This is a genomic window from Dactylosporangium sp. NPDC048998 (assembly GCF_043197855.1).
In the GTDB taxonomy this organism is placed as follows: Bacteria; Actinomycetota; Actinomycetes; order Mycobacteriales; family Micromonosporaceae; genus Dactylosporangium.
This window is the reverse complement of record NZ_JBICTV010000006.1, coordinates 1-110,768: the sequence shown is the minus strand read 5'-3', so window position 1 is coordinate 110,768 and position 110,768 is coordinate 1. Positions and strand designations below refer to the sequence as shown.

Below are 110,768 nucleotides of genomic sequence, written 5' to 3'. Positions count from 1 at the left end.
CCGAGTTCGCCGGCGGTCCCCGGCTCGCCACCGCGCGTGTCCGGGTCGCGAGCGCTGCCAGCGAGGTGGTCCGGCTGGCCCACCAGCTGCACGGGGCCATCGGCGTCACGCGCGAGTACGAACTGCACCGGCACACCCTGTCCCTGCTCGCCTGGCGCGACGAGTTCGGGACGCAGCGAGAGTGGGCGGCGTACCTCGCCGAGGCGGCCGCCGCCTCTCCCGACCTGTGGTCATGGCTGCTCGACGAGGTATGACCGCCACGAACGATCCCGGAGGACCCGATGCCCAGCCTTGTCACCGTCGAACGTCACGCCGCCGCCGCCGTGCTCACGCTCAACGACCCCGACCGCCGCAACATCCTCACCTCCGCGCTGGTCGCCGAGATCGGCGAAGCGATGGACGAGCTGGAGTCCGAGCCGGAGGTCCGGGCGGTCGTCGTGACCGGCGCCGGCCCGGCCTTCTGTGCGGGCGCCGAACTGGCCACCCTGGAGCGGGCGGCGGCCGGCGACTTCAGCCTGATCCGCGCGGTCTACGGCGGTTTCCTGCGGATCCTGCACTCGCCGCTGCTCACCGTCGGTGCCGTCAACGGCGTTGCCGTGGGCGCGGGCTTCAACCTCGCGCTGGCCTGCGACATCCGCATGGCGGCCGACTCGGCGCGTTTCGTCTGCCGGTTCAGCGAGCTCGGCATCCTCCCCGGCGGCGGTCACACCTGGATGCTCTCCCGGGCGGTGGGTGCACAACGGGCGATGCTGGGCGTCCTGCTCGGGGAGGCCTGGGACGCGGCCGCCGCGCTCCGGGACGGGCTGGTGGCCGACGTCGTACCGGCCGACCGCCTCCTTCCGGCCACGCTCGAACGCCTGCGGCGCCTGGCAGGCCTCGAACCGGAGTACGTCCGACGGCTCGTCGGCGCCGTCCGCGCCGCCCCCGGCCTGCTCCGGCACGGCGACGCCCTGGAACTCGAGGCCGTCGACCAGGAATGGTCGGTCGGGCGGCCCGCCTTCCTCCAAGGACTCGAGGGCGTGCGGGCCTCCATCAGGCGGCGCCCATCCTGAGCGCGCCGTCGAAGCGGATGACCTCGCCGTTGAGGTAGTCCAGCGACACGACGGCCAGCACGAGCCGGGCGTACTCCTCGGGGCTGGCCAGTCGCGACGGGAACGGCACGCTCGCGGCCAGACCGGAGCGGACCTCCTCACTCATGCCCGCTATCATTGGCGTGTCCATGACACCGGGCGCGACGGCCACGACACGGATCGCCTTGGCCGCCAGTTCCCGGGCCGCCGGAAGGGTGAGTCCCACGACGCCGCTCTTGGACGCGGCGTATGCCGCCTGGCCGATCTGGCCGTCGAACGCTGCGATGGACGCCGTGTTCACGATGACGCCGCGCGCGCCGGAGGAGTCCGGGTTCGTCGCCGACATGGCGAGCGCGGCGCGCGACATCACGTTGAACGTCCCAGCGAGATTGATGCCGACGACCTTCCGGAAGAGTTCCATGTCGTGTGCGCCGCGACGGCCGACGATCCTCGCCGCGGGCGCGATGCCCGCGCAGTTCACGGCGAGCCGCAACGGCCGGCCCCCGCCGCCGGCCGCCGCGACGGCGTCGGTCACGTCGTTGTCGTCGGTCACGTCGCCGCCGAAGTAGGTCACCCCTGGGTGCCGGTCCGCGGCGGCTATCGCAGCGGGAAGATCCAGGCAGTAGACATCGGCCCCGGCATCGACGAGGGCCGCCGCCGCGGCCGCACCGAGCCCGGACGCGCCCCCGGTGACGAGCGCCGCAACACCATCGACCTCCACGAGGCCTCCTTTACTGGGATTTCACGGACGGATTGATCGTTGCGCGGCCGCAGCGCAGCAGGGTCAGCGATCGGGCCCACGCGGCGCTGGTAGTTCTGCGCGAGGTCGACCAGGATGGCCTGCCCGGCCAGTGTGCTCAACGCGAAGTAAAGCGCGGCAAGGCGGGCGGACGGCAGCGCGAAGATCCCGCCCAGCACCGCGGACGCGAAGAGGAACGAGTTGTAGAGGAGCAGGCTGTACGCGGTCTGCGTCGCGCTCACGTACGGCGTGAGCGCGACCAGCACGACGACGAGACACCGCGCCACCCACCGGTCGTCCCTTGGTTGTGAGGTCAACACGCCGTGTCCCCTTTCAGACTCGCTTGACAACACGGATGCCGAACAGACCTTCCGGCAGCAGCAGCAACGTGAGCAGCAGGACGACGTAGGTGACGAGGTTGAGCCATCAATTCGGGACCACCCGCGAGTGGCGGGCCCGCGTGCCCGGTGTCTTCGCATGTGCGGTGCATTGCCGGGCAGCCGAAACCTAAGCTTGATCACAACAAATGTCAACACCGGCGTTGACTGCAGCGGGTCAAGTCCGCCTACAGAGACCAGCAGATGGTTCGCCAATCTTTCAACGTTATCGTTGACACAGCGGCCTTGGCCTGGCCTGCTGATCAGTCGACGAGTGTGCACTTGACCTTTGGCGGGGTCATCGAATTCGTCCGGCGCGCCGACGCCCTCCCGTAGACCGCGGCACGACCTGATCCCGGTCGTACGCGGCCGCCCGTCAGGCCTGAAGGAAGCCGGTCAGCAGGTCCAGCCAGGCCTCCGGGGCGTCCAGGTGGGCGTCGTGGCCGGCGCCGGGGATGACCGCGTGGCGGACGTCCGGGCGCTCGGCGCGCATCCGGGCATCCTCGGCGGCCGGAACCGTACCGCGCTCGCCCCGCACCAGCAGCGTCGGCACGCGGATCGAGGCCCACTCGGCCCAGCGGGCCTCAGCGGCCACGGGCGCGATCGCGGCCCGCATGACGTCGGCGTCGAACCGGGGCCGCAGCCCGTCCGGATGCTCCTGCAGGTCGGCCGCCCACGCCCGCGCCGTCGGGGTGGCGCCCAGGTACTCGACCGCGGCCGCCCGATCCGGGAACGGCACCGGCCAGGAGGCGAACCAGCGGCCGAGGCGGTCCGGGTAGTCGTCGCCGGGCTCGGTGCCGCCGACCCCGGCCTCCAGCATCACCAGGCGCGAGACGAGGTGGGGGTACCACGCGGCCACCAGCATCGCCGTGTGCCCGCCCATCGACTGTCCGGCCAGCACCACCGGGCCGCCGTCGCAGAGCCGCTCGATGACCTCGGCGACGTCGGCGGCGTAGGCGCGGCGGGAGAGGTCGTCCGGGCGGCGGGTGCTGTGGCCGTGGCCGCGCTGGTCCAGCACCAGCACGCGGTGGCGGCCCACGAGGGCCTCGGCCGTCGGGCGCAACTCCTCGGCGCCGCCGGCCAGGCCGTGCAGCAGTACCACCGGAACGCGGCGCGGGCCGCCGATCAGGCAGGACAGCGTGACGTCGCCGTGGTGGAGCTCGACGCGGAGCAGGTCGCCGGGGCCGCGAACGTGGACAGGACGTTGCTGTGGCTGCATGTGCCGATCTTCGCACGGACTGTGCTACGTCGAAGGCGCCTCGGCGGGCGCGGAGCTGCTCGTCGTTCGGCTCGCAAATAGAGGTCAGCGCAGGCCGCTTTCGAAGCCGAACACGACGAGTTGGATGCGGTCGCGGGCGCCGAGTTTGGCGATCAGCCGGGAGACGTGGGTCTTGACCGTCGACTCACCGAGGAACAGGTCCGCGGCGATCTCCGCGTTGGAGCGGCCCGCGGTCACCAGCCGCCAGACCTCGACCTCGCGCGGCGTCAGGGTGTCGGCGCCGGGTACCGCGGTGCCGGCGGGCGGCCGGCGTACGTAGGCCTCGATGAGGCGGCTGGTCACCGACGGCGCGAGCAGGGTGTCGCCCTGGCAGACGGCGCGCACGCCGGCGACGAGCTCGTCGTCGGGGATGTCCTTGACCAGGAAGCCGCTGGCCCCGGCGCGCAGCGCCGCGTAGACGTACTCGTCGAGGTCGAATGTGGTGAGCATGACGACGCGCGCCTCGTTGGCGGGGTTGGCGAGGATCTGCTCGGTCGCCGCGACGCCGTCCATTCCGGGCATACGGATGTCCATGAGCACGATGTCCGGGCGCAGCTCCCGGGCCTGCCGGACCGCCTCGTACCCGTCGCGGGCCTGCCCCACGACGTCGATGTCGGGCTCGGCGGAAAGGATCGTGCGCAGCCCGGCCAGGACCAGCGACTGGTCGTCGGCGAGCAGGACGCGCAGCGGCCGATCCGCCGTGCCCGTCATGCCGGCACCGCCCGCGGCAGCACGGCGCGGACCTGGAAGCCTCCGCCGGTGGTGGCGGCGGCCCGTAGAGTGCCGCCGCAGCCGGACGCCCGCTCGGCCATGCCGCGCAGACCGTGCCCGGTACCGGTTGCCTTCGCCGCCTGGTACGGCGAGGCGTCGTTGCGCACCTCGACGACGACGGTGTCGGGGCCGTGGCCGATGCGGATGACGACTTCGGCGCCGGGTGCGTGGCGGGCCGCGTTCGTCAGTGCCTCCTGCAGGATCCGGTACGCGACCGCGTCGACCGCCGCGTCCAGCGGCGCGCCCGTGCCTTGGCCGTTGCCTTCGCCCTCGATGAGCAGGCGCGACCGCAGCCCGCAGGCGCGGGCCCGGTCGACCAGGGCGGCGACGGCGGCCAGCCCGGGCGTGGCCGAGCCGCCGAGCGCGAGGGTGGCGACCAGCGGCCGTAGCTGGTCCAGGGCCTCGCCGAGGGAATCGCGCAGCGCGTCGACGTGGCCGGCGGCCAGCGCGGGTTCGCTGTGCCACACCCGCGCGGCCGCGGTCGCCTGCAGCACGATGCCGGTCATCGCGTGCCCCACGGCGTCGTGCAGATCCCGCGCGACCCGGGCGCGTTCTTCGTCGACCGCGCGGCGCAGCGCCGTTCGTTGCCGCTGTTCCTCGGCGGCTCGGGCGGCCGCGGTGTCGGCGAGCGCGGTCGCGCCGGCCCGCAGCACGCGGCCCGCCGCCCAGCTGCCGACGGCCATCGCGGCGGAGGAGAGCAGGTCGGGCCAGGCCGGTCGCGGGGCGGTGCTGACCGCGACCGCCACCCCGGTGGCCGACAGGCAGATGATCAGCGCGGCGACCGCCACCGGCAGGTCGCCGGCCGCGCCGGCCACCAGCGGGAAGCCGATCAGCATCGCCCCGGCGACCAGCCCGCCCAGCGGGTCGGCGTGCGGGGTCAGCCAGGTGAACGCGGTCGCCGCGACCATGCCGGCCGTGGTGGCCGTCAGCGGCCACCGCCGCGCCCACCCGAGCGGGACGGCCGCGGCGGCCCCGGCGGCGCAGGCGAGCAGCCGCTGACCCGTCGGCTGCGGATCCGCCAGCTGCCCGGCGATGACGAGCAGGGCGTACACGCCGGCAGCGACCATCAGGACGGTATCGGTGCGGGCCATGGTGAGCAGGTTCCACCGCAGCCGGAGCACCGCCGGGGGCAGCCCGTCGGCGGCGCCGGCCGACAGGACCCGCTTCACCTGGGTACGCAGCTGGGTCACGCTCCGTCCGGGCTCCCGCGGTGTCTCGTCGTCGCCGGCCTGCCGCAGCTGCCCGACCAGCCCGCGCATCCGGCCGAGCACGTCCCGTCCGTGGTCACGCAGGGCGGTGACGTCGGCCAGGTCTCGCACGGCGGCGTGGGCGCGCATCCGCTCCAGCCCGCTCAGCACGATCCGCTCGATGTCGGCGTCGATCCGCGCGCGGTCGGCGGCGCGCTGGTCGGCGAGCCGGACGGCCGCGCCCGTCCGCATCGCCTCGGTGCTGGCCCGCAGCCGCCGGCTCAGGTTGCCGGCCGTGCGCACGGCGCCGCCGACGGCGGCCGGCGCCAGCACCAGCGTGGCGCCGAAGAACGAGATCGCGGCGGCATGCGAGTACCCCTCCGGCGGCGCGAGCAGGTGGGCTGCGGCGACCGTCGCCAGGCCGAGCGCGACCCCACCGGCGAGGGCAGCGCCGCGGGCGTGCGCCCCCACCGAGTAGCTGGCCACCATCAGCGCGAGGAAGGCCGGCGCCGTGATGGCCGCCGGGGCGGCGGCGGTCTCGACGACGACCACGACGCCCACGGCCGCCGCGGCCGCGAACGGTCGCCGCCGGCGCGCGCCGAGGGCGAGCAGGCCGGCCGCGACCACCGCGGTGCCGAGCCCGGAGACCGGCCCCGTCGCGCCGATGGCCGCGGCGGCCGACATGGCCACCGTGAGCGCGGCGGCTATCACCACGTCGGCGCGGTACAGCGGTCGGGTCCGGGCGTCCATCCCCTCGCACGATACGGACGTTTCCGGACCGTCGCGTCCGCGCACGGGCGGAGTCCGGGTCCACCCGCGGGCGGATTCGGGATCAGCGAAACCGGGACCCGTACAGCGGACCGGCGCTCGGCGCGCGGCCTGACGATCGCCGGCCCGCCCGCACCTACCGTCAGCCAGGTCGTCACGTTCCACCCCCCTGACAGGGAGATCCCCATGAATGCCCTACCCGTAGCGGCACCCCGTACCGCGCCCCGCGTAGTGACCATCGGCGCCGCGCTGCTGTGCTTCGCCTGCGTGGTCCTCGCCGTCTTCGACTTCTTCGTCCCCACGTCCAACGACGCGTTCACCTCGACCGCCGACTACCTCTACACGCTCGACGGGCTGCCGTTGATGGCCGGCCTGCTGCTGATCGTCGCCGGCCTGCACAGCGCACAGGACGGCCGGGACGGGCGCCTGGGCCGGATCGGTCTGCTCGTCACCGCGGTCGGCACGGTCGCGGTGGTGGTCTGCCTGCTGGCCTCCTTCGTGACCCGGTCCGAGAACTCGCTCGGCCCGGTGTACGTCCTCGGCACCTTCACCACCTTCCTCGGCCTGATCCTTTTCGCGATCGCGTCCGTCCGCGCACACGTCCTGCCCTGGTGGGCCGGCCCGACCCTGACCGTCGCCTGGATCGTCGGCGGGCCCGTGGGCGACAATGGGCCGCTCGGGTTCAAGGCCTCGGGGCTGCTGCTGGCCGCCGTGGCGATCGCGATCGCGACGGTCACACCCCGGACCGTGACCGCCGGACACTGACCGGTGCTCAGCCGGTGTACGGCGGGCCGGCGGTCAGCCGGATCGTGAAGCCGCCGGGCGTCGGGCGCATGCTCACGTGGCTGCCCCTCGATCTGCCCCATGCAGCCGAGTTCGAACTGAGGATCAGGGGGCAGCCGCAACTCGTGACAGAACCTACGCCGCGCATCGACGTTGCCAACCTCCCCGCGCCCGCCGAGGGCATCCTGGTGACGTTGTTCATCACCGTCCGCGAGGTAGCGCGGTCTCGCGACTTCTACTCGCGCGTTCTGGGCGGCACCGTCGTCCTGGATGAGAACCCGTGCATCGTCCGGCTGTCCAACTCATGGATCATCATGAACCCCGGCGGGCCGCCCACACCCGACAAACCAGACATTTCAGTGGTGGACTATCAGCCCGGCAACACCACCTCGATCTTTCTGAACCTGCGGGTCGCTGACATCCAGGCCTGCTATGCGGAGTGGAGGGCGAAGGGTGCAGCGTTCGTGACACCCCCGATCGACCGCGAAGCTGAGATCCGCTGCTATATGCGGGATCCGGACGGGTACCTCATCGAGGTCGGCCAGTCCACTGGATTGCTGCACGGCAAGCTTGCCGCCAAGCGCCCGGAGGATCTCCCGGGCTGACTTCGCCGTCGCCTGCAAGCCCGAACCATTACCGCTGCTAACGTTCGAACGGGCAGCACGTCGAGCGAGAGGTGAGGGCTGCGGGGTGGATCCGCGACGAGCGGTGCCGCGCACCGATACGGTGCTCGGTGATCCGCGGCTGGCGGCGTTTCCGCGGGACCGGGCCCGGGGCGTCGTCCGTGACGAGCTTGACCGGGTGAGGCGCGGCGAGTTGCCACCGGGTGAGGTGGTCGAGGCGGTGCTGCGACGGCTGGAGCGCCAGGGCGGGCTGCGTCCCGTACTCAACGCTACCGGCGTGGTGCTGCACACCAATCTTGGCAGGGCGGCGTTGTCGGGGGCGGCCGTCGAGGCGGTCGTCGCGGCCGCGGGACACACCGACGTCGAGCTCGATCTGGAGTCCGGGCGGCGAGCGCGGCGCGGGCGAGGGGCGATGCGGGCGCTCGCCGAGGCCGTTCCGGCGGCCCAGGCCGTGCACGTGCTGAACAACGGGGCGGCGGCGCTCGTGCTGGTGGCGACCGGGCTCGCGGCCGGCAAGGAGATCGTGGTCAGCCGCGGGGAGCTGGTCGAGATCGGGGACGGGTTTCGACTGCCGGATCTGCTGGTGTCGACGGGGGCGCGGCTGCGTGAGGTCGGCACGACCAACCGGACCTCGCTGGAGGACTACCGGGCGGCGATCGGGGCGCAGACGGGATTCATCCTCAAGGTACACCCCTCGAACTTCTATCAGCATGGGTTCGTCTCCGCCGTGGCGGTCGAGCGGCTCAAGGATCTGCCGGTGCCGCTCGTGGTCGACATCGGGTCGGGGCTGCTGGACGCCGACCCGCTGCTGCCCGATGAGCCGGACGCCGCCACGGTACTGCGTGCCGGAGCCGACCTCGTCACCGCCAGCGGCGACAAGCTGCTGGGCGGGCCGCAGGCGGGGCTGCTGCTCGGGCGGGCCGATCTCGTCCAGGCCCTGCAGCGGCATCCGCTCGCCCGCGCGCTGCGGGTCGACAAGCTCACGCTCGCCGCGCTGGAGGCCACGCTGCTCGGGCCCGAGACGCCGACGTGGCGGGCGCTGCGGGCGCCGGTCGAGCGGCTGCGCCGGCGGGCCGAGGCGGTCCGGGAGGCGCTCGGCGGGCTGCCGGCGGAGGTCGTCGACACCGTGGCGGTGGTCGGGGGCGGTGGGGCGCCGGAGGTGGAGCTGCCCTCGGCGGCGCTGGCGCTGCCGGAGGAGCTGGCCGGGGCGCTGCGGCTCGGCGATCCGCCGGTCGTCGGGCGGGTCGAGCGGCAGCGGCTCCTGCTCGACCTGCGGTGCGTGCCCGAGGACGAGGACAAGACGGTGGCGGCGGCGATCCTGCGCGCCGCCGGACGGTGAGCGGCCATGCCGCGCGGCACGCCCCAGCACGGGGACGAGGGCAAGACTGAACGCCGATGTGGGTGATCGCGACCGCCGGGCACGTCGACCACGGCAAGTCGACGCTGGTGCGCGCGCTGACCGGGATGGAGCCGGACCGCTGGGCCGAGGAGCGGCGCCGCGGCATGACGATCGACCTCGGGTTCGCCTGGACGCGGCTGCCCTCCGGCGCCACGGTCGCGTTCGTCGACGTGCCGGGGCACGAGCGGTTCGTGCCCAACATGCTCGCCGGGGTCGGGCCGGTGCCGGCCGCGATGCTCGTCGTCGCCGCCGACGAGGGCTGGAAGCCGCAGTCCGCCGAGCACCTGGCGGCCCTGGACGCGCTCGGCGTGCCGCACGCGCTGCTCGTGGTGAGCCGGGCCGACCTGGCCGACCCGGAGCCGGCGACCCGGCAGGCCCTGGCGCAGCTGGCGAAGACCTCGGCCGGCGACGTCGAGGCGGTCGCGGTGAGCGCGGTGACCGGGGCCGGCCTCGACGAGCTGCGCGCCGCGCTGGACCGGCTCGGCGCCGCCCTGCCGCGGCCCGAGCTGGACGCGCCGGTCCGGCTGTGGGTGGACCGCTCTTTCACCATCCGCGGCAGCGGTACCGTCGTGACGGGCACCCTCGGCGCCGGCCGCCTGGCCGCTGAGACCGACCTGGAGCTCAACGGCGCGGCGGTGCACGTCCGCGGCCTGCAGTCGCTCGGCGAGCCGGTGTCCACGGTGGACGCGGTGGCGCGCGTGGCGGTGAACCTGCGCGGGGTCGAACGCTCCGCGGTGGCCCGCGGCGACGCGCTGGTCTCGCCGGGACGGTTCGTGTTCACCGACCTCGTCGACGTGCGGGTGCACGGCGAACCGGTCGCCGGCCTGCCCGCGTCGGTGGTGCTGCACATCGGCTCGGCCGCGGTCCCGGCGCGGGTACGCCCGCTCGGCACCGACACCGCGCGCCTGCGCCTGGACCGGGCCCTGCCGCTGCACGCCGGCGACCGGGCGCTGCTGCGCGACCCGGGCCTGCACCGCGTGCCGGGCGGCGTGACGGTCCTCGACGTCGCCCCGCCCGAGCTGCGCCGCCGCGGCGCGGCCGCCGCCCGGGCGCTGGAACTGTCCACGATGGATGGTCGCCCGGACGTCGCCGGTGAGCTGCGCCGCCGGCGCCTGGTGCACGCCGGTGAGCTGGCCCGGATGGGCATCCCCGCGCCCGGCGCCGGCTGGCTGCTCGACCCGGGTTACGAGGCCGAGCTGCGCACGCGGCTGGCGTCGGAGGTCCGCCGGTACGCCGAGGCGCACCCCGTCGACCCCGACCCCCCGGTCGACGCGATCCGCCGCCGCCTCGACCTGCCCGACCGCGCGCTCGTCGAGCGGCTCCTGACCCCGCCGCTGACCATCCACAATGGACGCATCGGGGCCGGGCAGCGCCTGCCGGAGCGGCTGCGGCGCGCGATCGACGCCGTGCGGGCCGGCCTGGCCGAGGCCCCGTTCGTCGCACCGGAGAGCGACCGCCTCGCCGCCCTGGGTCTGGGCCCGAAGGAGCTCGGCGCCGCCGCGAAGGCCGGCCTGCTGCTGCGCGTCGCCGACGGCATCGTGCTGCTGCCCGGCGCCGTGGAGGCCGCCGTCGAGCGCCTCGCCGCGCTGCCTCAGCCGTTCACGCTGAGCGAGGCCCGCCAGGCGCTCGGGACGACGCGGCGGGTGGCGGTACCGCTGCTGGAATTGCTGCACCGTCGCGGCGCCACCCGGCGCCTGCCCGACGGCCGTCACACGACGGACGCCGGGGCCTGACCGGAGGTCAGGGGCGCCTGAGGGATGGCGGGGTCTCCGGCGCGCCGGAGACCCCGCGACCGTTCACACGGTCTCGAACGCGATGCGCTGCTTGGCGCCGTCGAGCTCCTTCACGCGCACGGGCAGCGTGCTGCCGACCTTCGGCCGGGCCTCGGTCACGAGCAGGCCGGGAATGTCGCCGTGCACGGTGACGAACACGCCGAAGGGCACGAGCTTGGTGACGAGGCCGTCGACGACGTCCCCGACGCCGTGCCGGGACACGAAGTCGTCCCAGTTCGCAGAGCGGGTCATGCACTTCACCTCCCTTCTACGCAGACTCCGCTGAGGTCGTGCGTCAGGAGGCGGCGGGCCGCGGGCCCGCGGGGCGGTCAAGCGATGGCCGGGCGCAACTTCCACTCACGGCGCTTGGCCGACCCGGCAGTCATGGCGCAATCGTACATCCGGCGCATGGTGCCGAGGAAGGCGCTTCCGTACGCTACGACGAACGCCGATGCGCCCTGCTGCGACCCGCCACGTTGTGCAGGCCGCCTCTGCCCGCCGCGCGCCGATGCCGGCCGGGTCGAGAGGTCGTGCACTGCCGTCACGATGGGATGGGAGGGCCGGCGATGCGTGCTGCGCCGGATCGGATCAGCGTCGGGTTCCAGGGCGAGGGGGCGGCCGGCGGCCCACCGAGGTGCGGACCGCTGTCGTGGGGCCAGCTCGAGAACTGGTCGGCGATCGTCAAGCAGGGGACGTGGCTGCCGCTGGGTGGGGTGAAGCCGCTGCCGGAGGGCACGACCGTGGACGAGGTCGCGGCCGAGCTGCGGTACCTCGTGAGCCGCTACGAGCCGATGCGCACACTGCTGCGCTTCGACCCCGACGGCACGCCGACCCAGGTCGTCTACGCCGCCGGCGAGATCGACCTGGAGATGGTCGACGCCGGTGACGCCGACCCGGCCCGGGTCGCCGAGGACGTCTGCGAGCGGTGGCGGGCCAAGCAGCTGGACTTCGCCACCGAGTGGCCGCTGCGCATGGCGGTTGTGCGCAGCGGCGGCGCGCTCACCCACCTGGCGGTGCTGGTGTCGCACTTCGTCACCGATGCCGCCGGGGCGATGACGATGCTGGCCGAGGTGGCCGAGCGCACCACGACGCCGGTGCGCGGGCTGCAGCCGCTCGCCCAGGCGCAGTGGCAGGCATCCCCGGCGGGGCAGCGGCACGACGCGGCGGCACAGCGGTATTGGGAGGGCATCCTGCGCACCGCGGCGCCGGATCGCTTCCCGCGCCCCGCGACGGTCGAGTCGCCGCGGTACTGGCACGGCGAGTTCACCTCGCCGGCGCTGGGCCTGGCCGCGCGCCGCTGGGCGGCCCGGTCCGGGCTGGACACGTCGACGGTGCTGCTGGCCGCGTACGCGGGCGCGCTCACCTCGGTCACCGGCGTGGACCCGGTGGTGATCCGCCCGATGGTGAGCAACCGCTTCCGCCCCGGCCTGGCCGATGTGGTGTGCACCCTGGCCCAGGCCGGGCTGCTGAGCATCCAGGCGGCGGGCGCGCCGTTCGGCGAGCTGCTGGAGCGCACCCGCCGCGTGACGATGGCCGCCTACAAGTACGCCTACTTCCACCACACGGGCATGGAGCGGCTGGTGGCGCGGGTAGCCGCCGAGCGCGGCGTCGACATCGAGCTGGGCTGCTACTTCAACGACCGTCGCGGCCCGTCGCGCGACGACGCGCCGATCGAGCCGGGCGAGTCGTCGTTGCGCTGGGTGACCGCCCAGGACGCCCCGTCGTTCGAGCCGCTGTTCGTGCACGTCGACGACGCGCCCGGCACGCTGCGGCTGAGCCTGTACCTCGACGCCGCGCACCTCTCCCCCGCCACCGCCGAGGAGCTGATGGGCGCCATGGAGCGCATCGCCGGCTGAAGCGCCGTCACGCCCAGCGGTACCGGTGCTCCGGCCGGCCGGTGGCGCCGTAGCGCAGCCGGACCTCGGCCATGCCGTCGCGGGCCAGGACGGCCAGGTACCGCTGGGCCGTGGCGCGGGAGATGCCGAGCTCGTCGGCCACCTCGGCGGCGGTGCGCGGCGATCCCGCGCGGCGCAGCGCGTCGCTGACCAGCCGTACCGTCACGGCGGACTGGCCCTTGGGCGCCACCGGCCGGTCGCCGTCGTGCAGCACCCGCCAGCAGCGGTCGATCTCGTCCTGGCCGAGCCCGCGCTCGACGGCGACGACGGCCCGGTAGTTGCGGTAGGCGACCAGCCGGTCGGTGAGCTGCTCCGCGGTGAACGGCTTCACCAGGTAGTTCAGCGCGCCGCGGGCGTAGGCGGCGCGGACGGTCGCGGCGTCGGAGGCGGCGGTGAGCATGATGGTGTCGACGGTGAGCTCGCGCAGCAGGTCGAGGCCCGACTCGTCGGGCAGGTAGGTGTCGAGCAGGACCAGGTCGATCGGCTGGGCGGCCAGCACCTCGCGCGCCTCGCAGGCCGTGCGGGCGGTGGCGGCGACCGCGAAGCCGCCGATCCGGTCGGTGAACTCGACGTGCATCCGGGCCACCCGGAAGTCGTCCTCGACGACGAGCACCCGGATCGTCACGCGGGCACCGCCGGTTGCAGCGCGCCGGGCAGCCGGGCCTCGAACACGGCGCCGTGCCCGTCGCCGCCGGGCGCGACCAGCCGGACGTCGCCGCCGAGCCCCCGGGCCGCCTGCCGGGCCAGCGCCAGGCCGAGGCCGCGTCCGGCAGAGGCGGCAGAGGCGGCAGGGCCGGCGTCGTCGTCGCGGGTCGAGACGCCGGCGTCGAAGATGCGGCCGGTGAGGTCGGCGGGCACGCCGTCGCCCGAGTCGACGACCGAGATGTGCAGGGTGCCGGCGTCCTCGAGCAGCGCGAGGTCCACCCACGCCGGCCGGCGAGCGCCGCGGCGGGCCGCCTCGAGCGCGTTGTCGACCAGCGTGCCGAGGACCGTGGTCACCTCGACGGGCGCGGCGATGCGGGTGCCGACCCAGCTGGTGTCGGCCAGCGTGAGGCGCACGTCCTTCTCGGCGGCCTCGGCGGTCTTGGCGTCCACGAACGCCTGCAGGTAGGGGTCGTCGAGCGTGTTGCCGGAGGCGGGCGCGGCCGCGTCGGAGACGGCGTGCAGGAACTCCAGGGCCTCGGCTTGGTGGCCGTTCTGCAGCAGCCCGGACAGCACGTGCAGCCGGTTGGCGAACTCGTGCCGCTGCGCGCGCAGTGCGGTGCTGAGGGTGCGCACCGACTCCAGCTCACGGGTGACGTTCTCCAGGTCGGTGCGGTCGCGCAGGGTCAGCACGCCGCCCAGGTCGCGCTCCTCTCGGCGCACCACGCGGTAGTTGGCGACGAGCACCCGGTCGCCGGCGACGGTGATGAGGTTGTCGGCCGGGCCGCGCGACTCGATCGCCTCGCGCAGGCGGGCCGGCAGGCTCAGCCCGGCGACGCTGCGCCCGGCCGGCTCGGACAGGCCCAGCAGCCGGGCCGCCTCGGTGTTGCACACGGAGACCCGGCCGCCGGCGTCGACGGCGAGGACGCCCTCGCCGATGCCGTGCAGTACGGCCTCGCGCTCCTGGACCAGCTCGGCGAGCTCGTGCGGTTCGAGGCCGAGGGTGACCCGCTTGAGCAGCCGGGTCAGCAGCGCCGCGCCGATGATGCCCAGCAGCAGCGCGCCGCCGGCGAACAGGGCGGCGTCGGCGAGCTCGCCGGCGACGTGGCCGCGGACGTCGGCGATGCGGAAGCCGACGCTCACCTCGCCGACGATCGTGCCGTCCGCGGCGCGCAGCGGCGTCTTGCCGCGGGCCGAGAGCCCGAGCGTGCCCCGCTGGACGTTGATGGTGTCGTGGCCGCTGAGCGCGGCGGACGGGTCGGTGCTGACCGGTTCGTGGATGCGGTCCGGGTTGGGGTGCGCCAGCCGGATGCCGTCGCGGTTGGTGATGACCACGAACAGCGCGCCGCTCGCGTCCTGGGCCGACTCGGCGCGCGCGGGCAGCACGCCCTGCGGGTCGTCGGCCGCGGCCGCGGCGGCGATCGCCGGGTCGGCGGCGAGCGTCTTGGCGACCGCGAGGGCACGGGTGCCGTACTGCTGGGTCAGCTCGTCGTCGAACAGCCAGCTGACCAACGCGAAGCCGACTCCCACGACGACCAGCAGCACGCCGGCCTGCAGCGCGAGCGCCTGCCGGGCGAAGCGGCCGTAACGCAGGGGAAACATAGCCGGAGCGTACCGCCGGACGGGCCGGACGGGTCCATGAGCAAAACGAGCAATACGCGACTTACGCGGGCTGCGGCCACAACGCCGGAAAGGCTTCGCAGGCGACCAGGTCGACCTGACCAAGACGTACACCACGGAGTTCGTCTCGAAGGTCCCTGCCTGACACGCAACGGCCTGACACGCAACGGCCTGACGCTCAACGGCCGATGACGGCGCGGTCGTCCGGGTCGAGCACCCCCGGCGGGGCCACCTCCGCCAGGGGGCCCGGGGCGCCGTAGCGGTGGCCCTGGCCGTACCGGCAGCCCAGGGCCGCCATCGCCGTGGCCTGGCGGTCGGTCTCGATGCCCTCGGCGACCACCGTGACGCCGATGCCGGTGCAGATCTGCACGATCGAGCGGCAGATCGCCTCGCTGCGGCCGCCGTCGGCGAGGGTGAAGGAGCGGTCCAGCTTCACCTCGTCGACCGGCATCGCGTGCAGCTGGGCCAGGGCGTTGTAGCCGGTACCGAAGTCGTCGAGGGCGAAGCGGACGCCGAAACGGCCGAGGCGGCGCACGGCACCGGCGGCGGCGCCCAGATCCGGCAGCGGGGCGGTCTCGGTGAGCTCGAGGAGGAGGCGGTGCGGGGCCAGGCCGTGGCGCACGACCGCGGCCCGCACCGTCTCCTCGTGCTCCGGTCGGCCCAGCTGGGCGGCTGACGTGTTGACGTGCACGGCGATGCTGGCCCAGGGCCCGCGGAACGCGGCGGCGTCGCGGCAGGCGCGGTCGAGCACGAAGTCGTCGACGAGCCGGATGAGGCCGATCTCCTCGGCGGTGGCGATGAAGACGTCGGTGGAGACCGGCCCGAGGCTCGGGTGGGTCCAGCGGGCCAGCGCCTCGACGGCCACGACGGTCTCGTCGTGGAGGCGGACGATCGGCTGGTAGTGCACGTCGAGGCCGCTCCCGTCACGCAGCGTGGCGGCCAGCGCCTCGGCGAGGTCGGAGCTGCCGGTGCCGTCGGGCAGGTCCACGCGGTAGCGCACCAACGCGCCCTTGCCCTGCCGCTTCCCCGAGTACATGGCGGCGTCGGCCCGGCGCAGCAGCGCGTCGGCGGACGGCACCGGGCCGTGCTCTCCCGCCTGGACCAGGCCGACGCTCACGCCGACGGTGACGGTCTTCCCGTCGAGCTCGAACGGCCGGCCGATCTCGGCCATGATCCGCTCGGCTGGCTCGCCGGGGTCGCCATCGCCCTCGAGCAGGATGGCGAACTCGTCGCCGCCGACCCGCGCGACGGTGTCGCTGTCGCGCACCGCGGCGCGCAGCCGCCCGGCGACCTGGCGCAGCAGCCGGTCGCCGGCGTGGTGGCCGAAGCGGTCGTTGACGGCCTTGAAGTCGTCGAGGTCGCAGAAGAGGACCGCCAGGGGGCGGCCGTCGCGGTGATGCAGGGCTAGGGCGTGCTCGAGGCGGTCGTGGAACAGCACCCGGTTGCACAGACCGGTGAGCGCGTCGTGGAACGCCTGGTGGGCGAGGCGGGCCTGGCTCTCGGAGACCCGGTCCAGCAGCACCGCGTTCTCCACCAGCGTGACCGCCTGGCGGATGATGAGCAGCGAGATGACCGCGGTCTCCACGACGATCTCCACGCCGTCCACCGGGAAGCCGCGGATCAGCTGCGCGATGAACAGCACCCCGGTGAAGGCGACCGGGACGTACGGCAGCATCAGGTGCACCCAGCGCGCGTGCCGGCGCGGCTCCGGCGCGTCGCCCGGCCGCGGCGGGGTGAGCGCGGCGACGGCGACGAGCGCCTGCCCGGCGATGAACCCGGCGTCGAACAGCGGCGGCATGCTGTCGGCGCCCTTGGAGACCAGGTAGGCGAAGACGCTGTCGGACAGCGACAGGCACAGCAGCCCGGCGCCGAGGATCGTGAGCTGGCCACGGTTGGCGGGGGCCGACGTGGCCAGCAGCAGGATCACGATGACGGTCAGGACGAGGTCGGTGACCGGGTAGGCGATGGCGACCGAGTACGCGAACGGCGTCGCCGCGCCGGCCGCGACCACCGAGCCCAGCGTGGTGGCCCAGGTGAGCACGAACAGCGCGCCGACGACGATCAGCCCGTCCAGCACCATCAGCAGCTGGCCGGGGCGGCGCCGCGGCGCGCCGTCGGGCGGCCGGGAGGCGGCCAGCGACACGAGCGCGGGCAGCGCGAAGACGGGCAGGGTCAGGTAGCCGGCGTCGGCCAGGGACGGTGAGGGCAGCGCGTCGTCGCGGAACAGCTGGTAGAAGCTCCAGATCGCCTGGCCGACGGTCCAGCCGAGGGCGGAGGTGCCCATCCACAGCCGCCATCGCCGCTGGGCGCCGGTGTAGCTCCGGGCGCTGAGCCAGCAGGCCACGGTCGCGGCCACGCCGGCGCCGAGCTGGCCGAGGTCGTCGACGAACTGCGACCACCACGCGGGAAGCAGGCTCGAGCCGCCCAGCCCGACGACCAGGGCCACCGAGACGACCACGACGATGAGCGGCTTCGACGCAGATCCGCGCGGCAAATGGATCCATCCTCACCCGAGGTGATCAGGACGACACGCGGGCTACGGTACCGCACCGGCGCGCGCCTGCGCGTCGGATGGACGACGGGTTATGCGGTGGCGCGGGCGGCCACGGGTTCCGGCCCGGCTTCCACGGCGGTGTAGGGGTCGGACCGCGCGCCTCAGAAGGTCTTGGCCGCCTCGGCCGCGTCGGCGTGAGCGCGGGCCCGCCGCGTCTCGACGTCGGTCGTGGCCAGGTTGGGGCGGAAGGTCACCTCGGTGACGTCGGTGATGCCGGCCCAGCGCAGCCAGTTGCCGAAGAACGGCGCCTGGAAGTCGGCGCCGAACGCCGGGCCGCGGCCCTCGCCGTAGACCGCACTGGTGTAGAGCACCGCGGCCTTGCGGCCGGTGACGAGGCCGGTGTACCCCAACTCGGCGTCGAATGCGAACACCATGCCGGGCTGGCTGATCACGTCGATGAGCTGCTTGAGCACGTACGGCACTCCGGAGTTCCACATCGGCACCGAGAACAGGTACTTGTCGGCGTCGGCGAAGCGGCGGAACGTGCCGGCGGCCGCGCGCCACGCCTCGGCGCCCGCCCCGGCGGGCTCGAGCCCGGCGAACACGTCCATCTTCGCCGCCGCGGCGGCCGGGCCGAACTCGGGCAGCGAGCCGTCCCACAGGTCCCACTCGACCACCTCGTCCTCGGGGTGCCGCTCGCGGTACACCTCGAGGAAGGTGGCGGCCAGGGCGAGGGACTCGGAGCGCGCGCCGCGCGGGGACGCCGAGATGTGCAGCAGCCGGGCCATTGCCGGACTCCTTTCAGGTAAGTGCGTGCGCACGCACGCTTCTGGCCACGAACCTAGCCATGTATGTGCGCGCGCACAAGACTGATACGGTGTGACCATGGACTCCACGACCGCCTGGGCGGCGCTGCTGCGCGTGCACGCGGCGCTCACCCCGCTGCTCGACCAGGAGCTGCAGGCCGCGCACGGGCTGCCGCTGACGTGGTACGACGTGCTGCTGGAGCTCAACGCCGTGCCCGGCCGCCGGCTCACGATGTCCGCGCTCGGCGCCGCGGTGGTGGTCAGCCGCAGCCGGGTCAGCCGCGTCGTCGACGAGCTCGCGCGGGCCGGCCTGGTCGAGCGCGACGCCAACCCCGACGACAAGCGCTCGGCGTTCGCGAAGCTGACCCCGGCCGGCCGGGCCCGGCTGCGCGCGGCCTCCCCCACCTACCTGGCGGGCATCGAGCGGCACTTCACCGGCCTGATGACCCGCGCCGAGGCGCAGACCGTGGCGACCGCGCTGGGCAAGGTGCTGCGCGCCCACGACGCGTCGGTCCTCGTACCGATCCCGGGCACCCAGCCCCGCTGACGAACCGGGTTCGTGCCCAGCCCTCCGGCGCGGTAGGGTCGCGCATCATGATGCGCGTGCTGCCGCCCCTGCTCGTCATCGGCGGCCCGGCGGGTGCGGGCAAGAGCAGCATCGCCGACGCCGTGGCCCAGCGCCTCGACGCCCCGGTCGTCGGCCTTGCCGACGGTGCCGGCGAGGACCAGCACGGCGTCGACCTCAACACCCTGCAGGACCGGCTGGACGCCCACGAGGACGCCGAGCTGGTCGTGGTCGAGGGCGTCTTCGCCCTGGCGCTGCCACCGATTCGCTGGGCAGCGCGGTGGACCGTCTACGTCGACACCCCGCTGGACATCAGCCTCGCCCGCCGCGCGCTGGGCCGCGACGACCCGCGCGCGGTGCTGCGCGCCTACCTCGACGGCGGGCGCGACGCGCACGCCCGCAACGTCGCGCCCGGGCGCCAGCTCGCCGACCTCGTCGTCGACGGCGCGGACCCACTGCCGGACACCGCCGAGCGCATCTACCGCTTCATCACCCGCCGCTCGACCACCGCGCCACGGTGAGCAGCGCGACGCCGCCGGTGGCGATGCCGGCCGGCGCCAGGCCGGTCAGTCGCGGGCGAGTCTCGCGCGCGGGCGGACGGTGGTGAGCACGGCCACGACGGCCAGCACGACGAGCGCGGCGGCCAGCGCGAGCGCCGGCGGGCCCGCCGGGGGCAGGCCGCGCAGCTCGGGCGGGGCGGCGGCGACCCACGCGACCGCGGCGGCCGGCACCGCGACAAGGCCCGCGGCCAGGACCAGCAGCACGGCGGCGAGGGGCTCCACGGCGGCGGCGCGCCGGGCGGGCAGGCCCTGCGCGCGCAGGGCGGCGAGGTCCGCGCTCGACGCCTCCGCGGCGCCGCTGAGCAGCGCCGCCGCGGCCAGCACCACGGCCAGCACTCCGGCGACGAGGTAGAAGCGCAGGCCGAGCGCCGTGCCCTCGCCGGCCAGCTCGGCCCGGGCATCGGCGACCGTCCGCCGCGCGTCGATGGTCAGGCCGGCTGCGGTCAGGGCGTCGAGGATCGCGGGCGGCGCGTCGGCCGACAGCCAGACCTCGGCGCCGCTCGCCCCGCTGTCGACGGCGAGGCGGTCGGCATACTCGAGGTCGACGAGCGCCCCGGTGCCGAGTCGCGGCAGGCGCGGCACGGTGGCGGCGACCTCGGCGGGGACGGGGCGCTGCCGGTCGAAGCCGGTGAACAGCCCGTCCGGGGGCAGCGGGCCGGTGGTGACGATCGGGAGCACCGGCGGGCCGTCGTCCGGGCGCAGCACGCCGGCACCGGGCCCGGGTCCGGCCGGCAGGGAGACCGTCACGTCGCCGCCCGACGCGGCGACCGTGGCGCCGGGCGGGGCCTGCCACGCCGTGGTCGGCGCGCCGTGGATGGTCAGCTCGACGGGCGCGCCGGCATACGGCGGCACGCGCACCGCCAGCTGCACGATCCGGCAGCCGGACGCGCACGGCACGGCAGCGGCGTAGGTGTGCCGGCCGGCGACGAGCGCGCCCAGCTCGGCGGTGACGGTGGGGCGGCCGCCCAGCGGCGCGACCGCGACCGTCAGGGCGTTGTCGGTGCGGTCCAGGCGGGTGACCGTGATGTCGAGGCTCAGGGTCGTGCCGCTCACGGTCACGGTGGCGCCCGGGGCCGCGGGGTGCAGGCGGTCGCCGAGGTCGGCCGGGACGGGTCCGCCGGGCCACAGGGCCGTGGCCGAAAGGCGCGGTCCGTCGACGGCGAGGGCGTCGCGCAGCGGTACCACGGCCATCGCGTACCGCTTCGAAGGGTCCGCGGCGCGCACCGCCTGCAGCAACTGCCAACGGCTGGTCGCGCTGACGGAGAGCACGACCGGGGCGCCCGTCTCGGCCTCCGCGCGCTCGCCCTGCTGGCGCTGCGCGGTGGCTGTGGCGGCGGCGGCGGACCCCAGCGACGCCAGCGCCACGACGAGCACCGCCAGCAGCCGGGCCGCGGACGGGCGGCGCGCCAGCCACAGGCCGGCCAGGCCGGTGGTGAGCCGGCCGCGGCGCAGCGCGGCGGCGCCGAGGCGGCCGGCGAGCGGCGGCGCGGCCACGGCGGCCAGCAGCGCGGCGGCCAGCAGCACGAGCGCGGGGGCGAGCCCGGCCACGCCGCCGCCGGAGCCGCGCACCTGCACGATGGCGGCGGCCGCGGCCACGGCGGTCAGCAGCGCGATCCGGCCGCCCCACCGTCCACTTCGGACGTCGACCCGGCGCAGCAGCGCGGCCGGCGGCGCGGAGATGGTGCGTAGCGCGGCGGCCAGGCCGGCCAGCAGCGCGCCGAGGACGGCGACGGCCGCGTACACGAGCGCGCCGGGGGTGCTCCAGCCGCCCGCGGCGGTGAACCCGGCCACGGCCCCGGCCAGCATCGGGATCAGCGTCTCGCCGGTCGCCAGCCACCACCGGCCGGGGCGGGCGACGCCGCGCAGCGCGATGACGCCGTGCTCGAAGCGGCGAGCCCGGGTCGCCGCGGACACGGCCAGGATGATGACCGCCCAGGCGAGCACCAGCACCGGAGCCACCGCGAACGGCACGGTGCGGCGCACCTGCGCCCGGTGCTCGTCGATGCGGTCGAGCAGGTTGCCGAGGTCGGTGTTGAGCCGGGCCCCGCCGTCGCTGCGCCGCGCGGCATCGTCCAGCCACTGGCGCAGCTCGCCCATGTGCGCGACGCTGATCGCGCCGGGCCGCGGATAGGCGTCGTAGGTCTGCAGGTCGGCCGGGCGGATGAACGTCGCCAGCGTGCGGCGGTCGACCGCGAACGCCGGGCCGCTGGCGTCGGTGAGCGCACCGCTGCTGCCCCAGTAGGGCTCGGTGCCGTCGCGGGCGCGGACGATGCCGACGACGGTCAGCGCCGCCGCCGGGCCGCCGCTCAGGTACCGGTTGGTGGAGGAGTCGTACATGGAGCCGGTGAGCGACAGCGCGTCTCCGGGATGCAGGCTCAGTTGCCGCGCGGCGCTGACGCCGAGGACGGCGTCGCCGACGCCCATGAGGCAGCGGCCGGCGACGACCACGACGTGCTCGCACAGGCCGTCGCGATAGGACACGCGGCTGAGCTGCTCGGCGGTGGCGATCGGCAGGTCGGCGGGCTGCACGGCGAACTGGGCGCTGAACACGGCGGTGTAGCCGGGCGCGTCGAGCCAGCCGCTGGCGAGCCGCTCGAAGGTCGGCGGGATCGAGCCGTCGCTACCGGCCTCGACGGTGCCGGTCACCAGGATGTTCCGCTCGGTGACGCCGGCCGCCGCCACCTCGGTGTCGACGATGCGCCGGTCGGTGCGGTCGAGGTAGACGGGCGCGGCGACCGCAGCGGCGGTGGCGAGGGCGGTCAGCACCCCGACGGTGAGGGCGCGCAACCACCGGGAGCGCAGCATCGACAGCACCAAAGCGGTCATGAACGACCTCCGCGACCCGGGCGGATCAGCGCGACGGTGCCGAAGACGACCAGCGCCGCCACGCCCGCGGCGAGCAGGCCGAGGGGCTGCACCGGCGGCGCCGGCACCGGCCACGCGTCCGTGAACGGGCGCACGGGCGGCGGCGCGAGCAGCCGCAGCAGGACGGCGGCGAGCAGCCCGAGGGCCACGGCGACGAGCACCGGCGCGAGCGCCGCGCGCCGCTCGACTCGGCGCACGACCCGGCCAGGCACGCCCTGCCGGCGCAGTGCGGCCAGCTCTGCGTCGCGGTCCCGGCGGTCGACGGCGGCGACGACGAACGCGGCGACCGCGGCCAGCAGCACGACGACGCCGGCCGCGGCGAGGTCGCCGAACAGCGTGACCGCCGGCGCGAGCCGCCCCGCCCGGGCGGTGGCCGCGGCGGCGGTGTCGGAGCCGGTGACGTCGAGCCCGGCCGCGCGCAGCCGGGCCACGACGGTGTCGCCGGCGCCGGGGGCGAGCCAGACCTCGGCGCGCTCGGCTGCGGGCCCGGCGTCGCGGGCCACGGCGGCGATCCGGGCGGCGTACTCCAGGTCGACGAGCACGCCGTGCCCCCCGCCGCGGGGCACGAGGTCGACCGGGCGGGGCTGCAGCGGCATCGAGACGCCGAACACGCTCGCGCCCCCGCCGGCCGCCTCCCCGGCGACCAGCGCCGGCAGTGGCACCGGGGTGTCCACGACGTACAGGCGGCTGTCGACGGGCCGCTGGCCGACGGGCTGCACGTCGGTGAGGCGCAGCCGCTCACCGCCCTGGGCGACCTGGATGCCGCTGACGGCCTGGCCGACGGTGGTGCGCCAGCGGGCCGGATCCGCGAGGACCGCGCCGGGCGCGACGGCGGCGCCGCCGGAGGTCAGCTCGCTCAGCTCGACCGGGCCGTGGTCGGCCTCCAGCGCCTCGACGCGGCAGCCGCGGGCGCAGGCCGGCGCCACCGCCGCGTATCGCTCGACGCCCGGGGCGAGCGGCCCGAACTCGGCCACCACCTGCTCCCCCGTCCCCTCGACGGCCAGCAGCACCCGCACCCGCGAGCCCTCGCCGGCGGCGCGCAGCTCGAGGCCGGTGCCGGCGAACGTCAGCGGCGCGGGGGCCGCCGGGTGCAGCGCGGCGCCGTCGACCCCGGCGACGGCGCGCAGCCGCCCGGCGTCCGCGGCGATGACCGCCGGGCCGCCACCGGCACCGCCGGTGACGACGACGGCCATCGCCTCGCGGCCGCCCGGGTCGGCGGCGCGGACCGCAGCCAGCAGCCGCTCCCGGCCGACGGGCGCGACCCGCAGGACGCGGTCGGCGCCGAGCTCCACGCCGGCCCGCCCGGCGCGCGCGGCGGCGCCGCCCTGCCAGTCCTGCGCACCGAGCGCGAGCACGCAGGTGGCGGCGGCGAGCACGGGCACGATGCGATACGCGGTGCGGCGCCGGCCGAGGGTCAGCCCGGTCAGCGCCTCGGTGAGCCGGCCGGCGGCGAGCGCGGTGCGCCCGTAGAGCCCGGCGGCGGCCAGCAGCACGCGGGTGCCGAGCACGCCGAGCCCGGCCGCGATGAGCAGCGGGGCGACCTGCGCGAGCCCGAAGCCGGTGTCGCGGCGCACGTCGGCGGCGGGGGCGGCGACGATCTGGAACAGCGCGGCGGCGGCCAGGCCCAGCGCGCACACCTCGGCGGTGGCCGCGGCGAGCGGGCGGCGCGGCCGCACGTCGCGCATGAGCTCGGCGACGCCGCCGCGGGTCGCGCTCCAGTCGGCGGCGACGACGATGACGGCCCCGGCCGCGAACAGCCGCGGCGACCACGCGGACCCGGCCGCGAGGGGCAGCAGGCTCTGCCCCGCGGTCGCGGCCCGGATGCGCCATCGCGGCAGGCCGCGGATCGCCAGGCGGGCGGCGTCGCCGCGGCGTTCCTGCGCCGCGTAGGCCGCGGCCACCGCGACGGCGAGCCCGCCGAACAGCAGGATCTGCGCCTCGGCCAGGCCGATGCCGCGGCGCACCGACCGCCGGTCGGCGGCGACGGCGACGGCGAGGGAGGGCGCGCCCGACGTCGCCTCGAACTGCGCGCCGCGCAGCCGGTCCAGTCCCGTCCGCAGCCCGTCGGCGTCGTCGAACGCCTCGGGCCGTAGCAGCGCGTCGACCGTGACGGTGACCGTGGCGCGGGCGGACGCGATGGTCGGGGCGGTCGTGTACGCGGCGGTGCCGTCCTGCCCGGTCCAGAACCAGCCGCCCGGGTCCGCGGGCGCGTAGATCCCGACGACCCGCAGCGGCACGGCGTTGGCGGTGAGCCCCGGGTCGTGCCGCAGGTCGGCGCCGACCTCGGCGCCGAGCTGCCGGGCGAGCTCCTCGGGGAGCACGACCTCGCCGTCGGCGCCCGGGCAGCGCCCCTCGCGCAGCGAGAGGTTGGGGCACAGGTCGTCGGCGGTGCGCAGCTCGGCGGTCTGGCGCCGGCCGCCGGCCGCGTCGACGAGGCTGCCGGCCAGCCGCACGCCGCCCGCCCTCTGCTCGACCGGCGCGTCGACGAGGTCGTCGATGCGCCGCAGCGCGTCCTCGGGCCGGTCCCCCGCCGGGACGGTGCCGCGCACCCGCAGCGTGCGCTCGGCGACGGTGGCCGCGTCGATGCGCGCCCGGGCGGCGTCGCGCGCGGCCGTGCCGGTGGCACGCGCCGCGACCCCGGCCGCGACGACGGTCAGCGCGGCGAGGGCGAGCATGACGAGTGCCTGCACCCGCCGGGCCCGCAGCGCGCCGATCACCAGCCCCAGCACGCCACGACCCTAACGGAGGATCTCGCTGCGCGGGTACCCCGTTCAGCCGGAGCCGAGCACCGCGACGAGGAAGTCCGAGTCCGCGGCGAACGGCCGCAGGTCCCAGGTGCTCAGCAGCAGGTCCGGCCGCAGTCCGGCGGCGGCCGCGTCGGCCAGGAACTCGTCGAACGCGTAGCCGCGCCCGGCGCCGAAGCCGACGATGACCCGCCCGCCCTCGCCCAGGTGCGCGCGGAGACGCCGCAGGATCTCCACCCGGGTCGACGGCGCCACGAAGGTGATCACGTTGCCGGCGCAGACGACCGCGTCGAAGCCGGCCCGGATGCCGGCGGCCGGCAGGTCGAGCGCGGCGAGGTCGCCGACCAGCCACGTCGGCCCGGGATGGTCCTGCTCGGCGACGGCGACCAGCTCGGGGTCCAGGTCGACGCCGACGACCTCGTGGCCGGCCGCGGCCAGGAAGGCGCCGACCCGCCCGGTGCCGCTGCCGGCGTCGAGGATCCGGGCGCCGCGCGGCACCATGGCGTCGATCAGCCGGGCCTCCCCGGCCAGGTCGGCGCCGCTCGCGGCCAGGTCCCGGAACCGCTGGACGTACCAGCTCGTGTGGCCCGGCTCCTCGGCCTTCCGGCGCAGCCAGGCGTTCTCGTCGGTCACTGTGGCCCCCTTTCGTACGTGATCAAGGTATCCCGGCGGGAAGAGGCGCCGCCAAAGGCTCAACCGGTCGGCGCGGCGACCGATGTGGCGGTTGCCGGACGGACACGCCGAAGGGAGCCGAGCGATGCGGGCCGACATCGAGGGCGGCGCCGTCACCGCCGAAGCGCTGCAGGGCGGACCGCCTTCGCCGACTGGGCGGTGCTGCTGTCGGTCATGGAGGTCGACGGTGCGGCCCCGGGCCTGAGGGCCCAGGGCTGAGCGCTCCGGGCATCGGCCGGTGGCGTAGGTCCCGGCAGGACGGGACGTCGGTCCCGCGCAGGCGGGCGCTTGGCCTCTCCCACGGGCCGGGGCCGGACGGGCACGCTGTTGGCATCACCAACCGAGCGTGACCCGAGCCCCGGAGGGCCCCATGAAGCGCAAGACCCTCGACATCATCGTCGGCGCCGGCCTGGTCGTCCTGGCCGGGCTGCTGCTGATCGCCGGCCTGGTCCTGACCAGCAACGCGAACTTCGCCAACGACTACGTCAAGACGCAGCTCACCGAGCAGCAGATCACCTTCAAGACCGCCGGCACCCTGACCGCCGAGGAGAAGCAGTCCGCGTGCCTGGTCAAGTACGCCGGTCAGGCGCTCGACAGCGGCAAGAAGGCCGAGTGCTACGCCAACGAGTTCATCGGCCTGCACCTGAAGTCGATCGCCGGCGGCAAGACCTATGCTCAGCTCGGCGACGTGCAGACCGAGCTGAAGAACAAGATCACCGCCGCCCAGCAGGCGAACGACCCGGCCCTGACCGACCTGCAGAAGCAGCTCACCGACGTGACCGCCCAGCGGGAGACGGTGTTCAAGGGCGAGTCGCTGCGCGGGATGCTGCTGACCTCCTACGGCTTCAGCGAGTTCGGCGCCAAGGCCGCCCAGGCCGCGCTGGTGGCCTACCTCGCCTCGGGGCTGCTGCTCCTGCTCGGCGCGGCCGGCCTGATCCACGCCGCCCGCACGCCGCGCAGCGAGGGCTTCGCGGTCCCCGAGTCGGCCTCGAAGCAGCTCACCAACGCGTGAACCCCGACCAGACCGGAGCACGGCCCGGGCCACTCGGCCCGGGCCGGTTCCCGTTTCAGGCGGCGCGCCGGGCCCGCACCGCCGCGGCCAGGTCGTCGAGCAGCGCGTCGGTGGTGTCCCAGGACATGCAGGCGTCGGTGACGCTCTGGCCGTACGTCAGCTCGCCCCCCAGGTCCTGCCGCCCCGCGACGAGGAAGCTCTCCAGCATCACTCCGGCGATCCCGTCCTGGCCGCCGGCCACCTGCTCGGCCACCTCGCGCGCCACGCCGGCCTGGCGGACGTGGTCCTTGCCGCTGTTGCCGTGGCTGGCGTCCACGATGAGCCGCCGCGGCATCTGCGCCTTCTCCAGCCGGGCCAGCGCGTCGGCGACGTCGGCCGGGCCGTGGTTCGGGCCCGACCGGGCGCCGCGCAGGATGATGTGGCAGTCCGGGTTGCCGGTCGTGGAGACCACCGAGGCCCGCCCGTCCTCGTCCACGCCGAAGAACACGTGGCGGCTCGCCGCGGTGCGGCAGCCGTCGATGGCGACCTGCACGTCGCCGTCGGTGCCGTTCTTGAACCCGACCGGCATCGACAGGCCAGACGCCAGCTGGCGGTGTACCTGGCTCTCCGGCGTCCGCGCCCCGATCGCGCCCCACGAGACCGCGTCGGCGATGTACTGCGGGCTGGTCGGCTCCAGGAACTCGCACCCGACCGGCAGCCCGAGGCCGAGCACGTCGAGTAGCAGCCGGCGGGCCAGCCGCAGGCCGCGGGGCACGTCGAACGTCTCGTCGAGCCCGGGGTCGTTGATGAGGCCCTTCCAGCCGACGGTGGTGCGGGGCTTCTCGAAGTACACCCGCATGACGACGGTGAGATCGTCGGACAGTCGCCGCGCCGCGGACGCCAGGCGGCGCGCGTAGTCCACCGCCGCCACCGGATCGTGCACCGAGCACGGCCCGACGACCACGAGCAGCCGGTCGTCGGCGCCGGTGACGATGCGGTGCACCTCGTCCCGGCCGCGCTGCACGACCGCGGCCCGCTCGTCGTCCATCGGCAGCTCGGCGGCGAGCTCGCGCGGGGTGACCAGCGGCTGGTAGCCGGTGACCCGAAGATTGCTGGTGATCATGACCCGTCTCAGTCCTTCCCAGGGAGGCGGGCCCGGTGCAACCAGCCCCGCCGCGTGACACGACGAAGGGCAGAGACCGAGGTCTCTGCCCTTGCTGGCTCCGGGTGAACTAGGTCAGCGCGAGCGACCGCCGGCTCCACCCGGAGCCACGGTAAACGCCCGATAACCGAAATTCACGCGCCCATAGTACCGCATGAGCTGGAAGCTGCGGGCGGGCACAGCGACCGGGTCCCGGACGACCACCCCACCGGCGCCGTCCGGGACCCGGTCGTTTCTAGGCGGGCAGCGTCCAGCGCTGGTTCGCGCCCGCGAAGCAGGTCCAGATCTGCAGCCGTGTGCCGTCGGCCGAGGAGTTGTCGGTCGCGTCGAGGCACTTGCCGAGCGAGCGCAGCGTGCCGTCGGTGCCCGCCGTCCACTGCTGCGCCGCCGTGCCGTTGCAGTCGTACAGCTGGATCTTCGTGCCGTCGGCCGAGCTGGCCGCGGTCACGTCGAGGCACTTGCCCAGCGCCCGGATCGTGCCGTCGGTGCCGACCGTCCACTGTTGGGCGGCGGTGCCGTTGCAGGTGTACAGCTGGACCGCCGTGCCGTTGGCGGAGCTCGCGCCGGCCACGTCGACGCACTTGCCGCCGAGGCCGGTGATCTGACCTGTGCGCGAGCCGCCCCCGCCGCCCGTGACGCCGGACTTCCAGGTGAAGGTCGCCGAGGTCTTGGTGGGCAGGCTGTAGGTGAAGTGCTGGCCGCTCCAGTTCACGGTGACCTGCTGGGTGCTGCCGGTGTTGTTGTAGGCGATCAGCGCGCGGGTGCCGTCGGTGTTGAGGTACGCGATGTTCGGCACGCTCGCGTTGGCGGTGGAGTCGACGCGCGAGGCGCCCGGCTTCACGAACTTCGTCAGGTGGCCCATCGTGTAGTACTCGATGGTGTAGTCCACCTGCCCGCTGCGCGAGTCTCCGTTGTGGACCGTGATGAGGCCGGTGCAGGTGCCGCAGCCGCCGTAGTGCGGGCCCATGTTCTGGTCCACGGCGAGGCTCCACTTCGTGAAGCTCTTGCTCCAGTTCCGCCCGTAGTCGATGAGGTTGAGCATGTCCTCCTGCTGCTGGTTGGAGATCCAGGTGCCGCCGGAGTGCTCGGTGCTGTAGGCGTCGACGCCCGGGTACTGGTTGTGCACCGACGTCTGCTTGGTGACGTCGCCGCCGTAACCGTGCCAGGCGATGCCGCCGAAGAGCGAGTCGTTGCGGATGGCCGCGTCGTTGACCGACTGCGCGGCGTAGGAGTCGTAGACGTCCCAGTTCCAGTCGTGCACGAGGACCTTTGTGGACAGTCCGGCGGCGTGGAACGCGGGCAGCAGGTTCGTGCCGACGAAGTAGTCGAGGCCGCTGGCGTTCCAGCTCATCGACGGGTAGCCGGCGCAGCACGTCGGCTCGTTCTGCGGGGTCACGAAGTCGACCTTCACGCCCTGCGCCTGGTACGCCTGGACGTACTTGACGAAGTACTGCGCATAGGCGGCGTAGTACTGCGCCTGCAGCCAGCCGCCGTTGAGGTTGCCGCTGTCCTTCATCCACGCCGGCGCCGTCCAGGGGCTGGCCATCGTGGTCAGCTGGGGGTTGAGCTGCTGCGCCTGCTTGGTCAGCGGCACCACGTCGGCGAGGTCGTGGGAGATGCTGAAGTTCGCCAGGCTGGGGTCGGTCTGGCCGGCCGGGCGGTCGTCGTAGCTGTACCCGTAGCGGGCCAGGTCCGAGGCGCCCATGGGGTTGCGCAGGAAGCTCAGGCCGATGCCGCTGTTCGGATCGAAGAGCTTCTGCATCACGGTACTTCTGGTGCTCGCCGACAGCGCGCCGGAGCTGTTCATCAGCCAGGCGGCGGTGTCGGTGAACGAGGCGCCGCCGCCGGTGAACGTCTGGTAGCGGGTGGCGTCGTTGACGGTGACGTTCTGCCCGGCGCCGCCGGTGCCGGAGGTGAAGCTCACGGCGGCCTGCTGGGCCAGGCCCTGGGTGACGGTACGGCCACCGGCGTCGCTGGTGGTGGTGAGCCAGACGTTGACGGTCTCGCCGGCGGCGAAGGCGCTCGGCACGGCGACGAAACCGACGACGCCGAGCGTGACGGCGGCGAACGCGGCGAGCCCGGTGCGCAGCCTGATGCGGGTGCGGTACATGCGGCCTCCTAGGGCCAGTGGCGGGACATGGCGGTGCGGACGCCGGCGGCGATGTAACAAATGGAACGGCGGTGTAACATCGCGGAGCATCAGGAAACCGCCACAGGGATTGACTGTCAAGAGTCTTAGAGAAACCTCTATGCTGCGGATCATGGAACGGGGGTGGTGACCATGGCCGGCCACCGGCGGGTCACGGTGCGCGCCATCGCCGCGGAGACCGGCATGTCGATCGCCACGGTCTCGCGCGCGCTCAACGACCACCCCTCGGTCACGCCGGCCACCCGCGCGCTGGTCCGCGAGGCCGCCGAGCGCCTGCGCGCGCGGATCGGCGTGAGCGGCAAGCCCAAGGGCGGCGCGGTGTTCGTGCGCTGCCCGTACGTGCTGACCGACTACTTCGGCCTGATCGTCTCCTCGATCGCCGAGACGCTCACGCTGCACGGCCGCCAGCTCGTGCTCACCGCCGGCGAGGCCGCCCAGCGCACCCGGCTGTTCGCCGACCTCGACGGCCGCGAGGGACTGACCGGCGTCATCGTGATCCTGCCCCCGGAGCCCGGCGACGACCTGGTCGAGCTGCAGCGCCGCGGCATCCCGTTCGTGGTCGTCGATCCGCGCACCGCGCTGCCGCGCGACATCGTCTCGGTCTCCGCCGCGCACTTCGCCGGCGCCCGGCGCCTCACCGGCCACCTGGTGGAGCTGGGCCACCGCCGCATCGGCGTGGTCGGCGGCCCGACCGAGTGGCTGGCCAGCGACGCCCGCCTGGCCGGCCACAACGCCGCCCTCGCCGACGTCGGCGTGCTCCCCTCCGGCGAGCTGCTGCGCAGCGTCGAGCCGACCACCGAGCACGGCCACCGCGCCGCCGGCGAGCTGCTCGACCTGCCGGAGCGCCCGACGGCCCTGGTCTGCTTCAACGACAAGGCCGCCGTGGGCGCCCTGCGCGCCGCCGCCGAGCGCGGCCTGCGCGTCCCGGCCGACCTCTCCGTCACCGGCTTCGACGACCTGGACCTGGCCCAGGCGACGGGCCTGACCACGGTGCGCCAGCCGCTACAGGAGATGGGCCGCATGGCGGTCTCGCTGCTGGTCCGCCTGCTGGAGCAGCACGAGCTCGACGCGCTGCACGTCGAGCTCGCCACCGAGCTGGTGATCCGCTCCTCGACGGCCCCTCCGCCGGCGGCCTGACGGTGCGATCCTTGGTCGCATGACGCGACCCCGCATCTGGTACGTCCTGCAGCACCGCCCCGGCCCCACCGCCGACCCCGCCGTCCGCATCACCGACCAGCCCGGCTTTCAGGAACACCTGGCGTTCCTGCGCCGGCGCGCGAAGGACGGCACCCTGGTGGCCGCCGGCCCGCTCGAGGACAACGAGACCGGCGAGGGCGAGGGCATCACGGTGCTGGCCACCCAGACCCCCGAGGAGGCTCGCCGCCTGGCCGAACAGGACGACGAGGCGGTCCGCTCGGGCCTGCTCGCGGTGACCGTCCGCACATGGACCGTCGTCATGGCGCCGGTGCTGCCGCCGACGGGGCCCGACACGGCCGGCTGACCTGGGTGACCCCGGATCCGCCGAAAACTCGCCTCCGAATGTGACGACCCGGCCACCAATCACGGGGTTTTGCTTCCGGCATTCGGTTCCTCGGAAGCAGGGAGGCCTCATGTCTCGACCCGTTTGGAAAGTCCTGTTCACGGCCACGGGCTGCACAGCGCTGCTCATCGCCGGGCCCGGCGTGCTGTCCGCCTGGTCCTCCGCGCCACCGGCACACAACCCGGCGCAAATCCTGACCGCATCGGACGGCGGCTTCTGGCACCACCACAGCCCGACGCCGACCAAGACGCATTCGGAGACCCCGACGCCGACCCACACGGTGAAGCCGACCCACACGGTGAAGCCGACCCAGTCGACCCTGCCGGTCACCGGCGGCGCGACGGGCGGGACGCTCGGCGGGCTGGCGCTCGCCGGGGTCACCGCGATCGGTGTCGGTATCGCGATGCACCGGGTCAGTCGCCGCCGGACGCAGTGACAAACCGCCGGGAGCCGCCGCCGGCCTGATCTCACGCGAGGTCTCGGGCGGCCAGTTCGTCGAGCATCGCCGCGGTCGTGGTGGCGCCGAATCTCGTGGCGCCGGCGTCCACCATCGACAGCAGCACGTCCAGCGTCCGCACGCCGCCGGCCGCCTTGACGCCGACGTGCGCCGAGACCGCGGCCCGCATCAGCCGTACGTCGTGCAGCGTGGCGCCGGTCGGGGCGAACCCGGTCGACGTCTTGACGTACCCCGCGCCCGCCTCCTCGGCGAGCGCGCAGCCGCGGCGCTTCTCGGCATCGGTCAGGTAGGCATTCTCCAGAATCACCTTGACCGCCGCGCCGGAGGCCGCGACCACGACGGCGGCGACGTCCGCGCACACGTCGTCGTCGCGGCCCTCGCGCAGGCGGCCGATGTTGAGCACCATGTCGATCTCGGCGGCGCCGTCGGCCAGGGCCGCCGCGGTCTCCGCGACCTTGATCCGGGTCGCGTGGGCGCCGTGCGGAAAGCCGACCACCGTGCCGACCAGGACGCCGGTGCCGGAGAGCCGTTCGGCGGCGAACGGCACGTCGGACGGTTTCACGCACACCGACGCGACGTCGTAGCGCGCGGCGAGATCACAGCCCGCGGCGACGTCGGCGAGGGTCAGCTCCGGACGCAGGAGCGAGTGGTCGATCATCTTCGCGACCTGTCGTACGGACAGCATGCGGGGTCCTTTCGTCAGGAATCCATGGAGAACGCGACCTGCAGGCCGTATCGGGCGCCGGCGTATCGGGACTCGGTCAGCTCCAGCGGGTGGTCGTCCCGGTCGAGGATGAGGCGCCGCTCCACCAGCAGCGCCGAGCCGGGCGGCAGGTCCAGCAGCCGGCAGTCGTCCTCGGTCGCCGGATGCGCGTCGACCGAGGCGTGACCGTGCGCCGGGGCGCGGCCCAGCCGGACCAGCGTCTCGTGCAGCGAGTCGCGCGCGAGGTCGGCGTCGAGCAGCCCGCGCAGGTCGCCCGGGAACACGGCGCGCTCGATCGCCACCGGCACATCGTCGGCCAGCCGCAGGCGAGACACCGCGACGACGTCGGCGCCCGGCTCCAGCGCGAGCCGCGCCGCCTCGTCGGGGCCGGCCGGGCGCACCTCGGCGCCGAGCAGGCGCGAGGAGGGCCGCCGGCCGCGGCGGCGCATCTCCGCGCTGAACCGCACGAGCATGTCGGCACGGCGCTGGGTGACCGGCGGCGCGACGAACGTGCCCCGGCCCACCCGGCGGTACACCAGCCCGTCGGCGGCGAGCCGCTGCAGCGCCGCGCGGGCGGTCATCCGGCTGACGCCGAACTCCTCGCACAGCTCGGCCTCGGACGGCACCGGGTCGTGCGGCCGGGCCGCCGCGACGCGCACCCGCAGCGCCTGCTCGATTTGGTGGTACTTCGGCGCGAACTCCACGCTCATAGCGCAAATGTATAGCCAACTAGCTGGCTATACGATCCCACAGTGGGCTGGTCGGGCGAGTCAGCCCGCGAGGGCGTCGGCGGCGGCCTTGCGGGCGGCGTTGTTGCCACCCCAGGCCGCGTCGGGATGCACCCGGTTGGTCAGCAGCACCAGCACCACCTTCCGGCGAGGCTCCATCACGATCGACGTACCGGTGAAGCCGGTGTGGCCGAAAGCGCCGCGGCCGGTCAGGCGGCCCATGTACCACGCCTGGTCGACGTCGACGCCCAGCCCGTGCGCCGCCGCCGGGCCGAAGCGGGCGTTGGCGTTGGCGCACATCCGCTCCACGGTGCCCGGGCGCAGCAGCGGGCCGCCGCCGGACAGCAGTGCCCGGCCGAACAGGCCCAGGTCGGCGGCCGTGGCGAACAGGCCGGCGTGCCCGGACACGCCGCCGAACGCGGCCGCGGTCGGATCGTGGACGGTGCCGCGCAGCGGGCCCTCGGTCGCGGCGATGCGGGGCAGCAGCCGCGGCGGCGGGAGGTAACCGGTGTCGGCCATGCCCAGCGGCGCGGCGATCTCGGTGCGGACCAGGGTGTCGAGGCGCTCGCCGGTCAGCTCGGTGACGATCGCGCCGAGGGCGATGAAGTTCTGGTCGGCGTAGATGAACGCGGTGCCGGGCGCGACGACCGGCGGCTCGCGCAGCACGTACTCCAGTTGGTCGGCCGGGGAGCCGCCGGCCAGCGGGGTGTCCTTGGACAGGCCGGACGTGTGGGTGAACAGCATCCGCACCGTGATCCCCGGCTTGTCCACAAAGGACGGCAGGTACCGCGATGCCGGCGCGTCGAGGTCGAGCCGGCCGCGCTCGACGAGGCGCAGGGCGAGCACCGCGGTGAACACCTTGGTCAGCGACGCCAGGTCGTAGATCGTGTCCGGGTGGGCCGGCACGCGCTCGGCCGCCGGCAGCTCCGTCTTGTCCGCGGCGTAGCGGACCGCGTCGCCGACGGCGAAGTGTGCGGCGACCCGCCCGCCGACGGCGGCGAAGACGGCCGCGCCCGGGTACAGCGGGTGCGCCGGGTGGTCGGGCGTCGGCCGCAGGAAGCGGGCGACCGCGGCGCGCAGCTCGGCGTCGTATCGGGTGACCGGCGGCGTGGCCCACGGCTCCGGCAGCGACACCGGGATCGACCAGGCCGACGATCCGGGCGACGGTGGCGCCGCGGCCGGGACCGGCAACCTTCGGGTCGGGCCGCCGCAGCCGGCCAGCGCCATGGCGGCGGCCCCGCCCAGGAGCAGCAGGCGGCGCCGGTCGATCGGCCGGGAGGCGGCGAGGTCGGAGGCGCCGGTGACCGAAATTTGCGAAATATCCGGCGCCACGGGCGCCGGATATTTCGGACTTATCAGCATTTTTTCGCCCGCCGACGGCTCGCGGTCCACCGGCGACTCAGCGCCCGCCCGCGACCCGGCGCCCGCCGACGACCCGTCGCCCGTCACGACGGTGAGCGGACGGCCTCGTAGATCGCCGCCATGTCGACCTCCGCGAAACCACGCGCGACCGCCTCGTCCAGCAGCTCGCGGGCAGCGTCCACAATGGACGAATCGACGCCGGCCCGGGAGGCGAGCTCACCGACGAGCCGGGCGTCCTTCGCCGCGCCCTCGGCCGGGAACGCCACCGGATAGCCGCGCTGCTGCATCAGCGGCGCCTTGACCTGCGCGTACGGCATATCGAGCGGGCCGCCGGCGATGAGCGAGAGGAAGTCGACGCCGAGCGCGTCGGCCAGCGCGACGCTCTGCGCGAGCGCGGCGACGCTGGTCACCACCCAGCTGTTGACGACGAGCTTGGCGCGGCTGCCCTGGCCGGCCGGGCCGAGCCAGGTGACCTTCGCCGAGATCGGCGCGGCCAGCTCCTCGACGCGGGCGCGCACCTCGTCGGGGCCGGAGGCAAGCACGTTGAGCTTGCCCTGCTCGGCCGGGCCGCGGGTGCCGAGCACCGGCGCGTCGACGTAGACCAGGCCCAGCTCGGCGGCCAGCGCCCCGAGCTCGTCGGCGCCGTCGGCCCCGACGGTGCTCAGCTGCAGCCACAGCGCGCCCGGTGCGAGCCCGGGCGCGGCGGCGCGCATGACCTCGGCGACGGAGGCGGCGTCGAACAGCACGGTCACCACGGGATCGGCGCCCCGGACCGCGTCGGCGGGCGTGTCCGCCACGACCGCGCCGTCGGCGGCGAGCGGTTCGGCGCCGGCGCGGGTGCGGTTCCACACCCGCACCTGCTGGCCCGCCTTGAGCCAGTTGCGGGCGACCGCCGCACCCATGATCCCGGTGCCCAGCACAGCCAGTGTCATGCGGCGATCGTCGCACGCTGGGGTGGCCGCGAACGCACCGGGCGGCGGGCGCCGAAGCTGCTCAATGCCGTCTCCAGCAGCGGTAACGCGTGCAGCACCTGCCGGGTGCGGATCAGGGCGTCCCAGACCCGCTCGAACTTCTTCCAGCCCCCGGCGTACGCCAGGTGGCGCAGCCGGTCGCCGGGGCGTTCGTGGGTGGCCGCGCCCCGCCACAGCGCGCCCCACCGGTAGAAGTCGCGGTAGGCGCGCCAGTAGCCGTCCTCGAGCTGGCGGGCCGTCATCCCGCGCGGCTCGTAGACCACGTGCCGGGTGTCGTACAGGTCCCAGTCGCGATGCACGATGCGCCCCTCGGCCTCGACGCGGCGGAAGAGCCCGGTCCCGGGGTACGGCGTCAGGACCCGCATGCCCCGACCGTATGAGTCCGGCCGGGGCGTCGGGTGTGCGAAGTGTGCAGATTCGGTGACGGATCCTCAGCAGCGTCCGGCGCGCGTTCACCGTGGTCCTGAAGCCCGGCTACGCGGCGACCCTGGCGGGCGCGGCGACCGGCGCGGCCCAGTCGATCGGGTAATCGAACTGCCAGGCCCACTTCTCGGGGTTGGCGAGCAGCCGCATCGCGACCGGCATGAGCAGGTCGCGCAGCACGCGGGCGATCGGGCCGGCGGCCTTGTCGCTGTTGGTGCGGGCGGCCATCTTGATGATCCGTTCCGCGCGGTCGCGGCGCAGGCGCTCGTAAGCGGTGAACGCCTCCGGCACGGGCAGGTCCCGCAGGCAGCGGGCGAGCTGCACGGCGCTCTCGATGGCCAGCGAGGCGCCCTGCCCGGAGCTGGGCGAGGTGGCGTGCGCGGCGTCGCCGACGAGGACGACGCGGCCGCGATGCCAGGTGGGCACCGACGGGATGTCCTCGAGGCCGCCGGTGATGACGAGCTCCTCGGGTGCGGTCCGGCGGATCATCTCCACGGCCGGGGTGCGGTCGTCGCGGAACACCTCCGCCAGCCGTCGCAGCCACTCGGCGGCGTCGATCCGGCGGGCTTCGGCGGCGCTCATCGGGGTCGGGTGGGGCAGGTTGGCGAACCAGCCGCTCTCGTCGGCGCCGACCTGGTACCCGAAGAAGGCGCGCTTGCCGAACACCATGTGCATCTTGTCGCCGGTCGAGACCAGGCCGGCACCGCTCGTGCGCGCGCCGAAGCCGAGCAGGCCGGCGTAGCGGGGCTCGGGGGCCGCGGGGTCGATGAGGCGCCGTACCGTCGAACGGATCCCGTCAGCGCCGATGAGCACGTCACCGGCGGCGCTCGTGCCGTCCGAGAAGTGCGCGACCACTCGGCCGTCGCCGGCCGTGGACTCGGTGAGGGAGACCAGGCGCTTGCCGTGCTCGATGCGGATGCCGCGGCGGGTGGCCTCGTCGTACAGGGCGCGGTACAGGTCCGAGCGCCACACCAGCAACTGCTCCGGCAGGCTCGGCGGTGAGCCGAACTCGGCCAGGCGCTTGCCCGTCCAGCTCTGCATCACCATCGCGCGCATCGGGTGCCCGATCGCGGCCACGGCGGCCTCGGCGTCGATCGCGGCGAGCGCCGTCCGGCCGTTCGGGGCGATGCTCAGCGCGCCGCCCACGCCGTCCGCCGACCCGTCGTACGCCTCGTAGACCGTCGCCTCGATCCCCGCCCGCCGCAGCGCCATCGCGACCACCGGGCCGCCGATCCCGCCGCCGACGATGATCGCGTTGCCAATCCTGGACATCACAAGCCCCGCCCTCTCGGTTAGTTGGTCTCAACTATCCGAGAGCGACTAGTCAGTGTCAACTATTCAGATTCGAATACCGTTCCATGGACCGCCGCCCACATCGGGCCCCAGCCCTCCGCGGGGTCAGAGATCTTGGCGATGAACTCCTCGACGAAGGCGCGCTCGGCGTCGAGGAGGCGCACGCGGTACGACTCCTCGATCAAGAAGAGCGGATGCAGCCCTTCGGCCTCGGACTTCTCGATCATGGCCACCGCCTCGGCGCGCTGCGCGTCGAGGCCGGTCAGCCGCTCGCGCAGCAGCCGCACAACCTCGGTCGGCGGCAGCGCGGAGACCAGCGACAGCGCGGAGACGAACGCCGGATACTCGTGCTGCGGCTCCCCGACCAGCTCGCGCAGCCAGTCGCGCAGCTCCGCGCGGCCGGCGTCGGTGATCGCGTAGACGGTGCGCTCGGGCCGCGCGCCCTCGCGACTGACCTCCTGCTCGGCGACGAAACCGGCCTTCGCCAGCTGCTGCACGACCATGTACAGCGAGCCGTGGGTGAACTTGATGCTGCGCGCGTCGCCGTAGTTGCGCAGCGTCTTGGACAGCTCGTACGGGTGCATCGGCTCGCGGCTGAGGTACGCCAGCACCGACAGCGCGAGCAGGTTGCCGACCTTGCGCCGCTTCACGCCGCACCGGGCAGGCCGAGCGCGACGCGCGCCTCCTCGTCGAGCACGAGGCGACCGGCCGCGACGTTCTCCTCGAGGTGCTCCAGCGAGGCCGTGCCGGGGATGAGCAGCGTGTTGGGCGCCACGGCCAGGATCCACGCGAGCGCCACCTGCGCCGGGGTCGCGTCCAGGCGCTCCGCGACCGCCCTGACCCGCGGGTGGCCGAGCACTCGTTCGCGTCCGAACGCCGCGCCCAGCGGAAAGAAGGGCACGAAGGCGATGCCGCGTTCGAGGCACAGGTCCAGTACCGGCCGGGATTGCTGGTCCACGAGGTTGAACGGGTTCTGCACGCACACGATCTCGGTGCGCTCAAGAGCCTGCCGCAGCTGCTCGATGTCGACGTTGCTCAGCCCGATGCCGTCGATCAGGCCCTCGTCGCGCATGGCGATCATGGCGTCGAGCTGCGCGTCGAAGACCTCGGGTGCCGACTTCGAGTGCAGGCGCAGGTTGACGGCGTGCAGCCGGTCGACGCCGAGGGCGCGCAGGTTGTCCAGCACGCCGGCGCGCAGCTCCTCGGGCTCCTGCGCGGGCAGCCAGGCGCCCTTCCCGTCGCGCCGCGCGCCGACCTTGCTGACGAAGACGAGCTGGCTGGGGTACGGGTACAGCGCGCTGCGCAGGATCTCGTTAGCGACGTCGGGCCCGTAGTACTGAGCCGTATCGATGTGGTCGACGCCCAGGTCGACCGCGCGGCGCACCACCGCGAGGGCCTCGGCGCGGTCCCGGGGCGGGCCGAACGCGCCGCGCCCGGGCAGCTGCATGGCGCCGAACCCGACGCGGTGGACGTTGCGCCGGCCCAGCGGGAAGGTCTTCACGGCCCCTACCCTACGGCGGCACTCAGCCTCACACGACGAGGTTGCGGCGCAGCACCGGCTCAGCGGGCCTGCCTGGTCTTGCTGTAGTGGCGTGCCGCGCGCGCCCGGTTGCCGCAGTCCGGTGTGCACCACTCACGCCGTGTGCTCCCGCGCAGGAAGTACAGCACGCAGTTCGGGCCGGGGCAGATGCGCAACTCGTGCCGGGCCGGGTCGGCGAACAAGCCGGCGAACAGGTCGGCGGCCTCCTCGGCCAGTGCGGACAGCACCGCGGCGACGGCTCGTGCGTGGCTGCGCACCTCGGTACGCGGCTCGGCGCCGACCCGCAGCTCGCGCCAGCGCGGCGCCCGGCGCACATGGCCGTTGAGCGCGGCGACCGCGTCCGCGCCGGGTGTCTGATCGTGCACGATCGCGTCGGCGACGGCCCGGATCGCGGTACGGAGGTCGTGCGCCACGGCGAGATCACCGCCGGTGACGGTGTCCAGGTCGTCGTCGGTGAGGGCGACCGCCAGTCGGGTGCGCATGTCGCGCAGCCACGCGGCGAGGTGGTCGGTCGTGTCCAGTCCCTCACACAGCCGGCCGCGGATCGCATAGGTGGTATTGGCGAACTCGATCGGGGCAGGCTCGCCCAGTAGCGGCGCCCCGCCCGCGCTGAGGCGGATCAACTCCACGGTTCTCATAGTGGCCCATTGACGGCCTGCGATCAGGCGTGCCATCGTACCTAACGGTACTCGTCTGTTCTATCCATTAGAACCAGCGGAGGCAGCGCATGGCAACACCCACCCTGGAAACCGGTCATGTCGGGTTGAACGTGACCGACCTGGCCCGGTCGATCGCCTTCTACACGCGGGTCTTCGAGCTCGACGTCATCGCGGAGCAGGCCAAGGGCGAGCGGCAGTTCGCCTTCCTCGGCCGGGAGGGCAGGCCGGTGGTCACGTTGTGGCGGCAGAGCACCGGGGAGTTCGCGGCGGCCCGGCCGGGCCTGCACCACCTGGCGTTCCAGGCGCCGGACGTCGAGGCGGTCCGGCGTGCCGAGGCCACACTGCGGGAGCTGGGCGCGGCACTGGTCTACGAGGGCGTGGTGCCGCACGGCGAGGGCGCCTCGTCCGGCGGCGTGTTCTTCACCGACCCCGACGGCATCCGGCTGGAGATCTACGCGCTGAGCGGCGCCGAGGGCGCACCCGCGCCGACCCCGGCCGCGCCGACCTGCGGGTTCTTCTAACCCGCGCTCATGGATCACGCGGGTGAACGCGCCGTCCGGCACAAGGCCGGCGCGGCCGTCGGGGGCCGGGACGTCCGCGCGGACGTCCCGGCGGTGGCCGCGCGGTTCCTCGGCGAGCAGCGGCTGGTCGTGATCGGCGCCGCGGACGGCGACGGCGCGGTGTGGGCGAGCCCGCTCACCGGCCCGCCCGGTTTCGTCACCACAGCCGGGGAGCACACCATCGTCGTCGACCGCCTGCCCGGCCCCGGCGAGCCCCTCGACGGGCGGTTCGACGCCGAGCGCGACATCGGCATGCTCGCCATCGACCCGGCTACCTGCCGGCGGATGCGCGCCAACGGCCGGGCCCGCCGCGCCGCCGACCGGCTGGTGATCGACACGAACCAGGTGTACGCCAACTGCCTCAAATACCTGCAGACCAGGTACCCCCGGGGCGACCGGCCGGCCACGACCGCCCGGGTGGCCCGGCGCGCGACCGCGCTCACCGTCGCGCAGCAGCGGTGGATCGCGGCGGCCGACACGTTCTTCATCGCGAGCGCCGTCCCGGGGCTCGGCGCCGACGCGTCGCACCGCGGCGGCAACCCGGGCTTCGTCACCGTCGCCGACGCGCGGCACCTGAGCTGGCCCGACTACGCCGGCAACGGGATGTACATGACGCTGGGCAACCTCGAGCTCGACCCGCGCTGCGGCCTGCTCTTCGTGGACTGGGAGCACGGCCACGCGCTGCAGCTGACCGGCCGGGCCCGCGTCGACTGGGACCCCGGCCGCGCCGCGGCGACCCCCGGCGCCCAGCGCTTCGTCGACGTCGAGGTCGATCAGGTCGTGGAGGTCACCGCCGGGCTCGGCATGCGGTGGTCGTTCGGCGAGTACTCGCGGTTCAACCCGGCTCAGCGATGACCGTGGCCGTGCCCGGCGGCCGTCGGTCCGACCCGGCTCAGGGCACGATCTCGATGACACCCATCATGCCGGCGGCCGAGTGCTCCAGGAAATGGCAGTGGTACACGTACCGACCGGTGTGGTTGGGGAACGTGGCCTGGACGCGGACGTTGCGCGCGCCGGCCGGCACGTAGATGGTGTCCTTCAGGCCGGCGTCGTCGGCAGTGGGTCTCGCGCCGTCGCGGTCGAGCACCCGGAAGTGTGTCATGTGCATGTGGAACGTGTGGTCGAAGCCCGGCGGGTCGCCGTTGCCGATCCGCCAGATCTCGGTGCTGCCCCGCTTCACGGTGAAGTCGACCCGGTTCGGGTCGAAGACGTGCCCGTTGAGCATGCCGACCGGCATCTGCCGGGTCAGGTCGAAGCTCATCGTCACGTCGCGGGTCACGGTCGCGGCCGGGGCAGGCGGCAGCGGCCGCAGCACGGCCGGCACGCGGCTGGGGTCGGCGGCCTGCCGTACCACGTCGAAGCGCAGCACCGGCCCGGCGGTCGCGTCCCGCAGGACGACCTGGCTGCCGAGCGGGAACCGGGCGAAGTCGACGACGACGTCCTGCCGTTCGGCGGAGGCGAGGACGATCTCGGTACGGGCGACCGGCGCCGGCAGCAGCCCACCGTCGGAGCCGACCTGGGTCATAGTCGCGCCGTCACCGAGGGTCAGCCGCAAGACGCGGGTGTTCCCGGCGTTGAGGAGGCGGAGGCGGTACTTCCTGGCGGCGACCCGGAAGAACGGCTGCGGCCGTCCGTTGGCGAGCAGGAACGGCCGTTCGAAGCTCGCGTAGTCCAGGCTGCCGTCGGCGGCGAACGCGGCGTCACGCAGCAGGATCGGCACGTCGAACTCGCCGCGGGGCAGTTGCAGCCCCCGCTCGGCGTCGTCCTCAAGGAGGTAGAACCCGTGCAGCCCGCGGTACACGTCCTCGGACTCCATGCCGTGGGCGTGGTCGTGGTACCACAGCGTCGCACCGGGCTGGCTGTTCGGGTAGGTGTACCACCGGGAGTGGCCGGGGTCGATGACGTCGGTAGGGAAACCGTCGTTCTCGGCCGCCACGTGCCCGCCGTGCAGGTGCACGTTGGCGGCCATGTCCAACCGGTTGACGAACTGCACAAGCGCGGGACGGCCGGTGCGGGCGCGGATCGTCGGGCCGACGAACTGCCCGCCGAAGGTCAGCGCCCGCGTCCGCACGGCGGGCAGGATCTCCACGGTGGCCGGGGTGATGTCGGTCCGGAAGATGTCGACGCCGGCGACGGTGGCGATCGGGCGCAGGTCGCGCGGGATCGGCAGCGGTACCGAGAACGGCGGGGGCGCCGCGAGCGCCCCGGCGGCGGCCGGGCTGAGCCGGGGATTGGCACCACCCGGCCAGCGCGCCACGATCTCGGTGGAAACCTTGGCCGTCGCGAGCATGCCGCCCGCGACGGCGCCGAGCGCCAGGACACTACGCCGGTTGGGCATATCTCCGCTCCAGTGAGGCATGTAAATCAATCGGTGTGGTTTCGCGGGCCGATCGTAGGGGCGCCGCAAGCGCATCGTCCATCGACCGACGTTGACACCCACCGGCCTGGTGCGAGGATTCGGGCATGCCCGAAACCGTGCTCTGGCCCGAGTTCGTCGACACCACCGACCGCGCCGAACACGAGCGGCTCGCGCTGCTGGAGTCGGTGTTCGACCCGTTCAGCCGGGCCGGCCTCGACCGCCTCGGCGTCGGCGCGGGCTGGCGCTGCCTGGAGGTCGGCGCCGGCCGCGGCTCGATCGCCTTCGAACTCGCCCGCCGCGCCGGCGCGGCGAACGTCACGGCCACCGACCTGAGCACCCGCCTGCTGGGCCCGCTCGCCGAATCGGGCGTCCAGGTGCTGCGCCACGACGTGCTGCGCGACGCCGCACCGGGCGAGTTCGACCTGATCCACTGCCGGTTCGTCGTCGACCACCTGCCGGACCGCCGGCGGGCGCTGGAGCGGATGGCCGGGTGGCTGCGCCCCGGCGGCTGGCTGCTGGTCGAGGCCGGCAGCACCGCGCCGGCGCTCTCGTCCTCGCCGGTGGTGGGCCGGGCGATGGCGGCCGCCAACGCGGTGCTGGCCCGACGACTGGGCACCGATCCGGCGTGGGCGCGCAGCCTGCCGCTACCGTTGGAGGCGGCCGGGCTGGCGGGTTGCACGGCGCACGCGGAGGCACCCCCGGTGCGGGGCGGCTCGCCGCTGGCCCGCTGGTTGCGCGACACGCTCCGCCTGGTCGACGACGCGGTGCTCGCCGACGGCGACCTGACGCGGGCGGACCTCGACCGGGCCGCCGCGACGTACGACGACCCGTCCTTCATCGACTACACCTGGTTGACCGTGGCCGCCTGGGGTCGCCGCCCCTGAATCCGGACGTGCGGGGCCGGCCGTGGCACGGCCCCGGTCCGGCACCAGGGTCAGTCGAGGGCGAGGGTCGGGCGGTACATGTCGAGCCAGTGGTACAGGTCGAGGACGCGATCGACGCCGCGGCGGATGTCGCTCGGGACGGTCAACGGGTCCAGGGCGGTGGCCGCGGTCAGCCAGTCCCGGTCCACGACGGCGAAGACCGGATGGTCGTGCTCGGCGAGGACCTCCTTGGCCTGCTGCTGGAGGCTCAGCAGGTACGCCGGATCCTGTGTCGAGGGATAGGACGCCTTCACCCGGTCCCGCGCCGACGGCGGCAGCACGTGCGCGGCGGCGTGCCGCAGCAGGCTCTTCTCCCGCCCGTCGAACGTCTTGAGCGCCCACGGCACGTTGTACACGTAGTCGGCCAATCGATGATCGCAGAACGGTACCCGCACCTCCAGCCCGACCGCCATCGACACACGGTCCTTCCGGTCCAGCAGCATCCGCACGAACCGGGTCAGATGCAGGTGGGTGACCTCCCGCATGCGCCGCTCGAACGGGTCGGCGCCCGGCAGGTGCTCGACCGCCGCGACCGCGCCCGCGTACTGGTCGGCGAGGTAGCCGCCGAGGTCCAGTGTGGAGCGCAGCCGGGGGTGCAGGACGGCGGCCCGGTCCCCGCTCATCGCGCTGCGGAACGCGAGCCAGGGGAACGTCGCCGCGCCGACCGACGCCGGGTCGTGCATCCAGCGGTATCCGCCGAAGACCTCGTCGGCGGACTCGCCGGACAGCGCGACGGTCGAGGTGGCCCGCACCGCGCGGAAGAGCGCCAGCAGCGAGGTGTCCATCTCACCGAAGCCGATCGGCATGTCCCGGGCCGCGATGACCGCCCGGCGCATCGCCGGGTCGGCGAGCGGTGCCGGGTCGAGGGTGACGTTCTCGTGCGCGGAGCCGACCCGGGCGACGACGTCGCGGATGTACGGCGTGTCGGGTGTGTCCCGGACCTCGTCGGCGCGGAACGTCTCCTCCCGCGCCACGAAGTCGACCGAGAAGGTGCGCAGTCGCTCGCCGTCGCGGGCGAGGTGGCGGGCGGCGAGCCCGGTGACGGCGCTGGAGTCGAGGCCGCCGGAGAGCAGCACGCAGCGGGGCACGTCGGCGACGAGTTGCCGGGCGACGATGTCGGTGAGCAGCTCCCGGACCCGCTCGACGGTGCGGCCGAGGTCGTCGGGGTGCTCGCGGGGTTCGAGCCGCCAGTAGGTGCGGGTGCGCGCGCCGGCGCGGTCGACGGTGACGACCGCGCCGGGCGGTACCTCCGCCATCCCGCGCCACAGCGCCCAGCCCGGCGCCATCGTGTTGGCGGCCAGTTCCCGCAGCCCGTCGGCGTCGACGACGGCGGGAGCGAGCGGGTTGGCCAGGATCGCCTTCGGTTCGGATCCGAACAGGACGCCGCCGGGCGTGTGGAACACGTACAGCGGCTTGACGCCGAGCCGGTCGCGGACCAGGGCGAGGGTCTGCGTGCGGCCGTCCCAGACAGCGAAGGCGAACATGCCGTTGAGCCGCTCGGCGAGCCGGTCGCCCCACTGCAGGTAGGCGCGCAGGACGACCTCGGTGTCGCTGCTCGTGCGAAACCGGTGGCCGCGGGCGGTCAGCTCGGCGCGCAGCTCGGTGAAGTTGTACACCTCGCCGCTGTAGACGACGGCGACAGCGCCCGCCGGGGTCTGTTCGACCATCGGCTGCCGTCCGCCGGCGAGGTCGATGACCGCGAGGCGCCGGTGGCCCAGCGCGGCGTGCGGCTCGATCCAGACGCCGGCGTCGTCCGGACCGCGCAGGGCCATCGTCGCGGTCATCCGTTCGACGACGTCGCGGTGGCGGGTCAGGTCGTCGTCGTAGGCCACCCACCCGGTGATGCCACACATCCCGGCCTACCCGCGGGGGGCCGCGATGATGGCGGTGGTCTCCATCGGCAGGTCGACGACCCGCTCGACGTCGAGGCCGGCCCGGTCCAGCAGCGCGCGGAAGGTGTCGAGGGAGCGGTGCCGCCCGCCGTTGGTCATCAGCAGGTGCAGGTCCCACAGGGCCGGCAGGACGGTGCCACCCTCGTCGGTGACGACCCGTTCGAGGATCATCAGCCGGCCGTCCGGCCCGTCCATCGCCCGGCGGCAGGCCGCGAACAGCCCGGCGACGGCGTCGTCGCTGTGCCCGGCGAGCACCCGGCACAGCACGTAGACGTCGGCGCCGGCGGGGACCGTCTCGAACATGTCGGCGGCGACGAACTCGATCCGCTCCAGGCCGACGGTGGCGGCGAGGTTGGCCTTCGCGATCGGTACCACGTGCTCGCGATCCAGCAGGATGCCCCGCGCGTCCGGCACGGCCCCCAGGACGGCCATGAGCAGCCGGCCCGGTCCGCCGCCGAGGTCGGCGACGGTCTTGCCGGCGAAGTCGAAGACGTCCGGCACGTAGTCGAAGAAGAGGTTGCCGGAGCGCATCGCCGCCTGGAACCGCTCGGCGAGGTCGGGGGCGGTGCCGAGGTAGGGGTACAGCGCCTGGCCGAAGGCGATCTCGAAGCCGGCGCGCACGGTGCGGATCGACTCGTACGCCTGGCCCCAGGCGGTGTAGAACTCCTCGCCGTACAGCAGGCACATGTCCCGCAGCGACTCGGGCTCGTCCATCAGTGCGAGGCTGGCCGGCGTGTTGCGGTAGCCGCGCTCGTCGCCGTCGAACACCTCCATCGCGACCAGCAGGCGCATCAGCCGGCGGACGCCCTCGACCTCGGCGCCGGCTGCGGCGGCGAGCTCGGCCGCGGTGGTGCTCCCGGCCGCGATGAGGTCCGGCAGCCGCATCCTCGCCGCGGTGTAGACCGCCTGGGCGCGCCACCCGCCGGTGATGAGCTCGACGACCCGCCCGGCGGCGTCCAGATCCGTTCGTGCCACGACAACGTTCCCTTCGAGGTCTCAGCGGGGGATGCCGCCACGCTTGACGACCGGCACCGCGATGCCGAGGGCGTCCAGCTGGCGGAAGGGGTTCATGAACTCGCGCTGCTCGGCGATGCGCCCGTCGCGGAACCGGAACGAGTGGATGAAGTGGTTCTCGTAGCGGCCCGGCGGGTAGTCCGGGAACAGGATCTGCCCGGCGCCGTCGCACTCGACCCAGAACCGGTTCGGGTCCTGCGTCTGGAAGATCTCGACGTTGTACCACTCCCAGTCCGGGAACATGCGCAGCGACCACTCGCCGTGCGCCTTGAGCCCGGCGTGGCCCGTGGTGATGACCGGCTCCCGTGTGTCGGCCGTGTAGAGGCCGCCGCTGCCGTCCTCGGTGAAGAGCAGGTAGCGGGTCAGCCGGCGCTCCCCTTTGCGGTTCATGTAGTCCTCGACCACGGCCCGGTTCTGCTTGCGGACATCCTCGTCGGCGCCGAACATCGGCAGACCTCCCTCATCGACCACTGTCGATCATATGGGCTCGTCCAAGTGCCGGAAACCGGCGCTTGGACGCACCACCGGTGCACGGCCACGGCCGTTACCGTCATCCACGTGTACGCCTACGTGATCGCCGACGTGTTCACCGCGACCGCCCTGCAGGGCAATCCCGTCGCGGTGTTCCTCGACGCCGCCGGTCTGAGCGGCGAGCGCATGCAGCGCATCGCCCGCGAAATGAACCTGTCCGAGACGACCTTCGTCCTGCCCCCGTCCACCGACGCCGACGTGCGGGTGCGCATCTTCACCCCCGTCAACGAGCTGCCCTTCGCGGGTCATCCGACGCTCGGCACGGCGATCGTCCTCGCCGACCGCGAGCACCGCGAGGAGCTGCGGATGGAGACCGCCATGGGCGTGGTGCCGTTCCGGTTCGACCGCCCGGGCGGCGGCGGAGGCAAGGTGCGGGTCGCCCGGATGCTCCAGCCGACGCCGGTCTGGGAGCCGTACGACCGGCGCAGCGAGCTGCTCGCCGCGCTCGGGCTGGAGCGTTCGACGCTGCCGGTCGAGGTATACCGCAACGGCCCGCGGCACGTCTTCGTCGGCCTGCCGAGCATCGAGGCACTGTCCGCCGTGCGGGTCGACCTGCTCGCCCTCGCCACCCACCACGACATGGCGGCCAACTGCTTCGCCGGCGCCGGCACGAGCTGGCGCATCCGGATGTTCTCCCCCGCCTACGGCGTGGCCGAGGACGCCGCCACCGGCTCGGCTGCCGGCCCGCTCGCGCTGCACCTCGGCCGGCACGGGCTGGTGCCGTTCGGCACGCGGATCACGATCCGCCAGGGCGTCGAGATGGGCCGGCCGTCCACGATGTACGCCAAGGTGGACGGCAGCGCCGAGCGCATCGAACGCATCGAGGTGGCCGGCTCCGCGGTGCTCGTCGGCCGCGGCATGCTCGACGTCTGACACTACGGTTGCAGGCGGCGGCCGAGCCAGCCGTCGCCGGTCCGGTCGTAGCGCAGTCGCCGGTGCAGCCGGTCCGCGTCGGCCTCCCAGAACTCCACTGTGGACGGTGTGAGCCGGTAGCCGCACCACTGCGCCGGCCGGGTCAGCGGCGCCCCCTGGTCCGCCAGCCGCCGCGCGGCGGCCCGCAGCGCCGCCTCGTCGTCCAGCGGCGCGCTCTGCTCGGAGGCGACCGACATCGGGTGCGTCGCCGCCGGTCGTGCGGCCCACAGCGCGTCGGAGTCGGCGTCGGGCAGCCGCGTCACCCGGCCGGCGAGGGTGATCTGGCGGCCGTTCTCCCGCCAGTACAGCACCCCGGACGCCCAGCCGGTCTCCGCGATGTGCCTGCCCTTCACGGAGCCGGCATGGCTGGTGAACAGGAGCCCGTCGGCATCGAGCCGCAACGTCTGCACCATGCGGCTCGCGCTGCGCCCGTCCGAACCGGCGGTCGCCAGCGCCAGCACGCCCGGCTCGCGCACCCCCGCCGCGACGGCGCCCTCGAACCACTGGCGCAGCGCGGTCAACGGCTCGGCGGGGACCACCGCGAAGACGTCGTCAGTCATCGATGAACCCCGGGAGCGCGAGGCCGCGGCCGCCGAGACGCGGCTCGTCGTAGCGGCCCTCGACGGTGGCCTCCACGTCGAACCGGATCCGCTGCTGCGGCGGGTAGCCGATCAGCTCGCTGGCCCGATGCGGCGGCAGCACGGCGGGGTCGACGTCGTCGCGGTCCCACAACATGACCGCGCCCCACCGGTTGCCGGCGCGGTCGGAGACCCAGAACTTGAGCCGCAGCCCGGGCACCGACTCCCAGGGCAGCACGCCCTCGTCGCGCAGGTACTCCCGCAGCGAGTCGATCGTCTGCGTCGACTCGCTCAGGTCCCACCAGGTGACGGTCGCCTTCATGTGCCGAGTACCTCCTTGATGCGGGCGGCGAAGATGCGCGGGCCGTCGACGGTCAGCACCGACTCGGCGTGGAACTGCAGGGACGCGAAGTGCTGGCCACGCAATGCGAACACCTCACCGGTGTGCGGGTCGCGGCTGACCTCGACCGGCCCGACACCCGGCGGGTCGATCTTGTCCTGGTCGCAGCGGGCCGCGAACGTGTTGTAGAGCCCGACGACCGCCGGCTCGCCGAACAGGTCGATCCGGCGCTGCCGGCCTTGGTTCGACCGCTCGCACGGCGCCAGCGGCAGTTCGAACCGCCCGCTGAGCACCTGATGGCTCAGGCACACCGCGACGAACCGGCGCCGATCGGCGAGCAGCCGCTCGATCGTCGCGTGCAGGTACGCGATACGCGGGTCGGCGCTGTCCCGCGGGTCGCCGGGCCCGGGCCCCATGACGACGACGTCGGCGTCGCCGGCGGGCTCGTCGTAGCGGCACACGGTGACCGCCAGCCCGAGCGCGCGCAACTGGTGCCCGATCATCGCGGTGAAGGTGTCCTCGGCGTCGACCACGAGCGCCCGGCGCCCGGCGAACTCCGGCACCGTGCGGTCCTCGTCCGCTCCGGCCAGCCAGAACGGCGCCAGCCCGGCGTTGCGGCCGGCGAGCGCCGCCCGCACATGCGGATGTTGCGCCAGTGGTACCGCAGGTGCCGCGTTCAGCGCGCCGAGGAGCCCGGCGACCTTCGCGGTCGTCTCCGCCGCCTCCGACGCCGGGTCGGAGTGGCGCACGACGGTGGCGCCGACCCCGATCCGCAGCCGTCCACCGGCGTCGATGTCGGCGGTACGGATGAGAATCGCCGAGTCCATCGCCCAACCGCCGCCGGCGTCGCGCCCGATGAGGGCCGCGACCCCGGCGTAGTAGCCGCGGCCGGCCGGCTCGTGCCGGGCGATCACCCGGCAGGCGCTCTCCAGCGGGCTGCCCGTCACCGTCGGGGCGAACAGCGTCTCCCGCAGGATGTCCCGGGGGTCCATCGTGGACCGTCCGGTGATGAGGTACTCGGTGTGGGCGAGGCGGGCCATCTCCTTCAGCCGGGGCCCGACGACGCGCCCGCCGTCGGTGCAGATCCGGGCCATCATCTTCAGCTCCTCGTCGACGACCATGAAGAGCTCGTCGCGCTCCTTGACGTCGGCCAGGAACTCCAGCAGGCCGGAGAGCGTCGGTCCGGTCGGCGGGTACCGGTAGGTGCCGCTGATCGGGTTCATCACGGCCGCGCCGTCGTCCAGGCTGACGTGCCGCTCGGGGCTGGCGCCGACGAACGTGCGCTCCCCGGTGTGGATGACGAACGTCCAGTAGGCGCCGCTCTCCCGCTCGCAGAGCCGGCGGAACAGGGTGAGCGCGGCGGACGGCCGGTAGCCGGTGATGTCGGCGGTGTACGTGCGCTTGATGACGAAGTTCGATCCCTCGCCGCGGCCGATCTCGTCGGCGATCACCGCCCGTACCGTCGCCGCGTATGCCTCGTCGTCGACGTCGAACCGCCCGCCGGCCACGTCGACCGGCACGTCCGGGATCCGCGCCAGTACCTCGGCGAGCGGCAACGCGACCTGCCCGCGGATCCGCATCGCGAGCAGCGGCGCGTCGTCCTGGACCGCGGTGAAGCCGCGCTCCTCGAGCTGGCGGAACGGGACCAGGACGAGCACCTGGTGGTCCCGGGCGCGTTCGGAGGCCGGCAGCGCAATGCCGGCGAGCGTGGCCGGGGTCTCGACCTCGCCGATGAGCACGTCCACCCGGCCGTCGCCGGTCGCCGGCCGGTGCAGGAGCGCGAACGGCGGCGGGTTGTCCCGCAGCACCCGGTCGAGCAGGAACGCCTTGTTCACGCAAGGATCTCCTTGGCCATCAGGACCATGGCGCAGCGGGCGGCGGCATAGCGCAGCGCCAAGCCGTGGTGGTCGGCGGAGAAGTCGGCGACCGCGTCGGCCACCAGGAACGGCTGGATGTCGTTGGTGAAGGCGTCCACCGCGGTGGCGAGGACGCCGACGTGGGCGTACACCCCGCACAGCACCAGCTGGTCACGGCCCCGCTCGCGCATCCAGGCCAGCAGCGGCGACCGGAAGAACGCGCTGTACCGCCATTTCGTCAGCACCAGGTCGTCCGGGCCGGGCGCGAGCTCGTCGACGACCGCCCGGTCCGCCGGGTCGACCCGCATGCCCGGCCCCCAGAAGTCCTTGAGCAGGCCGCGTTCCTCGTCGGTCATCCCGCCCGGCTGCGCGGTGTACGCGACCGGCACGCCGAGCGCGCGGCACCGCTGCCGGATCGTCGCGGTGTTGGCGACGATCTGCTCACGCACCGCCGGTGGCAGCGGGCGCAGGAAGTACCGCTGCATGTCGTGGACGAGCAGCACGGCCCGGTCGGCGGCGGCAGCCCAATCGGCTACGTTGGCCGGCAGGTCGCCCGGCTGAGGCAACGGATACGGTGCGATCTGCGGAATCATGCGGCTTCCCGGTCCGGCGTCTCGTCGGTCTTGTTGAGGTGCTCGCCCACCAGGCGCCAGACCCGCGCGCACTCCATCGCCAGACTGGCCACGGTGGCCCGGTTGTGCGGCGGCACGCTGCGCAGGATGGCCGCCCAGTGCGCCGTCGTGAGCGTGTGCATGTCCAGCAGGCGCAGCAGAACCCGGCCGGTCTCGCTGAACCGCAACATCGGGTCGGCCCGCAGGCGCCGCACGATCGCGGCACTGTCCTGCGCGGGTTGTTGCCGCTCGCGTACCTCCGGCTCCCGCGCCTGTCGCGCGCTGCCCACGGCCCGCCGCTGGGCCCGCAGCTCGGCCCGGACCGACCGGACGGTCTCCGGCGAGATGCCGACCACACGGGCCACCTGCCGCAGCGACAGCTCGGGGTCGCGGCTCATCAGCTCCGCGGCGAGCCTGCGTTTGGCGAGCCGGTCGACCGGCCGCACCCGCCCGTCCCGGCCGATCCGCCCGGCGGGCTGCGGCGCCGTACCGGGCCGAGCGCGGCGCAGCTCACCGACCGTGCGGGCGGACAGCCCGGTCACCGACGCGATCATGCGGTCCGACCACGCCGGGTGCGACCCGAGAATCCGCTCGGCGGCGGCCCTGCGGTCAGCGGCGCTCAGCGGAAGCCCGTGCGCGGCGTTGAGCCACACGGCGAGGACGAACGCGTCGTCCGGGTCGCCATCGAGGAACCGGACCGGAACCGTCCGGTCGCCGCGAAGCACCGCGGCGCGCAGACGGTGCATGCCGTCGACGACCCGGTGCGTCGGCCGGTGCGCGATGATCGGCGGGAGCTTTCCGGGCTCGGCGTCGGCGAGCCGGCGGACGTGGTCGGGGCACTCGCCGCCGGAGCGCGGCAAGAGGCCGTCCCACAGGCACCCGACCTCGACGTCCACCACGGGACCGAGCGTCAGGCCGAGCCGTTCCACCGGATCCAGCGGATCCAGCTCCTGCTGCTCCTCCTCATGCTGGTCCCGCTCCTTCCGGTGCTGCGGCATTCGCTTCGTGACGCTGGCGGAAACAACGGACACTGCCACGTCTCCCACATCGGTCGTCGTCACCATCGGGCCAGGCATCAAATTGATACCGGCCGAAGCGCAACAACCGCGCAAGAGGGCCTCGAGGGCTTGGCAACGGGTACCGCACCCAGGCACTCTGCTCACATGAGTTGGCGGAACAACCTCCTGATCCCGCAACTGACGATCTATCGCGCCCTCGCCCCGCGTGACCAACGGCGGGCGTGGCAAAAGTACTGGTCGACGGCGCGCGACGACGAGGTCATGTGGGACGCCGGCCATTCACCCGAGTCCGACACGACGGCCGCCAGGCTCCGCGAGCACGCCGACCTGACGCTGCCGATCGTCGACCTCGGCTGCGGCAACGGCACCCAGTCCAGGGCGCTGGCCCGGATCGCCCCGCGGGTGATCGGCATCGACGGCGCCGAGGCCGCGATCGCGCGGGCGAACGCCGCCGGCGGCGGTGTGGAGTACCGGGTCGCCGACGCCACTGAAGAGGGCCTCGGCGAGCGGCTCCACGACGAGCTGGGTGACGTCAACGTGCACATCCGCGGCATGCTGCACATCGTCGCGCCGGAAGCCCGGCCCGCCGTCGTGCGAAACCTCGCGGCGATGCTGGGCGCCCGCGGCACCGCCCACATCTGCGAAACGAACGTTCGCGGCAACCCGCTGGTGATCCTGCGCCGGCAGGGCGCCACCGCGATCGGCATGCCGCCGATCCTGCGGCGCTTGATCGCCTCGGGTGTCCGCCCGCCCATCAATTTCGGCCAGCCCGAGGTGGAGGCCCACTTTCCGCCCGACGCGTGGCAGGTCCTGGCGAGCGGCCCCACGACGCAATACGGCCGACCGCTACGCGCCGGCGGACCGCTGCAGGAGGTGCCCTGCTACTACGCGATCGTGCGAACCGCGCCCGATCGATAGCGGCCCCGGCTACGAGCAGACGTTGCGGCGCCCAGCGAGCGCTGTCCAGCGACAGCGCCAACCGCGGCCGTCGAACCGCCACCACCGCCGTCGTCGAACCCAGATCGCGACGTCGATCCACAGCCGTTCGACCGCAGCCGTAAGACCGCGACCGTCGAACCGGGGCCCTCAGGTCAGACCGCGGCCGGAGCGTCGGAGCGGACCCCGGCTATCGAACCGCGGGCCATCGGCGTGCGGCGGGCTTCGGAGCGGAGCCGGCGTCGGAACGTGGTTAGGCATCGGAGCGCGTCCTTTGGCGCGGCAGCAGGAAGCCGGCGGCGATGAGCCAGGCGAGGGCGGTGAAGCGGGCGATCGGCAGCAGGTACGCCGCGGGGTCGAGCAGCAGGGTCAGCGTGGACAGTTCCGCAATCGCGGCGATCACCAGGCCGGACCATGCCAGCCAGGTCGGCAGGAGGCGCGCCAGCAGGCCGGGCACCGCTATGCCGGCAAGGAGCAGACCCAGCGGTACGACATGGGCGACCCCTCCCGACGCGAAGTTCAGCAGCTGCAGAGCGCGGACCATGGCGGGATCGTCGAGGACCTCCGGACGGGACAGGACCCAGCCCAGCAGGCCCGACAGGGCCAGGAACGCCGCGGCGAGCAGACCGCCGGCCAGGGCGATCGTGGCGCCGGGAGCGCGGATGCCGAGCTGGTGCAGGCGTGCGCTGGCGGTGGCCGCGTAGATGGCCAGGGGAACGGCGGCGCCGAACTGGAACGCACCGCCGATCTGTACGGCGCGCGGATGGTCGCGGAAATAGGCGAGGATGTCCGCGGCGGCGCCGAACGGGGACGGGTAAGGCTTACCGCCGGCGAGCATCGTGGCGAGGACGAGGCCGCCGAGGAACAGCGCGGCGAAGACGATGGCGAGCGCGCCCAAATGCGGGCCGCCCTGAGCCTGGCGCCGCCGGGGCGTGGCGCCCGAGGTGGTGCCGGGCGCCGTCATACGATCACCCGGCCGCCGGTGAGGTCCAATGTGGCGCCCGTGATCCAGGAGGCGGAGTCGGAGGCCAGGTAGAGCACCGCCTCGGCGACGTCCTCGGGTCGGCCCAGGCGACCGAGCGGGAACCGGGCGGCCAGGTCCGCGAGCTGCTCGTCGGTCATGTGCTGGCGCATGCGACTGTTGAGAACCGCTGACGGGGCCAGGCAGTTGACGCGGATGCCGTGCGGGGCTACCTCGGCGGCGAGGTGCTTGCTGAACATCACCACGCCCGCCTTCGCGGCCGCGTAGGCGGCACTGGCCTGGCCCGGCAGGCGTCCGGCGGTCGAGGACATCGTGACGATGACGCCGGCGCGGCGTTCGATCATGCCGGGCAGTACCTCGCTGACGGCCAGGAAGACCGAGGTCAGGTCAGCTTCGATGGTGGCGCGCCACTGCTCGGCGCCGAGCTGGTGGGTGGGGACCGGGCGCCCCTGACCGCCGACGAACGGGGCGAGGACGTCGATCGGGCCGAGGGCTCGCTCGACGTCCTCGCGGATGCGGTGCACGGTGCCGGCCTCGGTGGCATCGCCGGGCGCGGCAAGTGCTGCGCCACCGGCCTGCGTGATCTCGGCGACCAGTTCGTCAACGGCGCCGGGATCCCTGCCGTTGACGGCGACGCGGACGCCGTTCTGGGCCAGCGCCCGGCAGGTCGCGGCGCCGATCCCGCGGGATCCGCCGGTGACGAGCGCGACCTTGCCGGCCAGGTCGGAATGGGTGGTGAACGACATCGGAGCACTCCCTTCTCTTCCGTGAATAGTTCAGTCAAGTGAATCGTTCGGCGTGGTGTACGATAGCGCCATGAAGCACGGCGGGCAACCCAGACCCAGAGGAGCGGCATTCCTGCTGGCCCAGGTCGGCGCGCACGCATCGGAACGGTTCGCCGACCGGGTGCAGGAGATCGGGCTGTCACCGCCGGAGGTCGGGCTGCTCCGCATGATCGCCGGGCAGCCGGGCCGCAGCCAGCAGTCCGTCGCGGTCGACCTCGGCGTGGTGCCGAGCCGCGTCGTCGTGCTCATCGACAATCTCGGCCACAAGGGGCTGGTCGAGCGGAGGCCGGGCAGCACCGACCGCCGGCATCACGAGCTATATCTGACCGTCGACGGGGAACGGATCATGATGGACATGCGATCGATCGCCACGGCACACGACGACGACCTGCTCACCGCGCTCGATCCCGACGAACGCGCAGAGCTCACCCGACTGCTGCAACGCATCGCGGACCAGCAGGGGCTCACTCCGGGCGTGCACCCGGGATACAAGCAGACGGGCGGCCGCCGAAAGCCCGTCGGCCAGGGGACGTAGCGGCGTCGGCCATCGGGTGGCTCCGGCCCGTCCGCGGGCCGAGACTGATACCTCACCACGCTCATCGCGGGCGGCGCCGACGTCTGCCTCTACGGCGCGTCCCCGATCGTGGTTCGGGTAGAGGCCGGCTGTGTCGGCGTCGCGCGGTCCGTAGGCGGGGACCTGCGTGCCAGACCGTGACCCGAGGCCGAAAGCCCGAGCGGAACGACGCCGGTCGGCAAGCAGGCGGCGGACAGCACGCGACGGCGGGCTGAAGGTCCGCCGTCTGGACTGGAATCGGGGCAACTGAAGCACGGCGACGCCCGGGTTGACCGCGCGGCGTCGCGGGCGAGTCGCGGCGGGAGCGCTGGGCCGCCGGTGTGCGCATCGGGCGGCCGGCAACCGGAACGTGGCTTCACCTAACGTCAGCCGTGCGGAGCGACGATCGGGTCACCGCGCCGGGCGAGGATGCGTCACCCGCCAGGCGAGGGCCGGCGTCACCAGCACCAGGCGACGATTGGCGTTGCCGCACGGGGCGAGGATCGGCGTCACCAGCGCCAGGCGCCAGTCGGCGGCGTCATTCGTAGGGGCGGGGGCCATCGGCCGGGGCCAGTGACGGCGCTGGCGGTGCCCCGCTACGGTCTACGGGCATGAGCTCACCGCAGGAGACCGAAGCCGGTCAGTCCGTGGCGGCGCCGGCGCCTGGGCCTCCGCCGACCGGGATCGGCAGCCGGGTCGTGACGCTCGTCGGTGCGCTCGCCGCGTTGCTGGCGCTGGGCTTGCCGTGGGCTCGGGAGGACAACACCGTCACGGTGGCCACCGATGTCGGCGGGACCGCCACCCTGCTGCAGAGCGGGGGCGACGTGTGGACCGGCTGGGCGCTGCACGGCGCAAGCCGGCTCGACGGGCACCGGCCGGTCACCGTGGCGTTCGCGATGCTGCTGATCACCGCCACGGTGGTACTGGTGGGTGGGGCCTGGACGACGTTTGAGCGACCGCGGTCGATCTGGATCGCGCCGACGATGGCGGCGGTGGCAATACTGACGCTGATCATCAGCGTGCCAGGGCTCGACGGGGTGGCCGGGCGGTTCGGGTCCGGGCAAGTCACGTCGGTCGAGTTCGGGGTGGTGGTGTGGCGAACGGCGCTGGGCGTCGTGGCCGTGGGCGCCGCACGACTGGCGTTGCTACAGGAGACGAACCGGCGAAGATCGCGTTAGCGCGACCGCCAGGTTGGCAGCGGCAGTTCGTACCTTCTTGATCACGGAGTGAACGTGCTGCTCCTTGTACGTTTCCACTCCGTGATCATGACGAACCGGGTGTTTGGCCGGCGAGTGCTGCATGATCACGGAAATCCTGTGCTTGCCGGGCCTGGCAAGGTCGGCCCTGACGCGCGCCAGCCGGCGACGGAGCGCGTCGACCGGGGCAGGCACCGCAGGGCTCATCCCGCTACAGAGCGGTTGCCGGGCGGCGGGTCGGCCGGACTGGTCCAGGGTGGCGGGAGCAGGACGGGTCCCGGCGAGACGGGCCAAGCCGGCGCGGCGCCAGGGCCGCATTTGGAGCGAAGTTCAGGACTGCGGGCGCACGATCCGCGCCGCTGCGACCCGAGGCGGGCAATCCACGGCCACACTGCCTACGTCACGCCTCGCCGACGCCGGCGATCGGGCCGGACGCGCCGGCCTCGCGAGCGCGGCGTTGCTCCTCGGCCGCGCGCTTCTGGTTCTCCCGCAGCCGCTTGTACTGCTCACGCGCCTCCGGACTCCAACCCTGGATCGCGCCCTCGACGGTGGCCGGACCGAAGATCCGGAACAGGAAGTCCCCGACGCGGTCCTTCTTCGACTGCGAACGACGCTTGAACGCGAACATGGCGATTCCTTCGGGTACAAATCGTTGGCACACTAACTATTGGTGTACGGTTAGTATGGCAGCGACGAACATGTTCGGGAAGGGCGGGGCACGTGAGCAAGGACGCAGCAGCCGCGGTACAGATTCCTGATCCGCTGGCCCTGGAGCATCAGGTCTGCTTCGCGCTCGCGGTGGCGTCACGCAACGTCATCGCGCTCTACCGTCCGCTACTCGAGCCGATGGGGCTGACGCATCCGCAGTACCTCGTGATGCTGGCGCTGTGGCAGCACGCACCGCTGTCGGTCAAGGACCTCAGCCGCCTGCTCCAGCTCGACCCGGGCACCCTGTCGCCGCTGCTCAAACGGCTGGAGTCGGCCGGGCTCATCCACCGGCGGCGGGCGCCGCACGACGAACGTGTTCTGGAAGTCACGCTCACGGAGCCGGGGCGGGCGCTGCGCGCGGACGCGGAGCGCATCCCGCCGGCCGTGGTGGAGCGCCTCGGCATGCCGCTGGAGGAGCTGCTGCAGCTGCATGCGGCGCTGACGAGGGTCATCGAGATCACGACGACCTAGTCGAAAAGCCTTATGCCGCCTCGGTACCCCGGGATTCGTACAGTTCCGCCTCGAAGCGCCGCTTGAGCGCGGGGATGCGATCCGTGGCGCGCAGGAACGCGCGTTGGCCGACCAGGGCGACCCGGCCGATCACCTGCTTGTGCACGAGCTGGTCGCCGCCGGTCTGCCGCTTCGAGGCCTCGACGGCCTTGAAGCCGTACTCGATCATCTCGCTCGTAGTCGCGCACCGCGTCGAGCAACGGCTTGCCGCCGGTGAGCTCCCGCAGCAGGTTGCGCGCGTCCCGCAACGCGGTGTTGGCGCCGACGCCCTGGCCCGCACGTGACCCGGGCCAGACCGGGCGACCACAACGCGTCGCGCGCTGACCGCGTCGCTTGACCCGGGTCAGGCGCGGCGGTCGCGATGCGTCACGGGCTGACGGTGCCGCGCGTGATCCAGGTGAGGTTGGACGGCTGCAGCGCATCGGTTCGCGCGCCGAGGATCTCGTGCTGGTTGGTGTGCTCGGCGCTCATGCCGTGCGTGCCGAGCATCGCGGCGAGGCCGGCGGGCGAGAAGAACGACAGCCACGGCTCGCCGTGCTGGGCGTTGACCGAGCCGACGGCCTCGACGTACGCGCGCGCGGCCGGGTCGCGATCCTCCTCCGGCACCATGTGGTCGAGCACGAGGACCGTCCCGGCGCCGAGACGCGCGACGCCGGCGACGGTGCGTTCGACCGCCTCGCGGGTCAGATACATGGTCACGCCGAGCCAGCTGACGACCGCGGGCCGTAGCGGGTCGAACCCGTGCGCGACGAGCCGCTCGAGCAGGTCGTCCCGCTCGAAGTCGACCGCTACGTACGCCGCCCGCTCGGGGAGTCCCGCCGCCCGGAGTGCGGCCCGCTTGAACTCCTGCGTCGCGGCGCGGTCGACCTCGAACACGCGCACGTCGTCGCCGCCGCGGTTCGCGTAGCTGTCGAGCCCGGCACCGAGGATCACGTACTGCGAGTGAAAGGACCGGTGCAGCGTGTCCTCGGCGTAGCGGCTGCGGCACAGCACCTGGGCGCGCGCGCCGGAGAGCACGGGGTGCTCGCCGTGCAGGCGGTGGTATGCGAGCAGTTCGTCCGCGCGGTCGCCGAGCAGCACGACGGCCAGCGGGTCCTCGAACACGTACGGTTCGTCGTCGACGATGAGATGCGCAGCCCGCGCGGCGGCGGCCATGAGAGCGGTGCGGCTGATCGCGGCGGAGGTATTGGTGTCAGTCACGCGGCAACGCTAGGCCGACCTTTCGGACATCATATCACAAAGATCGATTTATATCCAGTACCGCACGGGCCCACCCGACCACCCGTACGACCGATTCCGGGGCGTCGCTACAGGCCCAGCGCCGGCGGAAGGTCGCGCACGGACGGCAGGACGTGGGTCGCGCCGGCGGCTCGCAGGGCCGGCTCGTCGTGTGCGCCGGTCAGGACGCCCGCGGCGAAACGAGCGCCGGCGCGAAGGCCGCACAGCACGTCGTACGTGGTGTCGCCCGCCGTGGCCACCGCGCGGACGTCGTCGATCTCCAGGCGGAGTACCGCGGTCAGGACCAGGTCGGGGAACGGGCGGCCACGGCCGGCCTCGGCCGGGACCAGGGTCAGGTCGGCGACGTCCTTCCAGCCCAGCGCGGCCAGGATCCGGTCGGCGGTGTCGCGGGAGAAGCCGGTGGTGAGCGCGACCTTCACGCCCGCCGTGCGGAGCCGGTCGATGACCTCGGCAGCGCCGGGGATCGGGGCACAGTGGCCGTCGTCGACGAGCGCCGCGTAGGCGCGCTCGAACGCGGCGTTGCCGGCCTGGGCCGCGGCCTCGTCGCCGGCCAGGAGGTGGCGGAAGACGCTGATCTTCGACTCGCCCATGGTGGCGCGCACGTGCGCGAGCATGTCCGCGAAGGCGGGATCGCCGGGGTGTACGCCCTGCTCGCCGATCGCGGCGGTGAACGCGCGCTCCACCAGGCCGCCGTCCTGCACGGTCGTGCCGGCCATGTCCAGGACAACCAGGTCTACCACGACAGCTCCTCGGCGGTCTGCTCGGCGATGGCGGGCGAACAGGTCATGCCGCGGCCGCCGGGGCCGGTGACCAGCCAGACACCGGGCGTGACGGCGGCACGGTAGGCGACGGCGGCGGGGTCGAGGCACTGCGCGTACACACCGTTCCACCGGCGCTCGATGCGCGGCAGCGGACGGCCCAGCAGCGCGGACGCGACCTCGACGAGATGGTCGTACGGCGCCTCGACCTCGTCGAACGGGAACGGCTCGGCATAGGCGTGGGTGTCGCCGATCGTGAGGCCGCCGTCGAGGCGCTGCACCATGAGCAGCTGCATCTTGTGCTCGGCGGCGACCGGCGGCTGCGGCTGTTCGTCGACGAGCCCGCCCGAGTCGTACGCCGGGTAGTACCGGAAACTGTCCGCGTCCGCGACGGACGTCGTCAGCGGCTCGCCCAGTGGCGCGGTCTGCGCCATCTGCAGCCACACCCGGCGCACCGGCAGCTGCCCGGCCAGCTCGCGCACGAGGCCGCCGAGTGCCGCGCCCGTGGCCAGGACGACCTGGTCGCCGGCGTGGACGGCGCCGGTGTCGTCGCGTACCGAACCCTCGGCGACGGTGCGTGCCTCGCGCCCCGGCAGCCAGGTGTAGCGGCCGCTGGGCTGCAGCGCCGCGCGCAGCGCGGGCAGGGCGACGCGCGACTCGACGGCGCCGTCGGCCGCGCAGTGCAGGCCGCCGAGGAATTCGCCGCGCAGCGCCGGGTTGATGGTTCGTACCGCTGCGGCGTCCAGCAGGCGCCAGCCGCGCTCGGCGGCGTCGGGCGCGCCGGCCGCGGCCTCGGCGACGGACCACTCCGCCTTGGTGCGGACCAGCGTCATCGAGCCGTTGCCGCGGAAGCCGACACCGGGGACCTGCGCGCCGATCTCCTCCCACAGCCGCCGGGCACGCAGCGCGGTCGCCAGCTCGGCGCCTCGGGCCCGGCCGGAGACCCAGACCAGGCCGAAGTTGCGCACGGACGCGCCGCGGGCCTCGGCCTCGCGCTCCAGGTGGACGACCTCGTGGCCGCGCCGCACGGCGTGCCAGGCGTGCATGGTGCCGAGCACCCCGCCGCCGACGATCACGATCCTCAAGTGCCGCCCCCAGATCAACGGTTCGAACCCTGAATCTACTCGCAACACCTGGCTGCGAGCTCACGCTCCGCGGGCAGCGGTATTTTGGGAGCGGCCGGGCGCGGCCGGGCGGTACTGTGCCCGACCGTGAGCGACGTCGTACGAGGAACCGTGGCGCCCGGGTTCGAGGGCGTCGCCGAGACGTTTCGCGGGCTGGTCGAGTCCGGGGCCGAGACCGGGGCCTCGGTGGCGGCCTACGTGGGCGGCGAGCTCGTCGTGGACCTCTGGGGCGGCTGGGCCGACGCCGGTCGGACGAGGCCCTGGCGGCATGACACGCTCGCGACCGTGTTCTCGGCGAGCAAGCCTGTCGCCGCGCTCGCCGTGCTCACGCGGGTCGCCGACGGGCGGATCGGGCTGGACGAACCCGTCGCGCGCTACTGGCCGGCGTTCCGGCACTCCGGTGGCACCGTCCGGCATGCGCTGGCGCATCAGCTGGGGCTGCCCGCGATCGCCGAGGCGCTCACGCCGGACGAGGCGCTGGACTGGGAGCGCTGCACGGGCGCGATCTTCGCGAGTCCGCTGGAGTGGGAGCCGGGGACGGCGGTGGGCGAGCACGCCCTGACGTACGGTAACGTCCTCGGCGCCATCCTCCGGGGCGCGACGGGCGAGACCGTCGGTGCGGTGGTTCGCGGCCTGGGCCATGATGTCCACTTCGGACTGTCCGCGGCGGACTCGGCGCGGTGCGCTGAGGTGGAGCACCGGGCGCCGGACTGGCCGGAGCACGCGGTGCACGGCCACGGCGAGCTGTGGGCCCGGGCGCTGGGCAACCCGGCCGGGCTGCTCGACACCGGGGTGCTCAACGGGGCCGCCTGGCGAGGGGGTGAGCTGCCCGCGGTGAACGCTCACGCGACCGCGCGCGGGCTCGCGGGGCTCTACCAGGCCCTCCCCGACCTGTTGCCCGCCGGGCTGCTCGCCGAGGCGCTGGCGCCGCAGGCCGAGGGGGTCGACCGGCTGCTCGAGGAGGACGCGACCTGGACGCTCGGCTGGCGGCGCGAAGGGCGCTGGGTCGGCATGGGCGGGATCGGCGGGTCGTCGGCCGGCGGGTTCCTCGACGAGCCGGGCGGCTACCGGATGGCATACGTGACCAGGCATCTGGCCGACCACGACCGCGGCAACGCGGTGTACGACGCGCTGGAGGCTTGCCTCTGAGGGCCGGCATTACGATGGGTCGATGAAGCTGCGGGGGAACGGCGGCCGGAGCCGGTTCGACGCCGGCAACGCCACCTGAGCTGGGTCGGTGGTTGCGCCCCGCGCCGTCAGAGGCCGCCGGCGACGCGGAGGGTGGCGCCGGTCGCGTACGAGGCGGCGGGGCTGAGCAGCCAGGCGATGGCGTCGGCGATCTCGTCCGGCGTGCCCAGCCGCCCGACGGGGATGCGGGACACGACGTTGGCGGCGCGGTCCGGGTCGCCGGTCTGCTCGTGGATCTCGGTGTCGACGAAGCCGGGCGCGACGCCGTTGACCCGGATGCCGTCGGCCGCGAGCTCCTTGGCCAGCCCGAGGGTGAGCGCGTCGACGGCGGCCTTGCTGGCGGCGTAGTGGATGTAGTTGCCGGGGCTGCCCAGGGTGGCCGCGGTCGAGGACACGTTGACGATCGCGCCGCCCCGGGTCATCACGCGGGCCGCCTGCCGCGCGCAGAGGAACGCCCCGATGACGTTGACGTCCATGACCCGGCGCAGCTCGTCGGCCTTCACGTCGGCCAGACGCCCCAGGGTGGAGGCGATGCCGGCGTTGTTGACCAGTCCGGTGACCGGGCCGAGGCGCTCGGCCGCCGCGTCGAACAGCTCGACGACGTCGTCCTCCACCGCGGTGTCGGCCCGCACCGCGATCGCCCGGCCGCCCAGCGCCGCGACGGCGTCGACGACGCCGTGCGCCGCTCCGGCCGCGCTGCGATACCCGACGACGACCCGGTGCCCGTCCCGGGCGAGCCGCAGGCAGGTCGCCGCGCCGATCCCCCGGCTGCCGCCGGTCACGATGGTCACTTTCTCCATGCCCCGAACCTACCGGTCGGCGGGGGCGGTCGGGGGTGTGCCGGTGCCGAACGGGGTGCCGCCGAGCGACTCGCGGCCGTGGGGCTCCTGCCAGCCGGAGAGGTCGGGGCCGAGCGGGACGACGCCGGACGGGTTGATGTCGCGGTGCACCACGTAGTAGTGGCGCTTGATCTGGTCGAAGTCCACGGTGTCGCCGAAGCCCGGGGTCTGGAACAGGTCGCGTGCGTAGGCCCACAGGACCGGCATCTCGGTGAGCTTCTCGCGGTTGCACTTGAAGTGGCCGTGGTAGACGGCGTCGAAGCGCACCAGGGTGGTGAACAGCCGCACGTCGGCCTCGGTGATGGTGTCTCCCACGAGGTACCGCCGCCGCGAAAGGCGCTCCGAGAGCCAGTCGAGGCGGGCGAACAGGCGCCGGAAGGCGTCCTCGTAGGCCTTCTGGGTGCCCGCGAAGCCGCAGCGGTACACCCCGTTGTTGACGTCCCTGAAGACCAGGTCGTTGACCTCGTCGATCTCCGCGCGCAGGGCCTCGGGGTAGAGCCGGGGCGCGCCCTCGCGGTGGTACGCGGTCCACTCCGTCGACAGGTCCAGCGTCAGCGGGGCGTAGTCGTTCGTCACGACCTCGCCGGTGGGCACGTCGACGATCGCGGGCACGGTGATGCCGCGCTCGTAGCCGGGAAAGCGCTTGAAGTAGGCCTCCTGCAGCCGCTCGATGCCCAGCACCGGGTCGCGGCCGCCCGGGTCGAGGTCGAACGTCCAGCTGCGCGCGTCGTGGGTGGGGCCGCACACGCCCATCGACAGCACGTCTTCCAGCCCCAGCAGCCGGCGGACGATGATGGCCCGGCTCGCCCACGGGCAGGCCCGGCTCACCACCAGGCGGTAGCGGCCGGGCTCGACCGGATAGCCGTCCCGGCCGTCCGCCGTGATGCGGGTGCCGATGTACCGCGCGTCGCGCTTGAACTCGCCTTCGGCCCGGTATGTGCTCACCCTTCCATTACACCAGCTGCGGGTAGAGCGCCTCCGGTTCGGCGGAGAGGCCGCGCTTGACGTTACGGGTGACCTCGTCGGCGAGCACCTCGAACGCGTTCGTCTCGACCCCGTCGAAGGCGAGCCGGGCGACCTCGGCGGCCGACGCCTTCGGGCCGTCGATGTCCGCGGTCATGTCGGTGTCGATGTACCCGACGTGCAGGCCGGTCACCCCGGTTCCCTGCGGCGCGAGCTCCAGCCGGAACGCGTTCGTCGCCTGCCAGGCGGCGGCCTTGGACGCGCTGTACGACGTGCCCTGGCTGATCCACGACAGCACCGAGTGCACGTTGAGCAGGTGCCCGCCGCCGTTGGCCGCGAGGATCGGGGCGAAGGCGCGGGTGACGTGGATCGGGCCGTAGAAGTTCGTCTCGAACTCGCGGCGGATGTCGGCGATGGCGCCGTTGAGCATGCTGGCGCGCTCGCTGATGCCGGCGTTGTTCACCACCAGGGTCACGTCCTGCGCCTGGCCGGCCGCGCGCAGTACCGAATCCGGATCCGTGACGTCGAGGGCGAGCGGCGTGGCGCCGGGCGTGCTCACGGACCGCGGGTCGCGGGCGGCGGCGTAGACCTTGCGGGCGCCGCGGGCCAGCGCCTCCTCCACGAAGGCCCGGCCGAGCCCCCGGTTGCCGCCCGTGACCAGGACGACGGCGTTTTCGAGCTGCATCTGAACCTCCGCGTGAGCGAGAAACCGATCGGTTTCCCCAACGGTAAACCGATCGGTTTCCGATTGTCGAGGGGCGCGCTAACCTGCTGGTGTGACCCCCATCGCCCCGCCCCGCGAGCGCCTGCTGCGCGCCGCCGCCGAGCTCTTCTACGCCGAGGGCGCCGCCGCGGTCGGCGTCGAGCGGCTGTGCCAGACCGCCGGCGTGTCGAAGCGCTCGATGTACCAGCTCTTCGCGACGAAGGACGACGTCATCGCCGAGAGCCTGCGGGTGCACGGGCCTGCGAACGTGGCCGGGTACTTCCCCGATCCGGCCGCGGAGATGCCGCCCCGCGAACGCATCCTGCACGTGTTCGCCCGCCTGGAGGAACAGTCCGCCGACCCGTCCTTCCACGGCTGCCCGTTCGTGAACACGGCCATCGAGCTGCGTGACCCCGGCCACCCGGCGAGCGCGGTCGCGCTCGGCTTCAAACAGCGGCTGGAGTCGTACTTCCAGGAGCACGCCGAGCGCCTCGGCGCCCCCGACCCGGGGTTCCTGGCGGCCCAGCTCACGATGCTCTTCGACGGCGCCGCGGTGCGGGCCGTGATGCACGCCGAGCCGCTGGGCGGCGTGGCCCTGCGCGCCGCCACCCGCCTGCTGGACACCGCCGGCGCCTGACCCGGATGGGACGGTCTACCGGGCCAGGCGCAGCTGGGCGGCGAGCGCGACGAGCGCGGCCACGATGATCGCGCCGCCGTACCACAGCACGGTGCTCAGCAGCCCCAGCGGCGCGACGAGCTGGCCGGCGAGGATGACCGGAACGCCGAAGGAGAGGTAGGCGACCAGGAACACCGCGGCGAACAGGCCCGCCCGCTGGTGGGCCTCGGCGAGCGGGCCGACCGTGCGCAGGGCGCCGGAGAAGGTGGCGCCGAAGCCGGCCCCGCCGACCAGGCCACCCACCCACAGCAGGGGCAGGGTGATCGTGCCGATGCCGGCGAGCACGAGCGCGGCGCCGGCCAGGACGGCGACGGTGCCGAACCGGACGACGGGGCGCGCGGGGTAGCGGCTGAGCAGGTAGGCGGCGGTCGCGGCGGTGGCCGGGGGCAGGAACGCGGTCACGCCGCCCAGCAGGCCGCTGCTGTGGTGGAACACGTCGCGCAGGATGCTCGGCGACAGGCCCATGAACAGCCCGGCCAGCATCCATGAGGCCAGGTGCGCCGGGGCGGCGGCCAGGAAGTCGAGGCGGGCCGGCCGCGGTACCGACACCTGGGGCCGCAGCGCGGCGAGGGCGCCCGGGCGGCGGCTGACCGTCTCGGCCGACAGCGCCGCGGTCAGGGTGCCCAGCGCCATGATGACGGCGAGGCTGGTGAAGACGATGAGGTTCGCCTCGTGCGTGAACTGCACGGCGGCGCCGGTGAGCAGCGCGCCGAGGCCGAGGCCGCCGGCGGGGGCGACGGCGCCGAGGATGCCGCCGAGCCGCTTGTGCGCCGGGGGCGCGAGCTCGACCAGGGCGGCGGTGAACGCGCTGCTCGCGGCGCCGGTGGCGACGCCCTGCACGATCCGGGCGGCGATCACCCAGCCGATGCCGGGCGCGAACACGAACATGAGCATCGCGGCGAGCTCGACGGCGAGCGCGCCGATGAGCACCGGGCGGCGCCCGACGTGGTCGGACAGGGAGCCGACGACGAGCAGCGAGGCGAGCAGGCCGAAGGCGTAGGCGGCGAACGCCACCGTCAGCACCCAGGGCGCGAAGCCCCACTCGTGCTCGAAGAGGACCAGCAGGGGTGTGGGCGCGCCGGCCGCGAGGTACAGGGACGCGAAGGCCAGCGCGGCGCCGGCGAACGCCATGCCCGGCGGAAGGGTCCGGCGCCGGCCGGCGACGAGCGGGCGATCGAGTGTTGCGGCAGACATCGCGCGACTCCTAAAGCAAAGATTCTTGCGTTACGCTGAAGGTACGCCAGGCCTCGGGCGTTAAAGCAAAGATTTTTGCTTTAGTTAGGAGGGTCACATCATGTCTGCCCCTGTGCGCCGCACCGGCGGGCGTAGCGCCGCCGTGCTGTCGGCGATCCGGTACGCCGTGGAGGAGCTCATCCGCGAGCGCGGGGCGGAGAAGGTGACGATCCCGATGGTCGCGGAGCGCGCGGGTGTCAACCCGACGAGCATCTACCGCCGCTGGGGCGACGCGCCGGCGATGCTCAACGACATCGCGACGTACCGGCTCGACCCGGACCGGTCGCTGCCGCAGACCGGCGACCTGCGCGCCGACCTGGCCGCCTGGGCCGGCGAGATCGTCGAGCACTACCGCAAGCCGCTCAACGCCGCGATCCTGCGCGGCGGCACCCCGATGGCCGGCGAGCGGGAGACCGACTGCCTGCGCAACCGCCGCACGGAGGCGCTGCAGATCGTCGAGCGGGCCGGCGCCGCGAGCCCGGTCACCGCCGACGAGGTGATCGACCAGCTCATCGCGCCGATCGTCTACCGGGCCATCTTCCTGCCGTGGACCCTCGACGAGGACCTGGCGACCCGCCTGGTCGACCGGATGTTGCCCGCATAGCGTTGGCGGCATGAGTCGCCCACAGCTGATCCCAGGCCCCGACCACCCGATCACCGTCGAGCCCGCGGGCGTGCGGGTCGTGGTACGCGCCGGCGAGCACGTCGTCGCCGACACCACGGACGCGTTCGCGCTGCAGGAGTCGACCTATCCGGTCGTGTACTACGTCCCGCTGGCCGACGTCGACCAGAACCTGCTGCGCCGCACCGAGCACAGCACGTACTGCCCGTACAAGGGGGACGCGTCCTACTACTCCGTCGTCACGCCGGACGCGACGGTCGACAACGCGGTGTGGAGCTACGAGGAGCCGTACCCGGCCGTGGCTCCGATCGAAAAGCGCGTCGCCTTCTACACCGACCGCCTCGAGGTGACGGTCGTCTCGGTCTCCTGAACCGAGCGACCGCCGATTGGCCGCGATCATCGATAAGCCCGGCGACTCCGTCGCCGGGCTTATCGCCTATATCACTATTTTCGTGCGCTGTCCCTGTCGATCGATGTAAACCAAGAGCGCCGCCGGCAACGTCTACGGTTCGGAGCCTGTCAAGCGGAGCCGCGCGGATTCACTCGTTCGGACAATGCAGGCAATACCGGCCGAGGGTTTTGCGGAGTGGCCCGAGGTCGGTACCGTTCGCGAACGGGGAGGACGCAGACATGTTGAGTCGTCGCAAGATGCTGACCGCGGGCGCCGGGGTCGCCGCGGTCGCCGCGCTCGCCGCGTGTGACAACGGTAACAAGGGCGAGAACACCTGGACGTCGACCGGGTCGACGTCGGGCGCCGACGGCGGCGGGGGCGGGGGCGGCGGCACGCCGGCCAAGGTCACCATCACGCCGGCCGCCGACAGCAAGGACGTGACGCCCACCAGCCAGGTCACCGTCGCCATCGAGAACGGCACCCTCAACACGGTGACCGTCGCGGCCGACGGCAAGAACCTCGACGGCAAGCTCGCCGACGACAAGAGCAACTGGACCTCGACGGGGACGCTGGCCTACGGGCAGACGTATACCGTGACCGTCGCCGGCGTCGACGCGGGCGGCAAGGACGTCAGCGAGACCAGCAGCTTCACCACGCTCAAGCCCAGCGCGGTCGCCTCGATCACGTTCCAGGCCAACCCGATGCTCGCGCTGAAGAACGGCGCCACCTACGGCGTCGGCCAGCCCGTCATCGCGTTCTTCAACAAGGCCGTCAAGAACCGGGACGCCGCCGAGCAGGCGATGAAGGTGACGTCCTCGTCCGACGCCGAGGGCAAGTGGCACTGGGTCAGCAACCAGAGCGCGCACTGGCGCCCGGAGAAGTACTGGACGAAGGGCACCACTGTCAAGGTCAGCGTCAACCTCCTCGGGGTCGACCTGGGCAACGGGGTGTACGGCGGCGGCAACTACTCCGCCAGCTTCTCCATCGGCCCGTCCCGCATCGCCATCGCCGACTCCAACACGCACCAGATGGAGTGCTACGTCGACGGCCAGATGGTGAAGAAGATCCCGATCAGCATGGGCAAGGGCGGCACCACCACCGGCGCCAACGGCGAGAAGATCGACTTCTTCACCCGCTCCGGCATCCACGTGCTGATGACCAAGGAACCGGTCGCCACCATGACCTCGGAGAGCTACGGCATCACCGACAAGAACAACCCGAACTATTACCCCCCGGAGAAGATCAAACTGGCCTGCCGGATCTCGCTCACCGGCGAGTACGTGCACATGGCCGACTGGAACATCCCCTCGCATGGCAAGGCCAACACGTCGCACGGGTGCATCAACGTCGGCCCGGCCAACGCCCAGTGGTTCTACGACACGTTCGACGTCGGCGACGTCGTCGAGGTCCGCAACACGCCCAAGCAGCTCACCCTCACCGACGGTCTCGGCGACTGGAACGTGCCCTGGGCCCAGTGGTGAACTGAGCCCAACCAGCACGGTTCACGCGCTCAGCAGCTCGCGCAGGCGGGCGGCGAAGGCCCTCGGGCGGAAGACGTGCCCGGAGTGGCCGCCCTCGAACTCGGCGCACTCGCGGCCCAGCAGGCGGGCCAGCGCGAGGGCCGGCGCGGCGTGCGGGCTGTCCTTCGTGCTCGCGCCGACCGCCGGGATGACCACCGGCGGCTCGCCCTTGAGCAGCGGCTCGAGGTAGAGGCGGAAGCGGCGGGCGGCCGGGGCGTCGTGGGTCAGGAAGAACGCCAGGTTGGCCGCGCGGGCCGGGGACGGCCGCGGTAACTCGGCGTCGGGCTCGCGGTCGTTCGGGTCCAGCGCGGTCAACGCGAGGAACTGCCGCATCGCCGCCTGGACGCCCTCGGCACGGAAGGCCTCCTCCACCGCCTCCTGGCGGGCCACGAACGGCGCCGGGTCGTCGAGGACCTGGGTGAGCGGCGGCTCGTGCGCGACCAGGGTGCGCACCAGCCCGGGGTAGCGGGCGGCCAGGTCCAGGCCGATCAGGGCGCCGATGCTCATGCCGAGGACATCGACCGGACCCCGCGCCTGCGTGGCCAGCAGCAGCGCCAGGTCGTCGGTGTGCGACTCGATCGTCACCGGGTCGTCACCGGCCGGGCTGCGGGACAGGCCGCGCCGGTCGTACGTCAGGACGGTGAACCCTCCCCCGCCCACGAGCTCGCGTACCAGCGCGGCGCTGCCGTCCGCGTCGCCGTCGCCGGGCTGGATGATCACGAGCATGCGCCCGCCATCGCCTTGCTTCGAGGTGTACATGCGACCGACGGTAAACCATCATTTCTGATGCATCAAGCCTGCTGTATTGTGATGGGCGTGAACGGACTCGAACTCCTCGTCCTCGGCCGCACCCTCATGAAGCTCGGCGGCGTCGCGCTGCCTGCACTCGGGTCCGAGACGCTGCCGGCCAGCGTCCGATCGGTACTGATCGACATCGCACAGCACCCGGACAGCTCGGTGGGCGAGATCGCGGCCCGGACCGGCTTCCCCCAGAGCCACGTGTCGGCGTCGATCGCCCGCCTGCAGGACAACGGCAACGTGGTGACCGCCCCCGACCCGCGCGACCGGCGCCGCACGCTGGTGCGCACCAACCCGGAGCAGCGGGGCGGGCTACTGGTGATCAGCGGCCCCCCGATCGACGACGCGTTGCTGCAAGCGATCGACGACCCCCGGGCGCTGCCGGAGGTCCAGGCCGCCCTCGAGACGCTGCAGCGCCACCTGGTCCCCCCGCGCGACGCGGCGACCCCGACCGGCTGAACGCACCGCGTCGCTCCACGCCCGCCGATATACCCGGATTTAGCGTTTTATCCGGATACTGGCGACGACACGGGGAGGCGTCTGTGGGCGGGCGTCGACGAGGCGTCGGCGATCCGGCGGTACAACATGATCGAAACGGACGGCGTCCGGCGCCTCGGCACCGTGATCGTGTCGGTGACGAAGCCCCAGAAGTCTCAGACGTCGTCGTCGATGAGGCCGTAGGGGGGCTGGTCGGCGCGGCGCGAGTACCGCACGATCACGTCGTCGGCGGCGGTCGGGGGCGGGGCGTTGTCGGCGACGACGACCTGCGCACCGACGCCGCGGCCGGCCAGCCAGTCCTCGATGTGCCGGTAGATGCGCTGGATCGTCCGGCCGTCCTCGAGGTCGCCGAGCGCGCCGAGGTTCTTCTGCGGGCTGTCCAGCAGCAGAAACCCGGGGTGCGACGAACGGGTCTCCCACGCGGTCTCGAACATCGCCAGCTGCCAGGCGAGGGCGATGAGGGTGCGGCCGCCGGAGGACGCGGCGGTGTAGGGCTCGCCGCGCACATACGGGGTGAGGTCCTCGGCCAGGTAGGCGTCGGCGAGCTTCGGGTACCGGAACACGCGCAGGATCTCGCGGTAGCGCTCGCCGACGCGGCGCACGACGGCGGAGCGGTCGGCACGACGGGACTGCGGGCCGGCCGCGACCAGCTCCTCGCGGTCGGCGGCGACCTGGTCCATCATCTGCACGATGCCGGCGGCGCGCCGCTCGAGGCCCTGCACCAGCCGCAGCCCGCCGACGGCGCGCTGGAGGGTGGCCGCGGCCTCCTCGCGGCGGCGGGCGATCGCGTCACGCTCGGCCAGGAACGGGGTGACGGCGTGCGCGGTGACGGCGTCGACCTCGGCGGCGGCGCGGGACTCGGCCTCCTGGGCGCGCGAGGCCGCCGAGCGCAGCCGGGGGATCTCCCGCTCGAGGTCGTCGAGGTGCCGGTTGAGCTCCGCCAGGCGGGTCTTGGCCGAGCGCAGCTCCCCGGACACGTCGACCGGGGTGACCGGGAAGCGGCAGGCGGGGCAGCGCTCGTCGTCGGTGGCGGCGAGCGGGGCCTGGCAGGACGCGCAGACGCTCGCGGCGGTCTCGAAGAGCCGGTCGGCCTCGGCGAGCATCGTCCACTTGCTCACGTCGTCGGCGTAGCTGCCGCGCAGCGGGATCATGCGCTGCAGCTGGGTCTCGCGGTCGCGTAACTCGGCGTAGGCCAGCAGCGCGGCGCGGGCCGCCTCGCGGTGCCGCTCGCGCAGCTCGGCGGCGAAGCCGGTGCCGGCCCGGGCGCGGGCGTCGAGGTCGGCCAGGGCCTGCGCGCAGGCGGACAGCTCCTCCTTGGCGCTCTGGTGCAGCGCCTCCAGGTCGGCGCGGCTGCCGACGTGCTGCTCCTCGACGAGCTGCTCGGCGGCGCGGTACGCGGTGCGGGCCGCGGCCAGCTCCGCCTCGACGGTGCGGATCCGCCGGCCGATCTCCACGGTGTGGTCGTCGTGGACGTCGAAGACCACGTCGACGACCTGGCGCAGCTTGAGGTGCTTCATCGGCACGCTCTCGAAGAGCAGGTCCTTGCCGTCGAGGCGCTCGTTGGGCAGGAAGCACAGCCACATGAGATCGCGGAAGCTCAGCGGGTCGTCGGTGTCGAACGACAGCCGCACACCCTGCAGCTTGCAGTGCGACAGCAGCAGGCTGGACAGGCTCTCGGGGTGCCCGGCGGGGCGCAGCGGCCGGCGCACCCGCGGGGCGGCGCCGGGGTCGTCGAGACGGCCGGCGCGCACGTAGGCGAACATCGACGGCTCGCCGACGGCGCGCTCGATGAGGTACGGCGAGCCGGACAGCTCCACCTCCAGCGTCGCGGACTTGACCTTCGGCGTGATCTCCGGGTGCCGGGGGTGGTCGTTGGCGCCGAGGCAGTAGTCGACGAACTCGAGGATGGTGGTCTTGCCGGTGCTGAACGCGCCGGCCAGGATCGACAGCGGTCGCGGGGCGTCGTCGGGGGCGCGGAAGTCGACGTCGTAGGCGCGGTCGTCGCCGTGGAGGCGCAGCCGTCTGATCCGGATGCCCTGGGTACGCAAACCGATCATGGCGCGTCCTTCAATGACACTGGCTGGACTGGCACGTGCCCGCTGGACACCGGGAGGAGCCAGTGCCGCAGGCCCTCTCGAAGTTTACGACCACTGAGGCGCCGGAGCCGCCGGATGACGATGCGTACCGCTGTGATGTATGACTGAGCATACATTGCCGTGAATCGGCTCGCCATGGTCGCTCCCTCGTCCGTGAGGCGATACGTCACCCGACCGGCCGCCGTGACCCGCACCAGCCCCCGCGCGACCAGCGCGGCCAGGTCGCGCCCAAGGTGCAGCTGCGCGGTCACGAACCGCTGGGCGGGGCTGGCGTAGGCGACGTTGCGGTCGTCGAACCCGGCCAGCCGCAGCGCGGTGCGGTCCGGGTCGTCCTCGGCGCGGGCCAGCAGCAGCGGGTGCCCGGCCAGGAACTCGTAGACCCCGAGGCGCTCGGCGTCGACCCCCTCCTCCCCCGCCCCGGCCAGGACCAGCAGGATCCTGGCCTGCCGGAAGGCGGTGAGGTCGTCGGGCGTCATGTCAGCTCCCGCCAATGCGCCACCCAGCCCGCGCGGCGCTGCTCGACGACCCGGTGCATGAGCCCGCACTTGTGGACGGGCCCGGCGCGCAGCCCGGCCGGGAAGGCGGTGGACTCACGGATCTCGTGCATCACGGCAGCGTGCAGCCCCGGTAGCAGCGGATTGTCCCGAAATTTGATGACATGGTGGTTGAAGCCGGCCTCCCAGATGCCGTGCACCATGCCGTCGGCCTCGTCCAGCGCCTCGAGCTCCTCCGGGACCCGCTTGTCGAGGATCTCGCGGGCCAGGAGGTCGGCGTTGAAGTACTCCCGCTTGGCCGCGCCCACCTCGGTGTGCCCGGCCGCGCGGAGCTGCCGCACGAACAGCGCGTCTTCGAGGACGGCGCCGTCCTCCGGCGGCAGATTTCGCAGCGGTACCCGTGGTGTCTGCGCCGGCACCGGGCGGGCGCCCGCGTAGGGGTCGTAGAAGTGCCGGCGCACGTGCGCGCAGTCGGGCTTGACCAGCAGGTTGCGCAGCACGTTCTCGTGCCACAGCTCGATCTGCACGCCGGTCTCGCGCTGCCGCCGCGCCCGCCAGTTGTCCCACCACTGCGCCGTGGGCGCGTCCATGCTCGCCGGCACGCACAGCACCCACTGGGCGAGCCGGTAGCCGTTGCGCGCCGCGGCGGCCACTGCGGAGTCGAAGGACTCGCGGATCTGGCCCTGGTGCGCGCGGGTGACGATCGGCCAGAAGTACTTCGACTGCCAGATCACGACGAGGCCGGACAGCTCGCCGAGCAGGATGTCGATGCCCCAGTCGCCGGGATTCGCGCTGATCGCGCGGGCGCCGGGGTAGATCGCCGCGAGCAGCATCGCGAGCATCTGCTCGAAGTCGTCGCGGGCGCCCGCGAGGTTGCCGGTCCGCATCTGGTGCGCGGCGAAGTTGATCGGGGGCTCGCCGGAGGCGAGACTCGTCGCAGCCGCGGTCGCGGTCATCTCCCCTCCGGTTCCAGCTGGTCCCGGCCGGCGCGCTCTTCGCCCTGCTCAACCCGCCAGGCGCGATCTTCCGGATTCCAGACTTTCACGAACAGCAATGCGACCGCTACTCTCGGCGTAAATTTCACCGAATGTGTGATCACAGTTTGTTCAGATCGATGTCCGCATAGATGGCCGCGTGGTCGGAGCCCGCGTGCACCGCCCTCGTCATCGTCTCGTAGACGGGCCACAGCACGCCGTTGCGGCCGCCCCACACGCCCCGGCGCTCGATCCCGCCGCCGGTCGCGGCCGCGAACAGCGCCGGCGACAGCAGCACGTAGTCGAGCTTGTTGCGGGCGGTGCAGTAGCCGTACGTGCCGGGCCGCCCGCCGTCGTCGAACCCCGGGTGCGTCGACGCGTCGCGCAGGTCGGTGCCGCGCAGCAGCGGCGCCAGCGGCTCGCTCTCCGGCGTGTCGTTGAGGTCGCCGAGCACCACCACGAAGGGCGAGCGCTGCGCCCGGTAGATCTCCGCGACGCGCGCCGCCTGCCGCCGCCGGATCTCGTCCGAGGCGACCTTGCCCCCGTAGCCCTTGCTCTTGAGGTGGTTCACCAGCACCACCAGGCGCTCCTCGCGGCCGGGCAGCTCGAAGTGGTACTCCGGGCAGTCCCGGCTGAACACCCGCCCGCGCTCGTCGGCGTCGTCGACGTGGGTGCGCTGGCCGGTGAGCGGGAAGCCGGGGGTGGACATGACCCCGACGTCGATGCCGCGCTCGTCGTTGCCGTCCATGACCATGATGTGCCGGTACAGGCCGCTCAGCCCGCCCTCGGTGAACCGCTTGAGCGCGTGCCGGCTCTCCGCCTCGACGACGCCGAGCACGTCGGCGCGCACGTCCAGGATGACCCGGGCCGTGTTGAGCAGCGCCGTCTCGTCGCAGCGGTCGGTGGTCAGCTCGACCCAGCCGATCCAGTCGGCGCGCCCGCCGGCCACCACCTCGACCCGCCCGTCGCGCGCGCGGCGCAGCAGCCGCCCGCGGTTCTGCCGCAGCCGGGCGAATTTCGCCAGGTCCCCGTTGCGCAGCCCGAGCCGGGTCAGCTCGCGCAGGATGTCGTGCTTGACCGCGTCGGTGTACACGGGCTCCTCGAGCAGCTCCCCCGCCCGCGCGAACGCCTCCAGCACCGGCCGCCCGGCCGCCCACGTGCGCTGATCCAGCGCCTTGGCCCGGTTGAACAGGTTCTCGACGTTGTAGCTCGCGATGCGCATCGTCCACGAGAGTAGGGGGAGACGGTCATCTTTGGGTGACAGCGTCCCCCGGATGGTCGCCGAGTTCATGCTCGTGTTCGTCGCGCTTCCCGTGCTGTTCGCCTTCGTCAAGGTCCCGGGCGGCCCGATCCCGATCCTGCTGCTGCTGACGGTCGTGGTGGCGTTCTACGTCCGGCGCGCCCGCGACTTCGACCGCCGCGACCTGTGGCGCGCCTCGGCGCTGCGCCCGGCTCTGCCGTCGATCCTGCGGCTGTGGGCGCTCGCGGCCGTCGTGGCGGTCGCGGCCGTGCTCCTCTTCGACCGCGAGCACCTCTTCGACCTGCCCCGGCGCAACCCGGCGCTGTGGGCGCTGATCGTCGTCGCCTACCCGGTGGTTTCGGTGTATCCGCAGGAGCTGCTCTTCCGCGCCTTCCTGCTGCACCGCTACGCCCGGCTGTTCCGCGGCGAGCGGGCGGCGGCCGCCGCGAGCGCGGTCTCGTTCGGCCTGGCCCACCTGCTCTTCGGCAACCCGGTGGCGGTGGTGCTGACCCTGCTGGGCGGCTGGCTGTTCGCCCGCCGCTACCAGCGCACCCGCTCGCTGCTCACCGCCTGCGTCGAGCACGCCGCCTACGGCCTGCTCATCTTCACGGTCGGCCTGGGCCGTTTCTTCTACCACGGGACGCACTTCGCGTCTTGAGCAGGTCACCGCCCGCCCGGCGCCGCGTCGGACGGTCCGCCGGGCGGCTGCATCAGCTCGCGCAGCAGGGCGAGGTCGATGGCCGGGTCGCCGGCCGGTGTCGGGTTGCGCTGGGCCGAGGCCAGGTGCGACGCGACCAGGCGGTGCACCGCGTCGGCCTCGCCCGCCTCGATGAGCGCCAGGATCTCGCCGTGAACCTCGCCGGAGGCCCGGCGTTTGCGTAGCGGTACACCCCGGGGCTCCGTGCGGCTCGCCCAGCCCTCCTCGTGGCTGGACCACAGCGCCTCCAGCGCGCCGGCGAGGACGATGAGCGGCGGGTTGCCGCACAGGCTCACCAGGGCCTCGTGGAAGCGGCGCGACACGCCCACCACGGTGGGCAGGTCGTCGATGCTGGCGAGGTACTCCTCGTGCAGCTCCCGCAGGCGCGGTACCACCGTGCGGGCGCGGTCGCGGCGGGCGGCGCAGAGCGCGGCGCAGGCCGGCTCCACGTGGCGCAGCGCGACGGCGACGTCGCCGATCCCGGCCCGCTGGGCGGCCAGGACGAGGCCGAGGTTGTACCCCAGGTTCGCCGGGGACGGCCGGTGCACGATCGCACCGCCCAGCCGTCCCCGGCGGACCGTGATGAGGCCCTCCGCCTCCAGGATGCGCATCGCCTCGCGGAACGTCGGCATGCTGACCGGGTAGCGGCGGATCAGCTCCTCCGACTTCGGCAGCGGGTCGCCGTCGGCGAACTCGCCGCTGATGATCCGCGCGCGGATGTGGTCGGCCACCTGCTCGGCGAGCCGATGGACTCGCACCTGGGGCTCCACGGCAGCGAGCCTAGTAGGCGTCGGGATTCTCCTGGACGGCGGCGGGGACCGGGTGGCGGTACAGCACGGAGGCGTTCTCCCACGTCATCTTGCGCACGTCCGCTTCGGGCAGGCCGCCGATCTCCTCCTCGATGGTGCGCTGGGTGTGCGGCCAGGTGGAGTCGCAGTGCGGGTAGTCCTGCTCCAGCAGGATGTGGTCGACGCCGATGACGTCGCGCAGTGCGAACGACGACGGGTCCTCGACCGCGCAGAAGTAGAAGTTGCGCAGCAGCACCTCGGCCGGGGTGAGGTCGATGCCCTTCCAGGTGCCGTACATCTCGTGGTAGCTGAGCATGTGGTTGAGCCGGTCGACGAGGCCGGGCACCCAGCCGATGCCGCCCTCCGACAGCACGATCTTGATGTCCGGGAAGCGGACCGGGATGCGGGAGTAGAGCCAGTCCACGGCGGAGAACATGGAGTAGCCGAAGAACAGCACGCCCACCACGTCCGGCGGCGCGTCCTCGGCGGTCGACGGCGAGGTGCCCGACGATCCGATGTGGAGGTTCACCACGGTGCCGGTCTCGGCGCAGGCGCGCATGATGGGGTCCCAGTGCCCGGTGTGCAGCGACGGCATCCCGAGCAGGTGCGGCGCCTCGGTGAACGTCACCGCCTTGAAGCCGCGCTCGGCGTTGCGGTAGATCTCCTGGGCGCCGACCTCCGGGTCGAGGAAGTACGGCAGCTGACAGGGGATCATCCGGTCGGGGTAGGCGCCGGACCACGCCTCGATGTTCCAGTCGTTCCAGGCGCGGGTGGCGGCCAGCGCGAGCTCGGCGTCCTTTGTGGACAGCTGCAGGCGCTGCCCGGCGAAGCCCGGCAGGAACGACGGGAAGCACAGCGACGCGTAGACGCCGCTGAGGTCCATGTCCTTGATGCGCTCGTGGATGTCCCACGAGCCGCGGCGCATGTCGTCGAAGCGGCTCGGCTCCATGCTGTACTCGTCGACGGGACGCCCGACGACGGCGTTGAACCCGACGTTGGGGAATTCTCTGCCGTCGTACACCCAGACGTGGCTGCCGTCCTTCTCGACGACCCGCGGGGTCTGCTCGGCGTACTTCGCCGGCATGCGGCCCTCGAACGCGTCCGGCGGCTCGACGATGTGGTCGTCGACGGAGATGAACGTGTACTTGCGCTCCTGCCGGGGCGGGTCGGGCAGGAACGTGACCTTGTTGCGGTCGGCGGTGGTGAAGCCGGTGTTGCTCAGCAGCTCGTCGATCGATGCCATAGGGGTGTCGCTCCTGTCAGTCCAGTTCAGGTCAGTCCAGTACTTCGGGCTCGCGGCGCAGCAGCGAGCGCACCGCGCCGGCCCAGAACACGTCGGTGCCGCGCTCCAGCAGCGACCGCTTCATGCCGTGCCGCAGCCCCGGGCCGATGGCGAGGGGGTCGCGGCCGAGCAGCATGACGTCGTACGCGAGGCGGCAGGCCCGGTCGATGCTCGCCGAGCGGTACGTCGCCTCCTGGATGGTCGGCGCGGTGACGATGATGCCGTGGCTGGCCAGGATGACCACCGACTTGTCGCCGATGCGCCGCGCCAGGTCGGCACCGAGCTCGGCGTCGTCGACCTCGCCGGTGTACTCCTGAACGAACGCCAGATCACCGTCGAACATCGACCCGGTCTGGTGCACGATCTCGGGCAGCACGCCGACCGCCGCCAGCACGGTGACGTAGTACGGATGGTTGTGCACCACGACCCGCGCGTCGGGCCGCACCCGGTGCAGCTCGGTGTGGATGTGGAACGCCGGCGTCACGTCCCAGCGCCCCTCGACGACCTTGCCGTCGCGGTCGACCACGCACAGGTCCGAGGCCGAGACCTCGTCCCACCACAGCCCCCACGGGTTGATCCACATGTCGCCGTCGTCGTTCTTGAGCATCGTGATGTGCCCGGCGATGTTCTCGCTGAAGCCGTCGTGCGCCAGGATCCGGAAGGCACACGCGAGCGCCTGCGCCTCGGTGAGCTCCACCCCGACCGGCGGCGTGACGCGCGGCGTCCAGACGGCCGCGCCCCCCTGCCTGACCGGCGCCTCGACGTCGGTGTCCGTCGCAGCTGACACGTCCCCTCCCTCACGGTTAAGAACTAATCTTTTAAAAGATTTACCAAGGCCCACCGCGAAAAGCAAGCAATCGCTTGGTTGGCTCCTGGGTCCACCCGGCCGCCAGGCGCAATGGCGGCAGCGTCGGGGTGCGGGAAGCCCGGCGGGCTGCCCGCCAGCCGGCAGGAGCCGCACATCTACGGGGTGCGGCTGATGATGTCGACGGACATCTCCGCCACGTTCACGGCCGCGGCGGCCGGGTCGACAGAACTGGCCGAACAGCTGAAGACCGAGAACGCGCAGCTGCCGGCAGCCGATCTACATCGCCGACGGTAGCGCTCGGGACTGGCACGTGTCGCACCGATCCCGGTCCGTCCAGTCCGGATGCGACAGTTCCTCCGGCGTGAGCTCGGGCTCGCCCAGGTCGGCGCGGACCGTAAGCCGGAAGCGCCAGAGCGCCTCCGCGAACAAGTGGTAAGCGTCGTGGTACTCGGCCGAGTCCAGCGCCGAGCCGTCTCGCACGGCGTCGCGCACGCCGATCAACGCATGGAACGCTGACTCGCCGGCAGCGAGCTGTCCTGGGGTACCCGTCACCAGCAACTGCTCGCGCACGGCGTACACCGGGGCCACCGCCTCCCCCGCCGCGACCCGCCGCTCCGCCGCGTCTCGCCCCGCCGCCGCGACCGGCCGCAGCGCACCCAACGCGTCGACGAGCGCGACGGTGAATGCCACCCCCTGCCGGCGTCGCTCCTGCTGGCGGTCCCGGCCTCGCTGGCTGCGGTCGCGCCGGACGTCCACCAGGAGTGAACTGCCCAGCGCGATGACGGCCCCGATCACAGCGCTCAGCAACGGTGCCCAACTCATGCCGACCATGATGGCATCACGCCACCCGCGCACCCGGAGTCGTCATGAGGCGGCCGGCGCGGGCCGGATACGGCAGGAGGCGGACCTCTTTCCCCGCGATCCGGAAGATCGTCTTGTAACGTGTGCGCGATGACGGAACCGTTGCCGCTGCCACCGTGTGAGCCCGGCGGGCCCGATCCGGCGGCTCTGGCGGCCTCGATCGGCGAGTGGGTGACATCGCCGGCGCTGGCCGAGCTGGTCGGGCACTTCGGCGGCCGGGTGCCGGACGGCCCGGTCGGCCCGGCGCTGGCGTGGGCGGCGCAGTTCTCGCAGGTGTGGGACTTCCGGGCCGGGGTGCGGGAGCGGTTCGACACCGCCCGCCTCGACTACGGGCCCGAACTGGACACCCGGCTGCGCGAGCTGATCCACGCGCTCGGCCTCGGCGGGCGCGACCGCCCGGCGCGCGACGGCTACGACCACGTCGTCATCCTGGGTGGCGGGATCCGGGTGGCCCTCGGCCGGACCGACTACACCGCCCGGCTGCTGGAGGGCGACCTGCGCGCCCGGACCCTCGCCGGGCTGGGCAGCCTGCGGTGGCGCGACGACCGTGAGCACCGCGAGGGCATCCGCCTCGGGCTCGGCCCGATCGACACCGAGGCCGACATGATGATGGTGGGGCTGCGCCAGTTCCTCAACCTCCCGGAACCGGCGGCCGTGCGCGAGGGTGACGGCTGGTGGCACCGGGTCTGGCCGGGCCCGTGCCCGGGCGTCGAGGAGGTCCACGTGCTGGCCGCCGCGTCGACCCGGCCGCCGCGCCGGGCGAACACGGCCGACACCCTCGTCGGGTGGGCCGAGCACGTGTGCACCCCGGCCGCGGCCGAGCGCGTGCTGCTGGTCACGAACGACCCGTACGTCCGGCACCAGCACTGCGACGCCGTGCGCCTGCTGGGCCTGCGCTACGGCTGCGGCATCGAGACGGTCGGCTTCGACGACCTCGCGATGCGGGCGTGGGGGCGGCCGCTGAGCACGACCGAGCTGCTGCAGGAGGTGCGCTCCTCGCTGCTGGCCATGCGCAATCTCCACGACGCCGTCACCCTGTGACCGCCCAGCGGCGGTCCGTCGCCGCGGTGCCGGGGCCGCGCCCGGCGGGCACACTGGGACCATGCCGAAGCGTTGGGACGCGGTGCTGGACCGCGCGGGCCGCATCGCACGCAGCATCGCGCGGACGCCCTGGCAGCGCCGCACCGTCGCCGCTTCGCTGCTCCTGCTGACCGGCTCCCTCTGGGGAGTGAGCGCCGCGTCGCCGGGGCGCCCGGCGCTCCTGCCGGCGGAGCCGCCGTCGCTCCAGGCGGTCGCCGCGATCCAGGCCGGGCGCCCGGCCGGCTTCCCGGTCGGCGGCATCGACCTGTCCAGCCACGACCACGGCCGCTTCACCGTGCACTGGCCCACCGAGGTCGCGGCGGGCAGCCAGTTCGTGTACATCAAGGCCACCGAGGGCACCGGGTACGTCAACCCGCACTTCGCGGCCGACTACGCCGCCGCGCGGGCGGCCGGACGGTACGTCGGCGCCTACGTCTACGCCCGCCCCGACCGCGGCGACCCGGTCGGCCAGGCGGAGTTCTTCCTGCGGCACGCGAAGTTCACCCGCGACGCGCGGACGCTGGTGCCGTTCGTCGACCTCGAGTGGCCCTACGCCGGGGTCCGGGCCGGCGACTGCTACGACCTGACCCCGCAGCAGATGCGCGCGTGGATCCGCGCGTTCGTGGACCGGATCGAGGCCGGCATCGGCCGCAAGCCGATGATCTACACGAACACCTACTGGTGGAACCCGTGCACGGGCAACGACGCGTCGTACGGCGGCTATCCGCTGGACATCGCCAACTACTCGACCAGGGCCATGAAGTTGCCCGCCGGGTGGAGCACGTTCGCGCTGTGGCAGTACCAGCCGGGCGACCCCGAGCAGCGCCACAGCCACGACCGAGACGTCGTCAACGGCGGCCCGGCCGGCCTGCGGGCGCTGGCCTGGCCGCCCCCGCCCGGCGGCTGAGGACGCCCCTTCCAGATTCTGAGAAATTACGGTCAGAATTTTGCAAGCTGCTGTGCTAGTTTTTCGCCTCCACGTAACCACGCGACGGGGGAGACGGCATGGCAGCGGACGTGCTGGTCCGGGCCGACGGCCTGGCCAAGGTGCACCGCGCCGGCGGCGTGCGCGCCGTCGACGGCATCACCTTCGAGATCAGCCGCGGGGAGGCATTCGGGTTCCTGGGGCCCAACGGCGCCGGCAAGTCGACCACCATGCGCATGATCGCGTGCGTCTCGCCGCCCTCCGGCGGGCGGCTGCGGGTCCTCGACCTCGACCCGGTCCGCGACGGCTCACGCATCCGGGCCCGCATCGGTGTCGTACCGCAGGACGACGCCCTCGACACCGAGCTCACGGTCGAGGAGAACCTGCTCATCTACGGCCGCTACTTCGGCCTCTCCCGCCGGCAGGCGCGCGACAAGGCGGTACAACTGCTGGATTTCGCGCAGTTGACGGACAAGGCGGGCGCAAAGGTGGCCGCGCTCTCCGGCGGGATGCGGCGACGGCTGACGATCGCCCGATCGCTCGTGAACGACCCCGAAATCCTCCTGCTCGACGAGCCCACCACCGGGCTGGACCCGCAGGCCCGGCACGTGCTGTGGGACCGGCTCTTCCGGCTCAAGCAGGACGGCGTGACGCTGATCCTGACCACGCACTACATGGACGAGGCCGAGCAACTGTGCGACCGGCTCGTGGTCATGGACAAGGGCGCGATCGCCGCCGAGGGCTCGCCGCGGGAGCTCATCGAGCGGTACGTGACCCGTGAGGTTCTCGAGCTGCGCCTCCCGCCGGGCGCGCCGCCGCCGCGGGCCGGGGTGCTGGTGGAGCGGGTCGAGGTGCTGCCGGACCGGGTCCTGCTCTACACCGACGACGGCGAGGCCGCCCTGGCCAAGGCCGGCGCCGACGGGATCGAGCCGATCACCGCCCTGGTCCGCCGGGCCACGCTCGAGGACGTCTTCCTGCGCCTCACGGGACGGTCCCTGGTCGAATGAGGGCTCTTGCGCTGCGCGAGTTCGCGTACTGGATGCTGCACTACCGCCGCAACTGGCGGGCCACCATCGTCATCAGCGTGCTCAACCCGCTGCTGTTCCTGCTCGCGATGGGCGCGGGCCTGGGCCGGCTCGTCGACCGGCACACCGCCCCCGACACCCTGCACGGCGTGGCGTTCCTGGCCTTCTTCGCGCCCGGCCTGCTCGCCGCCGCGACGATGCAGACCGCGGTCACCGAGGCGACCCGCCCGGTGTTCCTGGCCGTGCGCCCCGGCGGCAGCTACCGCAGCGCGACCGCGGGGCCGCTCGGCCCCGACGACGTGCTGGCCGGGCACATGACGTTCATCGCCTTCCGGATCGCCACCTCCGCGGTGTGCTTCGTCGCGGCGCTGCTGTGCTTCCCGGCGCTGCGCACCCCGGGCCTGCTGTGGCTCACCCCGGCGTCGCTGCTGACCGGGCTGGCCTTCGCCGCGCCGCTGGCCGCGTGGGTCGCGACCCTGGAGACCAGCGCGCCGATCATGCGCCTGTTCCGCTTCGGGATCATGCCGATGTACATGTTCTCCGGCGTGTTCTTCCCGGCCGAGCAGGTGCCGGTCGCGCTGCGGTACGTCATCTACGCCACCCCGCTGTGGCACGGCACCGAACTGTGCCGCGGCCTGTTCCTCGGTGACGCCGGCCGGCTCGCCGTGCTCGGCCACACCGCGTACCTGGCCGCACTCACCGTCCTGGGCCTGGCGCTGGCCCGCCGCACCTACCTCAGGCGGTTGTTCGCATGACCCGCGCGTTGCTGCTCGTCGAGCGCAATCTCATGATTTATCGGTACACCTGGGCGATGCTCGCCGCCGAGGTGCTCGAGCCGCTGCTGTATCTGCTGTCGATCGGCGTCGGCGTCGGGCAGCTGGTCGGCGCGGTGCCCGGCCTCGACGACCCCGGCATCACCTACGCCCAGTTCGTCGCCCCCGCGCTGCTGGCCACCGCGGCGATGAACGGCGCGATGAACGAGACCGCCTTCGGGCTGTACTTCAAACTGCGCCACGACCGCGTCTACGACACGATGGTCACCACCCCGCTGACCGTGCGCGACATCGCGCTGGGCGAGACCGCCTGGGCGCTGCTGCGCGGCGCGATCGCGAGCTGCGGGTTTCTGGCCGTCGTCGCGGTGCTGGGCTACGCCCGCTCGCCGTGGGTGCTGCTCGCCGTGCCCAGCGCCGCGCTCGTCGGCTTCGCGTTCGCCGCCGCGGGCCTGGCCGTGGCCACGTTCCTGCGCAGCACCGCCGACTTCCAGCTGATCCAGCTGGTCATGCTGCCGATGTTCCTGTTCGCGACCACGTTCTTCCCGGTCACGGTGTACCCACGCCCGGTGCAGCTGTTCGTGGAGTGCCTGCCGCTCTACCACGCGATCCAGCTGCTGCGTGAGCCGGCCCTGGGCCACGTCGGCCCGGCGCTGCTGCCCTCGGCCGCGTACCTGGTCGCGTTCGGTGCCCTGTCCGTGGCGATCGCCCTGCCCCGCCTGCGCCGCGCACTGCTGTCCTGACCCCGACGGCCGACTCCTCGGGGCAACGGGCATTTCCTGCTAAATGCCTGATATGTCGGAAAAACTGTCGCGGAGCGGCGGATTTTCCCGTCCCCAAGCCCGTGGCGATGGATCTTGGCCATCCGGCACGCGATATACCTAAGTCCGTGACCATCTTCGCCGACGATGCCATCGAGCACCGCCCGCGGCCGCCGATGCCCGGTTCCTGACTGACGCGACGCAACTCATACGCTGAAATACATAAAGCGTCTTCCCGACAACGCTTGCGTTCCGTATGGGACCAGTTGCTAGGGTCTGCGACGCTCGGTGATCCGGATGTAAGGGGGACGACGTGGGACTGTGGGACAAGGTCAAGGGCGAGTTCATCGATATCATCGAGTGGCTCGACGACAGCCGGGACACGATCGTCTGGCGGTTCCCGCGCTACCAGAACGAGATCAAGATGGGCGCCAAGCTCGTCGTGCGCGAGTCGCAGGTCGCGGTCTTCGTCAACGAGGGCCAGATCGCCGACGTGTTCGTCCCGGGGACCTACACGCTGCAGACCCAGAACCTGCCGATCCTGTCCACCCTGAAGGGCTGGAAGTACGGGTTCGACTCGCCGTGGAAGGCCGAGGTCTACTACGTCAACACCCGGCAGTTCACCGACTTCAAGTGGGGCACCCAGAACCCGGTCATGATGCGCGACCCGGAGTTCGGCATGGTGCGAATCCGGGCGTTCGGTGCGTACGCGCTGCGCGTGACCGACCCGGAGAAGCTGCTCAAGGAGCTCGTCGGCACCGACCCGCAGTTCCGCACCGAGGAGGTGTCGGAGTTCCTGCGCCAGCTCATCGTCGGCCACCTCGGCAGCGCCCTGGCCGCCGCGCAGGTGCCGGTGCTCGACCTCGCCGCGCAGCAGCTCACGATCGGCACGAAGCTGGCCGGGGTGCTGACCCAGGAGCTGGCCAGTTACGGCATCCAGATCCCCAAGTTCATCATCGAGAACATCTCCCTGCCGCCGGAGGTCGAGGAGGCGCTGGACAAGCGCACCTCGATGGGCGTGCTGGGCAACCTGGACCAGTACACGAAGTTCCAGGCCGCCAACGCCATGGAGGCCGCAGCGAACAACCAGGGCGGCGCGGGCGAGGGCTTCGGCCTGGGCCTGGGCATGGCGGCCGCGCAGCAGGTGGCCAACTCGATGAACGCCGCACAGCAGCGCCCGCCGCAGTACGCGCCGCAGCAGCCGTACGCCCCGCAGCAGCAGTACGCTCCCCAGCAGCCGCAATACGCTCCCCAGCAGCAGTACGCGCCCCAGCAGCCGCAATACGCGCCGCAGCCGGCTCCCCAGGGCCCGCCGCCACCGCTGCCGCAGCAGGACCAGTGGTACGCCGCGATCAACGGCGCCCAGGCCGGCCCGTTCGACGCCGGCGCGCTCGGCGGGCAGGTGCAGGCCGGGCAGATCAACCGCGACACGCTCGTGTGGAAGAACGGCATGGCCAACTGGACGCCGGCCGCTCAGGTGCCCGAGCTCAGCAACCTCTTCGCCGCCGCTCCCCCGCCGCTCCCCCCGATGGGCTGATCCGAACATGTCGCAGAGCCAGTATCCGTGCGCCGCCTGCGGCGCCGATGTCGAGTTCGCGCCCGGCACGAACGTGCTCAAGTGCCCGTACTGCGGCCACGAGACCGTGCTGCAGTCCACCGGCGCGCGGGTCCGCGAGCACGACTACCTCAACTTCACCAGCCTGCCGCGCAAGCCGGTCGCGATGCTGGCCAAGAACGTCTTCGTCTGCCGTAACTGCGGCGCGCAGACGGAGAGCGACGCCATCTCCGACCGCTGCCGGTTCTGCCACGCCCCGGTCGTTGCCGAGCTCAACCCCCAGGACCTGGTGGTCCCGGAGGCGGTGCTGCCCTTCGTGCTCGACAAGCGCCGGCTGCGCGAGTCGCTGGGCAAGTGGGCCTCGTCACGCTGGTTCGCGCCGTCGGGCCTGAAGAAGGTGACCGAGGCGGAGACCGCCAAGAGCATGTACCTGCCGCACTGGACGTACGACGCCCGGACCGTCTCGGACTACGTGGGCCAGCGCGGCGAGCACTACTGGGTCACCGAGACCTACACCGAGAACGGTGAGACGAAGACCCGCGAGGTGCAGAAGACGCGCTGGTACCACGCGAGCGGCACCGTGGCGCGGGACTTCGACGACGTGCTGGTGACCGGCACGACGAGGGTCGCGCAGAAGCACCTCGAGCAGCTCGACCCGTGGCCGCTGCTCGACGCGCAGCCGTACCGCCCGGAGTACCTCGCCGGGCACGAGACGCTGCGCTACGACGTCGAGCCGGAGTCGGGCCTGGAGTCGGCCAAGCAGAAGATGGCCCCGGTGATCGAGGGCGACTGCCGCGCCGACATCGGCGGCGACGAGCAGCGCGTCAACAGCGTGCACACGCAGTACAACGACGTGACGTTCAAGCTCATGCTGCTGCCGGTGTGGATCGCCTGCTACCTGTACGCCGGCAAGACGTACAACATCCAGGTCAACGGCGTGACCGGCGAGGTCGTGGGCGAGCGCCCGTACAGCGCCATGAAGATCGCCCTGGCGATCCTCGCCGCGATCGCGGTCATCGCCGTGATCATCGGGTTGTACGCGCTCAGCAAGCACTGACGCCGTGCGCCGGGGGCGCGCCGTCCGGGCGCGCCCCCACCGATCCCCGCCGGATGACAGACTGCGGCGGTGATCGATCACCGCGCCGCGGCGTTCACGCGCGCCGCGCCGGCCCTGGCCGAAGTCGACGACGACACCCTGGCCGAGGCGCTCGCGGCCGCCACGCCGCTCGGCGCCGGCATCGGCGGGCAGACGGCCGGGCTCGACGTCGACGGGGTGCCGGTGTTCGTCAAGCAGGTCCCGCTGACCGCCACCGAGCTGGCCGCGCCGCACGACACCGGCAACCTGTTCGGGCTGCCGGGGTTCTACCAGTACGGCATCGGCTCGGCCGGCTTCGGCGCGTGGCGGGAGCTGACCGCGCACCGCCTCACCACGGCCTGGGTGCGCTCGGGCCGCCATCTCGGGTTTCCGCTGCTGTACCACTGGCGCGTGCTGCCCCGCGTCCCGGCCGGGGCCGTCGACGTGGACGAGCGGGTGGCGTTCTGGGACGGATCGGCGGCGGTCCGCCGGCGGCTGACGGAGCTCAACGCGGCCGGGTCGGCGCTGGTGCTGTTCCTGGAGCGCATCCCGTACGGACTGGGCCCCTGGCTCACCGAGCGGCTGGCCGGCGGTGACGGAAGCGCCTGCGCGGCGGTGGCCGCCCAGCTGGAGGCCGGCCTGGCCGCGATGAACGCGGGCGGCCTGCTGCACTTCGACGCCCACATGGGCAACCTGCTCACCGACGGCCGCCGGGTGTACCTTACCGACTTCGGCCTGGCCCTGCATGAAACGTTCGCCCGTGCCCCGGACGAGGCGTCGTTCTTCCGGTCCCACGCCGGCTACGACCGCGACTACACCACCGGCCACCTGGCGACGTGGCTGGCGTTCACGCTCGGCTCCCCCGGCGACTGGGGACGCGCCCTGGCCCTGGTCGCCGAGGCCGCGACCGGCGCGCTGCCGGCCGAGCTGGACGACGCCCCGGTCGAGGCCCGCCGCCTGATCCTGCGCGACGCGCCGACGGCGGCGCGGATGAACGACTTCTTCACCGGCCTGATCGAGACGTCGAAGCACACGCCGTATCCCTACGCGGATCAGATCAACAATTCGGCCGTACGATAACGTTTACCCCGTGCAGGCCACCGTTTCCGCTTCCAACCCCGTGCGGGTTCTCGAGATCGGTGGCAGTCACGTGACCGCCGGTAGCGTCGAGGTCGCCGGCCATCGCCTTCTCGACCGGCAGCGGCACCCGCTCGATCCCGCGCAGGACGCGCACACGATCGTCGGGGTGCTCGCGGACGCGGCCAAGCGGCTGCTGCCCGGGCCGGCCGACCGGTGGGCGGTGGCGATGCCGGGGCCGTTCGACTACGCGGCCGGGGTGTCGCTGCACGAGGGGGTCGGCAAGTTCGACCAGCTGCGCGGGGTGGACCTGCGCGCGGCGCTGGCCGCGGCGATCCCCGCCGAGCCGGGGGCATTCACGTTCGTGAACGACGCCGACGCGTTTCTGCTCGGCGAGTGGGTCGACGGGGCGGCGACCGGGACCAGCCGGAGCGCGGCGATCACGCTGGGCACCGGCATCGGCTCGTCCTGGCTCGCCGACGGGGCCGTGGTGTCCAGCGGGCCCGACGTGCCGCCCGACGGCGAGATCCACTTCTGCGACGTCGACGGGGTCAACATCGAGGATCTCGTGTCGGACCGGGCGCTGGTGCGCGGATACCTGGCCCGCACCGGCACCACCGTTGACGGCATGCGGGGCCTGGCGGCGCTCGCCCGGGACGGCGACAAGGACGCCCGCGAGGTCGTCGACGCCGCGTTCGGCGTCCTCGGCCGGCTGCTCACCTCGTGGCTGGAGCGCTTCGGCGCCGAGGTCGTGGTGATCGGCGGGTCGATGATCGGCGCGTGGGACCTCATCGAGCCGGCGCTGGGCCTGGCGGTGCCGGCCCGGCCGGTCCGAGACACCGAGCGCTCGGCCCTGCTCGGCGCCGCCTATGCGGGGCGCACCGACGCCTGACTGAAAGGTCCCGGGAGAGATGTCCGCTGCCCTCGTGTCCGAGCCCGTCCCCGGCGTCTGGGTGCTGCGCACGCCGCGCAGCGCCTACGTGCTGTCGCTCGGCGGCGAGGACGTGCCGCTCGCCGCGCACTGGGGGGCGCCGGTCGACGACGACGCGGCGGTGGCGCTGGCGAAGGTGCCGTTCGACGCGGCCCGGGGCAGCTGGGAGAGCCACGTCGACGGGCGCGAGGAGTACCCGTCGGACACCGGGATGCGCTTCGTCGAGCCGGCGCTGGCGTTGCGCTTCCGCGACGGCGGCCGGACGGTGCGGTGGGTGTTCGGCGCCGGCGAGGTCGACGGGGCCGACCCGGGGCACCTGCGGCTGCGGTACACGGAGCTGACCCGCCCGCTGCGGCTGGTCCTGCACTACCGGGTGTCCGCCGCGCACGACGTGATCGAGCGCTGGGCCGAGCTGCAGACCGACGTGCCGGTCGAGGTGCTGCGCGCCGACAGCGCCGCCTGGTGCCCGCCGCCGCGCGAGGGCTACCGGCTCGGTTCGCTGCACGGGCGGTGGGGGGCCGACAGCCGGCTGGAGCGCTCGGCCCTGCCGGACGGGGTCGTACGCCTGGGCAGCCGCCGCACCACGACGAGCCCGATGCACAACCCGTGGATCGCGCTGGACGACGGCACCGCGACCGAGACGACCGGCGAGGTGTGGACGGCGGCGTTGGCCTGGTCCGGCACCTGGCGCATCGACGTGCAACGCCTGCCGGCGGGGCGGGTCGTCGCCAACGTCGGCGCCGGGCACGAGGAGCCGGTCGCGAGCCTGTCCGGCGGTACGACCTATGCGACCCCGCGCTCGTGCGGGCTGTGGAGCGACGGCGGCTTCGGCGCGGCGAGCCGGGCCTGGCACGACTACGTGCGCGGCCACGTCCTGCCGCACGGCGACGAGCTGCGCCCGGTGCTGTACAACTCGTGGGAGGCGACGGGCTTCCTGCTCGACGAGGCCAACCAGATGGCCCTGGCGGAGCGCGCCGCGGCGCTCGGCTGCGAGCTGTTCGTCATGGACGACGGCTGGTTCGGCGCGCGGGTCAGCGACAACGCCGGCCTCGGCGACTGGCTGCCCAACAGCACCCGGTTCCCCAACGGCCTCGGCCCGCTCATCAAGCGCGTCGGCGAGCTCGGCATGCGCTTCGGCATCTGGGTCGAGCCGGAGGCGGTCAACCCCGACAGCGACCTCTACCGGGCGCACCCCGACTGGGTGTACGCCTCCCCCGGGTACCCGCGCCACGAGATGCGCAACCAGCTCGTCCTCGACCTGGGCCGGCCGGACGTGGCGGCCTGGCTGCACGGGTGGCTCGACACGCTGCTGACCGACAACGACATCGCGTTCGTCAAGTGGGACATGAACCGCCCGGTGACGGACCCGGGCCCGCAGCGCGACCTGCTGTGGTCGTCGCGGCACGCGCTGAACCTCTACGCGATCCTGGACCGGCTGCGCCGCGACCACCCGCACGTGCGCTTCGAGTCGTGCGCCTCCGGCGGCGGCCGCGTCGACCTGGGCATCCTCGCCCGCACCGACCAGGTGTGGCCGAGCGACAACACCGACGCCAGCGACCGGCTGCACATTCAGGAGGGTTTCAGCCAGCTGTACCCCGCCCGGGCCATGACGGCGTGGGTGACCGACGCCCCGAACTTCCTGACCGGCAACCGGCTGCCGCTGCGGTACCGCTTCCACGTGGCGATGGCCGGCGTCCTCGGCATCGGCGGCGACCTGGCCCACTGGTCGCCGGAGGAGCAGGCGACGGCGGCGGAGCTGATCGCGCGGTACAAACGGATCCGCCCGATCGTCCAGCACGGTGCGCTGCACCGGCTGCGCTCCCCGCGCGAGTCGGACGCCCCGGCGCTGGCATACCTGTCGGCCTCGGGCGAGGAGGCCGCGGTGTTCCAGCTCCTCGACGGCCACCGCTACGGCGAGCCGGCCCCGCCGGCCCGCCTGCCGTTCCTGCCGCCCGGCACGTGGCAGGACGCCGACACGGGCACCCGCTACCCGGCGGCGTTCCTGGCCGTGCACGGCCTGGACGCGGGCCTGTACCGCAACCACGACAGCGCCGTCACCCATCTGCGGCGGGTGTCGCGGCCGGCCTGATCAGCCCAGGGCGAGCTGGGAGCGCACGTAGGCGAGGTTGTCGCGGGTGCGCTCGGCCAGCGGCAGGGCGGTGGAGAAGTCCTCCAGGGTGACCCAGCCGTCGTAGCCGTGCTCGCGCAGGGCCCGCAGGTAGGCGCCGACGTCAGCCTGGCCCTCGCGCAGCGTCGCCCAGTCGGCCTTCCAGGTCACGGTGCCGTCGGCGGCGGTGCCGGTGCGGTGCCAGGCGACGTTCTTGACGTGGACGTGCTGCAGGTAGGGGCCGAGCAGCTGGAACGCGGCCCGGTGGTCCTCGTGGCCCTCGATGACGAGGTTGCCCAGGTCGTGGATGACGCCGACGGCGGCCGGGTCGAGCCCGTCGACGAGGCGCAGGGCGGCGGACGCGGACGAGGCGATGGTCTCGTGGTGCAGCTCGACGAGGACGGCGACGCCGTGGCGGGCGGCCTCGGCGGTGGCCCACTCGAGGTCCTTGCGGGCGCCGGCGAACAGGTCGCGGTAGTCGCCGGTCTTCAGCAGCGGCATGGTGACCCGCACCCGGCCGGCGCCGAGGGCGGCGGTGGCGGCGAGCAGCCGGGCCACGTCGTCGCGCTCGAAGCTGCGGGCGTAGCCGCCGATGCCGGAGTACGCGAGGCCGGCGCCGCGGGTGAGGCGGTCGATGTCGCCGAGGCGGTCCTCGAGGCCGGTGAGGGGCCAGGTGGCGCGGTTGCCGGCCCAGAAGCCGGGGGTGCCGGCCGGGTCTGCCGGGTCTTGGTCGGTGACACGCCACTCGACGCCGTCCCAGCCCTGCTCGGCGAGGTTGGCGACGGCCTCCTCGGGGGTCCAGTCGGGTGTCGAGGCGGTGAAGACGGAGAACCTCACGTGCTACTCCTGGGTTGTGACGGTGACGTCGTCGAAGACGCCGTCGAGGACCTGACCGAAGTCGACGGGGCGGCCGAGGGTGGCCGAGACGTAGACGGCCCGCACGAGCGCAAGGGCGAGCAGGCCGTCGGCGACCCGCACCCCCGGTGGCCGGCCGGTGTCGATCGCCTCGACGATGTCCTGGTACTGCCGCAGGTGCCCGACGACGAACCCGTCCGCGGCCTTCGTGGCGCCGTAGCGTTCGCCGGGCGCCACGATGTCGAGGTCGAGGTCGCCGGGGGTGGCGGAGTGGAAGTACTCCAGCTGGTCGTCGTGCAGGATCGCGGACCCGCCGGTGCCGTGCAGGGCGAGGCGGACCGGCAGGCCGGGGTGGGCGCCGGTGGTGGCGTGCAGCACGGCGAGGGCGCCGCCGGCGAAGCGGATCGTGGCCACGGCGAGGTCCTCGACCTCGATGCGCTCGTGGCAGACCATAGCGGTGCGGGCGTAGACCTCCTCGGGGCGGCCGAGCAGGGCGAGCATCTGGTCGACGAGGTGGATGCCCTGGTTGGCCAGGGCCCCGCCGCCGTCGTACGCCCACGTGCCGCGCCAGTCGGCGGAGTCGTAGTACGCCTGGTCGCGCCACCACGGCATGGACACGACGGCGGACGTGACCCGGCCGAGCCGCCCGTCGCGGACCGCGGCCTGCACGGCGACCATCGCCGGGTCGAAGCGGTGCTGGCTGACCATCGCGCAGACCAGGCCGCGGCCCTCGGCCTCCAGCGCCACCTTCGCGAACTCGCGGGCCTTGGCCAGGCTGGTGTCCAGCGGCTTCTCCACCAGCAGGTGCGCCCCGGCCCGCAGCGTCTGCTCGGCCGCCTCGACGTGCAGGCCGCTGGGGGTGCAGACGGCGACGAGGTCGATCGGCTGCGCCCGCAGCGCCTCGGCCAGGGTCAGGTGGCATGCCGGGCGCGGGTCGAGCTTCGCGGCGAGGCCCTCGGCGGCCTCGATGCGGGCGTCGACGAGCGCGGCGACGCGCAGCCGCGGGTGCCGCCCGATCGCCTCGGCGTGGTTGGCACCGATGATGCCGCTGCCGACGATCGCCACGTTGAGCCGCGTCGTTTCGGAACTCATTTCACTCCTCCGGCCGTCAGGCCACCCACCAGGAACCGCTGGAATGCCAGGTACAAGACCACCACCGGCAGCGCGCAGACGAGCGCGGAGGCCATCAGCTGCCCGTACAGCGGGATGGCGCCGCCCTCCTGGGTCGCACCGAACACCTGCAGCGCCACGGCGGCGGTGCGGGTGTCGGCGTTGGTGATGACCGAGGCGAACAGGACGTCGTTCCAGCCGAGCAGGAACGCGAAGATGCCGGACACGACGAGGCCGGGCCAGCTGAGCGGGATGACGATCGAGCGCAGGATCCGCCACGACGAGGCGCCGTCGAGGCGGGCGGCCTCGTCCAGCTCGTGCGGCAGGCCGCGCAGGTAGGTGACCATCACCCAGGTGGAGAACGGTAGCGCGAACGTCAGATAGGTGATGAACAGCGCCCACCGGGTGCCGATGACGTCGATGCCGAGCACCCGGGACAGGTTGGCGAACAGCACGAACACCGGCAGCAGCATCAGGGTGCCCGGGATGCTCTGCAGCGCCAGCAGCCCGCGCAGGACCAGGCCGCGGCCGAGAAAGGAGAACCGCACCAGCACGTACGCCGTGGCCACGGAGACCAGGGCGGAGAGGACGGCGACGCCGCCGGCGACGAGGACGCTGTTGAGCAGGCCGTCGCCGAGCTCGACGGTGTCCCAGATGTCGAGGTAGTTGGCGGGGTGGAAGGCGCTGGGCCAGAACCCGCCGCGGGCCACCGCCAGGTCGTCGTTGACGCTCGCGAACAGCATGTACAGCACCGGCGTCAGCGCGAAGACGAGCAGCAGCGCGATGACGGCCGCCTGCAGGCCCCGGGGCAGCAGGCGCTGGACGTCAGTCTTCATTGCGGTTCAGCCTCACCGCTCGTAGGTACACCGACAGCGGGATGGCCACGAGCACCAGCGACAGCACCGCCATCGCGGCGCTGAGCCCGAACTTGAAGTTCTGGAAGCTCTCCACGTAGGTGAGCACCGGCAGCACCTCGACGTCGTGCGGGGCGGGGACGCCGAAGAGCACGTACGGCAGCGTGAAGCTGTTGAGGGTGTGCAGGAACTCGATGACCATGCCCAGGGCGAGCACGCCGCGCAGGTGCGGCAGCACGATGTGGCGCAGCTTCGCCCACCAGCCGGCGCCGTCCAGGGCCGCGGCCTCGTGCACGTCGTCGGCGATGCCCTGCAGCCCGGACAGGGCCAGCAGGTACAGCAGCGGCCACGACGTCCACAGCTGCACGAACGCCAGCACCCAGTAGCTGCGCGGGCCGTTGAGCCACAGGTACTGCTCGCCGAGGACCTGGTCCAGCGGCCCGGCCGGCTGCAGGATGGTCCGCCACACGGTGCCGACGACGAACGCCGGCAGCACGTACGGGATGAGGAACGCGGAGCGGACCAGGGCCCGCCCGGCGAAGCGCTGCTGCGTCGCGAGGGCCGCGGCCAGGCCCAGCGGCACCGCGGCGACGGTGACGATCACGGAGTAGCCGACGGTGACCCAGATCGCGTGCGGCAGCGCGGTCTCCCGCCACGCCTCCAGGTAGTTGCCGATCCCGACGTTCGGGGCGTCGGTCCACTGCCGCAGTGTGTACTGGTTGAGGTCCAGCGTGGACACCAGCAGCGCCACGGCCAGCGGCAGCAGGATGACGACGAGCAGCAGGACGCCACCCGGCGCCAGCATCCACAGTGGACGCTGACGCCGGCTGACGGCCCGGCGGGCCGGTCGGACCGGCCGGGCGCGACGAGCGAGAGTCGTCACTTCGCCTCGTCGACGGCGCTCTGCGCGTCCTTCTGCGCGGCGCTCACCAGCGACCTGAGGTGGCCGTCGTCGACCTTGCCGGCCTTGAGGTCGGGTATCGACTGCACGACGACGTTGACCAGGGCCAGCTGCACCTTGCTCCAGCCGCCGTTGAACGGTGTGCCGTGCGCCTTCGACGCCGAGTCGACGATCGCGGCCAGGGCCGGGTCGGCCTGCAATTCCTTGGCCGCGGCGGCGTTCGTCGGCAGCTCGCCGAACGTCTTGTAGTACGCCTTCTGCTGATCGGGGCTGGTCAGCAGCTTCACCAGGGCCAGGGCGAGGTCCTTGTTCTTGCTGTACTTGGCCACGACCAGGTTGTCGCCGGACAGGATGCTGGTCGCGCCGACGCCGCCGCCGGGAAGGCTGGTGGCGCCGGGCGGGATCGTCGGCATGATCGCGTACGCGTACTTGCCGGCGACCTGCGACTTGTCCAGGGTGACCTTGGAGGTGGCCGAGACCATCGGCAGGAAGGCCGCCTTGCCGGCGCCGAACTCGGCGATCGCCTGGGCGTTCTTCCAGCCGACCGCGGCCGGGTCGACGACCTTGTCGGTCGCCAGCCAGCCCAGGTAGGTCTGGTAGGCCTTCACCGTCGCCGGGTCGTCCAGCGACGCCTTCTTGCCCGCCACGAGCGGGTTGCCGGCCTGCACGCTCATCGCCCAGATGAACTTCCACGGGTCGAACCCGTCGGCGTAGGCGATCGCCATGCCGTAGGTGCCGCCGGTGGTGAGCTTCTTGGCCTGCTCACGCAGCCCGTCCCAGTTGTCCGCCGGCTTGTCGATGCCGGCGGCCTTGAGCAGCTCGGTGTTGTACGCCATGACGAACGGCCGGCTGGTGAACGGGATGCCGACCTGGTGCTTGTCGTCGGGGCCGGAGATGCCGAGCGTGGCCTGCACGAAGGAGTCCTTGCCGCCGGCCTTCTGCCAGTCGGCGTCGGTGAGCTCCAGGAACGCGCCGGTCGCGTAGGCGGTCGGGGTGAACGTCGTGCCCAGCGAGTAGACGTCCGGGCCCTGCCCGGACACGACCGACGTCTGGATCTTCGTCAGCTCGTCGTTGGCCGAGGCGAACGTCTCGAACTTCACCTCGGCGCCGGTCTGCGCCTTGAACGCGTTGCTGGTGTCGGTGAACCACTGCTTCTGCTGCTGCGGATAGATCGTGTTGGCCTGGACCAGCACGTTGAGGGTCTTGCCGGCGCCGTTGAGCGCGCCGTCGCTGCTGCCGTCGCTCTTCGCGTCGTTACCGCAGGCCGCCAGCGCCAGGGCCGCGGCGGCGCCGACGGCGATGATCTTCAATCGGTTCATAAGGGTGTCCACTCCTCAGTGAGCGGTGCGCCGCCGCGGCGTTGGGGGTGTCGGCGACGCATCGATGCTGCTTCACGGCGGATCGAGGCGGACGCTATCAGCGCAGCTCCGGCAGTGGCAATCGTTTGCCATCTTTTGCCAAACCTGCTTTGCTGTGCGCCATGCCCGCCCTGCCCCGCGGCACCCACGGGAAACGCCCGGTCACCATCAACGACATCGCCGCCGCCACCGGCGTCGCCGCGTCGACCGTCTCCCGCGCGCTGAACAACCCCGGCCGGGTCAACGCCGCCACCCGCGAACGCATCGAGGCCGCCGCCCGCGAACTGCGCTACGTGCCGAGCTCACCGGCCCGGGCGCTGTCGTCCGGGCGCACCCGGGCCATCGCCGTGCTGGTCTCCGACGTCACCAACCCGTTCTACTTCGGCGTCATCCGCGGCACGCAGCAGCAGCTCAAGGCAGCCGGCTACGCGCAGCTGCTCATCGACACCGAGGACACCGGCGAACTCGAGGCCGAGATGCTGCACAAGATGCGCCGCTCCCTGGACGGCGCCATCCTCGCCGCGTCCCGCCTGCCCGACAAGGAGCTCGCCCGCCTCGCCGGGGACATCCCCCTCGTCACCATCAACCGCAACGTCCGCGGCGTGCCCAGCGCCATCATCGACACCCCCGCCGGCATCGGCCAGGCCGCCGAGCACCTGCTGTCGCTCGGCCACCGCGACATCGCCTACGTGTCGGGCCCGCAGCGCTCCTGGCCCAACGAGGCCCGCTGGAACGCGATGCGCGCCGTCGCCGCCCGCCACCGCCTCACCTTCACCCGGGTCGGCCCCTTCCCGTCCGGCCGCGGCTCCGGCCCGGCCGCCGCCGACGCCGTGCTCAACACCGGCGCCACCGCCTGCATCGTCTTCAACGACCTGCTCGCCATCGGCATCCTGCAGCGCCTGCGCGAGCGGCACGTCCGCGTCCCGGAGGACATCAGCGTCGTCGGCTGCGACGACATCTTCGGCGCCGACTTCTGCCACCCGCCGCTGACCACGCTGACCGCCCCGATCGAGCAGGCCGGCCGGGTCGCCGTGTCGATGCTGCTGTCCCGGCTGGACCGCACGGCCGCCCCGTCACCCACCACCCGCCAGCAGGTGATGCTGCCGGTGCACCTCACCGTGCGCGGCTCGACCGGCCCGGCGCCCCGGCGGTGACGGTCGCCGGGGCCGAGCGGGCCTACGGGACGCGGGCCACCACGCCGTACAGCGCCGTGTCGGCCAGCGGCGGGCGGTCCTCCGGCGGCACCGTCGGGCGCCACTCCACGATCGGCGCGATGCCCGGGTCGAGAAGCTCCAGGCCGTCGAAGAAGCGGGCGATCTCGTCCTTGGAGCGGGCCACCGCGTCCACGCGCAGCCGGCCGGCGCGGATCTCCTCCTCCGCGTATTCGCGCATCGCGGCCGGCACCAGGTCGCTCGTGCCGTGCGTCATCACCACGTAGCTGCCCGGCGGCAGCGCGTCGACCAGGCGGCGGACCGTCGCATACGGCCGGTGCTCCTCGAACAGGAAGTGCACGATCGCGATCAGCATCAGCGCGATCGGCCGGTCGAAGTCGAGCGTCCCGCGCACGCTGTCGTGGGCCAGGATCGAGGCCGGGTCGCGCAGGTCCGCGTCGATGTACGCGGTCGCGCCCTGCGGCGTGCTGGTCAGCAGCGCGCGGGCGTGGGCCAGCACGATCGGGTCGTTGTCGACGTAGACGATCCGCGACTCCGGCGCGATCGACTGCGCCACCTCGTGCGTGTTGTCGGCCGTCGGGATGCCGGTGCCGATGTCCAGGAACTGCCGCACGCCCGCCTCGGCGGTCAGGAACCGCACCGCCCGCCGCAGGAACGCGCGGTTTTCCAGGGCCGTCGTGCGGATCGCGGGATAGACCTTGGCGATGGCCTCGCCCGACTCACGGTCGGCGGCGAAGTTGTCCTTGCCGCCGAGCCAGTAGTTGTAGCGCCGGGCCGGGTGCGACGTTCTCGTGTCGATCCGCTCGGACCAGCCGGCCTGCTCGTCGACGCCGCCATCCGTCATGAGTACGCATCGTAGGCCATCAACGTCTCATCGCGTGAGCCGGCCCAGCATCGCCGAGGCCGCGAACACCGCCACCGCGACCGAGGCGACCAGCACCGCGACGTCGAGCAACAGCCGCGACGGGGTGCCGATCAGCAGGCCCCGCAGCGCGTCGACCTCGTAACTGAGCGGATTGACGTGGTTGAGCACGCGCAGCCAGCCCGGCATCACCGAGACCGGGTACAGCGCGTTCGAGGCGAAGAACAGCGGCATCATGATCGCCTGACCGATGCCCATCAACCGGTCCCGCTTGAGCACCAGGCCCGCGAGGGTGATCGACAGGCAGCAGAAGAACGCCGAGCCCAGCACCAGCACGAACGCCGTGCCGAGCAGCTTCAGCGGGTTGGCCGTCATCGCCACCCCCAGCACCGCGGCCAGCACGATCACCACCACCGCCTGCACCAGCGCCCGAAACCCGGCGGCGAACGCCTTGCCGGTCACCAGCGCCGCCCGCGGCGTCGGCGTCACCATGAGCTTCGCCAGCACCCCGGCGTCGCGCTCCCAGATGATGTGGATGCCGTAGAAGATCGACACGAACAGCGCCGACTGGGCCAGGATGCCCGGCGCCAGGAAGTCCAGGTACGGAATGCCTCCGGTCGGGATCGCCCGCAGGTGCGAGAACGTCTGGCCGAAAATGATCAGCCACAGCGCCGGCTGGACGGCCCGCGTGACGACCTCGGTCCGGTCCCGGCGCAGCTTCTGCAGCTCGACGAGGCACATCGCCACGATGCGGGTCAGCAGCACCCGCACCGGGCCGGCGGGCCGCGTGTCAGCCGAGACGGCTTGCGGTGCGACGAGCTGCGCGGACATCGCTGAACCCTCCCGAGTCGAGATCGTCTCCGGTGTACTCGCGGAACACGTCGTCGAGGCTCTGCCCCTGCGCCGACGCGATCAGCTCCTGCGGGGTGCCGAGCGCCCGGATCCGGCCGCGGTGCATCAGCGCGACGCGGTCGCAGTACTCCTCGGCCTCCTCCATGTAGTGCGTGGTGACCAGGACCGTCATCCCGGTCTCCGCCCGCACCCGGGTGATGCGCTCCCACACCCCGGCGCGCGCCACCGGGTCGAGCCCGATCGTCGGCTCGTCCAGCACCAGCAGGCGCGGCGCGCTCACCAGAGCCTGGGCCAGCTCCAGCCGGCGGATCATGCCGCCCGAATACGTCGCGGCCGGCCGGTCGGCCGCCTCGGCCAGCCCCATCGCCTCGATCACGGCGGCGGCCCGGCCGCGCCGCTGGGCGCGGGGCACGTCGAACAGCCGCGCGAACAGCGCCACGTTCTCCCGCCCGCTGAGCGCCGCGTCGGCGGACAGCGCCTGCGGGACGTACCCGATCATCCGCCGCACCGCCATCCGGTTGCGCCGCACGTCGAGCCCGAAGACGGCCACCTCCCCCGCCTGGGGCGGCAGCAGCGTCGTCAGCACCCGGATCGTGGTGGTCTTGCCGGCGCCGTTGGGCCCGAGCAGGCCGAAGATCTCGGCGGGCGGGACGCTGAGCGACAGGTCGTCGACCGCGACCGTCTCCTTGAACCGGTGCCGCAGCCCGCGTATCTCAACCGCCGCCGTCATCACGGTCCCCCTCGCCACACTCGCTCGCGCTTCCTAGGAAACTAGGCTGTGGATCGCCCGCCAGGATGCCGGCGAGGCGGGACAGCGCGGGCACCGCCGCGGCGAGCGCGTCGCGCTCGCCGTCGCCGAGCTCCCCCAGCGCGCCGGCCAGCAGCGACACCCGCGCGGCGCGCCACGCGTCCAGGCGCGCCGCGGCCGCCGGGGTCAGCACCAGCCGGGCCGAGCGGCGGTCGGCGGGGTCCCGCTCCCGGCGCAGCAGCCCCGCCTCGGTGAGCTGGTTGACCAGCGTGCTGACCGAGTTGCCGGCCAGGTGCAGCTGCTGCGCGGCCGCGCCGACGCCGATGCCGGGCGTCGACTCGACCAGGCGCAGCAGCTCCACCTGGCTGCCGGTCAGCGCCGGGCCGTCCGAGTCCGCGAACAGGCCGGCGCGCAGGCGCCTGCGCAGCACGCGGCGCACGCCCATGAGCTGCGCGCCGAGCGCGTCGGCCAAGCCCTCGTGATCCACATCAACAATATACCTCGTTAGCAGAGCTAATCAGAAGGAAGCTCCAGCGCGAAGCGGTCGCCGACCGGCCGGAAGCCCAGGCGGGCGTAGTAGGGCGCGACCATGCCCGGCGGGGTCAGCACGCGGCGGAACCCGTGCGCGCTCAGTTGCCCGCTGCGGCGGAAGACGAACTCGCCCGGGCTCAGGTCCCGGTAACGGCGGGTCACGTAGTCCAGCTCGACCTGCGCCACCTGCGGGTCCTCGGGGTCCGGGCGGAGCATGAGCACGCCGACGACCTCGTCAGCGTCCAGCGTCAGAAACGCGAGCCGGTGCTCGTCGTCGAAGCGGAAGCGGGGGTTGTACTTCGCGATGTCGGCCCAGTGGACCCGCAGCACGTGCGCCAGGAAGTTGTCGTCGGTCGCGACCTGCACCACCTGGTATTTGCGCTCGTCGTGGCGGGTGCGCAACAGGGAGTACAACTGCCAGACGTTGATGACGGCGAGGGTGAGGTTGAGGCCGACCATGGGCCAGACCCGCGCGCCGGCGTTGTAGCCGACCAGGATCACCGAGCCGATCAGGTTGAACGCGCGCAGGCGCAGCAGCCGGCGCTGCAGCAGCGACCACACCAGCACCGCCGAGCCTGCCCAACCGACGATCTCCAACCAGCTCATCGCTCGTCCCGCCAGCCGCGGGTGTACACCACGCCGAGCTTGGCGCCCACGGCCCGCTCGAGGTCGATGCCCATCGTGTGGGCGGTGACGAAGGCGGTGATGACCACGTCGGCGAGCTCGGCCTCGACGTCTTCGAACGAGCCGGAGCGGCGGGCCATGCCGTAGTGGCGCCGCACGGCGCCGACGAACTCGCCGGCCTCCTCGGCGAGGGCGAGCGTCTGGCGCAAATGGGGCGCCTCGGTGAAGCCGGCGGCGGTCAGCTTGGCGGCCACGTCGGCGGCGACCTCGGGCAAATCAGCGAGCGTGAAGGGGCGGGAGTTGTTCACAATGCTCAGCATGACGGAGCCCCTGCCGGCCCTCGCCGAGCGCCTCACCCGGATCGACCGGTCGTGACGCGGCAGATCCGGGCCGTGCACTCCGCGGAGACGATCACGGTCTATCAGGCGTACGGCCCGCAGATCGCCCTGCCGGCACTGAAAGCCGGGCGCTTCACCGGCGACCTCGACGCGGCCCGGGCGCTGCTGCCGGCCGAGCGAGAGTATTGACAGACATCTGTCAGTCAGGTTTCCTATCTTTCAACCTTCGGCGGTTCCGTCCGCTCGCCGTCGGGAGACCCTGTCCGAGTCTTCCTAGGAGCCTGCCCGTGACCAGGTACCGTCTACCCCTCGTCGCGTTCGTGGCCGTCGTGCTCTCGCTGAGCGCGACCACCGCGTTCGCCCTGACCCAGACCGGCAAGGCGGCGCTCGCCGCCGGGCCGACCGCGAGCCAGCTGCTGGCCCGCACGCAGACCTGCAACCAGGTCTCCAACGGCAAGTACGCCACCGACGACGGCGCTCCGGCCACCGTCGCGATCTGCAAGAGCGGGACGGCGTACTTCTGGACCGCCGACATGGACATCGACTGCGACGGCATCGGCACGTCGCGCTGCAACGCCTCGACCGACCCGTGGTACCAGCCGCAGACGTCGTTCACCACCTCGACCGGCGCGTACTTCACGTCGGACGTCACGCGCTACTACGTGATACCGCTGCCCAGCTCCCGCTTCGACTACGGCGCGAACGGCATCCGGCCCGGCGCCGTCGCCGCGGTCGTCTACAACAACCAGGTCGCCTACGCCGTCTTCGCCGACGAGGGGCCGAACAACATCATCGGCGAGGGCTCGTACGCGCTGGCCACGGCGCTCGGCATCGACCCGAACCCGGCGACCGGCGGCACGGCCGGGCCGGTCACGTACATCGTCTTCCCCAGCTCGGTGCCCAGCCCCGTGGAGAGCAACACCGCGATCGACAACACCGGCGCCGCCGCCGCGAACACGTGGCTCGGCACCACGCCGAGCGGCGGCCCGACCACGCCGACCACCGGCCCGACCGGCGGCACCGGCCAGATCGTCGGCTACGGCGGCAAGTGCGTCGACGTCGCCGGGGCGAGTTCCGCCAACGGTACCGCCGTGCAGCTCTACGACTGCAACGGCAGCAACGCCCAGAAGTGGACCCGCGCCTCGGACGGGACGCTGCGCGCGCTCGGCAAGTGCATGGACGTGACGGGCGCGGGCACAGCCAACGGGACGAAGGTCCAGCTGTACGACTGCAACGGCACCAACGCGCAGAAGTGGACCCGCAGCGGCTCGGCGCTGGTCAACGCGGGATCGGGCAAGTGCCTCGACGCGACCGGCCCGAGCTCGGCCAACGGCACGCGGCTGCAGATCTGGACCTGCAACGGCGCCGCCAACCAGAGCTGGACCGTTCCGGCGTAACACCTGACGGATGCGTCCGGCGCGCACAACGTGCCGGACGCATCCGCTTATCGGCTCAGTGCCGTCAGCATGGTTCGGAGGTGGCGGACCCGCGCCGGGTCGACCGGGGCCGACCAGTCGCCGCCCGGGCGCACCGCGCTGCCGGAGTGGAACGCCGTGACGCCCGCGGCCGCCAGGCGCTCCAGGTGGTCCTCGCGCAGGCCGCCGCCCGCGAGGATCCGCCCGCCGCGCGCCTCGGCCGTCAGGACGTCCAGGCCCGCGCCGATACCGTCCGGGGACCCCGCGGTGAGCACGGTGTCCAGGCCCGGCCGGCCGTCGAGCGCCCGCCAGGCCGCGGCGCGGTCGGCGGCGTGGTCGATCGCACGGTGGAACGTCCACGGGGCGCCGTCCAGCGCCGGCAGCACCGCGTCCAGCGCGGCCCGGTCCACGCCCCCGGCGGCGTCCAGGAAGCCCAGCACAAACTCGGCGGCGCCGGCCGAGCGCAGATCCCGGGCCGCGCGCCGCAACGCGGGCGCATCGGCACCGAAGCCCGGCGTCGTGCGCAGCATCACGCGGACCGGCAGCGACGTCGCGGCGCGCACCGCGGCGACGGTCCGCGGGTCGGGGCTCAGCCCGCCGACCGCCATGTCGCTGACGAGCTCAACCCGGTCGGCGCCACCCTCCGCGGCGTTGCGGGCGTCGAGCGCGTCCAGCGCGATGATCTCCAGCAGCATCCTTGTCAGGGCGTGGTCCGGGCGGCGGTGCGCAACCGTGTGGCGTCCTGGCTCGGTGGGGCGCCGAACTGGCGACGGTACTCGCGGCTGAACTGCGAAATGCTGCCATAGCCGACGCGGCGGCTGATGGCGCCGATGTCGTTGGCGTCCGCGGCGAGCTGGAGCCGGGCGTGCTGGAGCCGGATCTGTTTCTGGAACTGGATCGGACTCATCGCGGTGACGGCCTGGAAGTTGCGATGGAAGGCCGAGACGCTCATGCCCGCTTGTTGTGCCACTTCCTCGACGAGGAAGCGCCGCATGTAGTTGTCCCGGATCCATCGCACGGCGCGGGCGATGTGGCTGAGGCTGCTGTCGGGCAGACCGAACTGGCGGACCATCGCACCCTGCTCGCCGGTGATGAGCCGCCAGAGGATCTCGCGCTTGACCAGCGGCGCGAGCACCGGGATGTCGCGCGGCTGGTCGAGCAGGCGCACGAGCCGGACGACGGCGTCGAGGAGCTCGGCGGACGCGTCACTGACGGCGAGGCCGGCCGGTGCGTCGTTGCCGACGTCCGGCAGGTCGCCCGGGGCCGCCCGCAGCAGCACGTCGGCAACGGCGGCCGGGTTGAGGTTCAGCCCGACTCCGAGGCCGGGAAGCTCCGGACTGGCCTCGGTGAAGTGGCTGCTCACGGGCAGGTCGACCGACGCGATGAGGCACTGCCCGGCATGGTAGTGGTAGACGCGCTCCCCCAGCGCCAGCCGTTTGGTGCCTTGCGCGACCACCGCGAGCACCGTGCGGTAGATGGTCGGCGTCGGCGGGTACGGCCGCTCGGCCTTGAAGATCAGGACATCCTCGATGCCGGTCGTCAGGTCAGGTCGGGCGTGGCGGGCAAGCAGGCTGCGGAGCTCGTCGAGGGCCATACGTGCGATTAAAGCGCCGGAGCATCGGGCCGGCCAGCACCGGGCGTGATGCCGCGGCCCAGGTCACGTACCGGTCGAATCGGGCAGGATCAAGCTAGACTTCGCGACCTTTGGGCAAGCAACTGCGGGTCTTGAACTGGTTTCATGAGTGTTCAGGTGTCCGGCCGTGCCCGAGGAGCAAGCAGAGGTGACCGACGAGAAGCGCCGCGAGATCCGAATCGGCGTCGACGACGTGCCGCACCGGGTCCACCGGGATGGCGGTAGGACACCGTGCCCGGCGCCATGAGGCATTGTGACAACCATCGAACTCTTCGGCCGCGATGCCGAGCTGGAACAGGTCTCCGATTTCCTGGCCGCCGCGCGGGAACGCGGTGATGCGCGGCTGATCTGGGGTGAGCCCGGAGTCGGCAAGTCCTCCCTGATCGTCGCCGCGGCGGAGCTCGCTTTCGCAGCGCGGATGCGAGTGCTGCGGGCCTCGGGGTCCGAGTTCGAAGCCGACGTCAGCTACTCCTGCCTCAACCAGTTGCTCCTGCCGATCCACGCCGACCTCGAGCGCCTTCCCGCCGGTCCGCGGGAGGCGCTGGCGGTGGCGCTGGGTTTCGGCGTCGGCCCGCCGCCGGACGCGCTGCTGGTCTGCACCGCGGCGCTGCTGCTGATCAAGGCGGTGGCCGCGGACGCGCCGATGGTCCTGCTCGTCGACGACGTCCAGTGGATCGACCGGGCCAGTGCCGTCGTGCTCGGGTTCATCGCCCGCCGCCTGCAGGGTTGCCATGCCGGCTTGCTCGTGTCCGCCAGGACGGGGACGGCGAATTTCCTCGATCCGCGGGGACTGGCCGAGATCGTCGTCCAGCCGCTGGACGACGAGGCGGCCGGGCAGCTGGTCGACGTCACCTATCCGCAGATGCCGGCCCGGGTCCGGCAGCGACTGCTCGACCTCGCCCAGGGCAATCCACTGGCGTTGATGGAGCTGCCGTCCGCACTGCTGGGTGCCGCCCACCGCACCGCGGCACGACCGGAGGTGGTTCCGCTCAGTGACCGGCTGCAGGCGATGTTCGCCGCACGCATCGCCGATCTGCCGGAGCCGACCCGCCGGCTGCTGCTGCTCGCGACGTTCGAGGGCACCGGCGACACCCGGGTCCTGCGGGCCGTCATCGAGGAAGGGCCCGGTCTTGCCGACCTCGGCCCGGCGGAGCGGGCGCAGCTGGTCCGCGTGGACGACGCCACGGCCCGCATCGCGTTCCGGCACCCGCTGATCCGCTCGGCGATCGTGGCGATGTCCACGCATGAGGAGCGCCGCAGCGCGCACATCGCCCTCGCCGGCGCGTTGCACGGCGACCAGGAACGCCGTGCCTGGCATCTGGCGGCGGCCGCCGTCGGGCCGGACGAGGAGGTCGCGGAACTGCTCGAGCAGGCGGCGCGGCGCGTCATGCTCCGCGGGGATGCGTTCGCCGCGGTCGCGGCGCTGATCCGCGCCGCCGAGCTGAGCGCGACCAGCGCCGGGCGGGGCCGGCGGCTCGCCGAGGCCGCCTACATCGGCGCCGAGGCGAGCGGCGCCATCGACGACGCGAAGACGTTGCTGACCGATGCGCGCCGGGCGGGCGCGGACGCCACCGGCTCGCTCCACGCGGCCAATGCGGCCGCCTTCCTGATGCTCAACGGCGACGGTGACGTGAACACCGCCCACCGCCTGCTGGTCGGCGCCATCGAGACCGGCGACCACGGTTACCAGGCCGAGCATCCGGCGCTGATCGAGGCCATGCACACGCTGCTGCTGCTGTGCTGGTACGGCAGCGCCGCCGAGTACTGGGAACCCTTCTACCGGGCCCTGGGCCGGCTGCGGCCGCAGCCGCCCGACGTCCTCGCGCTGGCGAGCAGGACCTTTCCCGACCCGGTACGCACCGGGGCGTCGGCGCTGCCGCATATCGACGCGATCCTGGATACGCTCCCGGACGAAGCCGACCCCACCCGCATCATGCGCATCGGCACGGCGTCGGTCTACCTGGACCGCCTCGGCGACTGTCGCGAGTCCTCATGGCGGCTCGTCCGGCACGGACGGGACGGAGGACCACCCCGTCGACACCTCGGCGCCCTCATGCACCTGTGTCTGGACGACTACCTCGTCGGCCGGTGGGACGAGGCCGAACAACTCGCGCTCGAGGGCCAGCGGGTCTGCGCCACCAGCGGCTTCTCGTTCTTCGCGTGGTACTTCCTGTACAACCGGGCGATCGTCGCGGCCGGCCGAGGACGCTTCGACGAGGCGTACGCCCTCGCCGACGAGATGACCCACTGGGCACTGCCTCGCGGTGTGTCGGCCGCCGCCCTGTTCGCCCATCATCCGCGCACACTGGCCGCCCTGGGCCAGGGCGACTGGGACGCGGCCTTCCTGCACGCGGCCGCGATGAGCCCGCCCGGAGTGCTCGCGTCGCACGTGCCGCACTGCACCTGGGTGATGTTCGACCTGGTCGAGGCGGCGGTCCGGACCGGGCGGACGGTCGAGGCCAGGGCGCACGTCGAGGCGATGCGGGCCGCCGGTGTCGCCGCGCTGTCGACCCGGATGGCGCTCATCCAGGCGGTTACCGAGGTTCTCGTCCTCGACGACGAGGCGGCGACGACGCGGCTGGAGTCGCTGCTGGCCAGTCCCGCAGCGGACCGGTGGCTGTTCGAGGCGTCCCGGGCCCGGCTCGCCCTCGGCGAGAGACTGCGCCGGACCAGGTCAGCGTCGCAGGCCCGCCGGCACCTGCTCGCCGCGCGCGACGGATTCGCCGCCATGGCCGCGGCGCCATGGCTCGAACGCACGCACACCGAGCTGCGCGCCACCAAGTACCGGCTCACCGACGTACCGTCGGGTGGTCCGGCCGCCCTGACCGCGCAGGAGTTCCAGATCGCCCAGCTGGCGGCGAGCGGTCTGACCAACAAGCAGATCGCCGAGCGCCTGTACCTGTCGCACCGCACCGTGGGTGCGCACCTGTACCGGATCTTTCCGAAGCTCGGCGTGGCATCGCGCGCCGGACTCAGGGATGCGCTGTCGGCGGGCTCCGATCCCCGGTAGTCGTCTGCCGCGGGCGGGCGGCGGCGGAAGGGGCGCCGAGTTCGGCGGCCTGTGCCTCCTTGTCCTCGAGCAGCCGCTCCAGCAGCCGCCGGGTGGTGGGATCGTCGTCGCCGACCCAGCGCACCGCCTCCTGCAACGTCTGGACGAGGATCCGAGCCCCGACCAGGCCCTGGGTCACGATGCCGGCGAGGTCCCCGTCGGGGAAGGTCTGGAATGCGACCCGCGAGCGGCCGGCCAGGTGCTGCGGATCGTAGTCGGCGGCGAACCCGAGCTGCCGGATCCGCGCCGCGAGCAGCCGCGCGCCTGCGCGGTCACGGTCGGCGTAGGCGGAGAGGAACTCCGCGACCGCCCGGTCCGACGGTGCGCGCACGAGCAGCGCATGCTGCTCGTACTGCAGCGACGACACGACCAGACTCGCCAGCAGTACGTTCAGCAGCCCCGCCACCGCCGCCAGCTCGGCGCGGTTCGACGGCGTGACCGGCCCGTCGTCCAGGTCGAACAGGGCCCGGTCGCGAACCTCGCGCATCCGTAGCGCGGATGGCGGTGACGCGGCATGTCCCCGCCCGGCAGGCATCGTCATGCACTCGATGGTCGAACGCCGGTCACCGCCGTACATCTGTCAAACGACCTAACGCCTGCACCCGCGCGATCGTTGCCCGCGCGCCCGCTTACCCCGGTCGCGCGGCCGGACCGGTGCGGTCGTGCACGGTGCCGGCCGGCGGTGACGCCGTCGGCCCGGATAAGTCGCCGGCCGCCGCGACCCCCGAAGTCGCAGACAGATGACTGATGAGCGCGGCCGGGCCGCGCCGAAGAGTGGAGCACACCACAAGCGGCGCCGGCCGCCGACATCAGGCGAGCGCCACAGGACCGAGGAGATGTACCGCCATGACTGTCAACCACGGATTCCACGCCGTCATGACCGCGCAGCCGGGCCGGGGTGACGAGCTCGTCGCGTTGCTGCTCGACGCGCCGTCCCTGCCGAACGAGGACTGCGTCGTGTTCCTGGTCAGCCGCTGCGGCGGCAACCCGGATGTCGTTTCCGTCGCCGAGGGCTGGACCAGCCAGGAGGCGCACGCCAAGTTTTTCGCGGCCGAGGAGGCGCAGGCGTTCGTCGCGAAGCTCCAGCCGCTGCTGACGGGTGAGTCGCAGTACACCGACGCGGTCCCCGTCGGCGGCAAGCCCACGTTCTGAGGATCCACCGCAACCACCGACACCCAAGGAGCCGACCATGACCCAGACCCGACCCGACCTCGACCCCGAGCTGCGGTCGCTGCTCGCCGACATGCCCCTGTCGTCGGAGCTCAGCCTCGAACTGCTCGCGCAGATCCGCCAGATCCCCTCGACGCCGGTCGGAACCCTCCTCGACGGTCGCGCCGTCGAGCGGCGCGAGGTCACGGTCGCCCGCCCGGACGGCGCGCGGATCCCACTGTCGATCTTCAGCCCGCAACGGGCCGATCGCTCCACGGCGGCGCCGTGCGTCTACTGGCTGCACGGCGGAGGGATGGTCATGGGAGACCGCTTCTCCCAGATCGACATCCCCCTCGAATGGCTCGAACGCTTCGGCGCGGTCGTGGTCACGGTGGACTATCGGCTGGCGCCGGAGGCCACCGGCACGACCCTGGTCGACGACTGCTACCACGGCCTGCTCTGGACCGCCGAGCACGCCGCGGAGCTGGGCATCGACCCCGCCCGCATCATCATCGCCGGGATCAGCGCCGGCGGTGGCCTTGCCGCCGGCGTCACCCTGATGGCCCGAGACCGCGGCACCCCGGCGATCGCGGCCCAGGTGCTCATCTGCCCCATGCTCGACCACCGCAACACCACCACGTCCAGCCGGCAGTACTCCGGCGAGCCGGGTGTGTGGACCCGCGAGATGAACGCGTTCGGGTGGCAATCGGTGCTCGGCGACCTTCAGGACGCCGATGTGCCCGGCTACGTCTCACCCGCCGTGGCCGAGGACCTCTCTGGCCTGCCGGCCACCTACATCGACGCCGGCACCGCCGAGGTCTTCCGCGACGAGGACGTCGCCTACGCCACCCGCATCTGGGCCGCCGGCGGTCAGTCCGAACTGCACGTCTGGGCCGGCGGCTTCCACGGCTTCGACGCCCTCTACCCCCACGCCCGCGTCTCCGCCGCGGCCCGCCGCACCCGCAACAACTGGCTCACCCGCGTGCTGACCTCGCCCTCCCCGAGCTAGCCCAGCACCGCGTCCATCCCCCGCACCTCCGAAAGGAGCACCGCACCATGACCACCCTCGCCAGCGCCGAACCCGAGACGATCGCCCCACCTTCCCCTTCGCTGGCGCCGAGCGGCGACGGCCGTGCCGCATTCCTGCGCGAGTTCCTCCGCGACCCATTCACCGTCGCCGCCGTCACACCCAGCGGCGAGCCGCTGGCCGACTTGGTCACCGCGACCGTGCCACGCACCGGCGCCCCACTGATCGTGGAGCTCGGCCCCGGCACGGGCGCATTCACGGCGGCGATCCAGCGGCGGCTCGCCGGCCGCGGCCGGCATGTCGCCATCGAGATCAACGCCCGGTTCGCCGAACGCCTGACGCTCCGCTTCCCCGGAGTCGACGTCGCCGTCGCCGACGCCCGGGGGCTGCGCGACGTACTGGCGCAGCGCGGTCATCACCACGCGGACGTGATCGTAAGCGGGCTGCCGTGGGCGGCATTCGCGGCGGGCCGCCAGGACGACCTGCTCGACGCCGTCGTCGACAGCCTCGCCCCGCACGGCGCGTTCACCACCTTCGCGTACACACACACGCGATGGGCCCCACCGGCCCGCCGGCTCCGGCGCTTGCTGCGCTCGCGGTTCGAGGAGGTCGTGCTCAGCCGGACGGTGTGGGCCAACGTGCCACCCGCATTCGTCTACTACTGCCGCAGACCCCGCACGCCACTGCCGGCCTCCGCCGGTGGGTCGCCGCCCAGGCAGTTCGCGTAGCCCAAGCGCGGATCCAGCGGCGGCTACAACCTCTGATCACCAACGGTCAGGGGCAAGGCGCGGCATCGCCTTGCCCCTGACATCGACGGTGACGGTCGTTCTCCGCGATGCCCACGACGCCGCGAGCCTTGTGACGGCGATCCGGCCGACTCAGAAGCCGCGCGCCAGCCGGTAGTACGCGGCGTTCCAGCGCACCTCCTTGGCGAACTCCCGGGTCGTCGTCGCCGAGTCGATGACCAGCAACTCGGTCGAGACCATCTCCGCCAGGTCGTACAGCTCCTCGACCCCGACCGCCTGGGACAGCACGGTGTGATGCGGCCCGCCCGCGGTCAGCCACGCCTCGGCCGACACCCCCAGCGACGGCGCCGGCTTCCACACCGCCCGAGCCACCGGCAGCCTCGGCAACGGCGCCGCCGGCGCAACGACCTCGATCTCGTTGGCCACGAGCCGGAACCGCTCCCCGAGATCCGCCAGACCCAGCACAACCGCCGGCCCCGGCGCGGCATCGAACACCAACCGCACCGGATCCTCCCGCCCGCCGATACCGAGCGGATGAATCTCACACGACGGGATACCAGCCGCGATCGACGGACACACCTCAAGCATGTGCG

The 110,768-nt window shown here is 73.1% G+C and carries 113 protein-coding genes and 1 pseudogene (1 of these 114 running past the window's edge); 46 read left to right on the top strand and 68 right to left on the bottom strand.

Annotated elements, in window-relative coordinates; genetic code table 11:
* Both ACGFI8_RS17195 and ACGFI8_RS17190 read left to right on the top strand, forming a co-directional pair.
* Nucleotides 1-254: the 3' portion of an acyl-CoA dehydrogenase family protein gene (locus ACGFI8_RS17195; RefSeq protein ID WP_392805710.1), read on the top strand. Its footprint begins 787 nt before the window's first position; 254 of the gene's 1,041 nt are visible here — the last part of the coding sequence; its start codon lies beyond the left edge, outside the window; the stop codon is at nt 252-254.
* A 27-nt stretch (nt 255-281) separates the two neighbouring features.
* Nucleotides 282-1,052, top strand: coding sequence for an enoyl-CoA hydratase-related protein (locus ACGFI8_RS17190; protein ID WP_392805708.1), 771 nt, complete (start codon nt 282-284; stop codon nt 1,050-1,052).
* Here ACGFI8_RS17190 and ACGFI8_RS17185 read toward each other — a convergent pair.
* The 4 genes from ACGFI8_RS17185 to ACGFI8_RS17170 form a co-directional block, all read right to left on the bottom strand.
* Nucleotides 1,033-1,791, bottom strand: coding sequence for an SDR family NAD(P)-dependent oxidoreductase (locus ACGFI8_RS17185; protein WP_392805707.1), 759 nt, complete (start codon nt 1,789-1,791; stop codon nt 1,033-1,035). The two genes, ACGFI8_RS17190 and ACGFI8_RS17185, sit on opposite strands and share 20 nt — an antisense overlap.
* A gap of 771 nt (nt 1,792-2,562) precedes the next feature.
* A complete protein-coding gene (locus ACGFI8_RS17180; protein WP_392806392.1) occupies nt 2,563-3,360 on the bottom strand; it encodes an alpha/beta fold hydrolase in 798 nt (265 codons plus the stop codon).
* 129 nt (nt 3,361-3,489) lie between these two features.
* Nucleotides 3,490-4,155 carry a response regulator gene (locus tag ACGFI8_RS17175; protein WP_392805704.1) on the bottom strand — a complete coding sequence of 222 codons (666 nt, stop codon included), beginning with the start codon at nt 4,153-4,155 and terminating at the stop codon, nt 3,490-3,492.
* Nucleotides 4,152-6,152 carry a sensor histidine kinase gene (locus tag ACGFI8_RS17170; protein WP_392805701.1) on the bottom strand — a complete coding sequence of 667 codons (2,001 nt, stop codon included), beginning with the start codon at nt 6,150-6,152 and terminating at the stop codon, nt 4,152-4,154. Before ACGFI8_RS17170 ends, ACGFI8_RS17175 begins: the two co-directional genes overlap by 4 nt.
* Nucleotides 6,153-6,356: 204 nt before the next feature.
* Between ACGFI8_RS17170 and ACGFI8_RS17165 the strand changes: the two genes are divergently transcribed.
* From ACGFI8_RS17165 to selB, 4 genes are all read left to right on the top strand, one after another.
* Entirely contained in the window at nt 6,357-6,935 is a 579-nt protein-coding gene (locus ACGFI8_RS17165) for a hypothetical protein (protein ID WP_392805698.1), read from the top strand.
* Nucleotides 6,936-6,949: 14 nt separating this feature from the next.
* Nucleotides 6,950-7,558 (top strand): VOC family protein, encoded by a 609-nt coding sequence (locus ACGFI8_RS17160; RefSeq protein WP_392805696.1) that lies wholly within the window; start codon nt 6,950-6,952, stop codon nt 7,556-7,558.
* An 85-nt stretch (nt 7,559-7,643) separates the two neighbouring features.
* Nucleotides 7,644-8,915 (top strand): L-seryl-tRNA(Sec) selenium transferase, encoded by a 1,272-nt coding sequence (gene selA / locus ACGFI8_RS17155; RefSeq protein ID WP_392805693.1) that lies wholly within the window; start codon nt 7,644-7,646, stop codon nt 8,913-8,915.
* A gap of 56 nt (nt 8,916-8,971) precedes the next feature.
* Nucleotides 8,972-10,708 carry a selenocysteine-specific translation elongation factor gene (gene selB, locus ACGFI8_RS17150; protein ID WP_392805691.1) on the top strand — a complete coding sequence of 579 codons (1,737 nt, stop codon included), beginning with the start codon at nt 8,972-8,974 and terminating at the stop codon, nt 10,706-10,708.
* A gap of 63 nt (nt 10,709-10,771) precedes the next feature.
* Here the strand turns inward: selB and ACGFI8_RS17145 are convergent, their stop codons facing one another.
* Nucleotides 10,772-10,999, bottom strand: coding sequence for a S1 RNA-binding domain-containing protein (locus ACGFI8_RS17145; protein ID WP_392805688.1), 228 nt, complete (start codon nt 10,997-10,999; stop codon nt 10,772-10,774).
* A gap of 314 nt (nt 11,000-11,313) precedes the next feature.
* On the opposite strand from ACGFI8_RS17145, the gene ACGFI8_RS17140 reads away from it, so the two are divergent.
* Nucleotides 11,314-12,603, top strand: a complete 1,290-nt coding sequence (locus tag ACGFI8_RS17140) for a condensation domain-containing protein (RefSeq protein WP_392805685.1) — start codon at nt 11,314-11,316, stop codon at nt 12,601-12,603.
* Nucleotides 12,604-12,610: 7 nt separating this feature from the next.
* Here ACGFI8_RS17140 and ACGFI8_RS17135 read toward each other — a convergent pair whose 3' ends face one another.
* The 4 genes from ACGFI8_RS17135 to ACGFI8_RS17120 form a co-directional block, all read right to left on the bottom strand.
* Complete coding sequence (locus ACGFI8_RS17135; RefSeq protein WP_392805683.1) at nt 12,611-13,267, bottom strand: response regulator; 657 nt, start codon at nt 13,265-13,267, stop codon at nt 12,611-12,613.
* A complete protein-coding gene (locus ACGFI8_RS17130; protein WP_392805680.1) occupies nt 13,264-14,886 on the bottom strand; it encodes an ATP-binding protein in 1,623 nt (540 codons plus the stop codon). The genes ACGFI8_RS17135 and ACGFI8_RS17130 overlap by 4 nt, the downstream gene beginning before the upstream one ends.
* A 196-nt stretch (nt 14,887-15,082) precedes the next feature.
* Nucleotides 15,083-17,398, bottom strand: coding sequence for a putative bifunctional diguanylate cyclase/phosphodiesterase (locus tag ACGFI8_RS17125; protein ID WP_392805678.1), 2,316 nt, complete (start codon nt 17,396-17,398; stop codon nt 15,083-15,085).
* 161 nt (nt 17,399-17,559) lie between these two features.
* The gene (locus tag ACGFI8_RS17120; protein WP_392805675.1) at nt 17,560-18,186 is read right to left on the bottom strand and encodes an FMN-dependent NADH-azoreductase; all 627 of its coding nucleotides are present in this window, start codon (nt 18,184-18,186) and stop codon (nt 17,560-17,562) included.
* Between the two features lie 97 nt (nt 18,187-18,283).
* On the opposite strand from ACGFI8_RS17120, the gene ACGFI8_RS17115 reads away from it, so the two are divergent.
* Nucleotides 18,284-18,751 (top strand): MarR family winged helix-turn-helix transcriptional regulator, encoded by a 468-nt coding sequence (locus tag ACGFI8_RS17115; RefSeq protein ID WP_392805672.1) that lies wholly within the window; start codon nt 18,284-18,286, stop codon nt 18,749-18,751.
* Nucleotides 18,752-18,798: 47 nt separating this feature from the next.
* Nucleotides 18,799-19,290 (top strand): hypothetical protein, encoded by a 492-nt coding sequence (locus tag ACGFI8_RS17110; RefSeq protein ID WP_392805669.1) that lies wholly within the window; start codon nt 18,799-18,801, stop codon nt 19,288-19,290.
* A gap of 45 nt (nt 19,291-19,335) precedes the next feature.
* Here ACGFI8_RS17110 and ACGFI8_RS17105 read toward each other — a convergent pair whose 3' ends face one another.
* The 3 genes from ACGFI8_RS17105 to ACGFI8_RS17095 are packed head-to-tail and all read right to left on the bottom strand — an operon-like array spanning nt 19,336 to nt 25,571.
* Nucleotides 19,336-22,155 (bottom strand): hypothetical protein, encoded by a 2,820-nt coding sequence (locus tag ACGFI8_RS17105; RefSeq protein ID WP_392805666.1) that lies wholly within the window; start codon nt 22,153-22,155, stop codon nt 19,336-19,338.
* Nucleotides 22,152-24,923, bottom strand: coding sequence for a hypothetical protein (locus ACGFI8_RS17100; protein WP_392805664.1), 2,772 nt, complete (start codon nt 24,921-24,923; stop codon nt 22,152-22,154). The genes ACGFI8_RS17105 and ACGFI8_RS17100 overlap by 4 nt, the downstream gene beginning before the upstream one ends.
* Nucleotides 24,924-24,965: 42 nt before the next feature.
* Nucleotides 24,966-25,571: a class I SAM-dependent methyltransferase gene (locus tag ACGFI8_RS17095; protein WP_392805661.1), complete on the bottom strand. Its 606-nt coding sequence runs from the start codon at nt 25,569-25,571 to the stop codon at nt 24,966-24,968.
* A gap of 409 nt (nt 25,572-25,980) precedes the next feature.
* On the opposite strand from ACGFI8_RS17095, the gene ACGFI8_RS17090 reads away from it, so the two are divergent.
* A complete protein-coding gene (locus ACGFI8_RS17090) occupies nt 25,981-26,622 on the top strand; it encodes a hypothetical protein (RefSeq protein WP_392805660.1) in 642 nt (213 codons plus the stop codon).
* Nucleotides 26,623-26,677: 55 nt separating this feature from the next.
* On the opposite strand, the gene ACGFI8_RS17085 is transcribed toward ACGFI8_RS17090, so the two are convergent.
* On the bottom strand, nt 26,678-27,724 hold the full coding sequence (locus tag ACGFI8_RS17085) for a 3-deoxy-7-phosphoheptulonate synthase (protein ID WP_392805658.1): 1,047 nt from the start codon (nt 27,722-27,724) through the stop codon (nt 26,678-26,680).
* A 274-nt stretch (nt 27,725-27,998) separates the two neighbouring features.
* On the bottom strand, nt 27,999-29,873 hold the full coding sequence (locus ACGFI8_RS17080; RefSeq protein WP_392805656.1) for a ricin-type beta-trefoil lectin domain protein: 1,875 nt from the start codon (nt 29,871-29,873) through the stop codon (nt 27,999-28,001).
* Nucleotides 29,874-30,044: 171 nt separating this feature from the next.
* Between ACGFI8_RS17080 and ACGFI8_RS17075 the strand changes: the two genes are divergently transcribed.
* The 3 genes from ACGFI8_RS17075 to ACGFI8_RS17065 all read left to right on the top strand — a co-directional run bounded on the left by ACGFI8_RS17075 (nt 30,045) and on the right by ACGFI8_RS17065 (nt 31,888).
* A complete protein-coding gene (locus tag ACGFI8_RS17075; protein WP_392805653.1) occupies nt 30,045-31,049 on the top strand; it encodes a LacI family DNA-binding transcriptional regulator in 1,005 nt (334 codons plus the stop codon).
* Between the two features lie 19 nt (nt 31,050-31,068).
* Complete coding sequence (locus ACGFI8_RS17070; RefSeq protein WP_392805650.1) at nt 31,069-31,413, top strand: YciI family protein; 345 nt, start codon at nt 31,069-31,071, stop codon at nt 31,411-31,413.
* 109 nt (nt 31,414-31,522) lie between these two features.
* Complete coding sequence (locus ACGFI8_RS17065; RefSeq protein WP_392805647.1) at nt 31,523-31,888, top strand: hypothetical protein; 366 nt, start codon at nt 31,523-31,525, stop codon at nt 31,886-31,888.
* 31 nt (nt 31,889-31,919) lie between these two features.
* On the opposite strand, the gene deoC is transcribed toward ACGFI8_RS17065, so the two are convergent.
* The 9 genes from deoC to ACGFI8_RS17020 form a co-directional block, all read right to left on the bottom strand.
* The gene (gene deoC / locus ACGFI8_RS17060) at nt 31,920-32,594 is read right to left on the bottom strand and encodes a deoxyribose-phosphate aldolase (RefSeq protein ID WP_392805644.1); all 675 of its coding nucleotides are present in this window, start codon (nt 32,592-32,594) and stop codon (nt 31,920-31,922) included.
* A 14-nt stretch (nt 32,595-32,608) separates the two neighbouring features.
* A complete protein-coding gene (locus ACGFI8_RS17055) occupies nt 32,609-33,322 on the bottom strand; it encodes a GntR family transcriptional regulator (protein WP_392805642.1) in 714 nt (237 codons plus the stop codon).
* A 60-nt stretch (nt 33,323-33,382) separates the two neighbouring features.
* A complete protein-coding gene (locus ACGFI8_RS17050) occupies nt 33,383-34,672 on the bottom strand; it encodes a serine hydrolase domain-containing protein (RefSeq protein WP_392805639.1) in 1,290 nt (429 codons plus the stop codon).
* Nucleotides 34,673-34,785: 113 nt separating this feature from the next.
* On the bottom strand, nt 34,786-35,634 hold the full coding sequence (locus ACGFI8_RS17045) for an NAD(P)-dependent oxidoreductase (protein ID WP_392805637.1): 849 nt from the start codon (nt 35,632-35,634) through the stop codon (nt 34,786-34,788).
* Entirely contained in the window at nt 35,631-36,038 is a 408-nt protein-coding gene (locus ACGFI8_RS17040) for a hypothetical protein (RefSeq protein WP_392805634.1), read from the bottom strand. Before ACGFI8_RS17040 ends, ACGFI8_RS17045 begins: the two co-directional genes overlap by 4 nt.
* A 109-nt stretch (nt 36,039-36,147) precedes the next feature.
* The gene (locus tag ACGFI8_RS17035; protein WP_392805632.1) at nt 36,148-37,368 is read right to left on the bottom strand and encodes an FAD-dependent oxidoreductase; all 1,221 of its coding nucleotides are present in this window, start codon (nt 37,366-37,368) and stop codon (nt 36,148-36,150) included.
* A 62-nt stretch (nt 37,369-37,430) separates the two neighbouring features.
* Nucleotides 37,431-38,039, bottom strand: a complete 609-nt coding sequence (locus ACGFI8_RS17030) for a PadR family transcriptional regulator (RefSeq protein WP_392805630.1) — start codon at nt 38,037-38,039, stop codon at nt 37,431-37,433.
* Nucleotides 38,036-38,890, bottom strand: a complete 855-nt coding sequence (locus ACGFI8_RS17025; protein ID WP_392805627.1) for an oxidoreductase — start codon at nt 38,888-38,890, stop codon at nt 38,036-38,038. The genes ACGFI8_RS17030 and ACGFI8_RS17025 overlap by 4 nt, the downstream gene beginning before the upstream one ends.
* 59 nt (nt 38,891-38,949) lie before the next feature.
* Nucleotides 38,950-39,558, bottom strand: coding sequence for a CGNR zinc finger domain-containing protein (locus tag ACGFI8_RS17020; RefSeq protein WP_392805624.1), 609 nt, complete (start codon nt 39,556-39,558; stop codon nt 38,950-38,952).
* Between the two features lie 98 nt (nt 39,559-39,656).
* Between ACGFI8_RS17020 and ACGFI8_RS17015 the strand changes: the two genes are divergently transcribed.
* Both ACGFI8_RS17015 and ACGFI8_RS17010 read left to right on the top strand, forming a co-directional pair.
* A complete protein-coding gene (locus tag ACGFI8_RS17015; RefSeq protein WP_392805622.1) occupies nt 39,657-40,109 on the top strand; it encodes a VOC family protein in 453 nt (150 codons plus the stop codon).
* Between the two features lie 9 nt (nt 40,110-40,118).
* Nucleotides 40,119-41,003, top strand: a complete 885-nt coding sequence (locus tag ACGFI8_RS17010; RefSeq protein ID WP_392805619.1) for a pyridoxamine 5'-phosphate oxidase family protein — start codon at nt 40,119-40,121, stop codon at nt 41,001-41,003.
* A 37-nt stretch (nt 41,004-41,040) separates the two neighbouring features.
* On the opposite strand, the gene ACGFI8_RS17005 is transcribed toward ACGFI8_RS17010, so the two are convergent.
* Entirely contained in the window at nt 41,041-42,486 is a 1,446-nt protein-coding gene (locus ACGFI8_RS17005; RefSeq protein WP_392805616.1) for a multicopper oxidase family protein, read from the bottom strand.
* Nucleotides 42,487-42,611: 125 nt separating this feature from the next.
* On the opposite strand from ACGFI8_RS17005, the gene ACGFI8_RS17000 reads away from it, so the two are divergent.
* Nucleotides 42,612-43,391: a class I SAM-dependent methyltransferase gene (locus tag ACGFI8_RS17000; RefSeq protein WP_392805614.1), complete on the top strand. Its 780-nt coding sequence runs from the start codon at nt 42,612-42,614 to the stop codon at nt 43,389-43,391.
* A 50-nt stretch (nt 43,392-43,441) separates the two neighbouring features.
* On the opposite strand, the gene asnB is transcribed toward ACGFI8_RS17000, so the two are convergent.
* The 3 genes from asnB to ACGFI8_RS16985 are packed head-to-tail and all read right to left on the bottom strand — an operon-like array spanning nt 43,442 to nt 46,807.
* Entirely contained in the window at nt 43,442-45,283 is a 1,842-nt protein-coding gene (gene asnB, locus ACGFI8_RS16995; protein WP_392805613.1) for an asparagine synthase (glutamine-hydrolyzing), read from the bottom strand.
* 6 nt (nt 45,284-45,289) lie between these two features.
* On the bottom strand, nt 45,290-46,297 hold the full coding sequence (locus tag ACGFI8_RS16990) for a methyltransferase (RefSeq protein WP_392805611.1): 1,008 nt from the start codon (nt 46,295-46,297) through the stop codon (nt 45,290-45,292).
* Between the two features lie 21 nt (nt 46,298-46,318).
* Nucleotides 46,319-46,807, bottom strand: coding sequence for a PhzA/PhzB family protein (locus tag ACGFI8_RS16985; RefSeq protein WP_392805608.1), 489 nt, complete (start codon nt 46,805-46,807; stop codon nt 46,319-46,321).
* Between the two features lie 87 nt (nt 46,808-46,894).
* Between ACGFI8_RS16985 and ACGFI8_RS16980 the strand changes: the two genes are divergently transcribed.
* Nucleotides 46,895-47,740 (top strand): PhzF family phenazine biosynthesis protein, encoded by an 846-nt coding sequence (locus tag ACGFI8_RS16980; protein WP_392805606.1) that lies wholly within the window; start codon nt 46,895-46,897, stop codon nt 47,738-47,740.
* 2 nt (nt 47,741-47,742) lie between these two features.
* Here the strand turns inward: ACGFI8_RS16980 and phzG are convergent, their stop codons facing one another.
* From phzG to ACGFI8_RS16955, 5 genes are read right to left on the bottom strand one after another with little or no spacing between them, the layout of a single operon-like run.
* Nucleotides 47,743-48,339 (bottom strand): phenazine biosynthesis FMN-dependent oxidase PhzG, encoded by a 597-nt coding sequence (gene phzG, locus ACGFI8_RS16975; protein ID WP_392805604.1) that lies wholly within the window; start codon nt 48,337-48,339, stop codon nt 47,743-47,745.
* A complete protein-coding gene (locus tag ACGFI8_RS16970; protein ID WP_392805602.1) occupies nt 48,332-48,679 on the bottom strand; it encodes a hypothetical protein in 348 nt (115 codons plus the stop codon). Before ACGFI8_RS16970 ends, phzG begins: the two co-directional genes overlap by 8 nt.
* The gene (locus ACGFI8_RS16965) at nt 48,676-50,532 is read right to left on the bottom strand and encodes an anthranilate synthase family protein (protein ID WP_392805599.1); all 1,857 of its coding nucleotides are present in this window, start codon (nt 50,530-50,532) and stop codon (nt 48,676-48,678) included. The genes ACGFI8_RS16970 and ACGFI8_RS16965 overlap by 4 nt, the downstream gene beginning before the upstream one ends.
* On the bottom strand, nt 50,529-51,146 hold the full coding sequence (locus ACGFI8_RS16960) for an isochorismatase family protein (protein WP_392805597.1): 618 nt from the start codon (nt 51,144-51,146) through the stop codon (nt 50,529-50,531). The genes ACGFI8_RS16965 and ACGFI8_RS16960 overlap by 4 nt, the downstream gene beginning before the upstream one ends.
* Entirely contained in the window at nt 51,143-52,162 is a 1,020-nt protein-coding gene (locus ACGFI8_RS16955) for a ParB N-terminal domain-containing protein (RefSeq protein ID WP_392805595.1), read from the bottom strand. Before ACGFI8_RS16955 ends, ACGFI8_RS16960 begins: the two co-directional genes overlap by 4 nt.
* A 165-nt stretch (nt 52,163-52,327) precedes the next feature.
* Here ACGFI8_RS16955 and ACGFI8_RS16950 point away from each other — a divergent pair, with 165 nt between their 5' ends.
* Entirely contained in the window at nt 52,328-53,101 is a 774-nt protein-coding gene (locus tag ACGFI8_RS16950; protein WP_392805592.1) for a methyltransferase domain-containing protein, read from the top strand.
* Between the two features lie 271 nt (nt 53,102-53,372).
* On the opposite strand, the gene ACGFI8_RS16945 is transcribed toward ACGFI8_RS16950, so the two are convergent.
* Together ACGFI8_RS16945 and ACGFI8_RS16940 are read right to left on the bottom strand one after the other, a co-directional pair.
* Nucleotides 53,373-54,083 (bottom strand): DUF4386 domain-containing protein, encoded by a 711-nt coding sequence (locus ACGFI8_RS16945; protein WP_392805590.1) that lies wholly within the window; start codon nt 54,081-54,083, stop codon nt 53,373-53,375.
* The gene (locus ACGFI8_RS16940; protein ID WP_392805587.1) at nt 54,080-54,847 is read right to left on the bottom strand and encodes an SDR family NAD(P)-dependent oxidoreductase; all 768 of its coding nucleotides are present in this window, start codon (nt 54,845-54,847) and stop codon (nt 54,080-54,082) included. The genes ACGFI8_RS16945 and ACGFI8_RS16940 overlap by 4 nt, the downstream gene beginning before the upstream one ends.
* Before the next feature lie 70 nt (nt 54,848-54,917).
* Between ACGFI8_RS16940 and ACGFI8_RS16935 the strand changes: the two genes are divergently transcribed.
* Nucleotides 54,918-55,421 carry a MarR family winged helix-turn-helix transcriptional regulator gene (locus ACGFI8_RS16935; RefSeq protein ID WP_392805584.1) on the top strand — a complete coding sequence of 168 codons (504 nt, stop codon included), beginning with the start codon at nt 54,918-54,920 and terminating at the stop codon, nt 55,419-55,421.
* A 429-nt stretch (nt 55,422-55,850) separates the two neighbouring features.
* Here ACGFI8_RS16935 and ACGFI8_RS16930 read toward each other — a convergent pair whose 3' ends face one another.
* The gene (locus tag ACGFI8_RS16930; RefSeq protein WP_392805582.1) at nt 55,851-56,000 is read right to left on the bottom strand and encodes a hypothetical protein; all 150 of its coding nucleotides are present in this window, start codon (nt 55,998-56,000) and stop codon (nt 55,851-55,853) included.
* Between the two features lie 50 nt (nt 56,001-56,050).
* Between ACGFI8_RS16930 and ACGFI8_RS16925 the strand changes: the two genes are divergently transcribed.
* The gene (locus tag ACGFI8_RS16925; protein WP_392805580.1) at nt 56,051-56,617 is read left to right on the top strand and encodes a hypothetical protein; all 567 of its coding nucleotides are present in this window, start codon (nt 56,051-56,053) and stop codon (nt 56,615-56,617) included.
* 418 nt (nt 56,618-57,035) lie between these two features.
* On the opposite strand, the gene ACGFI8_RS16920 is transcribed toward ACGFI8_RS16925, so the two are convergent.
* The gene (locus ACGFI8_RS16920) at nt 57,036-57,263 is read right to left on the bottom strand and encodes a hypothetical protein (RefSeq protein WP_392805578.1); all 228 of its coding nucleotides are present in this window, start codon (nt 57,261-57,263) and stop codon (nt 57,036-57,038) included.
* A gap of 92 nt (nt 57,264-57,355) precedes the next feature.
* Here ACGFI8_RS16920 and ACGFI8_RS16915 point away from each other — a divergent pair, with 92 nt between their 5' ends.
* On the top strand, nt 57,356-57,814 hold the full coding sequence (locus ACGFI8_RS16915) for a MarR family winged helix-turn-helix transcriptional regulator (protein WP_392805575.1): 459 nt from the start codon (nt 57,356-57,358) through the stop codon (nt 57,812-57,814).
* 10 nt (nt 57,815-57,824) lie between these two features.
* On the opposite strand, the gene ACGFI8_RS16910 is transcribed toward ACGFI8_RS16915, so the two are convergent.
* The 4 genes from ACGFI8_RS16910 to ACGFI8_RS16895 all read right to left on the bottom strand — a co-directional run bounded on the left by ACGFI8_RS16910 (nt 57,825) and on the right by ACGFI8_RS16895 (nt 60,935).
* The gene (locus ACGFI8_RS16910) at nt 57,825-58,022 is read right to left on the bottom strand and encodes a hypothetical protein (RefSeq protein WP_392805572.1); all 198 of its coding nucleotides are present in this window, start codon (nt 58,020-58,022) and stop codon (nt 57,825-57,827) included.
* A gap of 197 nt (nt 58,023-58,219) precedes the next feature.
* Nucleotides 58,220-59,053 carry a class I SAM-dependent methyltransferase gene (locus ACGFI8_RS16905; protein ID WP_392805569.1) on the bottom strand — a complete coding sequence of 278 codons (834 nt, stop codon included), beginning with the start codon at nt 59,051-59,053 and terminating at the stop codon, nt 58,220-58,222.
* Between the two features lie 107 nt (nt 59,054-59,160).
* A complete protein-coding gene (locus ACGFI8_RS16900; protein WP_392805566.1) occupies nt 59,161-59,832 on the bottom strand; it encodes a phosphonatase-like hydrolase in 672 nt (223 codons plus the stop codon).
* Complete coding sequence (locus tag ACGFI8_RS16895) at nt 59,826-60,935, bottom strand: TIGR03364 family FAD-dependent oxidoreductase (protein WP_392805563.1); 1,110 nt, start codon at nt 60,933-60,935, stop codon at nt 59,826-59,828. The genes ACGFI8_RS16900 and ACGFI8_RS16895 overlap by 7 nt, the downstream gene beginning before the upstream one ends.
* Before the next feature lie 126 nt (nt 60,936-61,061).
* Here ACGFI8_RS16895 and ACGFI8_RS16890 point away from each other — a divergent pair, with 126 nt between their 5' ends.
* A complete protein-coding gene (locus ACGFI8_RS16890) occupies nt 61,062-62,123 on the top strand; it encodes a serine hydrolase domain-containing protein (protein ID WP_392805561.1) in 1,062 nt (353 codons plus the stop codon).
* Between the two features lie 107 nt (nt 62,124-62,230).
* Here ACGFI8_RS16890 and ACGFI8_RS16885 read toward each other — a convergent pair whose 3' ends face one another.
* Genes ACGFI8_RS16885 through ACGFI8_RS16875 form a run of 3 tightly spaced genes read right to left on the bottom strand, consistent with a single transcriptional unit; the run spans nt 62,231 to nt 64,649 of the window.
* On the bottom strand, nt 62,231-62,962 hold the full coding sequence (locus tag ACGFI8_RS16885; RefSeq protein WP_392805558.1) for an SDR family NAD(P)-dependent oxidoreductase: 732 nt from the start codon (nt 62,960-62,962) through the stop codon (nt 62,231-62,233).
* Nucleotides 62,963-62,971: 9 nt separating this feature from the next.
* Nucleotides 62,972-63,946 carry a glutathione S-transferase family protein gene (locus ACGFI8_RS16880; protein WP_392805556.1) on the bottom strand — a complete coding sequence of 325 codons (975 nt, stop codon included), beginning with the start codon at nt 63,944-63,946 and terminating at the stop codon, nt 62,972-62,974.
* Between the two features lie 7 nt (nt 63,947-63,953).
* Nucleotides 63,954-64,649, bottom strand: a complete 696-nt coding sequence (locus tag ACGFI8_RS16875; RefSeq protein ID WP_392805553.1) for an SDR family oxidoreductase — start codon at nt 64,647-64,649, stop codon at nt 63,954-63,956.
* A 91-nt stretch (nt 64,650-64,740) separates the two neighbouring features.
* Here ACGFI8_RS16875 and ACGFI8_RS16870 point away from each other — a divergent pair, with 91 nt between their 5' ends.
* Nucleotides 64,741-65,304, top strand: a complete 564-nt coding sequence (locus ACGFI8_RS16870; protein ID WP_392805551.1) for a TetR/AcrR family transcriptional regulator — start codon at nt 64,741-64,743, stop codon at nt 65,302-65,304.
* Between the two features lie 15 nt (nt 65,305-65,319).
* On the opposite strand, the gene ACGFI8_RS16865 is transcribed toward ACGFI8_RS16870, so the two are convergent.
* A complete protein-coding gene (locus ACGFI8_RS16865) occupies nt 65,320-66,537 on the bottom strand; it encodes an MFS transporter (RefSeq protein WP_392805549.1) in 1,218 nt (405 codons plus the stop codon).
* A gap of 100 nt (nt 66,538-66,637) precedes the next feature.
* On the opposite strand from ACGFI8_RS16865, the gene ACGFI8_RS16860 reads away from it, so the two are divergent.
* From ACGFI8_RS16860 to ACGFI8_RS16850, 3 genes are all read left to right on the top strand, one after another.
* Entirely contained in the window at nt 66,638-67,180 is a 543-nt protein-coding gene (locus ACGFI8_RS16860; RefSeq protein ID WP_392805546.1) for a TetR/AcrR family transcriptional regulator, read from the top strand.
* Between the two features lie 10 nt (nt 67,181-67,190).
* The gene (locus ACGFI8_RS16855; RefSeq protein ID WP_392805543.1) at nt 67,191-67,568 is read left to right on the top strand and encodes a DUF427 domain-containing protein; all 378 of its coding nucleotides are present in this window, start codon (nt 67,191-67,193) and stop codon (nt 67,566-67,568) included.
* 260 nt (nt 67,569-67,828) lie between these two features.
* On the top strand, nt 67,829-69,070 hold the full coding sequence (locus ACGFI8_RS16850) for an Ig-like domain-containing protein (RefSeq protein ID WP_392805541.1): 1,242 nt from the start codon (nt 67,829-67,831) through the stop codon (nt 69,068-69,070).
* 21 nt (nt 69,071-69,091) lie between these two features.
* On the opposite strand, the gene ACGFI8_RS16845 is transcribed toward ACGFI8_RS16850, so the two are convergent.
* Nucleotides 69,092-69,868 carry an alpha/beta hydrolase gene (locus ACGFI8_RS16845; protein ID WP_392805538.1) on the bottom strand — a complete coding sequence of 259 codons (777 nt, stop codon included), beginning with the start codon at nt 69,866-69,868 and terminating at the stop codon, nt 69,092-69,094.
* Nucleotides 69,869-69,925: 57 nt separating this feature from the next.
* On the opposite strand from ACGFI8_RS16845, the gene ACGFI8_RS16840 reads away from it, so the two are divergent.
* Entirely contained in the window at nt 69,926-70,366 is a 441-nt protein-coding gene (locus ACGFI8_RS16840; protein ID WP_392805536.1) for a MarR family transcriptional regulator, read from the top strand.
* Between the two features lie 194 nt (nt 70,367-70,560).
* On the opposite strand, the gene ACGFI8_RS16835 is transcribed toward ACGFI8_RS16840, so the two are convergent.
* From ACGFI8_RS16835 to ACGFI8_RS16820, 4 genes are all read right to left on the bottom strand, one after another.
* Nucleotides 70,561-72,462 (bottom strand): DNA recombination protein RecN, encoded by a 1,902-nt coding sequence (locus tag ACGFI8_RS16835; protein ID WP_392805533.1) that lies wholly within the window; start codon nt 72,460-72,462, stop codon nt 70,561-70,563.
* Nucleotides 72,459-72,977: a hypothetical protein gene (locus ACGFI8_RS16830; protein ID WP_392805530.1), complete on the bottom strand. Its 519-nt coding sequence runs from the start codon at nt 72,975-72,977 to the stop codon at nt 72,459-72,461. The genes ACGFI8_RS16835 and ACGFI8_RS16830 overlap by 4 nt, the downstream gene beginning before the upstream one ends.
* Entirely contained in the window at nt 72,974-73,951 is a 978-nt protein-coding gene (locus ACGFI8_RS16825; protein WP_392805527.1) for a hypothetical protein, read from the bottom strand. The genes ACGFI8_RS16830 and ACGFI8_RS16825 overlap by 4 nt, the downstream gene beginning before the upstream one ends.
* Before the next feature lie 139 nt (nt 73,952-74,090).
* Nucleotides 74,091-75,191, bottom strand: coding sequence for an endonuclease/exonuclease/phosphatase family protein (locus ACGFI8_RS16820; protein ID WP_392805524.1), 1,101 nt, complete (start codon nt 75,189-75,191; stop codon nt 74,091-74,093).
* 52 nt (nt 75,192-75,243) lie between these two features.
* Between ACGFI8_RS16820 and ACGFI8_RS16815 the strand changes: the two genes are divergently transcribed.
* Nucleotides 75,244-75,867 (top strand): CPBP family intramembrane glutamic endopeptidase, encoded by a 624-nt coding sequence (locus tag ACGFI8_RS16815; protein WP_392805522.1) that lies wholly within the window; start codon nt 75,244-75,246, stop codon nt 75,865-75,867.
* A gap of 5 nt (nt 75,868-75,872) precedes the next feature.
* Here ACGFI8_RS16815 and ACGFI8_RS16810 read toward each other — a convergent pair whose 3' ends face one another.
* Genes ACGFI8_RS16810 through ACGFI8_RS16800 form a run of 3 tightly spaced genes read right to left on the bottom strand, consistent with a single transcriptional unit; the run spans nt 75,873 to nt 78,763 of the window.
* On the bottom strand, nt 75,873-76,676 hold the full coding sequence (locus tag ACGFI8_RS16810; protein ID WP_392805520.1) for a FadR/GntR family transcriptional regulator: 804 nt from the start codon (nt 76,674-76,676) through the stop codon (nt 75,873-75,875).
* A gap of 10 nt (nt 76,677-76,686) precedes the next feature.
* A complete protein-coding gene (locus ACGFI8_RS16805) occupies nt 76,687-77,937 on the bottom strand; it encodes an amidohydrolase family protein (RefSeq protein ID WP_392805518.1) in 1,251 nt (416 codons plus the stop codon).
* Between the two features lie 31 nt (nt 77,938-77,968).
* Nucleotides 77,969-78,763 (bottom strand): class II aldolase/adducin family protein, encoded by a 795-nt coding sequence (locus tag ACGFI8_RS16800; RefSeq protein WP_392805515.1) that lies wholly within the window; start codon nt 78,761-78,763, stop codon nt 77,969-77,971.
* Nucleotides 78,764-78,874: 111 nt separating this feature from the next.
* On the opposite strand from ACGFI8_RS16800, the gene ACGFI8_RS16795 reads away from it, so the two are divergent.
* Entirely contained in the window at nt 78,875-79,078 is a 204-nt protein-coding gene (locus ACGFI8_RS16795; protein WP_392805513.1) for a hypothetical protein, read from the top strand.
* Here ACGFI8_RS16795 and ACGFI8_RS16790 read toward each other — a convergent pair.
* Nucleotides 79,061-79,606: a hypothetical protein gene (locus tag ACGFI8_RS16790; RefSeq protein ID WP_392805511.1), complete on the bottom strand. Its 546-nt coding sequence runs from the start codon at nt 79,604-79,606 to the stop codon at nt 79,061-79,063. The genes ACGFI8_RS16795 and ACGFI8_RS16790 overlap by 18 nt on opposite strands.
* 129 nt (nt 79,607-79,735) lie before the next feature.
* On the opposite strand from ACGFI8_RS16790, the gene ACGFI8_RS16785 reads away from it, so the two are divergent.
* The 10 genes from ACGFI8_RS16785 (at nt 79,736) to ACGFI8_RS16740 (ending at nt 90,933) form a co-directional block, all read left to right on the top strand.
* A complete protein-coding gene (locus ACGFI8_RS16785) occupies nt 79,736-80,686 on the top strand; it encodes a hypothetical protein (protein WP_392805509.1) in 951 nt (316 codons plus the stop codon).
* A gap of 61 nt (nt 80,687-80,747) precedes the next feature.
* Nucleotides 80,748-81,632 (top strand): GH25 family lysozyme, encoded by an 885-nt coding sequence (locus tag ACGFI8_RS16780; protein WP_392805506.1) that lies wholly within the window; start codon nt 80,748-80,750, stop codon nt 81,630-81,632.
* Between the two features lie 98 nt (nt 81,633-81,730).
* Complete coding sequence (locus ACGFI8_RS16775; RefSeq protein ID WP_392805503.1) at nt 81,731-82,657, top strand: ABC transporter ATP-binding protein; 927 nt, start codon at nt 81,731-81,733, stop codon at nt 82,655-82,657.
* Nucleotides 82,654-83,430, top strand: coding sequence for an ABC transporter permease (locus ACGFI8_RS16770; protein ID WP_392805500.1), 777 nt, complete (start codon nt 82,654-82,656; stop codon nt 83,428-83,430). The genes ACGFI8_RS16775 and ACGFI8_RS16770 overlap by 4 nt, the downstream gene beginning before the upstream one ends.
* Nucleotides 83,427-84,188: an ABC transporter permease gene (locus ACGFI8_RS16765; protein WP_392805497.1), complete on the top strand. Its 762-nt coding sequence runs from the start codon at nt 83,427-83,429 to the stop codon at nt 84,186-84,188. Before ACGFI8_RS16770 ends, ACGFI8_RS16765 begins: the two co-directional genes overlap by 4 nt.
* 331 nt (nt 84,189-84,519) lie before the next feature.
* On the top strand, nt 84,520-85,743 hold the full coding sequence (locus ACGFI8_RS16760) for an SPFH domain-containing protein (protein WP_392805494.1): 1,224 nt from the start codon (nt 84,520-84,522) through the stop codon (nt 85,741-85,743).
* Between the two features lie 7 nt (nt 85,744-85,750).
* On the top strand, nt 85,751-86,818 hold the full coding sequence (locus ACGFI8_RS16755; protein WP_392805491.1) for a hypothetical protein: 1,068 nt from the start codon (nt 85,751-85,753) through the stop codon (nt 86,816-86,818).
* Nucleotides 86,819-86,887: 69 nt separating this feature from the next.
* Entirely contained in the window at nt 86,888-87,916 is a 1,029-nt protein-coding gene (locus ACGFI8_RS16750; RefSeq protein ID WP_392805488.1) for a hypothetical protein, read from the top strand.
* Nucleotides 87,917-87,926: 10 nt separating this feature from the next.
* The gene (locus ACGFI8_RS16745; protein ID WP_392805485.1) at nt 87,927-88,805 is read left to right on the top strand and encodes an ROK family protein; all 879 of its coding nucleotides are present in this window, start codon (nt 87,927-87,929) and stop codon (nt 88,803-88,805) included.
* A gap of 34 nt (nt 88,806-88,839) precedes the next feature.
* Nucleotides 88,840-90,933, top strand: coding sequence for an alpha-galactosidase (locus ACGFI8_RS16740; protein WP_392805482.1), 2,094 nt, complete (start codon nt 88,840-88,842; stop codon nt 90,931-90,933).
* Here the strand turns inward: ACGFI8_RS16740 and ACGFI8_RS16735 are convergent, their stop codons facing one another.
* From ACGFI8_RS16735 to ACGFI8_RS16715, 5 genes are read right to left on the bottom strand one after another with little or no spacing between them, the layout of a single operon-like run.
* Entirely contained in the window at nt 90,934-91,788 is an 855-nt protein-coding gene (locus tag ACGFI8_RS16735) for a sugar phosphate isomerase/epimerase family protein (RefSeq protein WP_392805479.1), read from the bottom strand.
* A gap of 3 nt (nt 91,789-91,791) precedes the next feature.
* Entirely contained in the window at nt 91,792-92,898 is a 1,107-nt protein-coding gene (locus tag ACGFI8_RS16730) for a Gfo/Idh/MocA family protein (protein ID WP_392805476.1), read from the bottom strand.
* On the bottom strand, nt 92,895-93,752 hold the full coding sequence (locus tag ACGFI8_RS16725; RefSeq protein ID WP_392805473.1) for a carbohydrate ABC transporter permease: 858 nt from the start codon (nt 93,750-93,752) through the stop codon (nt 92,895-92,897). The genes ACGFI8_RS16730 and ACGFI8_RS16725 overlap by 4 nt, the downstream gene beginning before the upstream one ends.
* Nucleotides 93,742-94,653, bottom strand: coding sequence for a carbohydrate ABC transporter permease (locus ACGFI8_RS16720; protein WP_392805470.1), 912 nt, complete (start codon nt 94,651-94,653; stop codon nt 93,742-93,744). Before ACGFI8_RS16720 ends, ACGFI8_RS16725 begins: the two co-directional genes overlap by 11 nt.
* Nucleotides 94,650-95,990: an ABC transporter substrate-binding protein gene (locus ACGFI8_RS16715; protein ID WP_392805467.1), complete on the bottom strand. Its 1,341-nt coding sequence runs from the start codon at nt 95,988-95,990 to the stop codon at nt 94,650-94,652. The genes ACGFI8_RS16720 and ACGFI8_RS16715 overlap by 4 nt, the downstream gene beginning before the upstream one ends.
* Nucleotides 95,991-96,151: 161 nt before the next feature.
* On the opposite strand from ACGFI8_RS16715, the gene ACGFI8_RS16710 reads away from it, so the two are divergent.
* A complete protein-coding gene (locus ACGFI8_RS16710; protein WP_392805464.1) occupies nt 96,152-97,183 on the top strand; it encodes a LacI family DNA-binding transcriptional regulator in 1,032 nt (343 codons plus the stop codon).
* A gap of 22 nt (nt 97,184-97,205) precedes the next feature.
* Here the strand turns inward: ACGFI8_RS16710 and ACGFI8_RS16705 are convergent, their stop codons facing one another.
* From ACGFI8_RS16705 to ACGFI8_RS16680, 6 genes are read right to left on the bottom strand one after another with little or no spacing between them, the layout of a single operon-like run.
* Complete coding sequence (locus tag ACGFI8_RS16705) at nt 97,206-98,045, bottom strand: SAM-dependent methyltransferase (RefSeq protein ID WP_392805462.1); 840 nt, start codon at nt 98,043-98,045, stop codon at nt 97,206-97,208.
* Nucleotides 98,046-98,072: 27 nt separating this feature from the next.
* Nucleotides 98,073-98,894, bottom strand: a complete 822-nt coding sequence (locus tag ACGFI8_RS16700) for an ABC transporter permease (protein WP_392805459.1) — start codon at nt 98,892-98,894, stop codon at nt 98,073-98,075.
* Entirely contained in the window at nt 98,854-99,645 is a 792-nt protein-coding gene (locus ACGFI8_RS16695; protein WP_392805456.1) for an ABC transporter ATP-binding protein, read from the bottom strand. Before ACGFI8_RS16695 ends, ACGFI8_RS16700 begins: the two co-directional genes overlap by 41 nt.
* On the bottom strand, nt 99,629-100,150 hold the full coding sequence (locus tag ACGFI8_RS16690) for a MarR family winged helix-turn-helix transcriptional regulator (RefSeq protein ID WP_392805454.1): 522 nt from the start codon (nt 100,148-100,150) through the stop codon (nt 99,629-99,631). The genes ACGFI8_RS16695 and ACGFI8_RS16690 overlap by 17 nt, the downstream gene beginning before the upstream one ends.
* A 26-nt stretch (nt 100,151-100,176) precedes the next feature.
* On the bottom strand, nt 100,177-100,800 hold the full coding sequence (locus tag ACGFI8_RS16685) for a hypothetical protein (RefSeq protein ID WP_392805451.1): 624 nt from the start codon (nt 100,798-100,800) through the stop codon (nt 100,177-100,179).
* A complete protein-coding gene (locus ACGFI8_RS16680; RefSeq protein ID WP_392805449.1) occupies nt 100,797-101,138 on the bottom strand; it encodes a MazG nucleotide pyrophosphohydrolase domain-containing protein in 342 nt (113 codons plus the stop codon). The genes ACGFI8_RS16685 and ACGFI8_RS16680 overlap by 4 nt, the downstream gene beginning before the upstream one ends.
* Before the next feature lie 51 nt (nt 101,139-101,189).
* Between ACGFI8_RS16680 and ACGFI8_RS16675 the strand changes: the two genes are divergently transcribed.
* Nucleotides 101,190-101,345 (top strand): DUF4291 family protein, encoded by a 156-nt coding sequence (locus tag ACGFI8_RS16675; RefSeq protein WP_392805447.1) that lies wholly within the window; start codon nt 101,190-101,192, stop codon nt 101,343-101,345.
* A gap of 98 nt (nt 101,346-101,443) precedes the next feature.
* A complete protein-coding gene (locus tag ACGFI8_RS16670) occupies nt 101,444-102,553 on the top strand; it encodes a ricin-type beta-trefoil lectin domain protein (RefSeq protein ID WP_392805445.1) in 1,110 nt (369 codons plus the stop codon).
* A gap of 47 nt (nt 102,554-102,600) precedes the next feature.
* On the opposite strand, the gene ACGFI8_RS16665 is transcribed toward ACGFI8_RS16670, so the two are convergent.
* Together ACGFI8_RS16665 and ACGFI8_RS16660 are read right to left on the bottom strand one after the other, a co-directional pair.
* Nucleotides 102,601-103,266 carry a copper homeostasis protein CutC gene (locus ACGFI8_RS16665; protein ID WP_392805442.1) on the bottom strand — a complete coding sequence of 222 codons (666 nt, stop codon included), beginning with the start codon at nt 103,264-103,266 and terminating at the stop codon, nt 102,601-102,603.
* Between the two features lie 5 nt (nt 103,267-103,271).
* A complete protein-coding gene (locus ACGFI8_RS16660; RefSeq protein WP_392805439.1) occupies nt 103,272-104,165 on the bottom strand; it encodes an AraC family transcriptional regulator N-terminal domain-containing protein in 894 nt (297 codons plus the stop codon).
* Nucleotides 104,166-104,457: 292 nt separating this feature from the next.
* Here ACGFI8_RS16660 and ACGFI8_RS16655 point away from each other — a divergent pair, with 292 nt between their 5' ends.
* On the top strand, nt 104,458-107,214 hold the full coding sequence (locus ACGFI8_RS16655; protein ID WP_392805437.1) for an ATP-binding protein: 2,757 nt from the start codon (nt 104,458-104,460) through the stop codon (nt 107,212-107,214).
* On the opposite strand, the gene ACGFI8_RS16650 is transcribed toward ACGFI8_RS16655, so the two are convergent.
* Nucleotides 107,177-107,794 carry a ferritin-like domain-containing protein gene (locus tag ACGFI8_RS16650; RefSeq protein ID WP_392805434.1) on the bottom strand — a complete coding sequence of 206 codons (618 nt, stop codon included), beginning with the start codon at nt 107,792-107,794 and terminating at the stop codon, nt 107,177-107,179. The genes ACGFI8_RS16655 and ACGFI8_RS16650 overlap by 38 nt on opposite strands.
* Nucleotides 107,795-108,099: 305 nt before the next feature.
* Here ACGFI8_RS16650 and ACGFI8_RS16645 point away from each other — a divergent pair, with 305 nt between their 5' ends.
* Genes ACGFI8_RS16645 through ACGFI8_RS16635 form a run of 3 tightly spaced genes read left to right on the top strand, consistent with a single transcriptional unit; the run spans nt 108,100 to nt 110,157 of the window.
* A complete protein-coding gene (locus tag ACGFI8_RS16645) occupies nt 108,100-108,405 on the top strand; it encodes a putative quinol monooxygenase (RefSeq protein WP_392805432.1) in 306 nt (101 codons plus the stop codon).
* Between the two features lie 37 nt (nt 108,406-108,442).
* The gene (locus tag ACGFI8_RS16640; RefSeq protein WP_392805430.1) at nt 108,443-109,411 is read left to right on the top strand and encodes an alpha/beta hydrolase; all 969 of its coding nucleotides are present in this window, start codon (nt 108,443-108,445) and stop codon (nt 109,409-109,411) included.
* A gap of 47 nt (nt 109,412-109,458) precedes the next feature.
* Nucleotides 109,459-110,157: a class I SAM-dependent methyltransferase gene (locus tag ACGFI8_RS16635; RefSeq protein WP_392805428.1), complete on the top strand. Its 699-nt coding sequence runs from the start codon at nt 109,459-109,461 to the stop codon at nt 110,155-110,157.
* Between the two features lie 150 nt (nt 110,158-110,307).
* On the opposite strand, the pseudogene ACGFI8_RS16630 reads toward ACGFI8_RS16635, so the two are convergent.
* Nucleotides 110,308-110,768 (bottom strand): annotated as a pseudogene (locus ACGFI8_RS16630) (L-arabinose isomerase); the annotation flags it as partial.

Coding starts and splice junctions, on each gene's coding strand:
- ACGFI8_RS17190 (WP_392805708.1), top strand. CDS start 282: ATGCCCAGCCTTGTCACCGTCGAACGTCACGCCGCCGCCGCCGTGCTC.
- ACGFI8_RS17175 (WP_392805704.1), bottom strand. CDS start 4,155: ATGACGGGCACGGCGGATCGGCCGCTGCGCGTCCTGCTCGCCGACGAC.
- ACGFI8_RS17170 (WP_392805701.1), bottom strand. CDS start 6,152: ATGGACGCCCGGACCCGACCGCTGTACCGCGCCGACGTGGTGATAGCC.
- ACGFI8_RS17165 (WP_392805698.1), top strand. CDS start 6,357: ATGAATGCCCTACCCGTAGCGGCACCCCGTACCGCGCCCCGCGTAGTG.
- selB (WP_392805691.1), top strand. CDS start 8,972: ATGTGGGTGATCGCGACCGCCGGGCACGTCGACCACGGCAAGTCGACG.
- ACGFI8_RS17145 (WP_392805688.1), bottom strand. CDS start 10,999: ATGACCCGCTCTGCGAACTGGGACGACTTCGTGTCCCGGCACGGCGTC.
- ACGFI8_RS17140 (WP_392805685.1), top strand. CDS start 11,314: ATGCGTGCTGCGCCGGATCGGATCAGCGTCGGGTTCCAGGGCGAGGGG.
- ACGFI8_RS17130 (WP_392805680.1), bottom strand. CDS start 14,886: ATGTTTCCCCTGCGTTACGGCCGCTTCGCCCGGCAGGCGCTCGCGCTG.
- ACGFI8_RS17120 (WP_392805675.1), bottom strand. CDS start 18,186: ATGGCCCGGCTGCTGCACATCTCGGCGTCCCCGCGCGGCGCGCGCTCC.
- ACGFI8_RS17115 (WP_392805672.1), top strand. CDS start 18,284: ATGGACTCCACGACCGCCTGGGCGGCGCTGCTGCGCGTGCACGCGGCG.
- ACGFI8_RS17110 (WP_392805669.1), top strand. CDS start 18,799: ATGATGCGCGTGCTGCCGCCCCTGCTCGTCATCGGCGGCCCGGCGGGT.
- ACGFI8_RS17105 (WP_392805666.1), bottom strand. CDS start 22,155: ATGACCGCTTTGGTGCTGTCGATGCTGCGCTCCCGGTGGTTGCGCGCC.
- ACGFI8_RS17090 (WP_392805660.1), top strand. CDS start 25,981: ATGAAGCGCAAGACCCTCGACATCATCGTCGGCGCCGGCCTGGTCGTC.
- ACGFI8_RS17085 (WP_392805658.1), bottom strand. CDS start 27,724: ATGATCACCAGCAATCTTCGGGTCACCGGCTACCAGCCGCTGGTCACC.
- ACGFI8_RS17080 (WP_392805656.1), bottom strand. CDS start 29,873: ATGTACCGCACCCGCATCAGGCTGCGCACCGGGCTCGCCGCGTTCGCC.
- ACGFI8_RS17075 (WP_392805653.1), top strand. CDS start 30,045: ATGGCCGGCCACCGGCGGGTCACGGTGCGCGCCATCGCCGCGGAGACC.
- ACGFI8_RS17070 (WP_392805650.1), top strand. CDS start 31,069: ATGACGCGACCCCGCATCTGGTACGTCCTGCAGCACCGCCCCGGCCCC.
- ACGFI8_RS17065 (WP_392805647.1), top strand. CDS start 31,523: ATGTCTCGACCCGTTTGGAAAGTCCTGTTCACGGCCACGGGCTGCACA.
- deoC (WP_392805644.1), bottom strand. CDS start 32,594: ATGCTGTCCGTACGACAGGTCGCGAAGATGATCGACCACTCGCTCCTG.
- ACGFI8_RS17055 (WP_392805642.1), bottom strand. CDS start 33,322: ATGAGCGTGGAGTTCGCGCCGAAGTACCACCAAATCGAGCAGGCGCTG.
- ACGFI8_RS17045 (WP_392805637.1), bottom strand. CDS start 35,634: ATGACACTGGCTGTGCTGGGCACCGGGATCATGGGTGCGGCGGTCGCC.
- ACGFI8_RS17040 (WP_392805634.1), bottom strand. CDS start 36,038: ATGCGGGTCCTGACGCCGTACCCCGGGACCGGGCTCTTCCGCCGCGTC.
- ACGFI8_RS17035 (WP_392805632.1), bottom strand. CDS start 37,368: ATGTCCAGGATTGGCAACGCGATCATCGTCGGCGGCGGGATCGGCGGC.
- ACGFI8_RS17015 (WP_392805622.1), top strand. CDS start 39,657: ATGGCAACACCCACCCTGGAAACCGGTCATGTCGGGTTGAACGTGACC.
- ACGFI8_RS17010 (WP_392805619.1), top strand. CDS start 40,119: ATGGATCACGCGGGTGAACGCGCCGTCCGGCACAAGGCCGGCGCGGCC.
- ACGFI8_RS17005 (WP_392805616.1), bottom strand. CDS start 42,486: ATGCCCAACCGGCGTAGTGTCCTGGCGCTCGGCGCCGTCGCGGGCGGC.
- ACGFI8_RS17000 (WP_392805614.1), top strand. CDS start 42,612: ATGCCCGAAACCGTGCTCTGGCCCGAGTTCGTCGACACCACCGACCGC.
- asnB (WP_392805613.1), bottom strand. CDS start 45,283: ATGTGTGGCATCACCGGGTGGGTGGCCTACGACGACGACCTGACCCGC.
- phzG (WP_392805604.1), bottom strand. CDS start 48,339: ATGACTGACGACGTCTTCGCGGTGGTCCCCGCCGAGCCGTTGACCGCG.
- ACGFI8_RS16970 (WP_392805602.1), bottom strand. CDS start 48,679: ATGAAGGCGACCGTCACCTGGTGGGACCTGAGCGAGTCGACGCAGACG.
- ACGFI8_RS16960 (WP_392805597.1), bottom strand. CDS start 51,146: ATGATTCCGCAGATCGCACCGTATCCGTTGCCTCAGCCGGGCGACCTG.
- ACGFI8_RS16955 (WP_392805595.1), bottom strand. CDS start 52,162: ATGCCGCAGCACCGGAAGGAGCGGGACCAGCATGAGGAGGAGCAGCAG.
- ACGFI8_RS16950 (WP_392805592.1), top strand. CDS start 52,328: ATGAGTTGGCGGAACAACCTCCTGATCCCGCAACTGACGATCTATCGC.
- ACGFI8_RS16945 (WP_392805590.1), bottom strand. CDS start 54,083: ATGACGGCGCCCGGCACCACCTCGGGCGCCACGCCCCGGCGGCGCCAG.
- ACGFI8_RS16940 (WP_392805587.1), bottom strand. CDS start 54,847: ATGTCGTTCACCACCCATTCCGACCTGGCCGGCAAGGTCGCGCTCGTC.
- ACGFI8_RS16935 (WP_392805584.1), top strand. CDS start 54,918: ATGAAGCACGGCGGGCAACCCAGACCCAGAGGAGCGGCATTCCTGCTG.
- ACGFI8_RS16930 (WP_392805582.1), bottom strand. CDS start 56,000: ATGGCCCCCGCCCCTACGAATGACGCCGCCGACTGGCGCCTGGCGCTG.
- ACGFI8_RS16925 (WP_392805580.1), top strand. CDS start 56,051: ATGAGCTCACCGCAGGAGACCGAAGCCGGTCAGTCCGTGGCGGCGCCG.
- ACGFI8_RS16920 (WP_392805578.1), bottom strand. CDS start 57,263: ATGTTCGCGTTCAAGCGTCGTTCGCAGTCGAAGAAGGACCGCGTCGGG.
- ACGFI8_RS16910 (WP_392805572.1), bottom strand. CDS start 58,022: ATGATCGAGTACGGCTTCAAGGCCGTCGAGGCCTCGAAGCGGCAGACC.
- ACGFI8_RS16885 (WP_392805558.1), bottom strand. CDS start 62,962: ATGGAGAAAGTGACCATCGTGACCGGCGGCAGCCGGGGGATCGGCGCG.
- ACGFI8_RS16875 (WP_392805553.1), bottom strand. CDS start 64,649: ATGCAGCTCGAAAACGCCGTCGTCCTGGTCACGGGCGGCAACCGGGGG.
- ACGFI8_RS16865 (WP_392805549.1), bottom strand. CDS start 66,537: ATGTCTGCCGCAACACTCGATCGCCCGCTCGTCGCCGGCCGGCGCCGG.
- ACGFI8_RS16860 (WP_392805546.1), top strand. CDS start 66,638: ATGTCTGCCCCTGTGCGCCGCACCGGCGGGCGTAGCGCCGCCGTGCTG.
- ACGFI8_RS16855 (WP_392805543.1), top strand. CDS start 67,191: ATGAGTCGCCCACAGCTGATCCCAGGCCCCGACCACCCGATCACCGTC.
- ACGFI8_RS16850 (WP_392805541.1), top strand. CDS start 67,829: ATGTTGAGTCGTCGCAAGATGCTGACCGCGGGCGCCGGGGTCGCCGCG.
- ACGFI8_RS16845 (WP_392805538.1), bottom strand. CDS start 69,868: ATGTACACCTCGAAGCAAGGCGATGGCGGGCGCATGCTCGTGATCATC.
- ACGFI8_RS16835 (WP_392805533.1), bottom strand. CDS start 72,462: ATGATCGGTTTGCGTACCCAGGGCATCCGGATCAGACGGCTGCGCCTC.
- ACGFI8_RS16830 (WP_392805530.1), bottom strand. CDS start 72,977: ATGACGCCCGACGACCTCACCGCCTTCCGGCAGGCCAGGATCCTGCTG.
- ACGFI8_RS16825 (WP_392805527.1), bottom strand. CDS start 73,951: ATGACCGCGACCGCGGCTGCGACGAGTCTCGCCTCCGGCGAGCCCCCG.
- ACGFI8_RS16820 (WP_392805524.1), bottom strand. CDS start 75,191: ATGCGCATCGCGAGCTACAACGTCGAGAACCTGTTCAACCGGGCCAAG.
- ACGFI8_RS16815 (WP_392805522.1), top strand. CDS start 75,244: ATGGTCGCCGAGTTCATGCTCGTGTTCGTCGCGCTTCCCGTGCTGTTC.
- ACGFI8_RS16805 (WP_392805518.1), bottom strand. CDS start 77,937: ATGGCATCGATCGACGAGCTGCTGAGCAACACCGGCTTCACCACCGCC.
- ACGFI8_RS16795 (WP_392805513.1), top strand. CDS start 78,875: ATGGCGGCAGCGTCGGGGTGCGGGAAGCCCGGCGGGCTGCCCGCCAGC.
- ACGFI8_RS16790 (WP_392805511.1), bottom strand. CDS start 79,606: ATGAGTTGGGCACCGTTGCTGAGCGCTGTGATCGGGGCCGTCATCGCG.
- ACGFI8_RS16785 (WP_392805509.1), top strand. CDS start 79,736: ATGACGGAACCGTTGCCGCTGCCACCGTGTGAGCCCGGCGGGCCCGAT.
- ACGFI8_RS16780 (WP_392805506.1), top strand. CDS start 80,748: ATGCCGAAGCGTTGGGACGCGGTGCTGGACCGCGCGGGCCGCATCGCA.
- ACGFI8_RS16775 (WP_392805503.1), top strand. CDS start 81,731: ATGGCAGCGGACGTGCTGGTCCGGGCCGACGGCCTGGCCAAGGTGCAC.
- ACGFI8_RS16770 (WP_392805500.1), top strand. CDS start 82,654: ATGAGGGCTCTTGCGCTGCGCGAGTTCGCGTACTGGATGCTGCACTAC.
- ACGFI8_RS16765 (WP_392805497.1), top strand. CDS start 83,427: ATGACCCGCGCGTTGCTGCTCGTCGAGCGCAATCTCATGATTTATCGG.
- ACGFI8_RS16755 (WP_392805491.1), top strand. CDS start 85,751: ATGTCGCAGAGCCAGTATCCGTGCGCCGCCTGCGGCGCCGATGTCGAG.
- ACGFI8_RS16730 (WP_392805476.1), bottom strand. CDS start 92,898: ATGAGTTCCGAAACGACGCGGCTCAACGTGGCGATCGTCGGCAGCGGC.
- ACGFI8_RS16725 (WP_392805473.1), bottom strand. CDS start 93,752: ATGAAGACTGACGTCCAGCGCCTGCTGCCCCGGGGCCTGCAGGCGGCC.
- ACGFI8_RS16715 (WP_392805467.1), bottom strand. CDS start 95,990: ATGAACCGATTGAAGATCATCGCCGTCGGCGCCGCCGCGGCCCTGGCG.
- ACGFI8_RS16710 (WP_392805464.1), top strand. CDS start 96,152: ATGCCCGCCCTGCCCCGCGGCACCCACGGGAAACGCCCGGTCACCATC.
- ACGFI8_RS16705 (WP_392805462.1), bottom strand. CDS start 98,045: ATGACGGATGGCGGCGTCGACGAGCAGGCCGGCTGGTCCGAGCGGATC.
- ACGFI8_RS16700 (WP_392805459.1), bottom strand. CDS start 98,894: ATGTCCGCGCAGCTCGTCGCACCGCAAGCCGTCTCGGCTGACACGCGG.
- ACGFI8_RS16695 (WP_392805456.1), bottom strand. CDS start 99,645: ATGACGGCGGCGGTTGAGATACGCGGGCTGCGGCACCGGTTCAAGGAG.
- ACGFI8_RS16685 (WP_392805451.1), bottom strand. CDS start 100,800: ATGAGCTGGTTGGAGATCGTCGGTTGGGCAGGCTCGGCGGTGCTGGTG.
- ACGFI8_RS16680 (WP_392805449.1), bottom strand. CDS start 101,138: ATGCTGAGCATTGTGAACAACTCCCGCCCCTTCACGCTCGCTGATTTG.
- ACGFI8_RS16665 (WP_392805442.1), bottom strand. CDS start 103,266: ATGCTGCTGGAGATCATCGCGCTGGACGCGCTCGACGCCCGCAACGCC.
- ACGFI8_RS16660 (WP_392805439.1), bottom strand. CDS start 104,165: ATGGCCCTCGACGAGCTCCGCAGCCTGCTTGCCCGCCACGCCCGACCT.
- ACGFI8_RS16650 (WP_392805434.1), bottom strand. CDS start 107,794: ATGACGATGCCTGCCGGGCGGGGACATGCCGCGTCACCGCCATCCGCG.
- ACGFI8_RS16645 (WP_392805432.1), top strand. CDS start 108,100: ATGACTGTCAACCACGGATTCCACGCCGTCATGACCGCGCAGCCGGGC.
- ACGFI8_RS16640 (WP_392805430.1), top strand. CDS start 108,443: ATGACCCAGACCCGACCCGACCTCGACCCCGAGCTGCGGTCGCTGCTC.
- ACGFI8_RS16635 (WP_392805428.1), top strand. CDS start 109,459: ATGACCACCCTCGCCAGCGCCGAACCCGAGACGATCGCCCCACCTTCC.